Origin of the sequence: Variovorax nitratireducens (assembly GCF_051216545.1) — a bacterium.
Classification (GTDB): Bacteria; Pseudomonadota; Gammaproteobacteria; order Burkholderiales; family Burkholderiaceae_C; genus Variovorax.
In genome coordinates, this window is sequence record NZ_JBPJZO010000001.1 from 449583 (window position 1) to 564925 (window position 115343).

Annotated in this window: 88 protein-coding genes (2 of these 88 cut by a window edge); 47 read left to right on the forward strand and 41 right to left on the reverse strand. The window is 67.5% G+C overall.

Going from position 1 to position 115343, the window contains the following annotated elements; translation table 11 throughout:
- The 8 genes from ACSFA8_RS02130 to ACSFA8_RS02165 form a co-directional block, all read right to left on the reverse strand.
- A protein-coding gene (locus ACSFA8_RS02130; RefSeq protein ID WP_435477871.1) for an alpha/beta fold hydrolase crosses the window boundary here: on the reverse strand, positions 1 to 607 show its 5' portion. Its footprint begins 200 nt before the window's first position; the window shows 607 of its 807 coding nt (coding positions 1–607); the start codon lies at positions 605 to 607; its stop codon lies beyond the left edge, outside the window.
- Positions 604 to 1308 (reverse strand): 4'-phosphopantetheinyl transferase family protein, encoded by a 705-nt coding sequence (locus ACSFA8_RS02135; RefSeq protein ID WP_435477872.1) that lies wholly within the window; start codon positions 1306 to 1308, stop codon positions 604 to 606. Before ACSFA8_RS02135 ends, ACSFA8_RS02130 begins: the two co-directional genes overlap by 4 nt.
- 20 nt (positions 1309 to 1328) lie before the next feature.
- The gene (locus ACSFA8_RS02140; protein WP_435477873.1) at positions 1329 to 6356 is read right to left on the reverse strand and encodes an amino acid adenylation domain-containing protein; all 5028 of its coding nucleotides are present in this window, start codon (positions 6354 to 6356) and stop codon (positions 1329 to 1331) included.
- Positions 6353 to 13072, reverse strand: coding sequence for an amino acid adenylation domain-containing protein (locus ACSFA8_RS02145; RefSeq protein ID WP_435477874.1), 6720 nt, complete (start codon positions 13070 to 13072; stop codon positions 6353 to 6355). Before ACSFA8_RS02145 ends, ACSFA8_RS02140 begins: the two co-directional genes overlap by 4 nt.
- A 363-nt stretch (positions 13073 to 13435) precedes the next feature.
- Positions 13436 to 14074 (reverse strand): histidine phosphatase family protein, encoded by a 639-nt coding sequence (locus tag ACSFA8_RS02150; protein WP_435477875.1) that lies wholly within the window; start codon positions 14072 to 14074, stop codon positions 13436 to 13438.
- A gap of 9 nt (positions 14075 to 14083) precedes the next feature.
- Positions 14084 to 15013, reverse strand: coding sequence for a tRNA 2-thiocytidine(32) synthetase TtcA (gene ttcA, locus ACSFA8_RS02155; RefSeq protein WP_435477876.1), 930 nt, complete (start codon positions 15011 to 15013; stop codon positions 14084 to 14086).
- A 117-nt stretch (positions 15014 to 15130) separates the two neighbouring features.
- Complete coding sequence (locus tag ACSFA8_RS02160; RefSeq protein ID WP_435477877.1) at positions 15131 to 15520, reverse strand: dihydroneopterin aldolase; 390 nt, start codon at positions 15518 to 15520, stop codon at positions 15131 to 15133.
- Entirely contained in the window at positions 15517 to 16302 is a 786-nt protein-coding gene (locus ACSFA8_RS02165; RefSeq protein ID WP_435477878.1) for an SDR family oxidoreductase, read from the reverse strand. Before ACSFA8_RS02165 ends, ACSFA8_RS02160 begins: the two co-directional genes overlap by 4 nt.
- Positions 16303 to 16322: 20 nt before the next feature.
- Between ACSFA8_RS02165 and ACSFA8_RS02170 the strand changes: the two genes are divergently transcribed.
- The gene (locus ACSFA8_RS02170; protein WP_435477879.1) at positions 16323 to 17420 is read left to right on the forward strand and encodes a class I SAM-dependent methyltransferase; all 1098 of its coding nucleotides are present in this window, start codon (positions 16323 to 16325) and stop codon (positions 17418 to 17420) included.
- A 21-nt stretch (positions 17421 to 17441) separates the two neighbouring features.
- Here the strand turns inward: ACSFA8_RS02170 and ACSFA8_RS02175 are convergent, their stop codons facing one another.
- Positions 17442 to 17837 carry a DUF5329 family protein gene (locus tag ACSFA8_RS02175; RefSeq protein WP_435477880.1) on the reverse strand — a complete coding sequence of 132 codons (396 nt, stop codon included), beginning with the start codon at positions 17835 to 17837 and terminating at the stop codon, positions 17442 to 17444.
- A gap of 162 nt (positions 17838 to 17999) precedes the next feature.
- On the opposite strand from ACSFA8_RS02175, the gene hisN reads away from it, so the two are divergent.
- From hisN to ACSFA8_RS02190, 3 genes are read left to right on the forward strand one after another with little or no spacing between them, the layout of a single operon-like run.
- A complete protein-coding gene (gene hisN, locus ACSFA8_RS02180) occupies positions 18000 to 18779 on the forward strand; it encodes a histidinol-phosphatase (RefSeq protein ID WP_435477881.1) in 780 nt (259 codons plus the stop codon).
- Positions 18776 to 18970 carry a DUF2905 domain-containing protein gene (locus tag ACSFA8_RS02185; RefSeq protein ID WP_286541748.1) on the forward strand — a complete coding sequence of 65 codons (195 nt, stop codon included), beginning with the start codon at positions 18776 to 18778 and terminating at the stop codon, positions 18968 to 18970. The genes hisN and ACSFA8_RS02185 overlap by 4 nt, the downstream gene beginning before the upstream one ends.
- A gap of 22 nt (positions 18971 to 18992) precedes the next feature.
- A complete protein-coding gene (locus ACSFA8_RS02190; protein WP_435477882.1) occupies positions 18993 to 19937 on the forward strand; it encodes an ROK family protein in 945 nt (314 codons plus the stop codon).
- Positions 19938 to 20041: 104 nt separating this feature from the next.
- Here the strand turns inward: ACSFA8_RS02190 and otsA are convergent, their stop codons facing one another.
- The 3 genes from otsA to ACSFA8_RS02205 are packed head-to-tail and all read right to left on the reverse strand — an operon-like array spanning position 20042 to position 23392.
- Complete coding sequence (gene otsA / locus ACSFA8_RS02195) at positions 20042 to 21430, reverse strand: alpha,alpha-trehalose-phosphate synthase (UDP-forming) (protein WP_435477883.1); 1389 nt, start codon at positions 21428 to 21430, stop codon at positions 20042 to 20044.
- Positions 21427 to 22191, reverse strand: a complete 765-nt coding sequence (gene otsB / locus ACSFA8_RS02200; RefSeq protein ID WP_435477884.1) for a trehalose-phosphatase — start codon at positions 22189 to 22191, stop codon at positions 21427 to 21429. Before otsB ends, otsA begins: the two co-directional genes overlap by 4 nt.
- 55 nt (positions 22192 to 22246) lie before the next feature.
- On the reverse strand, positions 22247 to 23392 hold the full coding sequence (locus ACSFA8_RS02205; protein ID WP_435477885.1) for a tRNA nucleotidyltransferase/poly(A) polymerase-related protein: 1146 nt from the start codon (positions 23390 to 23392) through the stop codon (positions 22247 to 22249).
- Between the two features lie 102 nt (positions 23393 to 23494).
- Between ACSFA8_RS02205 and ACSFA8_RS02210 the strand changes: the two genes are divergently transcribed.
- A complete protein-coding gene (locus ACSFA8_RS02210) occupies positions 23495 to 23962 on the forward strand; it encodes a tetratricopeptide repeat protein (RefSeq protein WP_435477886.1) in 468 nt (155 codons plus the stop codon).
- A gap of 17 nt (positions 23963 to 23979) precedes the next feature.
- Here ACSFA8_RS02210 and ACSFA8_RS02215 read toward each other — a convergent pair whose 3' ends face one another.
- The 3 genes from ACSFA8_RS02215 to ACSFA8_RS02225 form a co-directional block, all read right to left on the reverse strand.
- Positions 23980 to 24681, reverse strand: a complete 702-nt coding sequence (locus ACSFA8_RS02215; protein WP_435477887.1) for a glutathione S-transferase family protein — start codon at positions 24679 to 24681, stop codon at positions 23980 to 23982.
- A gap of 97 nt (positions 24682 to 24778) precedes the next feature.
- On the reverse strand, positions 24779 to 25291 hold the full coding sequence (locus ACSFA8_RS02220) for an MgtC/SapB family protein (RefSeq protein WP_435477888.1): 513 nt from the start codon (positions 25289 to 25291) through the stop codon (positions 24779 to 24781).
- A gap of 20 nt (positions 25292 to 25311) precedes the next feature.
- Positions 25312 to 27309 (reverse strand): lytic transglycosylase domain-containing protein, encoded by a 1998-nt coding sequence (locus ACSFA8_RS02225; protein WP_435477889.1) that lies wholly within the window; start codon positions 27307 to 27309, stop codon positions 25312 to 25314.
- Between the two features lie 9 nt (positions 27310 to 27318).
- Between ACSFA8_RS02225 and ACSFA8_RS02230 the strand changes: the two genes are divergently transcribed.
- Positions 27319 to 27936: a 5-formyltetrahydrofolate cyclo-ligase gene (locus ACSFA8_RS02230; protein WP_435477890.1), complete on the forward strand. Its 618-nt coding sequence runs from the start codon at positions 27319 to 27321 to the stop codon at positions 27934 to 27936.
- Between the two features lie 4 nt (positions 27937 to 27940).
- Here ACSFA8_RS02230 and ACSFA8_RS02235 read toward each other — a convergent pair whose 3' ends face one another.
- Positions 27941 to 28924, reverse strand: a complete 984-nt coding sequence (locus ACSFA8_RS02235) for a LysR substrate-binding domain-containing protein (RefSeq protein WP_435477891.1) — start codon at positions 28922 to 28924, stop codon at positions 27941 to 27943.
- A 124-nt stretch (positions 28925 to 29048) separates the two neighbouring features.
- On the opposite strand from ACSFA8_RS02235, the gene ACSFA8_RS02240 reads away from it, so the two are divergent.
- Together ACSFA8_RS02240 and ACSFA8_RS02245 are read left to right on the forward strand one after the other, a co-directional pair.
- Complete coding sequence (locus tag ACSFA8_RS02240) at positions 29049 to 29360, forward strand: DUF2917 domain-containing protein (protein ID WP_435477892.1); 312 nt, start codon at positions 29049 to 29051, stop codon at positions 29358 to 29360.
- A 528-nt stretch (positions 29361 to 29888) separates the two neighbouring features.
- Entirely contained in the window at positions 29889 to 31208 is a 1320-nt protein-coding gene (locus tag ACSFA8_RS02245; RefSeq protein ID WP_435477893.1) for a hypothetical protein, read from the forward strand.
- Here the strand turns inward: ACSFA8_RS02245 and ACSFA8_RS02250 are convergent, their stop codons facing one another.
- Together ACSFA8_RS02250 and ACSFA8_RS02255 are read right to left on the reverse strand one after the other, a co-directional pair.
- Entirely contained in the window at positions 31209 to 32135 is a 927-nt protein-coding gene (locus ACSFA8_RS02250; RefSeq protein WP_435477894.1) for a glycosyltransferase family protein, read from the reverse strand.
- A gap of 80 nt (positions 32136 to 32215) precedes the next feature.
- Positions 32216 to 33109, reverse strand: coding sequence for a DUF6279 family lipoprotein (locus ACSFA8_RS02255; protein ID WP_435477895.1), 894 nt, complete (start codon positions 33107 to 33109; stop codon positions 32216 to 32218).
- Here ACSFA8_RS02255 and glmU point away from each other — a divergent pair.
- A complete protein-coding gene (gene glmU, locus ACSFA8_RS02260; protein ID WP_435477896.1) occupies positions 33108 to 34508 on the forward strand; it encodes a bifunctional UDP-N-acetylglucosamine diphosphorylase/glucosamine-1-phosphate N-acetyltransferase GlmU in 1401 nt (466 codons plus the stop codon). The two genes, ACSFA8_RS02255 and glmU, sit on opposite strands and share 2 nt — an antisense overlap.
- 9 nt (positions 34509 to 34517) lie before the next feature.
- Here glmU and ACSFA8_RS02265 read toward each other — a convergent pair whose 3' ends face one another.
- Positions 34518 to 35015 carry an Lrp/AsnC family transcriptional regulator gene (locus ACSFA8_RS02265; protein WP_435477897.1) on the reverse strand — a complete coding sequence of 166 codons (498 nt, stop codon included), beginning with the start codon at positions 35013 to 35015 and terminating at the stop codon, positions 34518 to 34520.
- A 140-nt stretch (positions 35016 to 35155) separates the two neighbouring features.
- Here ACSFA8_RS02265 and glmS point away from each other — a divergent pair, with 140 nt between their 5' ends.
- The gene (gene glmS, locus ACSFA8_RS02270; protein WP_435477898.1) at positions 35156 to 37045 is read left to right on the forward strand and encodes a glutamine--fructose-6-phosphate transaminase (isomerizing); all 1890 of its coding nucleotides are present in this window, start codon (positions 35156 to 35158) and stop codon (positions 37043 to 37045) included.
- 84 nt (positions 37046 to 37129) lie between these two features.
- Here the strand turns inward: glmS and ACSFA8_RS02275 are convergent, their stop codons facing one another.
- On the reverse strand, positions 37130 to 37936 hold the full coding sequence (locus ACSFA8_RS02275) for a DUF1266 domain-containing protein (RefSeq protein WP_435477899.1): 807 nt from the start codon (positions 37934 to 37936) through the stop codon (positions 37130 to 37132).
- Positions 37937 to 37939: 3 nt separating this feature from the next.
- Entirely contained in the window at positions 37940 to 38461 is a 522-nt protein-coding gene (locus tag ACSFA8_RS02280) for a hypothetical protein (protein WP_435477900.1), read from the reverse strand.
- A gap of 255 nt (positions 38462 to 38716) precedes the next feature.
- Here ACSFA8_RS02280 and ACSFA8_RS02285 point away from each other — a divergent pair, with 255 nt between their 5' ends.
- Together ACSFA8_RS02285 and ACSFA8_RS02290 are read left to right on the forward strand one after the other, a co-directional pair.
- A complete protein-coding gene (locus tag ACSFA8_RS02285; RefSeq protein ID WP_435477901.1) occupies positions 38717 to 39277 on the forward strand; it encodes a hypothetical protein in 561 nt (186 codons plus the stop codon).
- Between the two features lie 62 nt (positions 39278 to 39339).
- Positions 39340 to 40413, forward strand: a complete 1074-nt coding sequence (locus tag ACSFA8_RS02290) for an aldose epimerase family protein (RefSeq protein WP_435477902.1) — start codon at positions 39340 to 39342, stop codon at positions 40411 to 40413.
- A gap of 17 nt (positions 40414 to 40430) precedes the next feature.
- On the opposite strand, the gene ACSFA8_RS02295 is transcribed toward ACSFA8_RS02290, so the two are convergent.
- The gene (locus ACSFA8_RS02295; protein ID WP_435477903.1) at positions 40431 to 41348 is read right to left on the reverse strand and encodes an SMP-30/gluconolactonase/LRE family protein; all 918 of its coding nucleotides are present in this window, start codon (positions 41346 to 41348) and stop codon (positions 40431 to 40433) included.
- A 29-nt stretch (positions 41349 to 41377) separates the two neighbouring features.
- Positions 41378 to 42337, reverse strand: coding sequence for a LysR family transcriptional regulator (locus ACSFA8_RS02300; RefSeq protein WP_435477904.1), 960 nt, complete (start codon positions 42335 to 42337; stop codon positions 41378 to 41380).
- An 88-nt stretch (positions 42338 to 42425) separates the two neighbouring features.
- On the opposite strand from ACSFA8_RS02300, the gene ACSFA8_RS02305 reads away from it, so the two are divergent.
- From ACSFA8_RS02305 to cynS, 11 genes are all read left to right on the forward strand, one after another.
- A complete protein-coding gene (locus ACSFA8_RS02305) occupies positions 42426 to 43877 on the forward strand; it encodes an aldehyde dehydrogenase family protein (RefSeq protein ID WP_435477905.1) in 1452 nt (483 codons plus the stop codon).
- Between the two features lie 48 nt (positions 43878 to 43925).
- Positions 43926 to 44891: an ABC transporter substrate-binding protein gene (locus ACSFA8_RS02310; RefSeq protein ID WP_435477906.1), complete on the forward strand. Its 966-nt coding sequence runs from the start codon at positions 43926 to 43928 to the stop codon at positions 44889 to 44891.
- A gap of 141 nt (positions 44892 to 45032) precedes the next feature.
- Positions 45033 to 46103 carry a multiple monosaccharide ABC transporter substrate-binding protein gene (gene chvE, locus ACSFA8_RS02315; RefSeq protein WP_435477907.1) on the forward strand — a complete coding sequence of 357 codons (1071 nt, stop codon included), beginning with the start codon at positions 45033 to 45035 and terminating at the stop codon, positions 46101 to 46103.
- 10 nt (positions 46104 to 46113) lie between these two features.
- A complete protein-coding gene (mmsA, locus tag ACSFA8_RS02320) occupies positions 46114 to 47658 on the forward strand; it encodes a multiple monosaccharide ABC transporter ATP-binding protein (protein WP_435477908.1) in 1545 nt (514 codons plus the stop codon).
- The gene (gene mmsB / locus ACSFA8_RS02325) at positions 47648 to 48820 is read left to right on the forward strand and encodes a multiple monosaccharide ABC transporter permease (RefSeq protein WP_435477909.1); all 1173 of its coding nucleotides are present in this window, start codon (positions 47648 to 47650) and stop codon (positions 48818 to 48820) included. Before mmsA ends, mmsB begins: the two co-directional genes overlap by 11 nt.
- A gap of 2 nt (positions 48821 to 48822) precedes the next feature.
- Positions 48823 to 50343, forward strand: coding sequence for a sugar ABC transporter ATP-binding protein (locus tag ACSFA8_RS02330; RefSeq protein ID WP_435477910.1), 1521 nt, complete (start codon positions 48823 to 48825; stop codon positions 50341 to 50343).
- 139 nt (positions 50344 to 50482) lie between these two features.
- Positions 50483 to 51517, forward strand: coding sequence for an ABC transporter permease (locus ACSFA8_RS02335; RefSeq protein WP_435477911.1), 1035 nt, complete (start codon positions 50483 to 50485; stop codon positions 51515 to 51517).
- A 35-nt stretch (positions 51518 to 51552) separates the two neighbouring features.
- On the forward strand, positions 51553 to 52545 hold the full coding sequence (gene yjfF, locus ACSFA8_RS02340) for a galactofuranose ABC transporter, permease protein YjfF (protein ID WP_435478437.1): 993 nt from the start codon (positions 51553 to 51555) through the stop codon (positions 52543 to 52545).
- 24 nt (positions 52546 to 52569) lie between these two features.
- Positions 52570 to 54306 (forward strand): IlvD/Edd family dehydratase, encoded by a 1737-nt coding sequence (locus ACSFA8_RS02345; RefSeq protein WP_435477912.1) that lies wholly within the window; start codon positions 52570 to 52572, stop codon positions 54304 to 54306.
- A gap of 129 nt (positions 54307 to 54435) precedes the next feature.
- Positions 54436 to 55368: a dihydrodipicolinate synthase family protein gene (locus ACSFA8_RS02350; RefSeq protein ID WP_435477913.1), complete on the forward strand. Its 933-nt coding sequence runs from the start codon at positions 54436 to 54438 to the stop codon at positions 55366 to 55368.
- 412 nt (positions 55369 to 55780) lie between these two features.
- The gene (gene cynS / locus ACSFA8_RS02355) at positions 55781 to 56224 is read left to right on the forward strand and encodes a cyanase (protein ID WP_435477914.1); all 444 of its coding nucleotides are present in this window, start codon (positions 55781 to 55783) and stop codon (positions 56222 to 56224) included.
- A 10-nt stretch (positions 56225 to 56234) separates the two neighbouring features.
- Here cynS and pbpC read toward each other — a convergent pair whose 3' ends face one another.
- The gene (gene pbpC / locus ACSFA8_RS02360) at positions 56235 to 58478 is read right to left on the reverse strand and encodes a penicillin-binding protein 1C (RefSeq protein WP_435477915.1); all 2244 of its coding nucleotides are present in this window, start codon (positions 58476 to 58478) and stop codon (positions 56235 to 56237) included.
- Positions 58479 to 58571: 93 nt separating this feature from the next.
- Here pbpC and ACSFA8_RS02365 point away from each other — a divergent pair, with 93 nt between their 5' ends.
- The 6 genes from ACSFA8_RS02365 (at position 58572) to ACSFA8_RS02390 (ending at position 64217) form a co-directional block, all read left to right on the forward strand.
- Complete coding sequence (locus tag ACSFA8_RS02365) at positions 58572 to 58778, forward strand: hypothetical protein (protein WP_435477916.1); 207 nt, start codon at positions 58572 to 58574, stop codon at positions 58776 to 58778.
- Positions 58779 to 58919: 141 nt separating this feature from the next.
- Positions 58920 to 59831, forward strand: coding sequence for a LysR family transcriptional regulator (locus tag ACSFA8_RS02370; protein ID WP_435478438.1), 912 nt, complete (start codon positions 58920 to 58922; stop codon positions 59829 to 59831).
- A gap of 159 nt (positions 59832 to 59990) precedes the next feature.
- Positions 59991 to 60500: a flavin reductase family protein gene (locus tag ACSFA8_RS02375; RefSeq protein WP_435477917.1), complete on the forward strand. Its 510-nt coding sequence runs from the start codon at positions 59991 to 59993 to the stop codon at positions 60498 to 60500.
- A 156-nt stretch (positions 60501 to 60656) separates the two neighbouring features.
- On the forward strand, positions 60657 to 61808 hold the full coding sequence (locus ACSFA8_RS02380; protein WP_435477918.1) for an acyl-CoA dehydrogenase family protein: 1152 nt from the start codon (positions 60657 to 60659) through the stop codon (positions 61806 to 61808).
- A 29-nt stretch (positions 61809 to 61837) separates the two neighbouring features.
- On the forward strand, positions 61838 to 62830 hold the full coding sequence (locus tag ACSFA8_RS02385) for an amidohydrolase family protein (RefSeq protein ID WP_435477919.1): 993 nt from the start codon (positions 61838 to 61840) through the stop codon (positions 62828 to 62830).
- A gap of 31 nt (positions 62831 to 62861) precedes the next feature.
- Complete coding sequence (locus ACSFA8_RS02390; protein ID WP_435477920.1) at positions 62862 to 64217, forward strand: MFS transporter; 1356 nt, start codon at positions 62862 to 62864, stop codon at positions 64215 to 64217.
- 34 nt (positions 64218 to 64251) lie between these two features.
- Here the strand turns inward: ACSFA8_RS02390 and ACSFA8_RS02395 are convergent, their stop codons facing one another.
- The 4 genes from ACSFA8_RS02395 to ACSFA8_RS02410 form a co-directional block, all read right to left on the reverse strand.
- Entirely contained in the window at positions 64252 to 64527 is a 276-nt protein-coding gene (locus ACSFA8_RS02395) for a DUF2277 domain-containing protein (RefSeq protein ID WP_435477921.1), read from the reverse strand.
- A gap of 59 nt (positions 64528 to 64586) precedes the next feature.
- Entirely contained in the window at positions 64587 to 66296 is a 1710-nt protein-coding gene (locus tag ACSFA8_RS02400) for a ShlB/FhaC/HecB family hemolysin secretion/activation protein (protein WP_435477922.1), read from the reverse strand.
- A complete protein-coding gene (locus ACSFA8_RS02405) occupies positions 66293 to 67651 on the reverse strand; it encodes a collagen-like triple helix repeat-containing protein (RefSeq protein ID WP_435477923.1) in 1359 nt (452 codons plus the stop codon). The genes ACSFA8_RS02400 and ACSFA8_RS02405 overlap by 4 nt, the downstream gene beginning before the upstream one ends.
- Positions 67652 to 67935: 284 nt before the next feature.
- Complete coding sequence (locus tag ACSFA8_RS02410; protein ID WP_435477924.1) at positions 67936 to 73944, reverse strand: alpha-2-macroglobulin family protein; 6009 nt, start codon at positions 73942 to 73944, stop codon at positions 67936 to 67938.
- An 84-nt stretch (positions 73945 to 74028) separates the two neighbouring features.
- Here ACSFA8_RS02410 and ACSFA8_RS02415 point away from each other — a divergent pair, with 84 nt between their 5' ends.
- The gene (locus tag ACSFA8_RS02415; protein WP_435477925.1) at positions 74029 to 75333 is read left to right on the forward strand and encodes a tetratricopeptide repeat protein; all 1305 of its coding nucleotides are present in this window, start codon (positions 74029 to 74031) and stop codon (positions 75331 to 75333) included.
- Positions 75334 to 75343: 10 nt separating this feature from the next.
- Entirely contained in the window at positions 75344 to 75892 is a 549-nt protein-coding gene (locus tag ACSFA8_RS02420) for a hypothetical protein (RefSeq protein WP_435477926.1), read from the forward strand.
- Positions 75893 to 75903: 11 nt separating this feature from the next.
- Here the strand turns inward: ACSFA8_RS02420 and ACSFA8_RS02425 are convergent, their stop codons facing one another.
- The 5 genes from ACSFA8_RS02425 to ACSFA8_RS02445 form a co-directional block, all read right to left on the reverse strand.
- Positions 75904 to 77640: a dipeptidase gene (locus ACSFA8_RS02425; protein WP_435477927.1), complete on the reverse strand. Its 1737-nt coding sequence runs from the start codon at positions 77638 to 77640 to the stop codon at positions 75904 to 75906.
- 8 nt (positions 77641 to 77648) lie between these two features.
- Positions 77649 to 79139, reverse strand: coding sequence for a rhomboid family intramembrane serine protease (locus ACSFA8_RS02430; RefSeq protein WP_435477928.1), 1491 nt, complete (start codon positions 79137 to 79139; stop codon positions 77649 to 77651).
- 501 nt (positions 79140 to 79640) lie between these two features.
- Positions 79641 to 81146 (reverse strand): DegQ family serine endoprotease, encoded by a 1506-nt coding sequence (locus ACSFA8_RS02435; protein WP_435477929.1) that lies wholly within the window; start codon positions 81144 to 81146, stop codon positions 79641 to 79643.
- Positions 81147 to 81204: 58 nt separating this feature from the next.
- Positions 81205 to 82536 (reverse strand): ATP-binding protein, encoded by a 1332-nt coding sequence (locus tag ACSFA8_RS02440; protein WP_435477930.1) that lies wholly within the window; start codon positions 82534 to 82536, stop codon positions 81205 to 81207.
- Positions 82533 to 83192 (reverse strand): response regulator, encoded by a 660-nt coding sequence (locus ACSFA8_RS02445; RefSeq protein WP_286545479.1) that lies wholly within the window; start codon positions 83190 to 83192, stop codon positions 82533 to 82535. The genes ACSFA8_RS02440 and ACSFA8_RS02445 overlap by 4 nt, the downstream gene beginning before the upstream one ends.
- 146 nt (positions 83193 to 83338) lie before the next feature.
- Here ACSFA8_RS02445 and opgC point away from each other — a divergent pair, with 146 nt between their 5' ends.
- Complete coding sequence (opgC, locus tag ACSFA8_RS02450) at positions 83339 to 84469, forward strand: OpgC domain-containing protein (RefSeq protein ID WP_435477931.1); 1131 nt, start codon at positions 83339 to 83341, stop codon at positions 84467 to 84469.
- Here opgC and ACSFA8_RS02455 read toward each other — a convergent pair.
- From ACSFA8_RS02455 to ACSFA8_RS02465, 3 genes are read right to left on the reverse strand one after another with little or no spacing between them, the layout of a single operon-like run.
- Positions 84453 to 85217 carry an SGNH/GDSL hydrolase family protein gene (locus ACSFA8_RS02455; protein WP_435477932.1) on the reverse strand — a complete coding sequence of 255 codons (765 nt, stop codon included), beginning with the start codon at positions 85215 to 85217 and terminating at the stop codon, positions 84453 to 84455. The two genes, opgC and ACSFA8_RS02455, sit on opposite strands and share 17 nt — an antisense overlap.
- Positions 85218 to 85257: 40 nt before the next feature.
- On the reverse strand, positions 85258 to 86010 hold the full coding sequence (locus ACSFA8_RS02460; RefSeq protein WP_435477933.1) for an anti-sigma factor: 753 nt from the start codon (positions 86008 to 86010) through the stop codon (positions 85258 to 85260).
- Positions 86011 to 86023: 13 nt separating this feature from the next.
- On the reverse strand, positions 86024 to 86599 hold the full coding sequence (locus ACSFA8_RS02465) for an RNA polymerase sigma factor (RefSeq protein ID WP_435477934.1): 576 nt from the start codon (positions 86597 to 86599) through the stop codon (positions 86024 to 86026).
- A gap of 638 nt (positions 86600 to 87237) precedes the next feature.
- Between ACSFA8_RS02465 and ACSFA8_RS02470 the strand changes: the two genes are divergently transcribed.
- Positions 87238 to 87783 (forward strand): DUF3455 domain-containing protein, encoded by a 546-nt coding sequence (locus ACSFA8_RS02470; RefSeq protein ID WP_435477935.1) that lies wholly within the window; start codon positions 87238 to 87240, stop codon positions 87781 to 87783.
- 10 nt (positions 87784 to 87793) lie between these two features.
- Here ACSFA8_RS02470 and argH read toward each other — a convergent pair whose 3' ends face one another.
- Positions 87794 to 89191 carry an argininosuccinate lyase gene (gene argH, locus ACSFA8_RS02475; protein WP_435477936.1) on the reverse strand — a complete coding sequence of 466 codons (1398 nt, stop codon included), beginning with the start codon at positions 89189 to 89191 and terminating at the stop codon, positions 87794 to 87796.
- 48 nt (positions 89192 to 89239) lie between these two features.
- On the opposite strand from argH, the gene ACSFA8_RS02480 reads away from it, so the two are divergent.
- The 8 genes from ACSFA8_RS02480 (at position 89240) to ACSFA8_RS02515 (ending at position 97851) form a co-directional block, all read left to right on the forward strand.
- On the forward strand, positions 89240 to 90316 hold the full coding sequence (locus ACSFA8_RS02480) for a sensor histidine kinase (RefSeq protein WP_435477937.1): 1077 nt from the start codon (positions 89240 to 89242) through the stop codon (positions 90314 to 90316).
- Between the two features lie 13 nt (positions 90317 to 90329).
- On the forward strand, positions 90330 to 91076 hold the full coding sequence (locus tag ACSFA8_RS02485; RefSeq protein WP_435477938.1) for a LytR/AlgR family response regulator transcription factor: 747 nt from the start codon (positions 90330 to 90332) through the stop codon (positions 91074 to 91076).
- On the forward strand, positions 91073 to 92314 hold the full coding sequence (locus ACSFA8_RS02490; RefSeq protein WP_435477939.1) for an AI-2E family transporter: 1242 nt from the start codon (positions 91073 to 91075) through the stop codon (positions 92312 to 92314). Before ACSFA8_RS02485 ends, ACSFA8_RS02490 begins: the two co-directional genes overlap by 4 nt.
- Positions 92315 to 92467: 153 nt before the next feature.
- Positions 92468 to 93340, forward strand: a complete 873-nt coding sequence (locus ACSFA8_RS02495; protein WP_435477940.1) for a glycosyltransferase family 2 protein — start codon at positions 92468 to 92470, stop codon at positions 93338 to 93340.
- Between the two features lie 18 nt (positions 93341 to 93358).
- Positions 93359 to 94330: a UDP-glucuronic acid decarboxylase family protein gene (locus ACSFA8_RS02500; protein WP_435477941.1), complete on the forward strand. Its 972-nt coding sequence runs from the start codon at positions 93359 to 93361 to the stop codon at positions 94328 to 94330.
- A 10-nt stretch (positions 94331 to 94340) separates the two neighbouring features.
- Positions 94341 to 95711 (forward strand): UDP-glucose dehydrogenase family protein, encoded by a 1371-nt coding sequence (locus ACSFA8_RS02505; RefSeq protein WP_435477942.1) that lies wholly within the window; start codon positions 94341 to 94343, stop codon positions 95709 to 95711.
- A gap of 206 nt (positions 95712 to 95917) precedes the next feature.
- A complete protein-coding gene (locus tag ACSFA8_RS02510) occupies positions 95918 to 96784 on the forward strand; it encodes an FkbM family methyltransferase (RefSeq protein ID WP_435477943.1) in 867 nt (288 codons plus the stop codon).
- A 254-nt stretch (positions 96785 to 97038) separates the two neighbouring features.
- Positions 97039 to 97851, forward strand: a complete 813-nt coding sequence (locus ACSFA8_RS02515; RefSeq protein ID WP_435477944.1) for a class I SAM-dependent methyltransferase — start codon at positions 97039 to 97041, stop codon at positions 97849 to 97851.
- A gap of 65 nt (positions 97852 to 97916) precedes the next feature.
- Here the strand turns inward: ACSFA8_RS02515 and ACSFA8_RS02520 are convergent, their stop codons facing one another.
- Positions 97917 to 98339: a VOC family protein gene (locus ACSFA8_RS02520; protein WP_435477945.1), complete on the reverse strand. Its 423-nt coding sequence runs from the start codon at positions 98337 to 98339 to the stop codon at positions 97917 to 97919.
- A 93-nt stretch (positions 98340 to 98432) separates the two neighbouring features.
- Between ACSFA8_RS02520 and ACSFA8_RS02525 the strand changes: the two genes are divergently transcribed.
- A complete protein-coding gene (locus tag ACSFA8_RS02525; protein ID WP_435477946.1) occupies positions 98433 to 99083 on the forward strand; it encodes a TetR/AcrR family transcriptional regulator in 651 nt (216 codons plus the stop codon).
- Positions 99084 to 99102: 19 nt separating this feature from the next.
- Here the strand turns inward: ACSFA8_RS02525 and ACSFA8_RS02530 are convergent, their stop codons facing one another.
- The 3 genes from ACSFA8_RS02530 to ppc all read right to left on the reverse strand — a co-directional run bounded on the left by ACSFA8_RS02530 (position 99103) and on the right by ppc (position 110508).
- A complete protein-coding gene (locus ACSFA8_RS02530) occupies positions 99103 to 107289 on the reverse strand; it encodes a glycoside hydrolase family 94 protein (RefSeq protein ID WP_435477947.1) in 8187 nt (2728 codons plus the stop codon).
- 3 nt (positions 107290 to 107292) lie between these two features.
- Positions 107293 to 107523, reverse strand: coding sequence for a hypothetical protein (locus ACSFA8_RS02535; RefSeq protein WP_435477948.1), 231 nt, complete (start codon positions 107521 to 107523; stop codon positions 107293 to 107295).
- 147 nt (positions 107524 to 107670) lie between these two features.
- Positions 107671 to 110508 (reverse strand): phosphoenolpyruvate carboxylase, encoded by a 2838-nt coding sequence (gene ppc / locus ACSFA8_RS02540; protein WP_435477949.1) that lies wholly within the window; start codon positions 110506 to 110508, stop codon positions 107671 to 107673.
- A gap of 95 nt (positions 110509 to 110603) precedes the next feature.
- On the opposite strand from ppc, the gene hemC reads away from it, so the two are divergent.
- From hemC to ACSFA8_RS02565, 5 genes are all read left to right on the forward strand, one after another.
- On the forward strand, positions 110604 to 111506 hold the full coding sequence (hemC, locus tag ACSFA8_RS02545) for a hydroxymethylbilane synthase (RefSeq protein WP_435477950.1): 903 nt from the start codon (positions 110604 to 110606) through the stop codon (positions 111504 to 111506).
- A 10-nt stretch (positions 111507 to 111516) separates the two neighbouring features.
- The gene (locus tag ACSFA8_RS02550) at positions 111517 to 112290 is read left to right on the forward strand and encodes a uroporphyrinogen-III synthase (protein WP_435477951.1); all 774 of its coding nucleotides are present in this window, start codon (positions 111517 to 111519) and stop codon (positions 112288 to 112290) included.
- Positions 112287 to 113369, forward strand: coding sequence for a uroporphyrinogen-III C-methyltransferase (locus ACSFA8_RS02555; RefSeq protein ID WP_435477952.1), 1083 nt, complete (start codon positions 112287 to 112289; stop codon positions 113367 to 113369). The genes ACSFA8_RS02550 and ACSFA8_RS02555 overlap by 4 nt, the downstream gene beginning before the upstream one ends.
- Positions 113370 to 113374: 5 nt before the next feature.
- The gene (locus tag ACSFA8_RS02560) at positions 113375 to 114658 is read left to right on the forward strand and encodes a heme biosynthesis protein HemY (RefSeq protein WP_435477953.1); all 1284 of its coding nucleotides are present in this window, start codon (positions 113375 to 113377) and stop codon (positions 114656 to 114658) included.
- Positions 114659 to 114796: 138 nt separating this feature from the next.
- Positions 114797 to 115343 carry the beginning of a polysaccharide biosynthesis/export family protein gene (locus ACSFA8_RS02565; protein ID WP_435477954.1) on the forward strand. Its footprint extends 608 nt past the window's final position, so the window shows 547 of its 1155 coding nt (coding positions 1–547); it begins with the start codon at positions 114797 to 114799; its stop codon lies off the right edge, out of view.

Consider the following 115343-nt stretch of genomic DNA (forward strand, 5'->3'; position numbering starts at 1 on the left):
CGGTCAGCGGCAGCGCGTTGGCGTCGAGCGCGCGCAGCTGGTCCAGCAGCGTGGGCGAAACCTCATAGCCCAGCATTTCGGCGTCGAACGCTTCGGGGTTGCGGGCCAGTTCACGGCGCCATGCCGGATCGGGCACGACGAACGACTGCTCCAGCGCATCGACATGACGCTCGCGCAGGTGCGCCAGATACTGGTTGCCGTCGAACACCGGATCCCACAGCAGCAGCCGGGCCGGGTCGGCACGCCCACTGCGCGCGGCCAGGACCGCAACGCTGGCGCCGAGCCGGGCGCCGAGCCAGACCACGTGCGACGCAGCGCTCAGCCGCTTGAGTTCGTCGTGCGCCACGCAAACATCGCGGCGCCAGCCCTCGAGTTCGCCTTCTGCATCGTCGCCGGGCGAGTCACCGCAGCCGTAATAGTCGAAACGCAACACCGCCACGCCGGCACGCGCCAGCCGGTCGGCCAGCACACGGAACAGGCGATGGGCACGGATTGATTCCTGGCCGAATGGCGGGCAGATGAGCACCGCCGTTCCGCCTTCGCGTTCGCCCGGGTGAAACAGGCCGAACAGCTGGCGCGAGGCGGGGCCGAACAGCAGTGGCGTCATGCGAAAACCTCGCGTTCCGGCTCGGCATCCCGTTGCATCGTCAGCACCTTGGCCAGCGCGGCCACCGCGCCCTGGCCGTCATCGGTCGAAACGAGCGCCACCTGCAGCGGGCCGTCGTCCAGCGGCATCGTGACGTTGCGTGCATGGGGCTCGATGCCGACATGAAAGCTGCGGGTATCGAGTCCGAGCCCGACGCCGGCCGCCTTCAGGCAGGCTTCCTTGCGCGTCCAGCAGCGAAAGAAGGCGAGGTCGCGCGCAGGGCCGGGTTCGATGGCAGCGAGCGCATCGCGTTCGGCTGCATCGAAGTAGTCGGCCGCCAGCGCGCCTGCATCGATCATCGGTCGCACGAGTTCGACGTCGACGCCGATCTCGGCCTGCTCGCTGAGTGCGATCAGGCCCACGCCCTGGCTGTGGCTCAGGTTGAAATGCAGCCCGGTCGCGGCCGCCAGCGCCGGTTTGCCGAAACGACCGGCCGTGAAACACAACTGCGCCGCATGGCGCCGCGCCGGGCCGGCCAGTGTCTGGCGCAGTGCCACGTGGGCCGCGAGGTAGCGGCTGCGATCGCGTGCGAACACGAAGCGGCGCGCCCGGTTGCTTTCCTCGGTCGACAGGCCGCGCACCGCGTCCGGCGCCGGTGCAGCGTCGAGATCCACGCGCCAGAGGACGCAGGACAGTGCCGAAGGAAGAGCGGAGATGGACATGGTGCCGACCTGTTCCCTGGTTACTTGCGGCCCCAGCCCAGCACCCGGCCGAGCAGGCCGCGCTTGGCTGGTTCGGCTTGGGCGGCGGGCGCGGCCAACGGATCGACCTTGATGCCGGCTTCGGCCACGGCGAGCTGGCCCAGGTTCTCGAACACGTAGCGACGTGGCTCGACCCGGAAGCCCAGCACCTGCTCGGCCTGCTGGATGATGCGCATGGCCAGCAGCGAATCGCCGCCGAGGTCGAAGAAGTTGTCCGTGGCACGGATTTCGTTGACGTCGATGCTCAGCGAACTGGCCCAGATCTGCGCCAGCTGGGCCTGTTCGGGCAGCAGCAGCGTTTGCATCGTGGCGGCAGGCGCCGTGGCGGCGGCGGGTGGCGCGACGACGGCCGATGCGGGCGTCGCCGCCGCCGGTGCCGGCCCTTCGGCCAGCCGCTGCAGGTGCGCTGCATGGGGCGAGGTGCCCGGCGCCGTGAGGGCTTCGAGCACCGCGTCGGGCTGATCGGCCACGCTGCGAAGCAGTTCCAGGTAGCGCTCGCGAAACGCGGTGGCGGTTTCCCGGCGGTAGATGTCGGCGTTGTAGACCACCGCACCCTCGAGGCCGTGCGGCTTGTCCATCAGCCAGATGCCGAGGTCATCGGTCGCGCCGCGTTGCAGCAGGTGCATCTGGCGGTGCTGCAGGCTGCCGAAGTCGCGCGGCCGCTCGCGCGTGTCCTGAAACGAGAACAGCGCCTGGTACAGGCCCGCGCCCTTGGCGCGCGCGGCAAACTCGGGCTCCGACACCAGTCGCTCGAACGGCACCTGCTGATGGTTCATGACCGACAGCAGTTCCTGTTTCACATAGCGCATGAAGTCGCCCAGGCGCAGCTTCATGTCGACCTGGAAGGCCAGCGGCAGCACGTTGTTGAAGAAGCCCATCACCGGCTCCAGCTCGGGCGCCTCGCGGCCACGCACCGGCATTGCAATCACGATCGAGTCGCCTTCGATCACACGCCCCATCATCGCGACGTAGATGCCGAGCGTCAGCATGTTGAGCGTTACGCCATGGTCGCGCGCCACGGCACGCAGGCGCTCGGTCAGCGTCTGGTCGACGGTGATCCACTGGGTGCCGCCCTGGCCGCTCATGCCGGCCTTGCGCGGCATGTCGGTGTTGAGCGCGCGCGGCGTCGGGGCATTGGCGAAACGGGTCTTCCAGTAGCGCAGCTGCTGCTCGAAGGCCGGCTGCTGCAGCCAGTCGCAGTACCACTCCGAGAAGTCGCCGAGGTTCACCGCCAGCGCGGGCAGGCCGTGCGGCTCGCCGCGCACCAGTGCGCCGTAGATCGTGACCAGCTCGCTCTGCAGGATGTCGAACGACCAGCCGTCCCACACCAGGTGATGCGGCACGAACACGAAGGCGTGGTCGTCGTCTGCCATCCGGAAAAGGGTCGCATGAAAGAGCGGTGCGCGGTGGATGTCGATCGGCTCGTCGGCGAGCGTCTGCATGCGCTCGGCCAGTTCGGCCTCGCGCTGGTCGGCCGGAATGCCGCGCAGGTCGACTACCGGCAGCGTGATGGCGACTTCTGGTGCGATCAGCTGCGCTGGCGCGCCGGTGGCCGGATCGTTGCCGATGTGCGTGCGCAACGCGGGTTGACGCCGCACGATCTCCTGCAGCGTCGCCTCGAACTTCGCCGGATCGAGCGGGCCGGTGAGGCGGTGCGCCGAGGGGGCGTTGTAGACCGAGCGTCCGGGGTGCAGTTCCTCGATGAAGCGGATCCGTTCCTGCATCGGCGTGAGCGGTGCGCTGGTGCGCTCCGGCCGGTGCTGGATCGGCGTGGCGGCCGCCACGCCGGCGCTGGCCAGCTCGTCGATCGCCACGGCGAGCTGCTCGGCCGTCGGTGCTTCGAACAGCGTGCGCAGCGGAATCGTGACGCCGCAGGCGCGGCTCAGCAGCGTGGTCAGGCGTGCGGCCAGCAGCGAATGGCCGCCGAGCGCGAAGAAGTCTTCGCGAATGCCGAGGCCAGGCAGGCTCAGCACCTGCTCCATGGTGGTGAGCACGGTTTGCTCGCGCGCATTGCGCGGCAGCAGGCGTGCACTTGTGTCGCGCGCCACGGCATGTGGTGCCGGCAGCGACTTGCGGTCGACCTTGCCGTTGGGCAACTGCGGGATGGCATCGAGCATCACCACGTGCTGCGGCAGCATGTACTGGGGCAGGCGGCTGCGCAGGTGGCGGTCGAGCGCTGCGGGGTCGAATGCGACTCCCGGGGTCGGCGCCAGATAGGCCACCAGGCGCACGTCGCCCGGCTGGTCTTCGCGCGTGACGACCACGCTGCGCGCCACGCCCGCCGCCTCGTTGCAGCGGGCCTCGATCTCGCCGAGTTCGATGCGATAGCCGCGTACCTTGACCTGGAAGTCGAAGCGGCCCATGTGTTCGAGCAGCCCGTCGTTGCGCCAGCGGCCGCGGTCGCCGGTGCGGTAGATCAGCGTGTCGGTGCCGGCGATCGGCACGGTGACGAAGCGCTCGGCCGTGAGTTCGGGGCGCTCCAGGTAGCCGAGCGTCACGCCCATGCCGCTGATGCAGATTTCGCCGGGCACGCCGATCGGGCAGAGCTGCTGGGCGCCGTCGAGGATCCAGATGCCGGTGTTCGCCATCGGTCGGCCGATCGAGACACCGCGCGCCGCGATCACGTCGCGCCGCATGCGCCACACCGACGACCACACCGTGGTTTCGGTCGGGCCGTAGTGGTTCCAGAGTTCGGCACAACGGTCGAGCAATTCGAGCGACAGGTCGGCCGGCACGCTTTCGGCGCCGATCCATGCGCGGAAGCCCGGCGGGCCCACCCACTGGGCGTCGAGCAGCAGGCGCCACATGCCGGGCGTGGCCTGCAGGATCGTGACCGCCTCGGCCTCGAGCAGCGCGCGCAGGCGGTTGCCGTCCATGGCCGTCTCGCGTTGCACGATCACGATCTCGGCGCCCGCTGCGAGCGGCAGCATCACTTCCGGCACGGCCATGTCGAAGGACAGCGTGGTGACGGCCGCGAGCCGGTCTTCGGGGCCGATGCCGGGCTCGCGCTGCATCGTTTCCATGAGGTTCGCCACCGCGCGGTGCGGCACGACCACGCCCTTGGGCTGGCCTGTCGAGCCCGAGGTGTAGATCACATAGGCGGCATCCTCGGCCTGCGCGTCCAGCGGGGAAGACGGAAGGGCCTCGGCGCTTTCGGCTTTCCACTGCGTTTCGGTGTCGAGCGCGAACACGCGCTGCGCCGCATCGTCGCACCAGCTTCTGGGCGCGGCGGCCACCGACGACGCCGTCAGCAGCAGGCTCAGCTGCGCATCCTGCGCGTAGTAGTCGAGCCGCGCCTGCGGAAAGGCCGGATCCAGCGGCACGTAGGCGGCGCCGGACTTCAGCACCGCAAGCAGCGCGATGAACATGTCGCTGCCGCGATCGAGGCACAGGCCGACCCGCTGGCCGCGGCCGACGCCACGGGCGCGCAGCGCCCGCGCGAGCCGGTTCGACGCCAGGTCGACTTCGCCGTAGCTCCAGCGCTTGGCGCCGTCCCGCAACGCCGGCCGTTCGGGCCGGGCGAGCGCATGGGCACTGAAGCCGGCGTGCATCAGCGGTGCGCCCGCCAGCGGGGTGGGCGCCGGTTGCAGCGCGGCCAGCGCGGCGGCCTGGTCGGGCGAGAGCAGCGGCAGCCGGCCGACCGGCTGGGCCGGATCGCGCGCCACCGATGCCAGCAGGCTCTGGTAAACGTCGAGCCAGCGTCGCACGGTGGCGTCGTCGAACAGGTCGGCGTTGTACTGCACCTCGACCTGCATGCCGCCGGTGGCCGGCGTGACGTTGAAGAACAGCTCGAAGTTCTCGAAATGGCGCGGAATGCTGCGCTGTTCGACCTCGAGATTCGGGAAGCCGCCGGCACCGCGCGCCACGTCGGGATCCACGTTGAACAACACGCTGACCAGTGGCAAGCGGCTCGGGTCGCGCCGAACCGGAAGCTTCTTGAGCAGCGCACCGTAGGTCAGGGTCTGGTGTTCGAAAGCGTCGAGCAGGGTGCTGCCCGATTCGCGCATCAAGGCATCGAACGGCATCTGCGCATCGACCGCCACCCGCAGCGGCAGCAGGTTGACGCAGTGGCCGACCAGTTGCGGCATGTCGCTTGCGAGCTGGCCCGCGGCGGCGATGCCGATCACGAGATCGTCCTGCTCGGTCAGCCGGTGCAGCAGGGCCGCGAAGCCGCTGAACATAGTGGCGAACAGGCTGGTGCCGGAGGCCGATCCGATGCGGCGCAGGCCGTTCATGAGCGCGGGGTCGAGCACATGGTCGATGCGGCGCGAGGTGAAGGTGCGCACCGCGGGCCGGGGCCGGTCGAGCGGCAGCTCGAGCACCGGCAGGTTGCTGCCGGCGAAGCGCGCGAGCCAGTAGTCCACATGGCCCTGCATGTCGGGGCCGGCGGCCTCGGTCGCTTCCCACGCGGCGAAGTCGCTGTAGCGTGCCGCCGGCGGCAGGGCCGGGCCCTGGCCGAGCTGCTCGGCATAAAGCTGCGGCAGCTCCTCGCCGATCACGCCCCAGGACCAGCCGTCGCAAATCGCGTGGTGCGCGGTCATCACGAGTTCGTGTTCGCCCGTGCCCAGTTTGTAGAGCGCAGCCCGGAACAGCGGGCCCTGGTCGAGCGCGAATGGATGCCGCACCGCAGCGGCGCAGGCTTCGGCCAGCGCACGCTGGCGGTCGGTGGCGTCGCCCACCGCGCTCAGGTCGTGCTGCACCAGCGCCAAAGGCTGCGCTTCGCCGATCACGAGCTGGGTGCCGTCGGCCGAAAAAGTCGCGCGCAGCGACTGATGCCGCGTCACGAGCCGGTTCAGCGCCACAGAAAGCGCCTGCGCATCGAGCGCACCGCGCAGGCGCAGCACCATCGATTCGTTGTAGGCGAGCGAGGCCTCGGCGCTCAACTGGTCGCCAAGCCAGACCTCGCGCTGCGGTTCGGTGCTGGGAACGATCTGCTCGATGAGACCCGACGCAAAGGGGTCAAACGCGACAGCGTTTTCGGCATCGAGGGCCATGCTTGCTTCCGTCATGATTGAATCTTGATGAACTTGCCCTGGGCGGCCGGATCGGGCACGAACCAGGCGGGTTGGCCGTCCTTGTCCCGGCCCAGCCGGGCATTCGGAACCGGCGGATGGGCGGCATCGAAACGTTGCACGGCCGCCGCGCGGCGCGGCAGGAATTCGGCTTCCTGCATTTCGGCGATCGACTCCTTGAAGGCCGACTTGATGGTGGCGATGTCCTGCTGCGTGTGCGCAGTGGTCATGAAGCAGGGGAAGTTGTCGAGGATGTGCACGCCGCGGCTGCGCATCATCGCGAACAGCAGATCCTGCAGCGGGTGGTCCTCGAGCCAGCTCACGCGCCAGAGCGACGCAAAGTAGCGAATCTCGAGCGGTGCCCCGACCTCGCGGCAGAACGCCGTGAGTTCGTCGGCCATTGCCGCGGTGTGCAGGTTCAGCTGCGTCTGCAGGCCTTCGCCGGCCTGCTTCAGGTGCTCGAGCGAGGCCTTGCAGGCGGCCAGCGCGAGCGGATGCCGCACGAAGGTGCCGGCGAAGTAGGTCACGCCGATCGTGGGCACCGAACTGTCGCCGTACTGCCAGGCGCCGCCGTCGAGCGCGTCCATGAAGTCGCGCTTGCCGGCCACCACGCCTACCGGGAAGCCGCCGCCGATGACCTTGCCGTAGCACGCCAGGTCGGCGCGAATGCCGTACACCGCCTGGGCGCCGCCCAGGTGCGAACGAAAGCCCGTGATGACCTCGTCGAAGATCAGGCAGGTTTGCGACTTCTCGGTGATGGCGCGCACTTCGCGAAGGAATTCGCGCGGCTGGAAGTCGGGCCGGCGGCTTTGCACCGGCTCGCACAGGACGGCGGCCAGATCGTCGGCATTGGCGCGGATGAACTCGAGCGCTTCGGGCGAGCCGTAGTCGAGCACGCGCACGTCGCCGAACATGCCCTGCATCACCCCCGGCGCGGCCGACATGCCCTTGGCATTGCGGCCTGCGCGCACCAGCACCTCGTCGAAGGTGCCGTGGTAGGAGCCGGTGAACAGCACCACGGTGTTGCGGCCCGTGACAGTCCGCGCGATGCGGATCGCGGCCATTACCGACTCGGAGCCGGTGTTGCAAAGCGCCGCACGGTCGAAGCCCGTGAGCTCGCAGACCAGCCGGGTCACGTCGGCCGCGAGCGGATGCTGCGGGCCGATTTCGTAGCCGAGGTCGAGTTGCTTGCGCACCGCGTCCTGCACGAAGTCCGGCTGCCAGCCGAACAGGTTCATGCCGAAACCGTTCAGCACGTCGACGTACTCGTTGCCGTCAAGATCCCACAGGCGCGAGCCCTTGGAGCGCTCGACCACTACCTGGTAGGTGATTTCCTTGGTGGCCGGACGGAAGCCGTTGACCACGCGCGGATCCGCCATGTGCGAGCGGTTGTCCTGGGTGAAGGCCTTGCTCTTTTGCGTGCGCTCGGTGTAGCGGCGCATGAAAGCCGCCAGCCGCACGCGCTGGCGCTCGGTCGGTTCCTTGCTTTGCGTGTGGATGCGGGCGATCGCGCCGAAGGCCTTCTTGACGTCGTACTTGATCGGGCCCTGGGGCTCGGCCGCCTCGGGCGTCGCCGGGGCGCGCACTTCGGCGGCGGTAGCCGACACCTCGGCCGGCGCCACCGATGCCGCTGGCTGTGGGGCTACCGTTGCCGGCGCGCCCGAAAGCAGCGCAAGTTGCTGTTGCATCAGCTGCATTTGCTGCGCGATCACCTGCTGCACCAGCGAGCCGCCCTCGATCGATATGGCCGAGGCCTGCGGCGCAGGCATCACGGCGATGCGTGCCGGTGCCACCGCCTGCGCCGGAACAGCCGGTTGGGCCACCGCCACTGCGGCCACCGGATCGGGCGGCAGGGTGACATCGAGGAATTCGCCCAGGGCGTCGAAGGTGCGGTAGCTCTCCATCAGCTGGCGGAAGCTCAGGTTCACCTTGAAGTGCTTCTTCACCTGGGTCGCGGCCTGGGTCAGCGTGAGCGAGTCCAGTCCCATTTCGACAAAGGGCACGCCGCCTTCGGCCGTGCCCATCTCGACGCCGGAAATGTCCTCGAAGAGTTCGCGCAGGCGGGCGGTCAGCGCGGCGCGGCGTGCGGGCGCAGCGGCAGGTGTGGGGAGTGCGGCGTTCATGGTCGGCTCCGGGGCGGTGGTGGGCATGGGAAGGGGCGCGGCCACGAGGGCTGTGGGCGTTGCCGGGGTCGCGATATCGACCCAGAAGCGCTTGCGTTCGAAGGGATAGGTCGGCAGGCGCAGGCGCAGCTTGCGTGCGCGCGTGTCGAGTTTGCGTAGGTCAATCTCGACGCCTTGCGTCCAGAGTCGGCCGGCCGCGAGGCGCCAGGCGGCGCATTCGTCGGCCGGCTGGTCATTGAGGAGCGCGACCGCCGGGGCCGGCTGCGCCTTGCTCGCGTGCTGGCGCACCAGCGTCGCGAGCGTGTTGCGCGGGCCGATCTCGATAAAAATCGCTTGCGGCACTTCGGCGAGCACGCTGCGCACGGCCGGCGAGAAGCGCACGGTTTCGCGCAGGTGGCGGGCCCAGTAGTGCGGATCGGTGGCTTCGGCGTCGCTCAGCAGGCGGCCGGTCAGGGTCGAGTAGATCGGAAGCGTGGGTGCCGACAGCGTCACTTCGCGCACCAGCGCCTCGAAAGGCGCCACGGCCGGCTCCATCATGGCCGAATGGAAAGCGTGCGAGGTCTGCAGCAGCCGCGCCGGGATACCGTCGGCTTCGAGCGCCACGCGCAGTGCTTCGATCGCGTCGAAGGGGCCAGCCGCGACGCAGGCGGTGGGCCCGTTCTCGGCGGCGAGCGACAAGCCTTCCGGCAGCCGCGCCTGCAATTGCGCGGCGGGCAACCGCACCGTGAGCATCACGCCGGCCGGCTGCGCCTGCATCAGCGCGCCGCGGCGTGCCACCAGGCGCGCCGCGTCCTCAAGCTGCATCACGCCGGCCAGCACCGCAGCCGCGAACTCGCCGACGCTGTGGCCGATCAGCGCAGCCGGCTTCAGGCCGAGCGCGAGCAATTGGCGCGCAAGCGCATATTCGAGCGCGAACGTGGCCGGCTGGGTCACCGAAGTCGGTGCCAGGGCGGCGGGATCGGCTGAATAAATGCGCTCGCGCATATCGAAATCGAGCACGCCGTCGAAGGCGCGCAGGCAGTCGTCGAAGGCGGCGCGGAACACGCCGTCGCCTTCGTAAAGCGCCTGGCCCATGCGCGCGTATTGCGCGCCCTGGCCCGGGAACATCAGCACCGGCTGCGGCAGCGCGGCGGGCACGGTGCCGCCGGCACGCGAGGGCGAATCGGTGCTGCGCAATGCCGCGATGGCCTGCGGCAAGTCGCCGGCCACCACGCAGGCGCGCTGGCTGAAGGCCTTGCGGCCGACGCGCAACGTGTGGGCCACGTCCGGCAGCGAAACCTGCGGGTGCGCCGCCAGATGCTCGGCCAGGCGCTGCGCGGCACTGGCCAGCGCGGCCGGCGTGCGGGCCGAGATCTGCAGCAGTTGCGGCAACAGCGACCGGTCGGAAGGCGCCTGCAGCGGCGCCTCTTCGACGATCACATGGGCGTTGGTGCCGCCGACGCCGAACGCGCTGACGCCGGCACGGCGGGGTTGCTCCGCACGCGGCCAGGCACCGAGCTGATGCTGCACGCGGAACGGCGTCGCACCAAAGTCGATGGCTGGGTTCGGCGCGTCATAGTGCAGCGAGGCCGGCAAGGTTTCGGCCTGCAGCGCCAGCACGGTCTTGATGAGTCCGCCGGCGCCGGCGGCCGTGACCATGTGGCCGACGTTGCTCTTGAGCGAGCCGATCGCGCAGAAGCCCCGGTCGCCGGTGTGGCGCGCATAGGCCTGGCGCAGGCCTTCGACCTCGACCGGATCGCCCATCGGCGTGGCCGTGCCATGGGTTTCCACGTAAGAGATGCTGCGTGCGTCGACGCCGGCCGAGGCGAGTGCGGCCGACACCACGGCCGCCTGGCCCTTGACACTGGGGGCGGTGAAGCTGGCCTTGGCGCCGCCGTCGTTGTTGATGGCAGCGCCGCGCAGCACGGCGTAGACGGTGTCGCCGTCGGCCAGCGCATCGGACAGCCGCTTGAGCAGCACCACGGCCGCCCCATCGCTGAACACGGTGCCCTTGGCCTGCGCGCTGAAGCTGCGCGTATGGCCGTCGGGCGACAGCATCGAGCCTTCCTGGTAGACGTAGCCGCTGCGCGGCGGGCAGGTCACCGATGCGCCGCCGGCCAGCGCCATGTGGCATTGGCCGGTGCGAAGCGCGAAGAAGGCTTGCGCAATCGCCACCAGCGAGGTCGAGCAGGCCGTGTGCACTGCCACCGCCGGGCCGGTCAGGTTGAGCCGGTTCGCCACCCGCGTGGTGATGTAGTCCTTCTCGTTCGCCAGCATCACCTGGAACTCGCCGACCGCTTCGATGAGGTCGGGCCGGGTGCTCACATGGCGCTGGAAATACGTGGCGTTGTACATGCCCGCGTAAACACCGACCGGCTCGGCGCACTGGTCGGGTGCATGGCCGGCGCGCTCCAGACATTCCCAGCAAAGCTCGAGAAAGATCCGCTGCTGCGGATCCATCAACTCTGCTTCCTTGGGGTTGATGCCGAAGAAGGCGGCATCGAACTGTTCGATGCCGTCGATCACGCCACGCGCCCGCACATAGGCCGGGTCGGCGCGGAGTGCGGCGCTGACGCCCGCGTCGAGCGTTGCGTCGTCGAAGAAGCTGATGCTCTCGCGGCCCGCGACGAGGTTGTCCCAGAACTGCTCCACGTCGGCCGCGCCGGGGAACCGGCCGGCCATGCCGATCACCGCAATGGGTTCCTCAGCCTCGGCGCGCGGGGTGCGTGTTTCAGGCTGGGCTGGCGCGACCGGGGCGGCCTCCAGTTCGGCCGCGATCGCGAGCGGCGTCGGGTCGCTGAAGAACAGGTTGGCCGACAGCGTCCTGGCGCTGCCGCGTTGCAGCTGTGCCAGCACCTTGAGCACCAGCAGCGAGTTGCCGCCGAGATCGAAGAAGTTGTCGCGCCGGCCGACCTGCGCGATGCCGAGCGCGTCGGCAAACGCCTGGCAGACGCGGCGTTCGGCGTCGCTGCGCGCCGCTTCGCAGGGCTGTGCCAGGTCAGGCCGCTCGCGTGTGGGTTCGGGCAGCGCGCGGCGATCGAGCTTGCCGTTGGTCGTGACTGGCAGCCGTTCGAGCCAGACCTGGGCGGCCGGCACCATGACCTCGGGCAGCCGCGCGGCAAGGTATTCGCGCAGTTCGCTCCACGGCACCGGTGCGTCGCGCGCGACCAGGTAAGCCACGAGCCGCGCCTGTCCACCCGCGTCGTCGCGCGCCACCACGGCGCTGGCGCGTACGCCCGGATGGAGGTTGAGCGCGGTTTCGATCTCGCCGGTTTCGATGCGATGACCGCGGATCTTTACCTGACCATCGATGCGGCCGAGGAATTCGACGGTGCCGTCGGGCAGCCAGCGCGCCTGGTCGCCCGTGCGGTACAGCCGCTCGCCGGGCGCTCCGAACGGGTCGGGCACAAAGCGGTCGGCCGTGAGGTCGGGGCGCTTCAGGTAGCCGCGCGCCAGGCCGCGCCCGCCGATGCAGAGCTCGCCGACAGCACCCGGTGGCAGCAGTTCGAGCTTGGGCGACAGCACGTGCAGCGTGGTGTCGGTGATCGGGCGGCCGATCGGTACCGAGCGCGCATCTGCGGCCAGGTCGCGCGGGATGCGATGCGTGGCCGCGAAGGTGGTGCACTCGGTCGGCCCGTAGCCGTTGATCAGCGTGAGCCCCGGCAGGGCCGCCAGCGCGCGCCGCACATGGGCCACCGACAGCGCCTCGCCACCGGTCAGCAACTGGCGCAGCCCGCTAAGGTGCGCTGGGTCGTCGTCGACCACGGCGTTGAACAGCCCGGCCGTGAGCCATGCGGTCTTCACGCCATGGGCGCCGATGGTGCTCGCGAGGCCCGCGCCGGTCGGCATCTCCTCGTCGTGCACCACGCAGCATCCGCCGTTGAGCAGCGGCCCCCAGATTTCGAGCGTGGCCGCGTCAAAGCCCAGCGGCGCCGCATGCAGCATCGGCTCGTCGGCCCGCAGATCGACATAGCGCGGATCGATCACCAGCCGCAGGATCGAGCGATGGCAGATCTCGATGCCCTTGGGCACGCCGGTCGAGCCCGAGGTGTACATCACATAGGCGAGCGCGTCGCCGTCGACGGCCACCGGGCGCAGCGGCGCCAGCGTGGCTGCATCGGGCGCCGCGTCGTCCAGCCACAGCGTCGCCAGCCCGGCCGGCGCGGCCGCGGCATGGGCGTGTTCGCTGACCAGCAGCTTGACGCCGGCGTCGCCGAGCATGAAGGCGATCCGGTCGACCGGAAAGTTGGGTTGCAGCGGAACATACGCAGCGCCGGCCTTGAGGATGCCGAGCAGGGCCACGATGGCCTGGGGCGAACGCTCGAGCAGCACCCCCACCGCGTCGCCGGCTCCGACACCTGCGGCTTGCAGCCGGCGTGCCATGTGCTCCGAGCGGTTTTCCAGCTCGGCGTAATCCAGGCGCATACTGGCGCCGGCCAAGGCCGGGCTCGCCGGCGATGCGGCCGCTTTGGCGGCGAAAACGCCATGCACGGTTCGGGTCACGTCATAGCGCGACGCCGGCGCGTTCCATTCGGCCAGCATCCGGTGGCGGTCGGCCGGGGAGATGACCGGAAGGGCAGCAGCAGCGTCGGACGGGCGTTCCTGATTCATGTGCATGGCCTCCAGGCCGTCTTCGAGGCAGCTGAACACACACGGTTGCACGAACGACGCAACACGATGTTTCTGGACCTCGAAATTAATGACAAAGCACTCACCTCACAACTGCTGCCGATACTGCCCCTCTTGCACTGGTATTGCCACCTGTCGAAAGCGCTGCCCGAACGGCCTATCTCCTGCGGGATCGGGGGGCTACAAGCGATGCATTTGGTTGCGATTGCCGGATTGACAAACGCAAAAGATCGCTGGGGTTCGCATTCATTGTGCCCCTGTTTCGGGGTTTTGAATACTAAAAGCTGACAGTCGGATCCTCTTGCGCTTCAAAAAGTAACACAAAAGGAGCAATTCTGCACGAGATCAACTGCTGGTTTCGTCGAGCGCGTCGCTTGCCAGGTGCGATGTGTCGCTCCAGCCCACCAGGGAGAGCCCCTCGGGCGTCCACAACAGCCGGTTGATCGCTGCGTTGCCGAGCTGCCAGGTGCGGGGCGCCTGCAGTTCCTGCCGCGTTGCGGCACGGTAGAGCACGTCCATCACGCCGCCGTGGGCCACGATGCCCACCAATTCGCCGGGGTGGCGCGCCGCGATCGCGTCGACCGTGCGCGCGACGCGATCGCGGAACACCAGGAGCGATTCACCGCCCTGCGGCGAGAAGCCGGGATCGCGCGTGCGCCACAGCCGGGCCTGTTCGGGCAGCTCGGCATCGATCCGGGCGAAGGTCAGGCCTTCGAAGTGGCCGAAGCCGCGCTCGCGCAGGCCTGCATCGGGCATCACGACCAGGCCTTGTGGCGCGGCAATCGCCTCGGCGGTCTGCCAGGCGCGGCGCAGGTCGCTCGAATAGATGGCCGCCATCGGCTCGTCGCGCAGCGCTTCACCGAGACGGCTGGCTTGCCATTCGCCGGTCGCGTTGAGCGGGATGTCGAGCTGGCCCTGAATCCGGGTGTCGACGTTCCAGGCGGTCTCGCCGTGGCGGACGGCGATCAGGCGGGTGACATCCATCGAGCAACGTCAGAGTTGAAGCACGCGCAGCGGGGCCAGGCCGCCGGCCGCGCCGATGCCCATGGCGGGAAATTCGGGCGCGTCGAACGCCTTGTCGCCCTCGTCATCGGCCACGCCGGTGGCCTTGAGCCCCTTGAAGTCGTGCCGCGTTCCGTCTAGCAGATGCGAGGGCACCACGTTTTGCAGCGCGGTGAACATGTTCTCGATGCGGCCCGGATGCTTCTTCTCCCACTCGCGCAGCATTTCGGCCACCTGTTTGCGCTGTAGGTTCTCCTGGCTGCCGCACAGCGTGCAGGGAATGATCGGGAATTCACGGTGCTGCGCCCAGCGCACCAGGTCTTTCTCGGCCACGTAGGCGAGCGGGCGGATCACGATGTGGCGGCCGTCGTCGCTCACCAGCTTGGGCGGCATGCTCTTGAGCTTGCCGGCAAAGAACATGTTGAGGAAGAAGGTCTGCAGCATGTCGTCGCGGTGGTGGCCCAATGCGACCTTGGTGGCGCCCAGTTCGTCGGCCACGCGGTAGAGGATGCCGCGCCGCAGCCGGCTGCACAGGCCGCAGGTGGTCTTGCCCTCGGGAATCACGCGCTTGACGATGCTGTAGGTGTCCTGGTTCTCGATGTGGAAGGCCACGCCCAGCTGGCTCAGGTACTTCGGCAGCACCTCTTCGGGGAAGCCCGGCTGCTTCTGGTCGAGGTTGACGGCGATCAGGTCGAAGTGGATCGGCGCGCGCGCCTTGAGCTTGAGCAGGATGTCCAGCATCGCGTAGCTGTCCTTGCCGCCCGACACGCACACCATGACCTTGTCGCCTTCCTCGATCATGTTGTAGTCGACGATCGCGCGGCCGACTTCGCGGCACAGCCGCTTTTCGAGCTTGTGCGTTTCGCGTTCGATCTTGAGAGAAGCCGCCGGCGCAGCTTCATCAATCCAGATGGCGCTCATGTCAGAAATTCCTTTTCGTGAAACACCGCGGAACCGGCTTTGCCGGGCCGCTGGTGTTGCCCCCTGCAAGGGGGTTGGCGCAGCGACACGAAGTGCGCGAAGACTGGGGGTGTGCCATTACTTGCTCCGGAAAACTTCGACGCCGACGGAGTGGCAGTCGGGGTACACATCGGGCTTGGCCGTGGACACGCGTGCGGCCTGCACCTTCGGGTGCGCCAGCACCTGCGTCAGGATGTCGTCGCACAGCGTTTCCTGCAGGTGGATGTGCCCCTTGCTAAGGCGCGCCGCGACGGTTCGGCGGATGAAGTCGTAGTCGACCACTTCGTCGAGCTCGTCGGCCCGGGGCGTCGACACGGCCAGCGGCACGTAGAGGTCGACGTTGATGACCACGCGCTGCTCGGCGCGCTTCTCGAACTCGTGCACGCCGATGTTGATCCACACCTCGTAGTCGCGCAGGAACACGCGCCGGCAGGAGAGCAACAAGGGGTCGAGGGCGGCAAAAGTCATGGGGTGCTTGCTTTCAGCAGGTCTTCGACGACGAACATGATGTCGCGTTCCAGCGGCACCAGGTGCTGGCCGTTGTCGACGCTCAACGTGGTGCCTGTCACGCTCGGCGTGCCGGCCAGGAAGACGCAGCTTTTCGCCACGTCGGCAGGATCGATCGGCCGGCGCAGCAGGTTGGCGCGCGCGGCCCGGGCAAAGTTGGCCTCGCTTTGAGGCCCGCTCCTGAACACGATGCCCGGCGCCACGCCGCACACGCGCACGGCCGGCGCCAGCGCCTGGGCCTGCAGCGCCACCGCGCGTTCGAGCGCGAGCTTCGACACGGTGTACGAGAAGTAGTCGGGGTTCAGGTTGAACACCTTCTGGTCGAGGATGTGGATGGCGCAACGGTCTGCGCCATCGGCCGGCTGCTTCGCCAGCAGGCGCGCGAACGAGAGCGGCGCGATCAGGTTCACGCCGAGCTGTTTCAGCGCGGCCTCGGCTTCGAAGTCGAGGCCGGTATCGGGCTCGAAAGCCGAGGCGTTGTTGACGATGCAATTCAGCGGCGCGTCCGCCGTGACCTGCGCGACCAGCGCCTGCCGGCTCGCTTCGCCCGTGATGTCGGCCTCGATGGCCGTGGCCACATGCCCTTCGTCGCGCAGCCGGGCGCAAAGCGCTTCGGCCGCCACGCGCGAGGCCCGGTACTGGCACCACACCCGCCAGCCCGCGCGCGCGAAGGCCTCGCAGACCGCGGCGCCGAGCCGTTGTCCGCCGCCGGTCACGAGCACGCCGGGGGTCGTCGTTGCCATGCTGATAGATTTCCGCTTCTATGAAATTGGAGCCAGGCGCCGAACGCGCCCATCCGCTGACCCGGATTATCGACGCCACGCTCGCTCGCTCGGGCGGCTGGCTGCCCTTTGACCGCTTCATGGCGCTGGCCTTGTACGCGCCCGGCCTCGGCTACTACGCCAACGACAGCCGCAAGTTCGGACAGATGCCGGCGTCTGGCAGCGACTTCGTCACCGCGCCCGAGATGACGCCGCTGTTCGGCCAGGCCCTCGCGGTGCAATTGGCCGAGGCACTTGAAAAAACCGGCACCGACGCGGTGTGGGAGTTCGGTGCCGGCTCCGGCGCGCTGGCCGCGCAAGTGCTCGATGCGCTGGGCAAGCGCGTGAAGCGCTACCGCATCGTCGACTTGTCGGGCAGCCTGCGCGCCCGCCAGCGCGTGACCCTGGCGCGTTTCGGCGACAAGGTTGAATGGCTCAGCGCCTTGCCCGACACCATGCAGGGCGTGGTGATCGGCAACGAGGTGCTCGACGCGATGCCGGTGCAGCTGCTGGTGCGCGTAGGCGGCCGCTGGTTCGAGCGCGGCGTGGTGGCGCATGAAGCGGGCTGGGCCTGGCAAGACCGTCCGACCGATCTGAGTCCGCCGGTCGAGCCCGACGGCCCGCAGGACTACCTGACCGAGATCCATCCCCAGGCCGAGGCTTTCATCGCCACGCTGGCCGACCGGCTCACCCGGGGCGCCGCCTTTTTCCTCGACTATGGCTTCCCCGAGGCCGAGTACTACCACCCGCAGCGCCACATGGGCACCGTGATGTGCCACAAGGCGCACCTGGCCGATGGCGACCCCCTGGTGGACGTGGGCGCCAAGGACATCACCGCGCACGTCAACTTCACCGGCGTGGCGCTCGCGGGCCAGAACGCGGGGCTTGAAGTGCTGGGCTACTGCAACCAGGCCCGGTTCCTGATCAACTGCGGATTGCCGTCAAAAATGCAGCACGCCACCCAGGCGCAGCGGGCGCTGGCGGCCCGCTTGATCCATGAGCACGAGATGGGCGAACTGTTCAAGGTGATCGGCTTCGGCGTCGGCGAGCCCTGGGCGCCACTGGGCTTCGCCGAAGGCGACCGCAGCCACACGCTCTGAGACCGACACCTGGGGTGCGCGTCAGCGCTGGCGCAGGGCGCGCAATTCCTCGTGCAGGAAGTCGCTCGATTCGCGCACTGCATCGCCGCCCGAAAGCTTGACCTTGTAGGCCACCTTGGTCATCTCCGACCGGGTTCCGCAGCGCAGGATGAAGTCTTCCGCGGTGATGATCTCCTGCTTGAAGTACTCGTACTTCTCACGCATGTGCTTGGCCGCGTCGGCCGCGCTGTATTCGTTGCCATTGCGCAGGAAGACCAGGTTGGGCCGGGCAGCCACCCGCTGGATCAGGTTCTCTATGAGCTTGTCTTCGCTCGCCGAGGGCGTGGCGCCGGCCAGTCCGGCAGCGCCCGCCAGCAGAAAAAGCACGAAACAGGCGTTGCGAAAGAACGCGCGAAACATCGACCCACCCAACACCATGCCAACTCCGTGCCGCGGGCCGGGGGTCGGCGCTGGGCGTATACGGGCCGGATGCTAGGCGGGCGCCACGGCGGCTGTCAATCCGGCGGCCAACCGGCGAGCGCCCTGCAGCAGGGCAAGCCGGCTCGGTTCTAATGCCGTCTTGTTCTGCTTTTGCCCGCCATGAGTTCCACACGCTCCGAAGAATCGCTGCGCATCGCGCGGGCCCTGGCCGATGCCGCGTCGGCGGAGTCGATGCGCTGGTTTCGCACGCCGCTCGACATCATCACCAAGGCCGACGAAAGCCCGGTCACGCTGGCCGACCGCGCGGCCGAAACGGCCATGCGCGACATCCTCGGCGCGCAGTGCCCGGCCGATGGCATCTACGGCGAGGAGCACGGGCGCGAGCGACTCGATGCCGCGCGCATCTGGGTGCTCGACCCGATCGACGGCACCCGCAGCTTCATCACCGGTTCGCCGCTCTGGGGCACGCTGATCGGTCTGCTCGAGGGCGGACGCGTGACGCTCGGCATCGTCGACATGCCGGTGCTCGCCGAGCGCTGGGTCGGCCAGGCCGGCATCGGCGCGCACCGCAACGGCGAGGCCGTGCGCGTGAGCGCCTGCGCAGAAGTGGCCCTGGCCCGCATCGTCACCACCTCGCCCGACATCTTTGCGCCGGCCGACTGGCATGCCTTCGACCGGCTGAGTCGCCGCTGCGCGATGCGCCGCTTCGGCGGCGATTGCTATGGCTATGCCCAGCTGGCCGGCGGCACCATCGACCTGGTGGTCGAGGCCGGCCTGCAACCCTACGACTACCTCGGCCCGACCGGGCTGATCGAAGCGGCGGGCGGCGTCATCACCGACTGGCAGGGCCAGCCGCTGGGTCTGAATTCCGATGGCCGCGTCGTCGCCGCCGCCACGCCCGCGCTGCACCGCGCCGCGCTCGAACTGCTGCGCGAATGATCCGCTGGCTCATCGTCGTCGTGCTCGCGCTGGTGCTCATGAGCGGGCTCACCGAATTCCTGCGCCGCTACGGCTTCGGACGCCTGCCCGGCGACTTCGAATTCCGCGCCTTCGGGCGCAACTGGCAACTCCCGATCGCGAGCACGCTGGTGCTCAGCATGATCGCAGCATTGATCGCGCGATGGATCTGACAATCACAAGGACAGACAAGAAATGAGAGCCTGCGTCGACATCGGCGGCACCAAGCTTGCCGTGAGCCTGGCGGCCGACGGCCACTCGCTGGACGGCAGCGCCCGGCCCTTGCTCGGCCGCCGCAGCGAGCCGACCGCCAAGACCGGCGACAACTTCGCGGTCGCACGGCAGATCCTGCGCATGGTCGACGAGGTCTGTGCCGAGCAGAAGATCGCGCCCGAGGCGGTGCGGCGCGTCGGCGTGTCGTCGGCCGGGCCGTTCGTGCTGAACGCCGGTGCGATCGAACTCGCCACGCCCAACATCTGCGGCGGCCTCGCTGGCCCGGCGCGCGGCTTGCCCAACGACTGGATGACCGCACCCGTCGAGGCACCGCTGGCCGCGCGCTTCGACGAAGTGCGCGTCGAGAACGATGCCGTCGGCGCGCTCGAGGCCGAGCGCCGCTGGGGCGCGCTCCAGGGCGTTGGCCATTGCGCCTACGTCACCTGGAGCACCGGCATCGGCGTCGGCCTGTGCGTCGACGGGCGCGTGCTGCACGGCAAGAACGGCAATGCCGGCCATGCCGGCCACACCTTCGTGGTCGACGACGACAGCAATGCGCTGTGCGGCTGCGGCAACGTGGGCGACGTCGAGGGACTGACCGCGGGCAACGCGATTGCACGCCGCTTCGGGCAGCCGGCCGAGGCGCTGTTCGCTGCGGCGGCGGCCGGCGATGCGGCAGCGCTGGCGCGGGTCGACGCGCTCTGCCGCACCATGGGCCGCATGCTCTACAACCTGGTCGCCACGCTCGATCTGGAGCGCATCAGCCTGGGCGGCAGCGTGTTTTGGAATAACCGCGAATTCCTGCTGCCACGGCTGCAGGCGCAGATCGATGGCAGGCTGCCCTCGTTGACGGCGGGCGTCACGCTGGCGCCTGCGGGGCTGGGTGACAAGGTGGGCGACTACGCGGCGCTGGCGCTGCTGGATTGAGCTTTCCGGTCACCGGAACATGCCGCCGCACACACCGATCTGCTGGCCGGTGAGCCAGCGGCTATCACGCTGCAGCAGCATCGAGATCACCGCCGACGTCGTCGTCAGTCGCCAGGCGGCGTGGCCTCGCTGAGCGCCTGCAGGAAGGTGCGGCGCCACCAGTGGACGTCCTGGTCGCGAATGCCCTGCAGCAGCTTCTGGTGCCGGTGGCGCCTTTCTTCCAGCGGCATCTGCAGCGCCTGCTGCATCACCTCGGCCGTGCCGTGGGTGTCGTAGGGGTTGACCAGCAGCGCCTCTTTCAGCTGCTCGGCGGCGCCGGCAAAGCGCGACAGCACCAGCACGCCGGGGTCGGCCGGGTCTTGCGCCGCGATGTATTCCTTGGCCACCAGGTTCATGCCGTCGCGCAGCGGCGTCACCAGGCCCACGGCGGCCACGCGGCACAGGCCGGGTACGCGCTTGCGTGCCACGTTGCGGTGGATGTAGCGCACCGGCATCCAGTCGAGCTCGCCGTAGTCGCCGTTGATCGCGCCGCACAGCGATTCGAGCTCGCGCCGGATGTCGCCATACGCATCGACCGTCTCGCGCGTCGGCGAGGCGATCTGGATCAGCGTCGCGCTGCGCCGGTTCTCGGGGTAGTGCGCCAGCAGTTCGCGAAACGCGCGCACCCGGTTCGGGATGCCCTTTGAATAGTCGAGGCGGTCGATGCCGAGCAGCAGCCGCCGGGTCGAGTATTCGCGCTTCATGGTGTCGTACATGTCGCGCGCTTCCTTCGCGTGCGTGAGCGCGGCGAACTCGTCGACGTCGATGCCAATCGGAAACGCGCCGCAGCGCACCGTCTGCCCGTACGCGCGGTACATGTCGTTGCCGAGCGCCTCGCCATGGGCCTCGCTCAGCACGTAGCGCTCGAAGTGCTCCTGGTCCTGGCGCGCCTGCAGCCCGATCAGGTCGTAGGCGAACAGCGAGCGGGTGAGCCACTCGTGCTGCGGAATCGCCGCCATGATGATCTGCGGTGGCAGCGGAATGTGCAGGAAGAAGCCGATGCGCTGGCGGCACCCCATCGCGCGCAGCTCGGCTGCCAGCGGGATCAGGTGGTAGTCGTGCACCCAGATGATGTCGTCTTCCTTCAGCAGCGGCAGCAGCTTGCGCGCAAACAACTGGTTGGCGCGTCGGTAGCCGCCGATGAAGCCGGCCTCGAACCTGGCCAGGTCTAGCCGGTTGTGGAAGACCGGCCACAGCACGTCGTTGCTGTAGCCGAGGTAGTAGCTGTCGTGGTCTTCGCGGCTCAGGTCGAGCGTGGCCAGCGTCACTTTTCCGGCCTGTTGCTTGTGCAGTTCGCCTTCGCCGGCGGGCCCGCCTTCGATCACCGTGCCGCTCCAGCCGAACCAGAGGCCACCGGTCTGCTGCAGCGTTTCGCCGAGCGCCACTGCCAGCCCGCCGGCGGCTTGCTTGCGGGGATCGGCCACGCGGTTGGAAACGACGACCAGCCGGCTCATGCCAGCGTGCCCTCGGCCGCGGGCCGCGGCCCGGCCGCGAGCAGGTCGCGCGCCTCCACCAGCCACTCGAACACCGCGCGGGGCGATTCGAGCCGGTGCACCGCAAGGCTCGGCCCGCTGCCGACCTTGATGGCCACGCCGCCGCGCGGCTGCACTACGGCAAAGCCGGTTTCGTCGGTGGTGTCGTCGCCTGCGAACACCGGCATGCGTCCGGCGAACGGCGGCTCGCGCAGGAAGGCGTCGATCGCGATGCCCTTGTTCACACCGGCCGGCTTGACTTCGAACACGAACTTGCCGTGCAGCAGCTCGAACTGGGGCTGCCCGACGATCACGCGCGACATGGTCTCGCGGCAGACGGCTTCGAGATGGGGCGCGAGCCGGTAGTGCAGCGCAATGGCGGCGTGCTTGCGTTCCACCAGCAGGCCCGGGTGCGCGCCGGCGAGTTCGTTGGCTGCCTCGAGCACCGCCACGAGGTCGGGTGGGCGCTGCTCCTGCATATGACCTTCGGCGTCGCGCCGCTGCACACCGTGCTCGCCCGCGGCCGGCAGGCGCAGCGGTGCCAGATAGCGGTCGATCGAATCGATCTGCCGGCCCGACACGACGGCGACGGCGCCGCCGAGCAAGGCGTGAAGATCACCGAGCAACGCGACCAGTGCCGGTGGAATCTCGATCGCTTCGGGGGTTTCGGCCAGGGCGACCAGGGTGCCGTCGAAGTCGAGAAAAAGGGCGGCGTCGGGGGTAAGGCGGGGGGGGGTCTGCATGAGACTCCAACCATACCTCCCCGCCAGGCATGCCGCTGTCGGCCAATGCCGGTAATCAGGCGCGCGTGATCGACGCCACCGCCTCGACCCGCGCGGCACGGATGGCTTCCCCGATTTTCGGGCCGGTCGCACCGGCCAGCTGGGCGTCTCGTGCTATCGAATCCGTAGCAACTGCCTTGGCGGCGGCCAGTGCTGCGGCGAGGCGGGGGCGCGGTGCATAGCCGCCGGCGCGCTCGCCGGACACTTCGCACTCGCAGGCCAGCAGGGCCTGCTCGAAGCGCTGCGGCTTGCGGATGGCATCGCAACGCTCCAGCAGATCCATCATTTGCGCGGCGTCCAGTTCGGTGGCTGCATCGATGCGGCGGCCTTCCCGGTCGACCAGCAGCGCCAGATCGCGCTCTTCGATCGGCACGCGCCAGCGCTCGCACAGCGCGGGCAGCGCCGGCCCGAGGCCGCGCATGAGGCAGGCAAAGCGCACCGGCAGCGGAACGCCGATCTGCGCGGCGCGGTCGAGCGCCTCCATGCGGGCCGCGGCGGGGGCGAGTTCCGGCAGCAGCCGCGCGAGCGCACCGCAGTCCTGCAGCACCGCGAACATGCGCGACGGCCGCGCCTCCATCAGCCCGCGTGCGAGCTCCTGCCAGACGCGTTCGGGCACCAGTGCATCGACCTCGCCGGCGTCGACCATCTCGCCCATCAGCGCCATGGTTTCGGGCGCGACGCCGAACTGGTGAAAGCGCGCAGCGAAGCGCGCCACGCGCAGGATGCGCACCGGGTCTTCGCGGAATGCGTCGGTCACATGGCGCAGCACCTTGTCGCGCAGGTCGCGCTGGCCATGGAACGGGTCGACCAGTGCCTCGGGACGCAATGAAAACTGGTTTCCGTCGCCCGCCAACTCGGCCGGGAGTGCGATCGAATTGATGGTGAGGTCGCGCCGTGCCAGATCCTGCTCCAGCGTGACGTCGGGCGCAGCATGAATGGTGAAGCCGCGGTAGCCCGGCGCGCTCTTGCGCTCGGTGCGCGCCAGCGCGTATTCTTCGCGCGTTTTCGGATGCAGAAACACCGGAAAGTCGCGTCCCACCGGCAGATAGCCGCGCTGCACCATTTCTTCAGGCGTGGCGCCGACCACGAGCCAGTCGCGATCCGATACCGGCAGGCCGAGCAGACGGTCGCGCAGCGCACCGCCGACAAGGTAGGTTTTCATGGGCGCAGTGTAGGGGCGCGCATCGGCGGGCCGGCCATCCGGTGGATTGACCGGCCGGCGCAAAAGTACTTCACTGGCGTCTGTGACAAAGGAGCGCGCAGCATGAAACTTCCCCACGCGGCGCTGGCCGCATTGGTTGCGCTGGCGCTGCATCAGCCCGGCTTTGCTGCCGAGACGCCCGCGGCGCCCGGCACCGACAAGCTTGCCCCGGTCAAGGCGCAGATCGCACAGCGCAACTGGAGCGAGGCCATCCAGGAGCTGAAGAACATCAACGACGTGAGCAGCGCCGACTGGAACAACCTGATGGGCTACAGCCTGCGCAAGTCCGCCACGCCCGACTACGCCGCGGCCGAGCGCTACTACAACCTGGCCCTGCGCATCGACCCGAAACACCGCGGTGCGCTCGAATACTCGGGCGAGCTGTATCTCATGACCGGCGACCTGCAGAAGGCCGAGGAGCGGCTGGCCGCGCTCAACAAGGCCTGCTTTTTCCCCTGCGAGGAGCACACCGACCTGAAGCGCGCCGTCGAGCGCTACAAGGCGGCAGGCAACAAGTACGTCCCTGAGTAGCTCAGAACAGGCCCCGGTCAGCGGCCCAGGCGGTACGGTTCCTCGAAAGCCAGGAAGTCGCGCTCGGCCAGCGCGCCGTCGACCCAGGCCTTGACGCCGGGCAGCGCCTCGACGCGCTTCACGTAGGCCGCCACGTCGGCCGGCACCGGCAACGCATAGCGCGTGAGCCGCATCACCACCGGCGCGTAGTAGGCGTCAGCCACGCTGAAGCGGCCGAACAGCATGCCGTCGGCATGGCTGGCGGCATGCTCGGCGAGCAGTTCGCTCCACATCGAGACGATGCGGGCGACGTCGGCCCGCACGCCGGCGTTGTCGCGCCAGATCAGCGCGCCCTGGGTTGCCAGGTCGGCCTCGATGTTCATCATGCAAGCCGAACGGAGCGCGCCAAAACCCGCGTGCATCTCGGCGCAGATGCTGCGCGCCCGGGCGCGTTGCGCGCGGTCGGCCGGCCAGAGCTGCGCGTCGGGGCAGGTTTCAGCCAGGTATTCGGCAATGGCCAGCGTGTCCCAGACGATGAGGCCGTCGTCCACCAGCACGGGCACGAGGCCGTTCGGGTTCAGCGCGCCGATGGTGCGCTTGAACCGGGAGCCGGCTGAAAACGCATCGACTCCGAAGGGCACCATGACTTCCTCGAAGTCGATGCCGGCCTGTTTCATCAGCACCCAGGCCCGCATTGACCACGACGAATAGTTCTTGTTGCCGACATAGAGCTTGCGCATTTCCCATCATCCATTCGATTGCAGAGCCAGCGATGCTAGCGGCCCGGGCGGCAGGCGTTGATGCCAAAAATGCGTGGAATTGATGCGGCGGAGCGCGTCAGCGCTTGTCGGCTGGCTGGCCCAGTGCGCGCTCGATCAGACTGACCAGCCGCGGCACGAGGGCCAGCACCACCAGCGCCAGCAGCGTGCTGAGCACGGCCGTCGATTCACGGCCGAGCCCGCAGGCCATGCCGATGGCGGCCGTCATCCACAGGCCGGCCGCGGTGGTGAGCCCCTGCACCTGCTGCTCGTCCTTGCCCTGCTTGAGGATGGTGCCGGCGCACAGGAAGCCGACGCCGGCGATCAGCCCCTGGATCACACGGCTCATGTCGGCCGGCACGATGCCGGTCTGCTGCGGGACCAGCACGAACATCGCGGAGCCGATCGCCACCAGCATGTGGGTGCGCACGCCCGCCGCCTTGCCCTGCTGCTCGCGCTCGAAACCCAGCACGAAGCCGAGCAGCGCAGCCAGCGTGAGCCGCACGCCGATGCGGGTCAGCTGCGCAAGATCCGTGACGTCCGAAAACTCGGCCGCAACGGTTTCGGTGATCGTGTTCCAGGCAGAGGCCATTGCGCGCTCGGCAACTCAGCTCAAGGCAGGTCTTTGTTGACTTCCGGAATGCGCGCATCGCGCGGCCCGACCATGCCGAGCCGTGCCTTCAGCGACTGCGGCTGGCCGGTGATGATGGCCGCGTAATTGGTGGTGTTGGCCAGCACCTTTTTCACGTAGTCGCGTGTTTCGGTGAAGGGCACGTTCTCGGCCCAGATCGCAGCCTCGACCACCGGCCCGTTGCGCCAGTTGCGCGGGCGGCCCGGGCCGGCGTTGTAGGCCGCCGCGGCCAGCGGCATGGAGCCGTCGAAGTCGTCGAGCGCCAGCTTGAGGTAGCTGGTGCCGATGGTGATGTTGGTGTCGCGGTCGTTGATCTGGTTTGGCGTGAAGCCGGCCATGCCGATCTTGTTGGCGGTCCATTTGGCGGTCGCGGGCATCACCTGCATCAGGCCGGACGCACCGACGCCGGAGCGCGCGTCCATGATGAAGCGGCTTTCCTGCCGGATCAGCCCGTAGACGTAGGCCGGGTCGAGCCCGATGTCCTGGCTCTTGCGCAGCACCGCGTCGTGGTAGGGCATCGGGAAGCGCTGTTCGGGGTCGATCACGCCCTTGGTGCGCTCGCTGGTGTTGATGCAGCGATCCCACACCTCGCGCTGGCAGGCGAAGTCGGCCGCGGCCAGCAGGCCCCGGTCGTCCATGCCGCCCTTGTCGTGAAGGTTGGTGGCGTAGTTCCACTCGCGCGTGCCTTCGGGGCGCAGGCCGATCGCGATGGCGTAGAGGGCGCGGTTGAGCCCCGGGTTGCTGCGTGCAGCGTCTTTTTCCTCGGCGGTCAGTGGCGCGGGCCGGGTCGGCATCGATGCGCGCTGGCCCAGTTCTTCGAGGGCCAGCAACTCGTAGAAGCCGCGCGTGCTGGCGATGCTTTCGAACAGGCGACGCGCCTCGGCCTTGCGCTCGTCGCCACCGGCGACCTGCAGCGAGCGGGCACGCCAGTAGATCCAGGTCGGATCCTGCTTGCCCTCGGCACTCATCGCGCCGGTGGCGGCCTGCACCTCTTTCCAGTCGCCGGCGCGCAGGGCGGCGCGGGTTTTCCAGCCGAGCATGTCGTCCGACAGGTCGCTGTTTTTCGTGACGTTGGCGTAGTAACCCATCGCCTGCGGAGACAGCTTGCCGGCGGCTTGCCGGCCAATGACGCCCCAGACCCAGTTGCGCTCCTCCGGCGAGAGCATCGGCCCCCACTTGCTGTCGAGCTGGGTGGCGGCCTGCTCGGGGTCGGCGATGGCGATCTTGATCAGCGCCAGCACCACCAGCTCCTTGCGCGACTTGGCGGCCACGAAGGCGCGGCCGAGCAGGAATTTGGGCGCGCTGGCATTGACTTCGTCAAACAGCGCCACCGCGTCCGGCGCGGCGATGGTCACCGCGCCGCGCGCGGCCTGCGGCCGGTTCGCCTCGATCGCGAGACGGGCCTTTTTCCAGACGTCGTTGGGCGAGAGCATGCGGGCCGACACCAGGCGGTCGGCCGCGGTCATGCAGCCGTCGTCGTTGTCGCGCTGCGCGAACCAGTTGCGCCGCACTTCGTCGGCATGGGCCGCGCCGGGGTTGCCGGTGCGCAGCATGTCGACCAGCACGGCGTAGCAGCGCACCTGGGCGTCGTCGCCCATGCGGTAGGCCGGATGCAGGCTCGCAAAGCCCTCCCAGTCGCGGCGCTGGCCGAGCTGCAGCAGCCAGTCGTTGCGCAGGCGGTCTTCCTGGTAGGTGCCGGCGTAGCGGCTGAAGAAATCCTGCACCTCCTGCGCGCTGGCTTCCTGCAAACGGGCCTTCAGTTCCCAGTACGCGGCCCAGGGCTCGAGTGCATGGCCGCGGGCCTGCGGGAGCAGCGCGGTCAGGCGCGCCTTGTCGCCACGCTGGAAGGCCTGCTTCATCTGCAACAGGACGTCGTCGTTGCGGTTCTGTGCGCAGGCCGGCTGCAGCAAGGCGGCGGCCGCCAGAACAAGAATGGAGAGGAGCGAGCGCCGGGGTGCCAAAATGCTTCGAAACTGCATCGGGGGATTATGGACAAGTCAAAGGGTGCCGACACCTCGGCCACCGCCAGTTTTCTCAAGGGCCAACTGCGCGCCGCGCTGATCGAGCAGCGCCAGGCGCTGCCCGACCGGCAGCAACGCGCCGATCTGCTGCAGCGCGTGATGCGGATCTGGCTGGTCGGCCGGCCCGATACGGTGATCGGCGCCTACTGGCCGATCAAGGGCGAGTTCGACCCATTGCCGGCGCTGCATCGCTGGAAGGAAGACGGTGAATTGCTCGAAGAGCCGCACCGCCGCCGGATCGGCTTGCCAGTGGTCAACCGCGAGCACAAGACGCTCACGTTTCACAGCTGGTATCCGGGCTGCCCGATGGAGCACGACGCCTACGACATTCCGAAACCCAAGGACACCGAACTGATCGTGCCGACGCTGCTGTTCGTGCCTTGCCTGGGCTACAGCGCAGGGGGCTACCGGCTCGGCTACGGCGGCGGCTTCTACGACCGCACGCTGGCGACTCTGCAGCCGAAGCCCTTCACCGTGGGGCTGGGTTTCACGCAGGGCTTTCTCGACGACTTCGAGCCTGAAGGGCACGACGTGCCGCTCGACGCGATCCTCAACGACAACGGCGTCGTCTGGCCGATCGGCTAGAAGGTCAGTCCAGGTGGTCGACGGTGTCGGGATCCGGCACCTCGCCGATCGTCTCGCGAGTGGTAGCGGCCTGCGCCTCCAGCCACTCGCAGAACGCCTTGATTTCGGGCCGAAGCGCGTTGCGCGGGCCGATCAGCAGCCAGTAGGCCATCGGGGAGTCCAGGCGGTGCTGCGGCAGCACTTCGACCAGGTCGCCGTTGGCCAGGCTCTCGGCGATCAGTGAACTGCGCGCCAGCACCATGCCCTGGCCGGTCAGTGCAGCCTGCACCATCTGGTAGGCGTAGTTGAAGTACAGCCAGCGCGGCGGTTGCGCCCGGCTTTGCCCGGTGACCTCGAACCAGCGCCGCCAGGTCAGCCATTCGAGGTGCGTCCGGTGCGCGTCGCCGGCCTCGATCAGCGTGAAGTTCGCGATGTCGGCTGGCTTGCGGATCGGCGGGCTGCCCTTGATGAGCCAGGGGCTGGCCACCGGCGTCAAGGTCTCGCCGAACAGGCGCAGCGCGCCGGCCGGCATCGCCTCGGGCGGGCCGTAGCGCAGCGCGATGTCAACATCGGCCATTTCCAGATCCATCGCCACGTCGCTGGCGTCAATGCGGATGTCGATGTCGGGGTTGTCGCGCTGAAACGCTTCGAGCCGCGGGATCAGCCACATCGAGGCGAACGAGGCAAAGGTGGTGAGCGACACGCTCTTGCGGCCCGCGCTCTGGCGGATCTGCCGCACCGCGCCGTCGATCCGCGGCAGCGACTGTTGCACCGCCAGCAGCAGTTGCGCGCCGGCGCTGGTGAGCTCGACCGCCCGGGTGTGGCGCAGGAACAGCGGCACGCCGACCTCTTCCTCGAGCGACTGGATCTGGCGGCTTACGGCCGATTGCGTGAGCGCCATCTCTTCGGCGGCGGCCCGGAAGTTGAGATGCCGCGCCACTGCCTCGAAGGCGCGCAGGTGGCCGGCCGCAATCGGCCGGGAACGCAGGTGGGTCTGGGAATGCTGCACGGTGATTGATGCGGAAACGGAATCAGTAGCCTACCGCGTTTTCATTGGACTGCCAACGGGCCAGCGCCGATCATTCATTCCCGAATCGTGCTTATGCGATTCAAGGAAACCTCAGGAGTCCATCATGTCCACCGCCGTTTGCACCGCGTCCTCGTCCCTGTCGCTGCCCGCCCGTCCGGCCGTCATTCCGGCGGCGGCACGTCGGGGTGCGTGGCAACTCTCCGCCGGCCAGGCGACCAGCCTGAAGGCCACCCAAGCCAGTGTGCTGCGGATCCGGCAGGGCCGGGTCTGGGTCACGCGCGACGCCAACGCCCGTCACGCCAGCGAAGACCTGGTGCTGGCGCCCGGCGAGTCGCTGGCCGTGGTGGCCGGTGACCGCATCGTGATGGAGCCGTGGGACGGTTACGGCGCCACCTACACCTGGGACGTCGCCTGAGCTGCAACCGCCGGGGCTGAGTCGCAACTCGGCCGGCGGCAACTCCGCCGGCGATATCGTAGTTGCACGGGGCGGTCTGGTGCTGCCTGCGTTGGGGGGAGGCGCTCGGGCGCGTGCATTCGGGGCCTGCATTCGGAGCGCTGCATTCGGGGCGTGTGCACAGGTCACCGGGTACTCCCCTCCGCGAATGTCCCCCGGCTTCGCCTCCTCCTTTATTTCGCTGCGGGGAGCACCCGATGCCCTGTGCACAGTTGACGGCGCGTCGTGTTCGTCGATGAATCACCGCTCTGACGGATCACGTCGATGGTGTGCTCTGCGCAGCGAAATAAAGGAGGAGGCCGCAGGCCGGGGGACATTCGCGGAGCAGAGCACGCCGTCGGCGTGATCCTGCCCAAAGTCGGGTAGTGCAGGTGCCGGTTCAGTTGCGGAAATGTCAAAAGGTAAGGTCGCGGCCCTATAGTCCCCGGGGTGAAACTCGATGACCATGCCGCGCCGATCCGTCCGCCACGGCCGACTCCACTTATCTAAATGACTGTTCTTGCCCTTGTGCGCCGGGTCGCGGCGGTTGGCGGCGTTGAGACCCTGGGCGTCATCGCCGGCGGGTTGGCCGGCCTGCTGATCGTCAATGTCTTGCCCAAAGACCAGTACGCCCAATACACCTTCCTGCTGGCGTGCATGACCCTGCTGCTGGGCGTCACCGACCTTGGCATTGCCCATTGCACGCTGCCCGTGGTGGGCCAGCGCGCGCGCGAAGTGCCCTGGGTGGTTGGTGCATGCCAGCGCGTGTTTCATTGGCGCTGGGCATTGCTCGGCGCAGGGGTGCTGGTCGTGGCGCCCTACCTCTACTACACAACCCGCGAGCACAGCTGGGGCGGGGCGGCGTACTGGATCGCGGCCGCGCTGTTCGTGGTGATCGTGTTGACCACCTTGCGCGAACACTATGCCAACGCAGTGCTGCTGATCCTCGGCCACGTGCCGACGCTCAACAAGATCGGGCTCAAGACGACCGCGGTGCGGCTGGGGTTGGTCTGCCTCGTGCTGCTGTTGCCGATCACGGCCTATTCGGTCACCGGCATCGTGGCCGCGACGGCGGCCGCGGGCATCGTCAGCGTGCTGCTGTACCGCCAGGCGCTGGCAACGCACGGCATCGTGGAAACGCGGCTCGATGCGGGCGACGCGAAGCGCGTCGACGCCCAGGTGCTGCGCATCGCCAAGCCACTGGTGCTGCCGGCTGTCTTCTACCAGGTGCAGGGCGTTGTCACCGTGTTGCTGGTGTCGCTGTTCGGCACCGCGAACATGCTGGCCGAAGTAGGTGCGTTCGGGCGGCTCGCGATGGTGCTGATGGTGCTGGACCGCATGACCAACATATTGCTGTTTCCCGCCATTGCGCGGGCGCCGACCGGCCCGCGCCTGGCCACGACGATGGTGCGCGTGCACCTGCTGTACCTGCTTTGCATGGCGCTGGTGCTGGCAAGCGCCGTGTGGCTGCCGCAATACTGGATCCTGCTGCTCGGCAAGCAGTACAGCACGATGGCGGCCTACGTGTGGATCGTGTTCATGGCCTCGATGCTGAACAACGCCGCCGGCATGGCATTTCGCACGCTGACGGTTCGCGGCACCACGGCCAACCAGAGCTTCAGCATTCCCCTGGTGCTGGCGGTCCAGGCGCTGTACCTGTGGCTGTTCGGCGCGGCCGACCTGCGTGCGGTGCTGCTGTTCAACCTGGCGACCGCGTTCGCCAATTTCGGCTACCAATATCTGCTGCTGGCGGTGGCGCTGCCGCAGTTCCGTGCGGCAGCGCCACCGCCCCCGCCCCCGCCCCCGCCGGCGGTCAAGGGCGCCGGCTGACTACGTGCGCCGGTACACCCGGCCGATCGCACCGGCGATCTGCATGGTGAGCTTGCGGCGAGCCAGCTCGTTGTCCGAAAAGACCCGGATCGGGTGGTTGGCGAACGCAAAGTAGGCCTTTGCCGGCAGCGAGGGCGGAAAGCCCCGCAGTGCGCGCCGGATGTGGCCGCCGTGCCAGGGTTTCGCCGGGCCGATGGCATGCGACAGGTAGTAACCGCCGGGCATGAAATCCATGCCGTCTGCGCCTACAGTGTTGAGCTTGTCGTCGCAGGCTGTCAGCGCGAAGTTCATCGCATCCTGATCGGTCGAATTGAACAATGCCGCGCCGCCCCCCACCTTGATGAGCTTGGGCCCGTTGTAAGCCACCACCACCTCGCAGACGCGACGCCACAGGTCGAGAAACGCGATGCTGCTGCGCGGGATGCCGATGAAGCCGGCATTGAAATACCGATCCAGCGGGCGCCGTTCGACGAAGCCATGCGGCGCGAAGTGCTCGCGCCACAGCAGGCGCTTGGGATGGCGCGCCGGAAAGCGGAAGTTGACGTCTTCGCACAGCGCGACGCCGCCGTCGAGGAACCAGCCGGCCAGTGCCGGCCAGTCGCATTTGACGACGATATCGGGGTCGATGTAGGCCACCGTGTCGAGCTGCGGGTTCTGCGCCAGCAGGTCGGCGATGAAAGTGGGCTTGTAGTAGGTGAAGTGCAGTGGCGTGTCGAGCACCACGAAGCGCAATACCAGCGAGGGGCTCGCCTGAAAGTGGCCGACTTGCGGGTCGAAGCCCGGCGCGTCGAGTAGCCAGCGCGGCAACGGCCCGCGGTAGCCGACCCACAGTTCGCCCTGGTAGCCCGACGCCACCAGCGAATTTGCCAACGCGGCCACGCCGTAGTGGTAGTTGCCCTCGAAGAGCGTGCAGAGCGAGATGTTCATTGGTGGGAGGGTGGTTGGCGGGGCCGCAACGTTGCGGCGAGGGCAGTGTAATCAAGGGCCGCAAGGGCCGTGCCACGGCGTCACTGCGCCAAGGCAAGTTGCCGCGTATCGGTTTGGTACGCCTGCAGGCGCCGCACCGCGCGCTCGCGCTGCGCGGCCGATGTGCCGTTGTGAAGCGTCGCGACGTTGCGGCAACCCTCCTGCAGCATGGACTGCTGGTAGGTGCGCCAGGGCCCGGGCGGCGGGTCGGCAATGCGCTGGACATACGCGCGCAGCGCGGCGCGCACTTCTGCTGGCGGGGTCTGGTTGCCCCGGAATCCGCGCAACAGCGCCAGCGCCTCCTGCTGGCGGTTGCGGCGCTCGGCGTCGACACGCTGCGCGCTGAACGCCGATTGCGCCACCTGCTGCCGCAGCAGCTCGCGCTGCGGCTTGTCGAGCGTGCCGTAGAAGTCCTCGTTGCGTTCCAGCAACCGGTCGTAGCGCTTGTCCTGCTGCCCGGCCGTGCTGAGCGCGAGCCAGTCTTTGCGGTACTCGTCGTTGACTTTGGCGTACTTGCGTTCGAGCTGCTGCAGCTGCGCGTCGCTGAGGCTCAGCGCGAGTTCGGCGCCGGCCGCCTCGGCGCGTTCTGCCACCGCCAGCAGGCGGGCGCGGATCTCGTCGCCGACTTCGCACACCTGTGCCGGCGTGATGTCGTCGGTCGCCAGCGCCTCGGCCTTCTGCAGCAGGCGCGTGACTTTGGGCAGCTCGCTGCGGCGGTGCCAGGCCAGCAACTGCGCGAGCTCGTCGCGCATGCGGGGTGTCTGGGCGCCGTCGAAGTCGACATACCCGTCGAGCCACCAGTAGCTCAGCTCCGGCAGGTTGTTGTAGGCCAGCTTGACCGTGCTGCAGGCGGCCAGCAGGGAGGCCAGCAGCAGCACGCCGATAATTCGCGACTGCTTGGCGCAGCCACAACGCATTCGGGAAACAAGACGCATGACACAGATTCCGCAAGACAACCAGGGGCCGGTCGACATCGTCGTCATGGCGGCCGGCAAGGGCACGCGCATGAAGAGTAGCTGGCCCAAAGTGTTGCACCGTTTGGCCGGCCGTGCGCTGGTGTTGCATGTGCTCGATACGGCGGCCCGGCTGAACGCCCGGCACGTGGTGGTGGTGACCGGCCATGGCGCCAACGAGGTCGAGGCCGCGCTGGCCGGCGCGCCGTGCGCGCCGCGTTTCGCGCGCCAGATGCCGCAGCTCGGCACCGGCCACGCCGTGCAGCAGGCCGTGCCGCTGCTGCCCGACGATGGCATCGTGGTGGTGCTCTCGGGCGATGTCCCGCTGATCCGTGAAGACACCCTGCGGGCCTTGATCGCGGCGAGCGCCGGCCGACGCCTGGCGCTGCTGACCATCGATTTCGACGACCCCACCGGCTATGGCCGCATCCTGCGCGAGGGCGACGCGGTACAGGCGATCGTCGAGCAGAAAGACGCGAACGAGGCGCAGCGGGCGGTCAAGGAGGTCTACAGCGGCGTGATGGCGGTGCCGGTGCGCCTGCTCAAGCCCTGGCTGGCGCGGCTCGACAACCGCAATGCCCAGGGCGAGTTCTACCTGACCGACATCGTGCGGCTGGCCACCGTCGACGGCGTGCCCGTGGTGGCGCACCGCACCGACGACCGCCTGCAGGTCACCGGCGTGAACGACCCGGCCCAGCTCGCCGCGCTCGAGCGTGCCTGGCAGCGCCGCCAGGCCGAAGCACTGATGTCGCAGGGTGTGCGGCTGGCCGATCCGGCGCGCATCGATGTGCGTGGCACGCTGGTCTGCGAATCGGATGTGGAGATCGACGTCAACTGCGTGTTCGAAGGCGCGGTGTCGCTGGGTGCCGGCGTCACGGTCGGCGCCAACTGCGTGATCGCCAATGCGCGCATCGAGACCGGCGCGGTGATCCATCCGTTCACGCACATCGACGGCGAGCAGGCCGGCGTGACGGTCGGCGCCGGCTCGCGCATCGGCCCGTTTGCCCGGCTGCGCCCCGGCGCCCGGCTCGGCGCCGAAGTGCACATCGGCAATTTCGTCGAGATCAAGAATTCCACCCTGGCCGAGGGCGCCAAGGCGAACCACCTGGCCTACATCGGCGACGCCACCGTGGGGGCGCGCGTGAACTACGGTGCCGGCAGCATCACCGCCAACTACGACGGCGCCAACAAGCACCGCACCATCATCGGCGACGACGTGCACGTGGGCAGCAACTGCGTGCTGGTGGCGCCCGTCACCCTCGGCGCAGGCGGCACGGTGGGCGGCGGCTCGACCGTGACGAAATCGACCGCACCCGGCGCGCTGACCGTCGCACGCGGCCGGCAAGTGAGCTTTGCCGACTGGGTGCGCCCCCGGAAATAGCTTGGTGCCTCAGGCCGCCGAGCTGGGCGTGAGCGGCACCCTGGGTTCGAATTTCGAGCGCTTCAGGCTGAAGAAGGCCTTGACGTTGCGCACGTTGGCGTCGGCCGTGAACAGCCGCTGCGCCAGCGCCAGGTAGCCCGGCATGTCGCGCGCGGCCACGATCAGCACGAAGTCGGGGCCGGGCGAGACGCGGTAGCACTGCTGCACTGCGTCGTCGGCGACCACGCGCGCTTCGAAGGCGTCCAGCGCGGCAGTGTCCTGCCGATCCAGCGCGATCTCGACCACGGCTTGCAGGCCGTGGCCCAGCAACGGGGCCAGCCGGTCGGGCGAAAGCAGGGCCACCTGGCGCTCGATCAGACCCGCCGTGCGCAGCCGCTGCACGCGCCGCAGGCAGGTCGGCGGGGAAATGTGAACATCCGCCGCGAGCTGCTGGTTGGTCTGGGAAGCGTCGTGCTGCAATGCATCGAGCAGGCGAATGTCGGTGGCATCGAGCGATATTGATTCCATATTCCAATGAATTATGGAGGAAAAATCCGAAACCAATGAATGAAGAAATTTAATTTCACCAAGTGCGGGAAGTTGGAAGCATTGTTTTCGGCAAGCTGCCTACCATCTCTCCCTCAGACAACTCCTCAAGGCAGCATCCAATGTGCGGCATCGTCGGCGCGGCATCCCATCGCAACATCGTTCCGGTTCTGGTCCAGGGCCTGCAGCGGCTCGAGTACCGGGGCTATGACTCCTGCGGCGTGGCGGTTCACGCCGGCGGCCTGACTCGCGCCCGCACCACCTCGCGCGTGGCCGACTTGCTGACGCAGGTGGCCGAAGACCATGTCGAAGGCCTGACCGGCATCGCCCACACGCGCTGGGCCACGCACGGTGCGCCGGTGGTGCACAACGCGCATCCGCATTTCAGCCACGGCACGGGCGAGGGCGTCGACAGCGCCCGGCCGGCGCGCGTGGCGCTGGTGCACAACGGCATCATCGAAAACCACGAGCCGCTGCGCGCTGCGTTGCAGGCCCGGGGCTATGTGTTCCAGAGCCAGACCGACACCGAGGTCATCGCGCACCTGATCGACAGCCTCTACGACGGCGACCTGTTCGAAGCCGTCAAGGCCGCGGTGCTGCAGCTGCACGGCGCCTATGCCATCGCCGTGATCTGCCGCGACGAACCGCACCGCGTGGTCGGCGCGCGCGCCGGTTCGCCGCTGATCCTCGGCGTGGGCCAGGACGGCAGCGAGAACTTCCTCGCCAGCGACGCGATGGCGCTGGCCGGCGTGACCGACCAGATCGTCTACCTCGAAGAGGGCGACGTGGTCGACCTGCAGCCCGGCAAGTACTGGATCGTCGACCGCGCGCACAAGCCTTTGTCCACCGGGCAGCGACCCGTGCGCACGGTGCAGGCGCACAGCGGCGCGGCCGAACTCGGCCCCTACCGCCACTACATGCAAAAAGAAATCTTCGAGCAGCCGCGCGCCATCGCCGACACGCTCGAAGGCGTGGTCGGCATTGCGCCGGAACTGTTCGACGGCGTCGGCGACAACGGCACGGTGGGCGCCAGCGCGCACCGCGTGTTCAGGGACATCGACAAGGTTCTGATCCTGGCCTGCGGCACCAGCTACTACAGCGGCTGCACCGCTAAGTACTGGCTCGAAGGCATCGCGAAGATCCCGACCCAGGTCGAGATCGCGAGCGAATACCGCTACCGCGACTCCGTGCCGGATCCGAAGACGCTGGTCGTGACGATCACGCAATCGGGCGAAACCGCCGACACGCTGGCTGCACTCAAGCATGCACGCAGCCTCGGCATGGAACAGACGCTGACCATCTGCAACGTCGCCACCAGCGCGATGGTGCGCGAGTGCAAGCTGGCCTACATCACGCGTGCCGGCGTCGAGATCGGCGTAGCGTCGACCAAGGCATTCACGACGCAGCTGGCCGGCCTGTTCCTGCTGACCCTGGCGCTGGCCCAGGCCAAGGGGCGGCTCAGCGACGAAGACGAAGCGCGCTACCTGAAGGAGATGCGCCACCTGCCGGTCGCGCTGCAGTCGGTGCTGGCGCTGGAGCCGCAGATCATCAGCTGGTCGGAAGACTTTGCGCGCAAGGAGAACGCGCTGTTCCTCGGCCGCGGCCTGCACTACCCGATCGCGCTCGAAGGCGCGCTCAAGCTCAAGGAAGTGACCTACATCCACGCCGAGGCCTATGCCGCCGGCGAACTCAAGCACGGCCCGCTGGCGCTGGTGACGAGCGAGATGCCGGTGGTCACGGTGGCGCCCAACGACGCCCTGCTCGAAAAGCTCAAGAGCAATCTGCAGGAAGTGCGTGCCCGTGGCGGCGTGCTGTACGTGCTGGCCGACGGCGACACGAAGATCGTCGGCGGCGAAGGCCTGCACGTGATCCGCATGCCCGAGCACTACGGCGCGCTGAGCCCGCTGCTGCATGTGGTGCCGCTGCAGCTGCTGGCCTATCACACGGCCTGCGCGCGCGGCACCGATGTGGACAAGCCGCGCAACCTGGCGAAGTCGGTGACGGTCGAATGACGCGCATCACCCAACTCCCCTATTGATCTTTCCCAATAACGTCGTAAACGGGCAGTAGCGCCGTAAACGCTCTATGAATGACACTCACAGGGGAGACAGCACCCAAGGGCTCTTTTCATCAGTCATAAGATCTTCGGCAATACCGATAATTCCGCCTAGCGTCATATTCTGGCCTCCCCAACTGGCCCGACCAATGATGTAGCTCTTTGCAAACTGTGGCCAGGATGAAAAATTCAGACGTAATTTTTCATCAACATGCACAAGAATACGGCTGAATTCAGCCTGCTCAATGTATTTGCAGTCCAATGACATCCTTGCAACAGTGACGAGGCGACCGAGATCCCAGGCAAGTATTCCGGCGCTGTAATCCTTGGGGGGATACGAGCCATTAACTTTGTCTTCGAGAAGGCGAAAAATGGATCGCAGATTCTCCAACATCTCCATGGCCTGCTCCAAAGCAGAGAAAACGAGATCTTTTTCCTCGCAGGGCTCCTGCGCGCCAAGCTGCTCACGCACCGTTTCCGGAGAGCCGTATCGACCACTGGCTACCAATGCCTCAAGCACCTCTTGGCGCCCCTCTCCTGAAGCACCATCGCTGTAAACCCGAAAAACAATGTCGTAAAAAAAGCGATGCCCATAGCGACCGAGCCATTCCAGAGTTACAGCCGCCTCCTGAGGCGAGCTTATATCCCAGTATGAGCCAAGCCCCTCGGTGAGAGTATTGTCAGACAGTCCAGTTGTGTAACTGTCGCAATACGCCATGATCTGCTCGGAGTTGATGAGCCCAGCGCGAAGTGCCCGCTGCGCTGCCGGATCCACTGCGGCGCCACTGGGGCAATTTCTGTATTTTTTTCCAGAAACTATCTGCAATAATTTATGCAAGAAACCCATAAATTAGATTTGCTTGAAGGCCGCATTCATGGCGCGATGCTTGAGCGCGCCCACAAGAGCATCAAAGTCCGAATCTTTCGCCATGTGAATGGCATCGAACTCAAATTTTTTAAACGCCGTTGATGGCGCACTAATTTCTATCGTTTTCTCTGCGCTCGATGTTGAGGTTTCCGGAATATCCGTGATGGTGATTTTATCGATTGCGTCATAGTTCACGGTGGTCAGTACGCCAGCGAATTTCTTAACGGTCGTGAAAGACATGCTGTGCTCATCAAGAACAATGCTGGCTCCTTGGCTATTGGCCGCCCGCTTCTTAAAAAGTGTTGCAACCGTAAGATACGTGACAAAAGCCCCGAGTAATATGAGGGCGCCATTGGCCACGCCTGTCGGCAGGTGAAGCCGCAAGGTTCCTATTTTCAGATCGGCAATTGGATAAAATATTGCGGCAATGATGATTACCGGGCCAATAAGACCGAAAACGTACTCAAGAATCGAGTATTCCATTTTATAATTAATGGCCTGCATGCAGTATATTTCCTTATAGCTTTGTTTTGACTGGGGCGGTTGCCCGGTAGGTAGTCGGTTGTGCAAAATTCATCCAACTACGTCTACTGTAACAAAACGCGTACAGTGCCCTCAGCTTGCCGCTCATGTCGATCGCGAAACACCAGGAACAACCCCGATGAGAAAGCCATCCATTGGCAGCATTGCCTTTGCCAAGACTCATGTCAGCGTAGCGCTAGACCATGGTCGAATGCTTCACGTCTTCCCTGTCAGTCAATGACCGTAAGAGAATCCGTGCGCAATTCGTGCATCGCGATGGCGGTGAGCTCAATTCTGGCTGCTTGCGATTCACACAATCCCCAGCCGCCTGAGCGAATGCCACCCGCGGCTGTTGCCTACAACACGGTGATACTGCCGCCAGTCGTGTACGGGAATTACCAGGGCCGCCAGATGTCTGAATCCGATGACGCGTGCGGCGTGCCGAACCCGTTGCGTCAGGCGGTGCAAGATCAGCTGAAGGCGCGGTATGAAGTTGTGCTCCCCGTGTTGGGTACCGGAAGGGACGCCGCCCCTTTGCTGAAGATCGAAATCATGGACATAGTGACCGTCAGCGCCGGTGGCCCCACGATCGTGGTCATCCATGCTGTGCTCGAACGACCGGGACTGCCAACTGCGCAATTCAAAGGCCTGCGCCAGATGCACACCCAATACTCTGATATCACGGCGGAGACCACTGAATGCAGCTCAATGGATGCGCTGATTCACGGGTTGGGCGCAGACGTTTCGAAATGGATGATCAAGCCGGTGGACGGGGTGTCTCTAGTGAACGGAGAGTAAGCCCCCTGTCGGCTACATCCATCCCCCTGCAGAGGCTGATGACCAAACTGGAGTAGGACTGCTTGACTTCAAAAATCACCGAACGCCCCTACGGCCGCATGCCCGACGGCCGCGAGGTCACCGAGTACACGCTCGACAACGGCCGCGGCCTGCGCCTGGCCGCCATCAACTACGGCGGCATCGTCACGGCGCTGCATGTGCCCGATCGCGACGGCCGCAGCGACAACGTGGTGCTGGATCTGCCATCACTCGACGACTACGTCGCGCGCAATCCGCATTTCGGGACGATCGTGGGGCGCTATGCCAACCGCATCGCGGGCGGGCGCCTGGCGCTTGATGGCGTGTCGCACCAGCTCACCGTGAACGACGGCCCCAATTCGCTGCACGGCGGCTTGAAGGGTTTTGGCGCGCGCTGGTGGGCGCTGGCCCCCTCGCGGGATGATGCCACCGGCGACGTCGCACTGGAACTGCGCTACACGAGCGTCGATGGCGAAGAGGGCTACCCCGGTGAGCTCCAGGCCACCGTGCGCTACACCCTCAGCGCCGCCGCCAACGAATGGCGCATCGACTACCACGCCGTGTGCGACCAGGCGACGGCCGTCAACCTGAGCCACCACGACTACTTCAACCTGGCCGGCAGCGGATCGGTGCTCGACCACCGGCTCACCATCCCGGCCAGCCGCTACACGCCCGTCGATGCGACGCTGATCCCGACCGGCATCGAAGCGGTGGCGGGCACGCCCTTCGACTTCCGCGCCGCGACGCTGATCGGTGCGCGCATCCGCGAAGGGCACCCGCAGCTGCTGCGCGCGCGCGGCTACGACCACAACTGGGTGCTCGACCGCAGCAGTGATGTTGGCGACAGCCTGGCGCTGGCGGCGCGGCTGGCGCACGAGGCATCGGGTCGCGTGCTGGAGATCCACACCACCGAGCCGGGCGTGCAGTTCTACTCGGGCAATTTTCTGGATGGCAGCCTGGTCGGCACGGCGGGCCTCGCCTGGCGGCAGGGCGATGGCCTGTGCCTGGAAACCCAGCACTTTCCGGATTCACCGAACCAGAACGGATTTCCGTCGACCATCCTGCGGCCGGGCGAAGTGTTCCGCAGCACGACGCTGCATCGGTTCGGCGTGGCTTGAAGCGTCGGCCGGCCGGGCTACCCGGCGAAGCGCCCGGCCGGCACGCCGCCGCCATCGACCCGCACCGCGAACAGCCCGCCCGCCAGCGGCTCGGCCGCGCGCTGTTCCGGCGTCAGCCCGCTCGCGGCGCTGGTGATGAACAGCGTGCGCAGGTCTTCACCGCCGAAAGCGCAGTTGGTGATGTGCCGTGTCGGCAGGCGCACGCGGCAGAGTTCGGCCGCCGTCACCGGGTCGTGGCAGCTCACACACGCAGCGCCCCAATGGGCGATCCAGAGCCGGCCTGCGGCATCGGTGGTCATGCCGTCCGGAAAACCATCGTCCTTGGCAAAGCGCAACCATTGGCGCTTGTTCGACAGCGTGCCCGCGGCCGCATCGAAGTCGTAGGCATACACGCGTGCCGTCACCGTGTCGTTGAAGTACATCGTGGCGCCGTCCGCCGACCAGGTGGGCCCGTTGGTCACGGCGAAGCCATGCTCGTGCTGCGTGCAGCGGCCATCGGCGTCGTAGCGGTAGAGCGCACCGGTGGGCGCTTCGCAGGCAAAGTCCATCGTGCCGCCCCAGAAGCGGCCCGCCGCATCGCATTTGCCATCGTTGAAGCGGTTGTCCGGCAGGGTCGGCTCCGGCTGGTGCAGGTAGCGCGGCGCGGGTGCCGGCTCGGCCGGGTCGAACAGTGCAAAGCCGCGCCGGAGCGTGACGATCAACCCCGGCGCTGTGGCCCGCTCGGCCACCGCCGAGATCTCCTCGTCAAACTGCCAGGTCGTGCGCGCTGCGTCCGAAGGCCGGAACCGGTGCAGCTGGCACGAAAGGATGTCGACCCAGTAGAGCGCCTGCTCGCGAGGCGACCACAGGGTGCCTTCGCCCAGGGTCGCCCCCGCAGCCCAGATGCATTGAGGGGAACCCGAGACGACGGGCGCGGGCAGCAGTGGTGTGTTCAATCGCAACTCCGTTGGGGTGCAGGCGCGGTTCAGTCGGGATCCAGGCGCCGCCCGTAAACCTTCAGGCTCTCGTCCTTGAGCGCCTTCATCATGATCTTCGCCGCCGGCGAGAGCAGCCGGTCGGTTCGCGTGATGATGCCGAAGGCGTCCATGTGGCAGGGCATGGCGAGCGGCAGCACGGCCGCGATGCCGTGCGCGGCGTAGTAGCGCCCGACCTCGGTGGCCAGCACCGCGATCATGTCGCTCTGCTCCAGCATGCGCGTGATGAAGAGCAGGGCGGCGCTCTCGATCACGTTGAGCGGTGGCGCCAGGCCTTCTTCCTGGTACATGAGCTCGAAGCGATGCCGCAGCACGCTGCCTGCGGGCGGCACGATCCAGCCGGCCGACACCACGTCGCGCAGCGTCAGCCCGGTCATGCCGAGCAACGGGTGGCCGGGACGCACCACCGCGCACACGGGCTCTTCGATCAGCGCCTCGTAGCGCAGCTTCGATTTGTCGTGCTCCGCGAACAGCCGCGCCACCAGGATGTCCAGCTTGCCTTGCTCCAGGCGCTCCAGCAGCACCGGGCTGGTTTCGATTTCGAGCGAGACGCGCAAGGTCGGCTGGTCGCGCTTGACCACGGCCACCGCACCGGGCAGCAGCGCCAGGCCCGGGGAGGTGATGGCGCCGATGTTCACCTGCCCGAAGCGCCCTGCCTTCAGTGCCGTCAGCTCGTCATGCGCCTGGTTCAGGCTTGCCAGTGCGACGCGGGCATGCCGGATCATGGTCTCGCCATACCAGGTGGGCCGCATGCCGCGCGGCAGGCGGTCGAACAAGGAGACCTCCAGCACGTCCTCGAGGTCTTTCAGCAATTTCGATGCGGCCGGCTGCGTCATGTTGAGCACCTGCGCCGCACGATGGATGTTGCCTTCCTCGGCCAGCGCCACCAGCAACAGCAGCTGTCGAGTCTTGAGTCGCGCACGGATGAACCAGTGCGTGTAGTTCGTCATGGGGTTTACCTGAATGCTGTTTCTGGCATTGATTCAATCCAAATCTTGATTGGAAAGTTATGGGCGCGATTCTTACACTCGCCCCACTTTGAAACGCAGTGACATCACACAACACGCCCGCCATTACATCAATGGCCGTTGGGAGACTGGCGTTACCGCAGGCCTGAGCGGCAACCCGTCGGACACCAGCGAAGTGGTCGCCGAATACGCGCGTGCAGATCGGAGCCAGACCGAACTCGCGATCCGCGCCGCCGCCGACGCCTTCCCGCAGTGGAGCCAGACCACGCCGCAGCGGCGTGCCGATGTGCTGGACCAGATCGGCAGCGAGATCCTCGCGCGCAAGGATGAACTGGGCTTGCTGCTGGCGCGTGAGGAAGGGAAAACCCTGCCGGAAGCCATCGGCGAGGCTGCGCGCGCGGGGCACATCTTCAAGTTCTTCGCCGGTGAAGCCTTGCGTGCAGGCGGCGAGACGCTGCCATCGGTGCGCCCCGGCGTGCAGGTCGACATCACGCGCGAGCCGGTCGGCGTGGTCGGGCTCATTGCACCGTGGAACTTTCCGTTGGCCATTCCCGCGTGGAAGATCGCGCCCGCACTGGCCTACGGCAATAGTGTCGTGTTCAAGCCCGCCGAGCTGGTGCCCGCCTGTGGCTGGGCGCTGGCCGACATCATCAGCCGCGCCGCATTGCCGGCCGGCACCTTCAACCTCGTGATGGGCAGTGGCCGCGAGGTCGGGCAAACCATCGTCGACAGCCCGCTGGTTGATGCGCTGAGCTTCACCGGCTCGGTCGCCACCGGCGAACGCATCCTGCATTCCGCTGCCGCACGGCGTGCCAAGGTGCAGCTCGAGATGGGTGGCAAGAACCCGCTGGTGGTGCTCGAGGATGCAGACCTCGATCGGGCGGTTGACTGTGCCGTTCAGGGCGCCTACTTCTCGACCGGCCAGCGCTGCACGGCGTCGAGCCGCCTGATCGTCCAGGCGTCCGTGCACGACGCGTTCGTGGTGCGCGTGCGCCACCGGCTTGCGGCCTTGCGCGTTGGCCATGCACTGGAACACGGCGTGGACATCGGGCCCGTGGTCGATCGCGGCCAGCTCGAACAGAACCTGGCATGGATGAAGATCGCCCGCGACGAAGGCGCGGAGCACGTGTTCGGTGGCGACACAGTGCAGCGCGCGACCGCAGGCTATTTCATGAGCCCGGCCCTCTTCATCGCGAAGCCGTCGCACCGCGTTGCGCGCGAAGAGATCTTCGGCCCCATCGCCTGCGTGCTGCAGGCCGACGACTACGAGCACGCGCTGGCGTTGGCCAACGACACGCCGTTCGGTCTTTGCGCGGGCATCTGCACCACCTCGCTCAAGCATGCGACGCATTTCAGGCGCCACGCCAGGGTTGGCATGACGATGGTCAATCTGCCGACCGCGGGTGTCGACTTCCATGTGCCGTTCGGCGGGCGTAGGGGGTCGAGCTACGGGCCGCGCGAGCAGGGCCGCTATGCCGCGGAGTTCTACACCTCGGTCAAGACGGGGTACATGATGGCCTGAGCCAATCAGGCCGAAGAGTTTTTCATCACGCCAACAGGAGACAACACCATGAAACTGACCCGTCGTACCCTCACCACCGCACTCGCGGCCGCCTCGCTCGCGAGTCTGCTGCCGGCCACTGCGCTGGCGCAGAAAAAAATCGTCCTCGGCTTCAGCCAGGTCGGCGCGGAGAGCGAATGGCGCACCGCCAACACCGAGTCGATCAAGTCCTCTGCCAAAGAGGCCGGCATCGAACTCAAGTTCTCCGACGCTCAGCAAAAGCAGGAGAACCAGATCAAGGCGATCCGCTCCTTCATCGCGCAGAAGGTCGATGTGATCGCGTTCTCGCCGGTGGTCGAAACCGGTTGGGACACCGTGCTGCGCGAGGCCAAGGCCGCCAAGATCCCGGTGGTGCTGACCGATCGCTCGGTCAATTCGAAAGACGACTCGCTCTATGTGACTTTCATGGGCTCCGACTTCGTCGAAGAAGGCCGCAAGGCCGGCCGCTGGCTGGTGGAAAAGATGAAAGACCAGAAGGGCGACGTGAACATCGTCGAGCTGCAGGGCACCGTTGGCTCGGCACCCGCGATCGACCGCAAGAAGGGCTTCGAGGAAATCATCAAGGCCGACCCGAAGTTCAAGATCATTCGCTCGCAGACCGGTGACTTCACGCGCGCCAAGGGCAAGGAGGTCATGGAAGCCTTCCTCAAGGCCGACGGCAAGAAGATCAACGTGCTGTTCGCGCACAACGACGACATGGCGATCGGTGCGATCCAGGCCATCGAGGAAGCCGGCATGAAGCCCGCCAAGGACATCACGATCATCTCGATCGACGCCGTCAAGGGCGCCTTCGAAGCCATGATCGCCGGCAAGCTCAACGTGTCGGTGGAATGCAGCCCGCTGCTGGGCCCGCAGCTGATGAGCGCCGTGAAGGACATCAAGGCTGGCAAGCCGCTGCCCAAGCGCATCGTCACCGAGGAAACGATCTTCCCGATGGAAGTCGCGGCCAAGGAATTCCCGAAGCGCAAGTACTAAGCACACCCCCAGGCTGCGCGCACTTCGTGTCGCTTCGCCCTCCCCCTTGCAGGGGCAACACCAGCGGCCCGGCTAAGCCGGTTCCGCGGTGTTCCTGGAACAAGACCATATCCACCAAAAAATGACGGAGCTCGTCACACCATGAAACGCAATTTCCTCAAGGCCTCGCTCGCAGGTATCGCCTTCGCCATCGTCGGCTTCACGCCGTCGGCCAATGCGCAGGACAAGGGTCCGATCGCGATCTCGATGCCGACCAAGTCGTCGGCGCGCTGGATCGCCGACGGCGCCAACATGGTCAAGTACTTCAAGGAGAAGGGCTACAAGACCGACCTGCAATACGCCGACGACGACATCCCGAACCAGCTCGCGCAGATCGAGAACATGGTGACCAAGGGTTCGAAGGTGCTGGTGATCGCGGCCATCGACGGCACCACCCTGTCGGACGTGCTGCAGAAGGCGGCCGACAAGGGCGTCAAGGTCATCGCCTACGACCGGCTCATCAAGGGCTCGAAGAACGTCGACTACTACGCCACGTTCGACAACTTCCAGGTCGGCGTGCTGCAGGCACAGTCGATCGAGAAGGCGCTCGACCTGAAGGGCGGCAAGGGCCCGTTCAACATCGAACTGTTCGGCGGCTCGCCGGACGACAACAACGCCTTCTTCTTCTACAACGGCGCGCTCTCGGTGCTCAAGCCCTACATCGACAGCGGCAAGCTGGTGGTGCGCAGCAAGCAGATGGGCATGGAGAAGGTCGGCACGCTGCGCTGGGACGGCGCCGTGGCGCAGGCCCGCATGGACAACCTGCTGTCGGCCTACTACACCAAGGATCGCGTCGACGCGGTGCTGTCGCCTTATGACGGCTTGTCGATCGGCATCCTGTCGTCGCTCAAGGGCGTGGGCTACGGCTCGCCGAAGCAGCCGATGCCGGTCGTCTCGGGCCAGGACGCAGAAGTGCCTTCGGTCAAGTCGATCCTGCGCAAGGAGCAGAGTTCGACCGTCTTCAAGGACACGCGCGAACTGGCAAAGGTCACGGTGGCGATGGCCGACGCGATGCTGTCCGGCAAGACGCCCGAGGTCAACGACACCAAGACCTACAACAACGGCGTCAAGGTCGTGCCGTCCTACCTGCTCAAGCCGGTCAGCGTGGACATCTCGAACTGGAAGCCGGTGCTGATCGACAGCGGCTACTACACCGAGAGCCAGGTCAAGTAGTTTGAACGCGATGAACGGCGCGATTCTGGAGATGCGGGGCATCACCAAGACGTTTCCGGGCGTGAACGCGCTCGACAACGTCAACCTCGCAGTGCGCGCGGGTGAGATCCATGCGGTGGTCGGGGAAAACGGCGCCGGCAAGTCGACGCTGATGAAAGTGCTCAGCGGCGTCTACCCGGCCGACTCCTACACCGGCGAGATCCATTTCGAGGGCGAGTCGCGCCGGTTCAAGAGCATTGCCGACAGCGAGAAGCTCGGCATCATCATCATTCACCAGGAGCTCGCGCTGGTGCCGCTGCTGTCGATCGCCGAGAACATCTTTCTCGGCAACGAGACCGCGCGCGGCGGCGTGATCGACTGGTTCGCCGCCTATGCCAAGACGCGCGAACTGCTCGCCAAGGTGGGCCTGAAGGAGCCGCCCACCGCGCTCATCACCAACCTCGGCGTGGGCAAGCAGCAGCTGGTGGAGATTGCCAAGGCCCTCTCGAAAGAGGTCAAGCTGCTGATCCTCGACGAGCCGACCGCGAGTCTCAACGAAAGCGACAGCGATGCGCTGCTCGCCTTGCTGCTCGAGCTCAAGGCGCAGGGCATTGCGTCGATCCTGATCTCGCACAAGCTCAACGAGATCGCCAAGGTGGCCGATTCCATCACCGTGCTGCGGGACGGCGGGACGGTCGAAACGATGGACTGCCGCACCACGCCGATCAGCGAAGACCGGATCATCCGCGGAATGGTCGGGCGCGACATGGCGCATCGCTACCCGCAGCGCAACCCGCAGATCGGCGAGACGATCTTCGAGGTGCGCGACTGGCGCGTGCACCACGAACTGCACGCCGACCGCGAACAGATCAAGGGTGTGAACCTGCACGTGCGCCGGGGCGAGATAGTCGGCATCGCCGGCCTCATGGGCGCAGGCCGCACCGAGTTCGCGATGAGCGTGTTCGGGCGCTCGTATGGCCAGCGCATCAGCGGCACCGCCCTGATGCATGGCAAGGAGGTCGATCTGGGGACGATCCGCAAGGCGATCGACCACGGCATTGCCTACGTGACCGAAGACCGCAAGGGCTGTGGCCTGGTGCTCGACGAAGACATCAAGAAAAACGTGAGCCTGGCCAATCTCGAAGCGGTGTCGAAGGCGATGGTGATCGACGACGGGCTCGAGTTCCAGGTGGCGTCCGACTACCGCCGCGCACTCAACATCCGCTGCTCCGACATCTACCAGCACGTGGTGAACCTGTCGGGCGGCAACCAGCAGAAGGTGGTGCTCAGCAAGTGGCTTTTCGCGAAGCCCGAGCTGCTGATCCTCGATGAGCCGACGCGCGGGATCGATGTCGGCGCCAAGTACGAGATCTACACCATCGTCGACGCGCTGGCGAGCGAGGGCAAGGGCATCCTGATGATCTCGTCGGAAATGCCCGAGCTGCTCGGCATGTGCGACCGCATCTACGTCATGAATGAAGGGCGCTTCGTCGCCGAGTACACGGCCGCCGAGGCCTCGCAGGAAAAAATAATGCGCGCGATCGTCAATTCAGGGAGTTCGGTTCATGACGAGTGAAGTGAAGGAGGCGAATGCAGGCTTCCTGAAGAGCAATCTGCGCGAGTACGGCATGCTGATCTCGCTGGTCGCGATCATGGTGCTGTTCCAGGTGCTGACGGACGGCACGCTGATGCGGCCGCTGAACCTCACCAACCTGCTGCTGCAGAACAGCTACATCGTGATCATGGCGCTGGGCATGCTGCTGGTGATCGTGGCAGGCCACATCGACCTTTCGGTCGGATCGGTCTGCGGCTTTGTCGGTGCCCTGGCCGCGGTGCTGATGGTCGAATACAACTGGCACTTCGTTCCGACGACGCTCGTGTGCCTGGTCGCCGGCGGTGTCATCGGTGCGTCGCAGGGCTGGTTTGTCGCGTACTTCCGCATTCCGTCGTTCATCGTCACGCTGGCCGGCATGCTGGTGTTCAAGGGCCTCACGCTCGCGCTGCTGGCGGGGCAGTCGGTCGGCCCGTTTCCGGAGGCGTTCCAGCGCCTCAGCTCGGGCTTCATTCCGGACGTCTTCGGCGGTGAAGAACTGCGAACGACATCGGTTGTGCTGGGCGCGTTGCTTGCGGCCGCAATGTTGTTCTTTGCATTGCGCGGCCGTGCCAAGCTTGCGAAGCACGGCATGGCGCAGGAGCCCTATGCATTCTTCCTGGTGAAGAACATCTTCTTTGCGGGCGTCATCCTGTACCTGAGCTACCTGCTGGCCTCGTACAAGGGGCTGCCGAACGTATTGATCGTGATGGGCGTGCTGATCGTGGCCTACGACTTCGTCACCAACCGCACCACCGTCGGCCGGCGCATCTACGCGCTCGGCGGCAACGAGAAGGCGGCCCGCCTGTCGGGCATCAAGACGCAGCGGCTCGCGTTTCTCACATTCGTCAACATGGGCGTGCTGGCCGCGCTGGCCGGCCTGGTGTTTGCCGCGCGCCTGAACACCGCGACGCCGAAGGCGGGGCTGGGCTTCGAGCTCGACGTGATTGCCGCCTGCTTCATCGGCGGGGCCTCGGCATCGGGCGGCGTCGGCAAGGTGATGGGCGCGGTCATCGGCGCGTTCGTCATGGGCGTCATGAACAACGGCATGTCGATCCTCGGCATCGGCATCGACTACCAGCAGGTCATCAAGGGCCTGGTGTTGCTCGCCGCGGTGTTCATCGACGTCTACAACAAGAACAAGTGAGCATGACGAACGCCAGCGTCGCGCCCGTTCTGGAGCTGACCGGAATCCACAAGTCGTTTTCCGGCAACCGTGTGCTGAACGACGTTCAGCTGCGGCTGTATCCGGGCGAGATCCATGCGCTGATGGGCCAGAACGGCGCGGGCAAGTCGACCCTGATCAAGGTGCTGACGGGCGTGTTCCCCTCCAGCGGCGGCGAGATGCGGCTGTCCGGCAAGGCGATCCAACCGGCCTCGCCGCTGGAGGCCCAACAAGTGGGCATCAGCACGGTTTACCAGGAGGTCAACCTGTGCCCGAACCTCTCTGTGGCCGAGAACGTGTTCGCCGGCCGCTACCCGCGCTGCGGGGTGGCGCAGGGCTTCCGGATCGATTGGTCGGCGGTCAACCGCCGGGCGACCGAGCTGCTCGCGCGCATCGGGCTCGACATCGACGTGACGCGGCTGCTGTCGAGCTACTCGGTCGCGGTGCAGCAGATGGTGGCCATTGCGCGTGCGCTGGGTGTGTCGTCCAAGGTGCTGATCCTCGACGAGCCGACTTCCAGCCTCGACGACGACGAAGTCAACAAGCTGTTCGAGGTGCTGCGCCGGCTGCGCGGCGAGGGCCTTGCGATCGTCTTCGTCACGCACTTCCTGAACCAGGTGTACGCGGTGTCGGATCGCATCACGGTGTTGCGCAACGGCAGTTGGGTGGGCGAATGGCGCGCGAGCGAACTCGGGCCGCAGGCCTTGATTGCCGCGATGCTGGGGCGCGAGCTGGCAGCCCAGGCGGCCCGGCCTGCCGCGCTGCCGGCCTTCGACGAGACCGCCACCGCGCTGCTGCAGGCCGAGGGCGTGGGGCAGGCCGGCCAGCTGAACGCCATGGATCTGCGTGTGCGCGCGGGCGAAATCGTGGGCCTTGCCGGACTGCTTGGCGCCGGCCGCACCGAGCTTGCGCGGCTGTTGTTCGGGCTCGAGGCGCCCGACCGTGGCGTGCTCAGGATCGATGGCCGTGCGGTCAGTTTCTCGAACCCCGCCGATGCGATCCGCGAAGGTCTCGCGCTGTGTCCCGAAGAGCGCAAGACCGACGGCATCGTGGCCGAGCTGTCGGTGCGCGAAAACATCGCGCTTGCGTTGCAGGCGAGGCTGGGTACGCGCCGCTTCCTGTCGCGCGCGGAGCAGACAGCGCTGGCCGAGCGCTACGTTGCGTCGCTCGGGATCAAGACCGCCAGCGTGGAAACGCCGATCGGCCTGCTGTCGGGCGGCAACCAGCAAAAAGCCATGATCGCGCGCTGGCTCGCGACCGAGCCGCGCCTGCTGATCCTCGACGAGCCCACCCGTGGCATCGATGTCGCCGCCAAGCAGGAAATCATGGAGCAGATCCTGCGCCTGGCGCAGGCCGGCATGGCGGTGCTCTTCATCTCTTCCGAAATGAGCGAGGTGGTGCGGGTGGCGCACCGCATCGTGGTGCTGCGGGATCGCCGCAAGGTGGGCGAGCTGCCCGGCGGCGCGACCGAGGACGAGGTCTACGAAATGATTGCCGCAGCATGAGCACTCTTTTGATTTTCTCCCTCCCCTCCCGGGGGAGGGCAGGGGTGGGGGCGCGCGGCCTCCAACACTGCGCGGCGGTGAAGGCCGCTTGCCCCCATCCCAACCTTCCCCCGGAAGGGGAAGGAGCAAGGCAGAACACATGACGCGCCTCTCGTCCTTCATGAGCCACCGCCTGGCCTGGCCAATCATCACGCTGCTGCTGCTGCTGGCGCTCAACACCGCGTTCAACGCGAGCTTCCTCCACATCGAATGGCGCGACGGTCATCTGTACGGCAGCCTGATCGACATCCTCAACCGCGCGGCACCGCTGGTGCTGGTGTCGCTCGGCATGACGCTGGTGATCGCAACACGCGGCATCGACATCTCGGTCGGTGCGGTGGTGGCCATCGCGGCCGCGCTGGCGGCCTGGATGATCGGCGGCGCCGTCACGCCCGACACGAGCCGGTTTCCGATGCCGCTGGCCATCCTGGCGGCAATCGGCATCGCGCTGCTGTGCGGGCTGTGGAACGGGCTGCTGGTTGCCAGGGTCGGCATGCAGCCGATCATCGCGACGCTGATCCTCATGGTGGCCGGCCGCGGCATCGCGCAACTCATCACCGGCGGGCAGATCATCACGATCTACTACGCACCGTTCTTCTTTCTGGGCAGTGGCTACCTGTTCGGACTGCCGTTCTCGCTGTTCATCGTGGCGGCACTGTTCGCGCTGCTGTATCTCGCGATCACGCGCACTGCGCTGGGTCTGTTCATCCAGGCGGTGGGCATCAATCCGACGGCGGCCCGCGTCGCAGGCGTGCAGGCGCGCCGCCTGGTCGTCGGCGCCTACGCGTTCTGCGGCATGTGCGCCGGCATTGCGGGCCTGCTGATCAGTTCCAACGTGAAGAGTGCGGACGGCAACAATGCCGGTCAGCTGCTGGAGCTCGACGCCATCCTTGCCGTCACGCTGGGCGGCACTGCACTCACTGGTGGGCGCTTCAGCCTGGTGGGCAGCGTGATCGGGGCCTTGATCATCCAGACCCTCACCTACGCGATCTATTCGCTCGGCGTTCCGCCCGAGATCAATCTGGTGGTGAAGGCGGTGGTGGTGTTTCTCGTGATGCTGCTGCAGTCGCCCGAGTTCCGCGCGACGGTCGGCGGCTGGGTGCGGCGGCCGGCGCTGGGCGAGGTGCGCTCGTGAGCGCCGTGCTGCCCCAGCGCGGCGGCCAGGATGCAGTGGCCGCGCCGGCTGCCGCCCCGCGCCGTTCGCGCTTCAACCCCAAGTACCTGCCGCTGACGGCCACCATCTCGCTGTTCGTGCTGATGGGCACGTTGGGCTCAGTGCTCTACGAGGGCTTTTTCTCGACACAAGTGTTCCTGAACCTGCTGATCGACAACGCCTTCCTGATCGTCGTGGCGGTGGGCATGACCTTCGTCATCCTGTCGGGCGGCATCGACCTGTCGGTCGGCTCCGTCATCGCTCTCACCACCATGGTCTCGGCTTCTCTGGTCGAAAAGCATGGCTGGAGCCCGGCCATCGTGATCCCTCTGGTGTTGCTCATGGGAACGATGTTCGGCGCGTTCATGGGCCTTTTGATCGAGCGCTTCCGGCTCCAGCCCTTCATCGTGACGCTTGCGGGAATGTTCCTCGCGCGCGGGCTCTGCTACCTCATCAGCATCGACTCGGTCAGCATCACGAACGAGTTCTACGCAGAGGTGTCGCAGATCCGCATTCCGGTCTGGGGCGAGGCCTCGCTTTCGATCAGCGCGGTGATTGCCATCGTGGTGGTGCTGGCGGCCGTGTTCATCGCGCATTGCACGCCGTTCGGCCGTGCGGTGTACGCCATCGGCGGCAGCGAGCATTCGGCGATGCTGATGGGCTTGCCGGTGCGCTCGACCTTGATCGGCGTCTACACGCTCTCGGGCTTCTGCTCCGCGCTGGCCGGCGTCATCTTCACCTTCTACATGCTCTCGGGCTACGGACTGCACGCGGTGGGCCTCGAGCTCGACGCCATCGCTGCGGTGGTGATCGGCGGCACGCTGCTCACCGGCGGCGTGGGCTATGTGGCGGGCACGCTGTTCGGCGTGCTGATGCTCGGCATCATCCAGACGCTGATTTCCTTCGATGGCACGCTGAGCTCGTGGTGGACGCGCATCGTCGTCGGCGCACTGCTGTTCTTCTTCTGCTTGCTGCAACGCTTTTTCACGTCACGCGCCCCGCGCCGCTGACGCTTTTCCCCTCAGGACTCCCGCATGACGGACACCTCCCCCAAAAAACTGCGTTCGACCGCGTGGTTCGGCTCGGCCGACAAAAACGGCTTCATGTACCGCAGCTGGATGAAGAACCAGGGCATCCCCGATCACGAATTCGACGGGCGCCCGGTCATCGGCATCTGCAACACATGGTCGGAGCTGACGCCCTGCAATGCTCACTTCCGCAAGATCGCCGAACACGTCAAGCGCGGCATCTACGAAGCGGGCGGTTTCCCGGTCGAGTTTCCGGTGTTTTCCAATGGCGAATCGAACCTTCGGCCGACCGCCATGCTCACGCGCAACCTCGCGAGCATGGACGTGGAGGAGGCGATCCGCGGCAACCCGATCGACGGCGTGGTGCTGCTCACCGGCTGCGACAAGACCACGCCCGCACTGCTGATGGGCGCGGCGAGCTGCGACGTGCCGGCCATCGTCGTCACCGGCGGCCCCATGCTCAACGGCAAGCTCGATGGCAAGGACATCGGCTCGGGCACGGCCGTGTGGCGCCTGCACGAGTCGCTCAAGGCCGGCGAGATCGACGTGCACCAGTTCCTTTCGGCCGAGGCCGGCATGTCGCGCTCCGCCGGCACCTGCAACACGATGGGCACCGCCTCCACCATGGCCTGCATGGCCGAGGCGCTCGGCACCTCGCTGCCGCACAACGCCGCGATTCCCGCAGTCGATGCGCGCCGCTATGTGCTGGCCCAGATGTCGGGCATACGCGCAGTCGAGATGGTGCGCGAAGGGCTGACGCTGTCGAAGGTGCTCACGCGCGAGGCCTTCGAGAACGCCATCCGCGTCAACGCCGCGATTGGCGGTTCGACCAATGCGGTGATTCATCTCAAGGCGATTGCAGGCCGCATCGGCGTGCCGCTCGAACTCGAGGACTGGACGCGCATCGGCCGCGGCACGCCGACACTGGTCGACCTGCAGCCTTCGGGCCGCTTTCTGATGGAAGAGTTCTATTACGCCGGCGGGCTGCCGGCGGTGCTGCGCCGGCTCGGTGAACACGGCTTGCTGCCGCATCCGGATGCGCTCACCGTCAATGGCCGCTCGCTCTGGGACAACGTGCGCGAGGCGCCCAGCTACAACGACGAGGTGATCCGCCCGCTCGACAAGCCGCTGATCGCGGACGGCGGCATCTGCATCCTGCGCGGCAACCTGTCGCCGCGCGGCGCGGTGCTCAAGCCCTCGGCCGCGTCGCCCGAACTGCTCAAGCACCGCGGCCGTGCGGTCGTGTTCGAGAACCTGGAGCACTACAAGGAGCGCATCGTCGACGAGAACCTCGACGTCGACGCGAGCTCGGTGCTCGTCATGAAGAACTGCGGGCCCAAGGGCTACCCCGGCATGGCCGAGGTCGGCAACATGGGCTTGCCGCCCAAGCTGCTGCGCCAGGGCATCAAGGACATGGTGCGCATTTCCGACGCACGCATGAGCGGCACCGCCTATGGCACCGTGGTGCTGCACGTGGCGCCCGAGGCAGCGGACGGCGGGCCGCTCGCAGCGGTGCGCGATGGCGACTGGATCGAGCTCGACTGCGAAGCGGGGCGACTGCATCTGGACATCAGCGACGCCGAACTCGCGGAGCGTTTGCGCGCCCTGGCGACCACGACCGCGCCGCAGCGCGGCGGCTACCAGCGTCTGTATGTCGAGCATGTGCTGCAGGCCGACGAAGGCTGCGATTTCGACTTTCTCGTCGGCTGCCGCGGCGCCGATGTTCCACGCCATTCTCATTAGCTCGCCCCCAGGCTTCGCGCACTTCGTGTCGCTTCGCCAACCCCCTGCCGGGGGCAACACCAGCGGCCCGGCGAAGCCGGTTCCGCGGTGTTCCTTGAAAAGACCGCATCTAAAAGCACTGCCCAACCCATGAACCACAGCCTTTCCAATCCCAGATACCGCGGCATCTTTCCGGTCGTGCCGACCACTTTTACCGAATCGGGCGAGCTGGATCTCGAAAGCCAGAAGCGCTGCATCGATTTCATGATCGATGCCGGCTCCGACGGGCTTTGCATCCTTGCCAATTTCTCGGAGCAGTTCCTGCTGTCCGACGACGAACGCGAAGTGCTGACCCGCATGGCGCTCGAACATGTGGCCGGGCGCGTACCGGTGATCGTGACGACCACGCATTTCGCAACTGCTGTCTGCGCCGCGCGCAGCCGCCGCGCGCAGGACATGGGTGCCGCGATGGTGATGGTGATGCCGCCCTACCATGGCGCGACCTTCCGTGTGCCCGAGCCGAAGATCCACGAGTTCTACGCGCGTCTTTCGGATGCGATCGACATTCCGATCATGATCCAGGACGCCCCGGCCGCAGGCACGGTGCTGTCGGCGCCGTTCCTGGCGCGCATGGCGAACGAGATCGAACAGGTCGCTTACTTCAAGATCGAAACCGCGGGTGCGGCGTCCAAGCTGCGCGAACTGATCCGGCTCGGCGGCGAGGCCATCGAGGGCCCGTGGGACGGCGAGGAGGCGATCACGCTGATGCCCGATCTCGATGCCGGTGCGACCGGTTCGATGACCGGTGGAGGTTTCCCCGACGGCATTCGCCCGATCATCGAAGCGCACCGCCGGGGCGACCGCGACAAGGCCTTTGCTCTGTACCAGCAGTGGCTGCCGCTCATCAACTACGAAAATCGGCAGGCCGGGTTGCTTGCGGCCAAATCCTTGATGAAAGAGGGTGGGGTGATTGCGTGCGAGGCACCGCGCCATCCGCTGCCGCCGATGCACCCGGATACGCGCGCCGGCCTGCTGGAGACTGCGCGGAGGCTCGATCCGCTGGTGCTGCGCTGGGGCAGGTAACGGCTTCGTCGATCTGGTGCGGGTTCGGGGCGGGCTCAGGGTGGGCTCAGGGCGGTGGGGCACGCTGCTCCGCGAATGTCCCCCGGGCTTCGCCCTCCTCCTTTATTTCGCTGCGCAGCGTGCCCCACCGCCCTGACCCTGGACGCGGCGTGACCGTTTCGCGCTGAACAGGCAGAGCGTGCCCAAGGCCGCTGGTGGTGGGTGGCCCCTGCAGCGAAATAAAGGAGGAGGGCGAAGCCCGGGGGACATTCGCGGAAGGGGCCACCCGCCGCCAGCGGCCCGCCCCGAAACGCAAAGCAACGGCACGCCTGTCGTAAGAGTGCGGCACGCCTGTTGCTTGCCCGTCATACGGAGACAGAAGCGCTTTGGTCATCCACCAGCCACCACACCCATTCCACAGGAGCATCCGCCCATGAACCGCAACGACGTCACCGAAAAAATCATCACCGTCAAGGTGGCCAAGGGCCTGCAATGGGCCGATGTCGCGAAGAAGGTCGGCCTCTCCAAAGAGTGGGTCACCGCGGCCTGCCTGGGCCAGATGACGCTCGATGCGGCGCAGGCCAAGGTTGTCGGCAAGATCTTCGGCCTCACCAGCGAAGAGCAGAAGTGGCTGCAGGTGGTGCCGTACAAGGGCTCGCTGCCCACGGTCGTGCCGACCGACCCGCTCATCTACCGCTGGTACGAAGTTGTGAGCGTGTACGGCACGACCATCAAGGAACTGATCCACGAGGAGTTCGGCGACGGCATCATGAGCGCGATCGACTTCAGCATGGACATCCAGCGCGAGGCCGACCCGAAGGGCGACCGCGTCAACGTCGTGCTGTCGGGCAAGTTCCTGCCGTACAAGAGCTACTGAGCTACTGAGGCTACTGCGCCCGAGCCGCACCGGCGCGCACGCCGGCACCGCGCACTTCCAGCCGGATCTCGTCCTGCAGCTGGCCGCGTGCATCCACCAGTTGCACCGCATGCCGCCCCGGCCAAGGCAGCCACTGCGCGCTGGCGCCGCGCGCAATGGTCTTGCCGTCGATGCGCCATTGCAGACCGCTGCCGGGCGCATCGGTTTCGAAGCGCAGGCGCTGCCGGTTCGGCGGAATATCGGGGTCGAGCGCAATGATGGTGCCGTCTGCCGGCGCGGTGATGCGGGCGATGGCGCTCCCCGCGGGAGGGTCGATCGCAAACAGCGCCTGCTCGGTGCCTTGCAGGAACCACTCGCTGCGCGCCGCTTCGAGCGGCCCGGCATCCGCGCCGCCGCTGCCGAACGACACCTTCGCCTGCACCAGCCCTGCCGGCGGCACGGGCGCGCGGCTCGGTTCGCGCCGGTGCAAGAAGCGCATCACCTCGGCCCAGACCGGCGCGGCTCCGCTGGTGCCGCTCACGTCCCACATCGGCGCCCCGCTCGCGTTGCCGACCCACACACCGACCGTGTAGCGCTGCGACCAGCCGATAGCCCAGTTGTCGCGCATGTCCTTGCTGGTGCCGGTTTTCACCGCGGTCCAGAAACGGGTGCCGAGCACGCTGTCGAGCCCGAAGGTGCGCGCGCGTGCGTTCGAGTCGCTGAGGATGTCGCCAATGATGAACGCCGCCCGCGCATCGAGCGCCTGCGTCGGGCTCCTTCCCCCTGCGGGCGCAGGCAGGGAAGGGGGCGCCGCCGCCACGACATCGCGCGTCTCCGAATACCGCCCTCCGTTTGCCAGCGTCCGGTACGCGTTGGTGAGCGCCAGCAACGACACCTCCGCGCTGCCCAGCGCCAGGCTGTAGCCGTAGTAGTCGCCGCCTTCGCGCAGCGGCAGGCCTGCCGCGCGCAACTGGCGCGCGAAGGCCTCGGGCGTCACCATCACCAGCGTGCGCACGGCCGGCACGTTGAGCGACGAGGCCAGCGCAGTGCGCACCGACACATGGCCCTTGAACTGGCGGTCGTAGTTTTGCGGAATGTAGAGGCCGCTCGCGGTGTTGAGCTGGGCGGAAGAGTCGTCGAGCAGCGATGCGGCCGTGAGCCGCCGCTCGGCGATCGCCTGCGCATAGAGCAGCGGCTTCAGCGTGGAGCCGGGCTGGCGCTGTGCCAGCACGCCGTCGACCTCCGCCGCCTGGCTCAGCGGGCCGGACGAGCCGACCCAGGCCAGCACCTCGCCGCTGGCGTTGTCGAGCACCACGAGCGCACCGTCTTCGACATGGCGGCCGCGCAACTCGCGCAACTGTTGTTGCAGCGTGCCGAGCGCAAAGCGCTGCAGCGGCGCGCGCAGGCTGGTGCGCACGCTGTTGCTGTGCTGCCCGGCCGGCGCTTCTTTCGCCACGCGCCGGCCCAGGTGCGGCGCGTGGCCTTCGCTCGGGTCGAACGCGCGGCGCTGCACCGCGGCGCTGGCGAACATGTCCATCGCCTCGCAATCAGCCTTGCTGGCGCTGGCGCTGGCGCTGGCGCGGGTCGGCTCCATCGCGCGCAGCACCTCGCAGGCGCGCTGCGCCACCTGCGCCGGCTTCGCATTGGGCGCACGCACCAGCGCTGCGGCCAATGCGGCTTCGCGCGCGTCGAGCCCGCTTGGCGCCTTGCCGAATAAGGTGCGCGAGAGTGCGTCGATGCCGACGATCTCGCCGCGGAACGGCACGGTGTTGAGGTACGCCTCGAGGATCTGGTCCTTGCGCCAGTTACGCTCGAGCCGCTGCGCGTCGATCGTCTGGCCCACTTTCTGGGTGAAGCTGCGGCCGCCCGCGCCGCGCCGCAGGTCTTCGTCGAGCAGGCCGGCCAGTTGCATCGTGATGGTCGAGGCGCCGCGCGTACGCGTGTTCCAGAGGTTGCCCCAGGCCGCGGCCGATACGGCACGCCAGTCGACACCGCTGTGTTCGTAGAAGCGCTTGTCCTCGCTCAGCAGCATCGCTGTGCGCAGGGCCGGCGACACATCGGCCAGCGCCACCCACTGGCCACGCCGCACCGCGGCGTCGGTGCGCACGCGCTGCAGCAACTCGCCGTCGCGATCCAGCACTTGCGTGTCGGACGAGCGAAACGCGCGCTTGACCTCGTCGAATGTGGTGTCTGCAGCGCCCGCGGGACGCGCGGCGGCAGCCGTCAACAAAATAGCAAATGACAGCGCAAGGTGGCGAGAGGGGCGGGTGAACATGGGACAGGGCCTACTTGAAGTCGGGCGCTTGGGCTGTTACACCGCGGCGCCGACGCAGGCATTTTGATGGTTTATCCGTTCATTGGAGATGCCATGAAAAAACTCGTGCTTTTGCTTGCTGCCGCGGCTGCCCTCGCTGGCTGCGTTGCCGTTCCCTACGATGCGGGGCGCCCGCCACCGCCGCAACGCGGCTATGGCGACCGGGATCGCGATGGCGTGCCGAACCGCGCCGACCGTGATCGTGATGGTGACGGGATTCCGAACCGCTACGACCGCGCGCCGAACAACCCGAACCGCTGAACGACCTGCCCGGCACTTGCTGCCGGGCGCTATCCTTCTCGGTGCGAACCGACTCAGCCTTACAGTAGCGGGCCGTTAAAGACCTTCATTACGCTGCGGGGCTGGTTCGTGAATCTTCGTTCGATCGATCTCAATTTGCTGGTGGTGCTGGAGGCACTCATCGAAGAGCGTGGCGTGCGCCGCGCGGGAGAGCGCATCGGCCTGAGTCAGTCGGCTACCAGCCATGCCCTGGATCGGCTGCGCAAGTTGCTGGGTGACGAAATCCTGGTTCGAACCCCGACCGGCATGGAGCCCACCGCCAGGGCGCTGAGCCTGTTCGGCCCACTGCGCATCGCGCTGCAAAGCGTCGAGACGGCCTTGATGCCGGAGCAATTCGTTCCGGCCGAGGCGCAGGGCGAAATCCAGATCGGCGTCGAAACGCACGAGACCATCATCATCCTGCCGCAGCTCGTCGATCAGATCCGAACCGAGGCGCCGCAGCTCTCGCTGAGCGTTCGCCCGGGCTCTGTCGACGACATCCTCAACGGTATCGACCAGGGACGCACCGACATCGGTATCGGCTTCTTTCGTGAATTGCCCGATCGGTTCATGACCTGTGCCCTTTTGCAGGACAGCCACGTCTGCGTCATGCGTGCGGATCATCCCCTCGCCGCCGGGCCGCTGACGCTGGAGAGCTACCTGCAGGCGCCGCACCTGCTTGTCAGCATGAGCGGCGCGCCGGACGATTTCGTCGACTCCGCGCTGACCGACCAGGGGCTGCGCAGGCGCATCGCGATGCGCCTGCCGCATGGCCTGGCCGCGGTGATCGCGCTGACACGTTCCGACATGGTCACCACCGTGACCCGAGGTGCGGCCCGCGTCTTCGCGCAGTCGGCACCGCTGGTATGGATGGAGCTGCCGTTTGCAGTGCCGCGCGTCGGCTTCCGTCTGATCTGGAATCGCCGCCTGCAGCAAAGCCCGCAGCACCGCTGGCTCCGGCAAAAACTCGTTGCCATCGGCGCGGCTGCGGAGGCCCTCGGCGCCCCGGCGCAGGAACCACTGCCAGGCGTCTAGCAGCGCGCCGATCCGCAACCCCTGCGCGCGATGGCCAGCAGGTCATCGATGGCGTGCACTTCGGTCTTGCAACCTTTGCATTGGCGGGTTTCGATGCCGCCGCATAAAGTTTCCGTCAGAGGTTGACCCGCTTTGATGAGGTCGGCCCAGGAGACAAAAATGAATACTGTGACGGTAGAGCCAGAACAGGTCGACGCCGCATTCCGTGCCGCGATGCGCCGATTCGCCTCGACAGTGACGATCATCACTGCAGCCGACCACGAGCGTCGCCATGGCATGACAGCCACGGCGGTGACATCGCTCTCGATGAGTCCGCCATCGCTCCTCATCTGCCTTAACCAGAAGACTTTGCTGCACGACATCATGTTCCGCGCACGGCGCTTCTGCGTGAACGTGCTGCACCGCGAGCAGGTCGAGTTGTCGGCCGCCTTCAGCGGTGCCGTGTCGCCCGAGGAGCGTTTCGCGCTGGGCACCTGGTCGCGCACCGACGACGGCATTCCCTACCTGGCCGACGCCCAGGCCAACCTGTTCTGCCGGAAGGCGGCCGCCATCCCCTACGGCACGCACACCATCCTGGTGGGGCAGGTCGAGCATGTCGGCCTGCGCGACGCCATCGCGCCCCTGGTCTACCAGGACGCTGCGTACTGCGTGACCAGCCCCGCGCCCTGATGCGCGCCGCGGCGCCGAGCGCGCCGCACAACTTGCCCCTCTCTCTTCTTTTTCCTACCAACAGGTGGTTCCATGTCCTGCGTCCTTTCCCGTGAGATCCCTCAGTCCCTCCAGTCATCAGCGCAGCGGCCGGCGCCTGCCGAACTCCTTGCGAGGATGAAGGCCCTGCTGCCCGCCATCAAGGCCCGGGCCGGCGAGACCGAGCGGCTCGGACGCATCCCCGCGGAGAATCTTGACGCGCTGCGCGAGGCAGGCCTGTACCGGGTCGTCCAGCCGACCAAGTTCGGAGGCCACGAATACGACTTCGACCTGCTGGTCGAACTGGTGCTGGAACTCGGCCGCGCCTGCGCATCGACGGCATGGGTCTATGGCCTCTACGCCGCGCACCAGTGGCTGGTCGCCAGCTTCGATGCCAAGGCGCAGCGCGATGTCTGGGATGACGATGCGGACGCGGCTGTCTGCGGCTCCTACGCGCCGGCGGGAAAAGCCGTCGCGGTGGCCGACGGCTATCGGCTCAGCGGACGCTGGGCTTTCGCGAGCGGCTGCGACGGTGCCCAGTGGGCGGTGTGCGCGTCGGTCTTGCCGGCCCGCGAGGGCGAACCCGCGCCGGGGCCCGCCTTCTTCCTGGTGCCCGCGACCGACTACGTCATCGACGGCACATGGGACGTGGTCGGCCTGGCGGGCACCGGCAGCAAGACGCTCGTGCTCAACGACGTGTTCGTGCCGGCGCACCGGATCCTCACCTTCCGCGAAACGACCAGCGGCCGCACGCCGGGCAGCAGGCTGCACGACAACCCCGGCTTCAGGATCCCGATGCTGTCGAACATCCCTTCATGCCTGGCGGCGACCGCGGTGGGCACTGCCGCCGGGGCGCTGGACGACTACCTCGAGGCGACCGGCCAGCGCGTCACGCGCGGCGCGGTCGCTGGCGGCAACAGCCGGATGGCGGAGTTCCCGACCATCCAGCTGCGCGTGGCGGAGGCGGGCGCGAGCATCGATGCGGCCCGCGAGGTCTTGCTGCGCGATCTGCGATTGCGGGCAGGCACGGCCCGATCAGGTGAGGAGATCACGGTGGAAGACCGGATCTCCAGCCGGCGCGGGCAGGCGTTCGCGGTCTCGCTCGCCATCCGTGGCGCAGAGGCATTGAACGCTTCCACCGGTGGGCAGGGGCTCGCGATGTCCAACCCGGTTCAACGTGCCTGGCGCGACGCCAACGCCGTGGGTCGCCACATCAGCCTGAACTGGGATGCGGTGGGAACCATGGCCGGGCAGATCGCGCTCGGTCTCGAGCCCAAGGGCCAGTACTGACAGCAGACGTTTCTCACCAAGGATTGGACATGCAAGGAAAGATTGGACTCGAAGAGCACTTCGCGCTCGAAGAAACCGTGATGGACTCCGCGGGCTTCGCGCCGGAGACGCACTGGCCGGAACTGCGCGCGCGCCTGCTCGACATCCACGACCGGCGGCTGCGCGAAATGGACGCCAACGGCATGCAGATGATGCTGCTGTCGCTCAACGCGCCGGCCGTCCAGGCGATCCCCGACACTGCGCGGGCCAACGATGTCGCGCGCCGCGCGAACGACTTCCTGGCCGAGCAGGTCGCCAGGCGGCCAGACCGGTTCCAGGCCTTCGCGGCGCTGCCGATGCAAGACCCGGATCTCGCGGCCCGCGAGCTCGAGCGCTGCGTCAGGGATCTTCACTTCAAGGGCGCGCTGGTCAACGGGTTCTCCCAGGTCGGCGATGCGAAGTCGGCCGTCTACTACGACCTCGATCGCTACTGGCCCTTCTGGGAAGTCGTGCAAAAGCTCGACGTGCCGTTCTACCTGCATCCGCGCAACCCGCTGCCGGCCGACGCAAGGATCTATGACGGGCACCCCTGGCTGCTCGGGCCGACCTGGGGGTTCGGACAGGAGACGGCGGTGCATGCGTTGCGCCTGATGTGCAGCGGCCTGTTCGACAAGTACCCGAAGCTCACCATCATCCTCGGCCACATGGGCGAGGGACTCCCCTACAGCATGTGGCGCATCGACAACCGCAATGCGTGGATCGGCACGCCGCCCACCTATCCGGCGCGCCGCAAGATCGCCGAGTACTTCCGCGAGAACTTCTACCTCACGACCTCGGGCAACTTCCGGACGCAGACGCTCATCGACGCGATCCTTGAGATCGGCGCCGACCGGATCCTGTTCTCGACCGACTGGCCGTTCGAGAACGTCGACCATGCCGCCCACTGGTTCGACGCGGCCAGCATCAGCGAACGCGACCGCGAAAAGATCGGCCGTACCAACGCGATCGAGTTGTTCGGCCTGGACGCATCCCTTTCGACCTAGCAGCAACGCATCAAATACAAAGGAGACAGACATGACCAATCAAGTCAACATCGACGTCAACGAGGAGCTGGCCGAAGCGAAGGTCGGCCGCCTGCACAAGTGGCTGGGCGTCATGATGGCGACGCTCACGCTGTTCGACGGCTACGACACCTTCAACCCGGCCTACGTCATCCACTACGTGGCGGGCCCCTGGGGCCTTGCGCCGGGGCAGGCCGGCTTTCTGGTATCGAGCGGGCTGGTGGGCTTCCTGATCGGCGCGGCAGCGCATGGCATCGTGGCCGATCGCTGGGGGCGACGGGTGACCCTGCTTGGCGGCCTCTGGATCACCAGCATCTTCACGCTGGCGACACCGCTGCTGGGCGACTCGTTCGCCTCGTTCTGCACCCTGCGCGTGTTGACCGGCCTCGGCCTGGGCGTGCTGCTGCCGCTCGCAACCACCTACATCAACGAGCTTGCGCCGCGCCGCGTGGCCAACACCTTCTCGCTGTGGGGCGTGGCGTTCGGCTGGGCCCTGGGCGGCACGATGGCCGGGCTGGTGGGCGTGTTCCTCACGCCGATCTTCGGCTGGAAGGTGCTGTACTGGATCGGCTCGCTGTCGATCCCGCTGACCATCGCGCTGCACTTCTGCCTGCCGGAGTCCGTCAAGTTCCTGGCGCTGAAGGGCCGCATCGAGGACATCCGGGCGCTGCTGACGCGCCTGCGCCCCGAACGTGCCGAGGCCTTGCGCAACGCGCGTCTGGTGGTGACGGGATCCACCACACAGCGCAATCCGGTGGCCGCGCTTCTGACGCCGCAAAACCGTCGTACCACGCTCACGATCTGGCTGGCTGCGTTCCTGAGCCTGTTCTGTATCTTCGGCCTCACCGGCTGGATTCCGACCGTGATGATGAAGCGGGGCGAGACCTTCGCCGCGAGCTTTGGATTCGGCGCCCTGATGCAGATCATGTCTTTCGTCGGCGGCCTGGTCTGCGGGTATCTGGCCGACCGCAGGGGCTCGAGCCGCAGCGTGCTGGCGACCTGGTGGGCGCTGGGCGGGCTCTCGGTGCTGGCGCTGGTCTTTCTGGACGGCCATGCCGTCAACATCGTGTGCACGGCGGCGGCCGGCTTCTTCGTGATCGGTGCGCAGTACGTGCTGAACAACTTCACGGCGCGCGCTTTCGACACCAGCGTGCGTGCGACGGCGGTCGGCATGATGCTCAGCGTCGGACGGATCGGCGCGATCCTCGGCCCGTTCGTCGTGGGGACGCTGCAGCAGGTCTCAGCAGGGCCGATGCCGATGTTCGTGCTGATCGGCTGCGCGTCGATCGTCGCAGCCATTGCCATTGCTTCGCTGGCAGGACGGACGGCGCCAACGCGCGAGGTCTCGCCATTGCATGTGCATGGATAGGAAGCCCTGCGCGACTTCCTGACTCGTGGGGCCGCTATCCGGGCGCCCCGAACCGGGCGGCCGAGCGGGCTTTGGCCTTCACGGCCTCGACCGCCCGGTCGCGCGGGTCGGCCGTGGTAACGAGGGACGCGATCAGCGTGCGCGCCGCCGCCGCCACGTCTTCGACGGCACGGTCGAACGCCTCGGCATTGGTCTTCGACGGCAAGCTGAAGCCACTGAGTTTGCGCACGAACTGCAGCGACGCATCGCGTATTTCCTGCTCCGTGGCGGGCGGCTCGAAGTTGAAGAGGGTCCGGATGTTTCGGCACATGGCAGCTCCGCGAGGTGGGCGATTTCCTCGGGATGGTAGCGCTGCGATGCCGGGCTTTCCTAGCGGGCCGCCAGCTGGTAGGTCAGCAGCAGCGTCACCCGCGCTTTGCGCGCCGGGTTGCTGGCCGTAGCGTCACCGGTGGGCTTGGCCAGCGCGAGGTCGAGGCTGTAGTGCCGGTTGTCGGAGAAACGCACGCCCAGTGCCATCGAATGCAGTTTCGATGGCATCGGCTGGCCCCGTTGTGTGGAGACACGCGCTGCCTCGAGCAGCAGGTAGGGCTCGATCTGCTTGAGCCACGCGCTGTCCATCGTGAACAGCCGGTTCAGTTCGGCCGCGATGCCCCAGCCGGAGTCGCCGGCCGCGTCGCCCATTGCATAACCACGGCCGAAACGCGTGCCGCCGAACGAGATGCGCTCGGATGCGGCCAGCGTGTGCGCGCTGTACTGTGCGCCGAACGAAACGGCCGTGCCCAGCTGGTTCGCATAGCGGTCGCGCTGGCTGGCGTCGAAGGTGATGCGCGTGAAGTCGAGCCGCGCCGGGTTTGCGCCGGCCAGGCCGGGCACGTTGCTGTAGACGGTGGCGGATGCGCCGGCACCACGCACGCCCTGGGCCAGCATCACGCTGGCGCTGCGGCTGCGGTCGGGTTGCGCGTCGGCATAGGCCAGCTGGGCGAACAGCGCACGCACGCTCGTGTCTTCGCTGAGCTGGCGGCCGGTGGCCGGCGCGCGGTACTGGTCGATGTTGTCGACGCTGTAGATGCCGCCGCTCAAAGTGATGCTGCTGCGCGCGGTCAGCAGCAGCGGGTAGCTGGCCGACAGGTCGATGCGCCGGTTGGTGTTGAAGCGCTCGATGCTGGCGCCGCGGCCCATCGCCTCGTCGGGGTAGCCGCGGTAGCTTGACAGGGCGGCCTTGAAGGTCAGGCCATCGGTGCCGACCATCTGCGAGTAGCCGAGCGTCAACAGCTTCTCGCGCTCGTAGTTGCCAAGCAGCGTCGACGCGCTGAGCTGGCTGCCAGAGGCAATCGGATCGTTCCACACGCCGCTGAGCACGGCGCGCGGCGTCGGCTTGCGCAGATCAGCGCCGATGGAGACGTTGTACGGTTCGCGCTTCACCTTGACCACCAGCGTGGTGGCGCCGTCGGTGCTGGCGGGCAATGCGGCGGTGGCATCGACCGACAGGCCTGGCAGCCGAGCGAGCAACTGCGTGACCCGCTCGAAGGCGGCCAGCGTCAGCGGCCGCTGCGTGACCAGGCGCCCTGCAATTTCGCGCAGCTTGGACTCGGCATTGCCGGCATCGCCTTCGACGCGGATCGCCGAGACAAATCCTTCGACCGCGACCACGCGCACCACGCCCTCGGCGAAGTCCTGATCGGGCACGAAAACGAATGAAAGGGGGTGACCCCGGTCGCGATAGAGCGCCGTGGCGCCGTTCGCAACGGCCACCAGTTGTGCCACGGTCACCGCTTGTCCGGCCAGCGGTGCGAAGCGGCTGGCAACCTCGTCGAACGGCATTGCGCTGACGCCTTCGATGTCGAAACGGGTCGGGCGCACCACCTGTGCCATGCGTCCCGCGCCGACGTCGGGCGGGGCCTGTACGGTCACGCGTGTGCCCGGCGTGGTGCCCGGGGGCAGCGGCAGAGGCCGCGCCTCGGGCAACTGGTCGAGCGGATTGCCCGGTGCCGCACTTTGCGCGTGCAGCATGCCGGTACAGCCGACCAGACCGAGCAACGCGCAGAGGCGCACAGCCCGGAGATGAGCGCGTGGGCTCATTGGCCGAATCGAAGGCCGGCCCCGAGACCTCCCGCCACGCTGGTGACCGTGCCCACTGTCGCACCAAGGCCGGCGCCCGCGCCGGCCCCGATGCTCGAGCCGCCGGTGACGCCCGCGACGCCCGCGACGCCCGCGACGCCGGTGGTGACGCTGCCGACCGCTCCGCCGACGGTCGCGCCGATGCCGCCGATGCCGCCGACGGTCGTGGTGACGCCGGCGACAGTGCCGCCAAGGCCGTTCACCATCGTGCCCGCCGGCCCGCCGATCGCGCTGCCCAGGCTGGTGGTCGTGCTGCCGACCACACCGCCCACGCTCGCAACGGACACACCGACACCCGCGCCTGCACCGGCACTGACGCCAACGCCCGACAGCGTCGAACCCAGGCCACCGATGCCGCCGGGCGCACCGCCGGCGCTGCCCCCGGGCGCATTGACCAGGCCACCCAGGCTTGCCACCGTGGCCCCGCCTGCCGTGGTGACGCCGCCGAGCGAACCCACCACCGGCAGGGTCGGGACTCCCAATTGCTGGATACCGCTGCCGAGTTGCCCGGTCAGGTGGTCGACCGGCATGCCCAGGCCGGTTGCCGCGCCGACCCGCTGGGTCAGAGTGATGGCGCTCTCGTCAATGCGGCGCACCACCGTGCTCGCGCTGCCGGTTACCTGGCGCACTACGCCCTTGCCGGCGACACCCGCAACGACGTCTGCCGTCTTGCCCACGAGTGCACCCGCCGTGCCGGTCACCGGTGCCAGCGGGGTGTTCGCGCCGACAGTGGCGACGCCATCACCCAGTTGACGAACGGCGACGGGCACACTGTCCACTGTGACGCCGATGGCGTTGGCCTGGTTCAGGTTGCCCAGGCCGCCTGTCACGCCGTTGCCGAGGGTGTCAAGCGCGCCGCCGGACGCATCGAGCAGGCCGTTCGCCGGGCCGCCATGGATGCCAGCGACCACGGCCCCCGCCTCGCTCACCGTCTTGCCGGTGTTCGAGAGCAGCGAATTGCTCGCGCTCAACGCAGGGCTGATCGGGGTGCCTCCGCCGCCGCCCGAGCCGCCACCTCCGGTGCCACCGCCGCCGACGCCAGTACCGCCGCCGGAACCACCGCCAGATCCACCGCTGGAACCACCGCCGCCACCGACCACGGTGCCGGTACTGCCACCGGCACCAGAGTCCGTGCCGCCGCCTGGCGCGCCGCTTGCATCGGCGCCGATGCCGCCGGGCGTCGCGCCGTCGCTGACGCCGCCGAAGCCGCCGCCAAGCGAGCCATTCGAGGAACACCCGCCGAGCATGGAAAGTGCTGCCGCAAGGGCTGCGGCGGATGCCAGAAGTTGAAACCGGGGTCGATAGATCGCAGTCATGTGAAGCTCCGCAAAACAGGTTGGAGTTGCAGGTTCGAACTATCCATGTCGTTCCCGCGCCAGCGCTGCGGCGATAGGTCGAAACTGCCGCAGACACAAACCTGTTTTACGTCCCGGAATCATTTCCTTACAAAGGTGAAACCCCCGTTCGACAAGAAACCGGAGCGCCGGACGTGACGAACTGCACGTCTGCATCGTCAGATCTCGCTTTGTAGGTCAAAGGTTCTCTCTTGATGGTTCGGGCGTCTTGAGAGGTGCAAAGCCTGCAGAGAAATGGAGCGCAACTACTTCGCCGCTTCCACCTTCACCCGCGCATTCGGCACCTCGCCGAACATTTCCGGCGCATACATCGCCTCGACCCGGCTCGGCGGCAGCGCGAAGTCGCCGACGTTGTTGAGGCGCACGGTGTATTCCATCTTCACCACGCCCTTGGGCAGGTACTCGTAGTAGCTGCGGAAGGCCTCGAAGCTGCGCTCCTCGAACGCGGGCCAGCCGGCGCCGGTTTTCTTCTCGCCCTGGGTCGCGATCTGCGAGTCGCGGCCGAGGCCGCTGCCGAGGATGGTGGCCCCGCCGGGGATCGGGTCGGTGATCGCCACCCAGGTCATGTCGGAGCTGGCGTTCACCTCGAGCGTCACGCGCAGCACGTCGCCGCGCGTGTACTTGCCGGCCGTGGCCTGCTCGACCGGTGCGATCGTTTTCTTGATCGCATAGCCGGCCGCGAACGGCGCCTTCAACTGGATGGCGGCGATCGACTGCAGCGTCAGCCAGGGCTTGCCGGCGCCCTGTTGCGTGACCAGCAAGGTGTCGCGCACCGGCGCCGAGCCTGTCGCGCCGGCCCACGGCAGGAACATGCTGTTGTTGCGCAGGTTGCCGGGCGAGGCCGGTGCGCCGAAGAAGCTGGCCTGGTTCGGCGCACCGGCCGCGTCGCTGGTCTTCACGCGTTCGACCTTGCTCCAGTCGACCTGCGCCTTCGCCGCGCCGAGCGTGGCGGCGGTGATGCCGGCCACCGGCGTGCTCTCGAACACCTTGGAGAACTTGTCGAGCGCGAGCCCGCCCCAGAGGTTGGCCGTGGTGGTGTGCCAGGCGCCGTTCTGTTGGCGGCCGATGAAGCCGTTGGCGAGTTTGCCGATGTCGTCCTTCCAGCCCGGGTCGTCCATCACGGCCAGCAACAGGCGCGCGGTGTTGACGTCGGCGTTGGTCATCAGCCACCACAGGTAGTCGTCCTGCTCGGTGCTGAAAATTACCTTCGTGCCCTGGTAGCTCAGGCGCGCCTTCAACACGTTGCTGGCTTCGTCGAGCCGCTGCTGGCGCTGCGGCACGTCCTGCACGCGCTTCAGGATCTGCAGCCAGTCGATCACCGCGCTGGTGGGCCACTGGTTCGGCGCGATCGTGATGCTGCCGAGCATGCGGCCTTGCGCCTTGCCGTAACGCGACAGCGCCTCGAGCGCAGCCAGCTTGCGCAGGTCCAGATCCTTGCGCGGGCTCCAGAACTCGCGCTGGATGCGGCCTTCGACAAAGGCGATCAGACCGCGCTCCATCGGCGCGCGCACGTCGTCGGCGAGGGCAAAGGCCGGGTCGAGCGCGGCCGCTTCGTGCGTGGCGGCCAGCAGGTACGAGGTGAGGATGTCGCTGCCGCGATTCGCCTCGCCGTCGCGCGGCGGGAAGTAGTTGGCCAGGCCGTCGCTGTCGAGGTAGCTCGGCAATTGCGCGAGCACGCCTTGCCACATCTTCGCGTCGCGCAGGCCGACCGCCTTGCTGGTTTTCTGTTCGAGGCAACTGAAGGGGTAGGCCGCGAACCAGTCGCGCACGCCGGGCAGGCCTTCGGCGAGCTTGGGTTGCAGGCTCATCTTCAGGCCGCCGCGGCCGGGCAGGGCGTCTGCGGGCGGTGCGACGTCGAGCGTGAAGGGCCCGTCGATCTGCACCAGCGTGGCCTGTTGCACCGTGAGCGGCACGGCCGGGATGATGCGTTGCCGCGCCTTGAGCGCATCGTGCGCACCGCCGATGGTGTCTTTGGCCTCGATCTCCCAAAGAATGGCTTCGGCGCGCGTCTGCGCGAGCTGCGCCGGCGCCGTCACGTTCCACGCGAGTTCACGTGCCTCGCCGGCGGGGATCTCGACCGTCTGCGGCTCCAGCGTAAGCAGGGTGGCGCGCGGCGAGGCCAGCACCTTCATGGCTTTCTGCGTGGTGTTGCGCAGCGTGATCTGGGCGCGGAACTGGTCGTCCTCGCGCACCAGCGGCGGCAGGCCGCTGATGATCTGCAAGTCCTGCGTGGCCTGGATGCTGGTCTGGCCGGTGCCGAACAGCCCGGTACCCATGTCGGCCACGGCCACGATCCTGAAAGTCGTCAGCGCATCGTTGAGCGGCACCGTCACCACGGCCTGGCCGTTGGCGTCGAGCACCACCTTCGGGTTCCACAGCAGCAGCGTCTCGAGCAGCTCGCGCGTCTGGCCCTTGCCGCCGCCACCGCCCGCGGGCACGGCCTTGCGGCCGTAGTGCCGGCGCCCGACGATTTCCATCTGCGCGGTGGACGTGCTCACGCCCCAGCTGCGCCGTTGCAGCATCGCGTCGAGCAGGTTCCAGCTGGTGTTGGGCATCAGCTCCAGCAGGGCCTGGTCGACCGCGGCCAGCGCCACCTCGGCGCCCGCCGCGGGCTTGCCGTCGGGCAGCTTGCCGGTGATGGTGATCTGCGCCTTGCCGCGCACCGGGTAGCCGGGCTTGTCGCTCGCCACTGTCACGTCGATCTGATGCGCCTTGGTGCCGACGCGGATCTCGGCCAGGCCGAGCCGGTAGGCCGGCTTGCTGAGGTCGACCAGCGCGGTCGGCGCCACATATTCCTTGCCCTCGTACCAGAAGGCCGTCCACCATTCGCGCGGCGCCTTGAAGCCCCAGGTGAAGAAGCTGTACCAGGGCACGTCGCGCAGGCGGCCGCGCAGCGCGAGCACGCTCACGTACGCGTTCGGGCCCCAGCTGGACTTGACCTGCAGGCTCACGGTCGGGTCTTGCCCGTTGAGCTGCACCACGTGCGTTTCGAGGATGCCCTCGCGCTCCACCGACACCAGCGCGGTCGCAAAACGGAACGGGCTGCGCACCTGGAACCTGGCGACCTCGCCGGGCTGGTAGCTCTTCTTTTCAGGCAGCACGTCTATGCGGTCGTTGTCCTCGCCACCGAACCAGAGTTCGCCCTGCTTCGTCACATACACCGAGCTGGCGGCCAGACTCGCGCGGCCTTCGCTGTCTTTCGCGCTCACCACCAGTTCGACCTGGCCGGCTTCCTTGAGCGCGGCATCGCACAGCAGCAGTCCGCGCGCGTCGCTCTTGCCGCTGCAGACACTGCCGAGATCCTTGGTCTCGGTCTTGTTGTCGTAGGTGTAGAAGCCGCCCACCATCCGCTTGCGGCTGGTGGTGGTGATGCGCGCCACGGCGCGCACGTCGATCGCGACGCCGGCCTGCGGCTTGCCGGCGAGGTCGAGCGCCAGCGCCTGGAACTTGAGTTTCTTGTCGGTCGACACCCAGCCTTCGGTCTTGAGGCCCGCGATCACCGCCGCAGGCCACAGCGTCTGCGTGCTGCGGATGGTTTGCACCTCGCCATTCGGGTCGGAGTAGGTGGCCTCGATCAGCAGGTCGCGCGGGGCCTTGGCCCATGACAGCTTGTCGATGGTGACCTTGCCGGCGCCGTTCTTGTCGAGCGTCGTGGGCAGCTTGTCGGCGACCACGCGGGCATCGTCGGAGGCGGCGGCTTCCTCGTCGGCATTGGCTGCAGGCGTATCGGACTTCTGCGGCTGCGAAAAGCTGAACGTGTCGTAGTCGCTGAAGCTCAGCGTCTTGCCGCGCACGAGCGCCGACACGCGCACCGGCAGGTTGGCGGCGGCACCACCGGCCACGTAGTTGATCTGCACGTCGGTGGGCACCGAGGTCACGGCCACCAGCGGCTTCTTGTCGGTCGGGCCAACGCGGCCTTCCAGCACCGGCAGGCGGAACTCCTCCACGCGGAACTGGCCGGTGGCGAAGCTGGTGCGGCGGCCGTCTTCATGCTCGTCGGCCTTTTCCTTGCCGGTGCGCAGCATCACCTCGTAGGCGCCGAGCTTGGCCGCAGGCGGAATCGCGAAGATGCTTTCGGCGCTCTGCCCGCCGCTCGGGGTCTTGCGCCACTTCACGTCCTGCGTGAACTGCTGGCCGCTGCCGGTGTGCGTGAGCACCAGCGTGTCGGGCAGGTCTGGGGGCAGGCCGAAGCCGGTGCTGGCCTGCGTGCGGATGATGTGCTTCATCGACACCGTTTCGCCGGCGCGCAGCAGCGTGCGGTCGACGATGGTGTGGGCAATGCTGTCGGGCTCCGGCTGCAGGCTGGTCGGCACGTTGAAGCGCCAGGGCTCGATGCCGCGCTGCCAGTCGCTCCAGGTGAAGGCGAGGTCTTCCACGCCTTTTTCGTCCCCGGCATCCTTGCCGGTCAGGGTCGCGCGGGCGCTGACGAAGTACGCGTTACCGCCGTAGTCGCCGTCGCCGTTGCCGGAGCAGGTGGGCGGCTCGGACGAGATGCCTTTCAGCGTTGCGATGCCATTGGCATCGGTGGTGCCGGCAGCCACCTCCTTGCCGTCGCAGCCCGACACGCGCACCGCGGCACCGGCCACGACCTTGCCCTTGTCGAGCGTGGTCACCCAGGCCAGCGCGTTCTCGCGGCCCAGCTTGAAGTGCACCGCCAGGTTGGTGGCCAGCGCGCTGGTGCGCACGTACATCGTGCGACCGTTGCCATAGCGTTCGTCGAGCAGCGAATCGCCGAGCTTTTGCGACGCGATCTCCAGCACGTGGAAGCCCGGCGTGAGCGGAATGCCGATCACTTCGAACGGACGCGGGGCGCCGCCTTCTGCCTTGGGCATGTCGAGCGTCTTCACGCCGGCCTGACCGTCGAGCAGCGAGAGCATGCGCGTTTGCACGCTGGTCTTGTCGTCTTTGTCGATCACCTTCGGCAGCACGCCCTTCACATCGCGTGCAGCCACCTTGCGGTCGACCACATAGCTGCTGTCGTAGCGCCGCACCTTGCGAAACCAGGCAATGATTTCGGCGTCGGTCTTGGGGTTCAGATCGCTCACCTTGCCGGGCGTCAGGGCCTGCAGCTTGAGTGCGGGCTCCACGTTGCGCACCGTCACCGGCATCATCGCCACCCCGTTCGACTCGGCCAGCCGCTCGACCACGCCGAACGGCGAAGCCGCGAACTTGGCGAGCGGCGGCATGGCACCCGTCGACACTTTCAGCGGAAAGCTCGTCGGCGAGGCCAACGGGCGGTCCGACTCGTCCTTGAAGCCGGCCGGAAGCTCGACGGTGAACTGCGTCTGCTCGGGGAAGGGCGCCGGGAAGCTGACCGAATCGACCAGCGTTTCGGCATCGACCTGGCCGTCGTCGTTGAACTTGGGCGCGATGCTCTTGCCGCCGCCCTTGACCACGATCTGCGCAGCCAGCCTGCGCGGCACCGGCGCGTTGAACGACAGCGACATCGGCCGCAGCGGCAGGCAGGCGGCCTGCGCGTTCTCGCGTTCGCAGCTGAACGACACGGCAAAAGGCTCGCGCACCTGGAAGTTGAAGCGGCGCTCCACCTTGTTGGCAACGCCGGAGGGCGTGGCCACGCCGGTGCCGTACACCAGTTGCACCTTGGCCGAGGGCGGCAGGGTGCGGTTGCATCGCAACGCGGCAAAACGCAGCGGGTCTTTGGCCGCGCGCTCGGTCGCGCCCATCGATTTCAGCAGCGCGGCCCGTTCGGCCTCGGCCAGCGCCACCACCGGAATACGCTCGCCGATGCCATCGGCCTGGCACCACACGTTGGTGAGCAAGGTCTGGGTGCTGGCCGCGCCGTTCAGTTCGAGCACGAAGAACTGCTGCTCGTCGATGCGCCCGCCGCCCGGGCGGATGCTGCGAACGAACGGGCCGCCGCTATTGAATTGATAGCTGCTCGCGCCGGTGAGCTCTGCACCGGAGGCCGATTTGAAGCCTGAAACCCGGGTGACGCTGCAGCGCACGCCAGGCGTCAGGTCGTTCTCGAAGTCGAACACCCATTGCTTCTCGCCAGTCCAGCGGCCGGTGCCCTTGCCGGCCTGGGCATCGCTGCAGCTCACGGTGAGCGGCGCGGGCGCCTTCGGGTCGCCGAAGGTGACGGCAGCCTGGTCGAACTTGGCGACGATCTGCCGGACGCGTGCCACCTCGCCCTGCGGCGTGAGGCTTGTGATCTGGAGCGCCTGGGCTCCAAGGGACAGGCCGGCCAGCAGGGCTGCGGCGGCGAGGGTCTTGTAGGTGTTGTAAGCGTTCAACGGTCTCTCCTGTGCGCTGGGAGGTTATCGCAACTTGTTCACGTCTCGATACACTTCCCATGAAGAACAAGAGGACGAGGATTCATGACACCAATGCGCTCACGTGCCGCGCCGATCACGCCGTTCTGGCTGCGCCTGCCGCGGTTTTTCCTGTTTCCGCTGCAGTGGGAGCCGCTGCTGTATGCGCTGGTGCTCTCGCTGTGCAGCCTGCTCGTCCTTGTGATCCCGCTGCCTTTTGCGATCATCCTGATCGAGCTGGGCATCCTGCTTGCGGCCAGCCGCTACAGCTTCAAGGTCATCCAGCTCAGTTCGCAGGGCTTTCTGCGCACCCGGGACTTTCCGCCGCAGCGCGACCCGGACCTGGTCAACCTGCCGTGGAAGCTGTTCGCGATCCTGCTGGTCATGAGCTTCCTGATCGGCGGCCTGGCCTACGTTTCGAAGAACCTCGCCATCGCCGGCTGGGCGGTCGTTTCCTTTGCATTGCCGGCCATCGCCGTGGTTCTGGTGCAGACGGCCAGCCTCGGCCAATCCCTCAACCCGGCGCTCTGGTGGTCGGTGATGCGCGCGATGGGCTGGCCCTATGTGGCGCTGTGGGCCTTTTTGTTCTTCCTGAGCGGCGGCGCCGAGATCGCGCTTCCGCTGGTGGCGCCGCTGGTCGCCCGCTGGATGCTGCTGCCGCTGATCAATTTCGTGCTGATCTATTTCAGCTGGGCCATGTCGGCGCTGCTCGGCTATGCGATGTACCAGTACCACGAAGAGCTCGGCATCGACCAGCGCTTCGTGCCGCAGGCCGCGTCCGGCGAGCGCGATGTGTCGGAAGAGGCCCGCGCGATCGACGCGCACGTGGCCGACATGGTCGAGCATGGCGAGATCGACAACGCCGTGGGCATTGCCTACGACGCGGCGCGCGGGGCCGAGAACGACCTGCATGCACAGCGCCGCTACCACCGGGTGCTGGCCGTATCCAGCAAGACCGACGACCTGCTGCGCCATGGCAAGCGCTTCATCGAGCTGCTGATGCACAGCAAGCTGGAGACCGAAGCGCTCGCGGTGTACCAGACCTGCATTGGCAAGGACCCGCAGTTCCTCTGCGACAACCCGGCCCATGTGGTGAGCTTTGCACGCCTGCAATGGCGCGCCGGTGACGCACGCGCTGCGCTGGCTTTGCTCAAGGGCTTCGACAAGCGCAACGCCGGGCATGCCGCGATTCCCGATGCCTACGAACTGGCCGCACGTGTGCTGATACAGGGCCTGGATCGGCGCGACATGGCCATGCCGATCCTGCAGACCATGAAAAGACGCTACCCGAAGACGCCGCAAACCGAAGAGGTGAGCTGGCTGCTGCGCGACGACGACCCGACCACCCGGGGCGCCAAGCTCGCCGGGTGACTGTGACCCTGTGACCCGCATCCAGGCCCGGCGCAAGCTCATCGTCATCGTCCTGCTGTGCGTCGCCGTGGGCGGCGCGCTGCTGCGGCAATTTGCGCCACCGGCCTCGATGCTGCGCGACCTCGGCACGCTGCTGATGCTGCTGTGGCTCCCGGTCATCGGCAACATCGTCGCGTGGCTGGTTGCGAAAGTGCGACGCCCCGCTTCGCCCGGGTCGACCGGGCCGGTGCCGGCGGTTTTCGGCGCAGCGGGCACGTTCAGTCCCCACGCCTGGGTCGAGCTCACGCTGCGGGAGGCCGCGCTGCCCGTCGAAGACACGCCGATCGCCGCCGGCGAACACCATTGCGCACTGGTGGTCGGCAACGATGGCTTCACGGCGCGCTGGTTGGTGCGGCCCGACGACACCGTTCGTCGCGGCAAGGCGCATGCCCTGCAGGTCGAGTTTCTGACGCCAGCGGTCGCGCTGCCGCGGTTTCAGCGCAACGCCACCTTCCGGATGCTGGTCGGCGGCGCGTTCATCGGGGACGGCCGGGTGCTCGAGGTGCTGGGCCGGGCCTGAGCGGGCCGCCGCTACTGCATCTGCTTCAGGTTGCCGATGCGCAGCAGCATTTCGGTGAACATCTGCATGTCGGCGTCGAGGTCGGCCACTTCCTTGAACTCCTTGGCGTTGTGCGCCGTGTACTTCTTGCCCGGCATGGCTGGGCCGAAGTTGATGGCGTTGGGCATCAGCTTGGCGGTGGTGCTGCCGGCGGTGGGCACGGGTTCGGCCTGGAGCCCGGTGGTGTCGCCGAAGATGTTGAGCAGCGTGGAGAGCCATGCACCCTTCGGGTCGCGCGCCATCCAGTCGCCCTGCTCGTGGCTGATCGCCAGCTTCACCTGGTTGGCAGTGGCCCAGGCGTCGATGCGGCCCGCCACGGCTTTCTTGAGATCGTCCGGCGTGCTGCCGCGCGGCATGCGCACATTGGTGGTGACTTCGAGCTTGCCGTCTTTTTCGCGGATCAGGTTGGGCGACAACGTGAGCGGGCCCATGAAGGAGTCGCGGTAGCCCAGGCCCATCTTCTCGCCGAGATAGCCGGTGCCATAGAGGTCGCCGAGGTACTTCGCGGCCCTCGCGTAGTGGTTGTTGGCCAGCGGCACGCCCGATTCGCGCAGGAACAGCGCGAGCCGTGGCAGCGGGTTCACGCCTTCCTCGGGCCGGGAGCCGTGCGCCGAGACGCCGGTCACCTTTACGTTCACGCTGTCCGCGGCTTTCACCACGTCGATGCTGAACTTGCCGCCCTGGCTTTCGTAGGCCTGCACAAAGCCGCCTTTGGTGGCGTCCAGCGTCGCGGCCACGGCGGCGAGGTCGCCGCCCTTGAGCTTCGCGGTGGCGTTCTGCGGCACCATGTTGGCGGCCGCGGCACCGGCCATTGCGACGATGGCCGTAGTGCCGGCATCGGCGGCTTCCACCGGAAAGAACACCTTGAGCGCGCCCGCGCCCTTTTCGGCGACCACCGCCGGGTACTTGCTGTCGAGCACGATGTTGTAGTCGGGCAGCGGCGTCTTGCTGCGGTAGTACTTCATCGCGTCGCCGCCGGTTTCCTCGGTGGTCTCGATCATCAGGCGGATGGTGCGGTCCAGCGGCAGGCCGCTTTCCTTCACGATCTTCATCGCATAGAGCACGGCGGCGATCGAGCCCTTGTCGTCGATGGTGCCGCGGCCATAGAGGTTGTTGCCCACGCGCGTCAGCTTGAACGGGTCGAGCCGGGTGCCGTCGTCCAGCACCCATTCGTCCGCCACGGCGGGCACGACGTCGGCATGCGTGAGGATGCCGAACTCGTCCTTGCCTGTTTTCGTGTTGGCAGGCAGCTTGACTTCGAAGATGCGGTTGTCGACGTTGCGGTACTGCAGCCCGAAGTCCTTGGCCATGCCCTCGACCAGGATGCCGAATTCGATGATGGCCTTGTTCTCGTGCGGCGGAATCCGGTCGTCGCGCACGGTGGGAATCGCGACCATGCGGGCCATGGTGGCGATCACCGCGTCTTGGTTCTGCAGCCGGTTGTACAGGCCGAGCAGCCGGCTGATGTTGGTGAATGCGTCGCCCCGCAGCGGCGCCTTTTTGCGGTAGGCCGCGACGCTGGCCTTGAGCTTCGGGTCGGCCTTGGCGGCGGCATCGAGGAACGCGTTGAAATCGCGCGCCGGTTGGACCTGTTGCGCTGCGGCCAGCTTGTCGAGAGCGGGTTTCTTGAGCGTGTCGGCAAGGGCCGGCTGCATCGACAAGGCGAGAGCGATACCGAGCGAGAGGATGGCCAATGGCGTTCGGTTCATGGCGTGCATCAGGTTGACAGCGGTTGGAGCGAGCGGCCCTGGTCGAGCATGCGCGTCACGGCATGGTCGGGCGCCAGCTTCTGAAGTTGCGGCAACCAGCTCAGGGCCTGCTCGCGCTGGCCAGCCTGCCATTGGCAGGACGCGACCATCGTTAGCGCATCGATCGCGGCCTCATGGCCAGGCGCGCTGGAAAGCAGCGCCTGGCACAACCGGCGCGCGTCGTCGAAATGGCCGGCACGTGCAAACCGGCTCGCGAGCCGCGCCATCTCGCCCGGCGACAGGCGCACCGAGGGGCGTGCCTGGTCGAGGTAAACCTTGTAGCTCTCGTGCTGGAACGCGATCGTGTGCTCGCTGCTGTCGCGCAGGCGAAAAATCAGTTTCGCCGCGCGGTGGAACGGATCGCCCGAAGGCTGGAGCCGTGCGGTGTTGAAGAACGCGCGCAACGTTGGCAGGTGGTCGGGCCGCAGCTTGGCGGCGGCCTGCCATTCGGCGGCCGCGCGGTCGAACTGCAACTGCTTGCCGAACTGAGTGGCGCGCTCGACGTGCCCGTCGAACGGGTCGGGCGGGGTCGCCGCGGTCAGCACCGGCTGGCTGCGCCGTGCGGCTGGCCACAACAGCATCAGCAGCGTGCCGGTGAGCAGCCCGCCCAGGTGGGTCATGTAGCCGACGCCGGTTTCGCCGCTCATGTGCTGCACCACCTCATTGGCCATCCACACCGGCAGCAGGATCAGCGCCGGCGCCGTGACGTAATTGAAGTAGAAGAAGAACTGGTAGAAAAACCGGATGCGCCGCAGCTTGTAGATCAGCGCATACATCGCCATCAGCCCCGCGATGGCGCCCGAGGCGCCGAGGCCGTAGCTGCCGCGTCCACCATAGGCCCACACGGCCATCGCCGATGCGCCGAGGGCGGCCAGCAGATAGAAGCCGAGGTAGGTCGTGCGACCGAGCGCCAGCTCTACGGTGAAGCCGAACAAAAACAGGAAGAGCATGTTGCCGATCAGATGGCCGGTGCTGCCATGCAGGAAGGCCGAGGTCAGCCAGGTCACGGGCTCGAGCGGCGCACCCTCGGCGAAGTCCATCGACCAGCGGCGCGTGAAGGAGGCGGGCAGCATGCTTTCGTACTCGGCGCGCCGCTCCTTCCATTCGGCATAGCGGGGGTCGGTGGGGGTGATGACGGCATCGGCATGGAGCCGGGCCTCGAACTTGCGCTCGGTGCGCATCAGATCGACCAGCTGGTCGCGCCCGACCTTGCGCCGCAGCATTTCGCGCGCCTGCTTCGCGAAGCGGCTGCCGGTTTGCTCCAGATGGGTGACGAAGGCTGGCAGTTCCCAGTCGGGCAGGCGGCTCGACAGATAGTAGGCGGTGGCGCGTTCCTCGGCTTTTTCCTCGGTGCGCTGCGGGCCGAAGAAGATTGCGATGTTGACGAGGATCAGCAGCACCGTGAGCCACGGCGGGTTGCGCCAGGTCGGCTTGCTTTCGAGGGGGATGGCATAGAACACAAGCAGGAGCGTAGCCGAAACCGCGCGGCTGCCCTCCGGGATCGGGTCGCTCGGGCTCTCGGGCTCTTGGGCGCTGAGGGCTGGGGCGCTGTGACGGGCTCAGGTCGGCGGGGCACGCTGCTCCGCGAATGTCCCCCGGCCTGCGGCCTCCTCCTTTATTTCGCTGCGCGGCGTGCCCCACCGCCCTGAGCCTGGAAGCGATGTGACCGTTTCGCGCTGAACATGCAGAGCGTGCCCTGGCCGCTGGTGGTGGGTGGCCCCTGCAGCGAAATAAAGGAGGAGGGCGAAGCCCGGGGGACATTCGCGGAAGGGGCCACCCGCCGCCAGCGGCCCGCCCTCAGCCGCCAGCGGCCCGCCCTCAGCCGCCAGCGGCCCGCCCTCAGCCGCCAGCGGCCCGCCCTCAGCCGTCAGCGGCCCGTCCTCAGCCGTCAGCGGCCCGTCCCGTGCCCTGGCCCCTGCGTCCTGGCCCCCGCCCCAAGTCTTCGCCCGCGACCCGAAATATCAACCGATCCGAACCGGCACAAAGATCTTGTCGTCGCCGCGTTGCACCAGCAGCGCCACCGACTTGGAAGATTTCGCCACCACCTCCCGCACCTGGTCGATGTTGCGCACCGCCGTGCCGTTCACCGCCAGCAGCACGTCGCCCGCCTGCACCCCCGCCAGGGCCGCCGGGCCGCGCGCCGCTTCGACCACGAGGCCGTTGTCGATGCCGGCCTCACGCCGTTCGTCGGGTTGCAGCGGACGCAACGCCAGCCCCAGCTTGCCCTGGTCGGCCGCGTCGCCCGCGCTCGCCACCTTGGCGGCCTTGTCGGTCGCATTGCCGAGTTTGGCCGTGACCGTCTGGGCGCTGCCCTTGCGCCAGATGTCGAGCTGCACCTTGGCGCCCGGCGTGGCCAGGCTGATTGCGGCCGGCAGGTCGCCCGAAGACACGATCGGCTGGCCGTCGACCTTGCGTATTACGTCCCCAGTCTGCAGGCCGGCCTGATCGCCCGGGCCGCCCTTTTCGACGTTGGCGATCAGCGCACCTTCGGGCTTGTCGAGCTTGAAGGAGTCGGCCAGCGTCTGGTTCACTTCCTGCACCGACACGCCGAGCCGTGCATGCTCGACCTTGCCCGTGGCCACGATCTGGTTCTTGATCTTGTTGGCCAGATCGATCGGGATCGCGAACGACACACCCTGGTAGCCGCCGGTGCGGCTGTAGATCTGCGAGTTGATGCCGACCACCTCTCCGCGTGCATTGAACAGCGGGCCACCCGAGTTGCCCGGGTTCACCGCCACGTCGGTCTGGATGAACGGTACCGCGCTGTCGTCCGGCAGCGAGCGGCCCTTGGCGCTCACCACGCCGGCCGTCACCGTGTTCTCGAAGCCGAACGGCGAGCCGATGGCCAGCACCCATTCGCCGACCTTGAGGTCGTTGACGCTGCCGAGCTTGACCACCGGCAGATCCTTGGCTTCGACCTTGAGCACGGCAATGTCGGTCTTGGGGTCGGCGCCGAGCACCTTGGCGCGCAGTTCGCGCCGGTCGGTGAGCTTGACGGTGACCTCCTTCGCGCCCTTCACTACATGGGCGTTGGTGAGGATTACGCCATCGGCGCTGACGATGAAGCCCGAGCCCTGGCCGCGCACGGTCTGGGCTTCGGGTTGCGCCGGGCGGCCGCGCTGGCCGCGTTGCTGTGCGCCGGGGCCTTGCTGGAAGCGCTTGAAGAACTCGGCAAACGGGTCGCCGTCGGCAAAGGGGTTGCCGTCGTCGTCGGCGCTGGCCACCTCGTCGGCCGACCGGGTGCCGACCACGCTGATGTTGACCACGGCCGGGCCGTTCTGCGCGGTGATCTGCGAGAAGTCGGGCAGGGCCACCGGGATGCCGGTGGTGGTGGTCGCGGTGGCGACCTGCGGCATTGCTGCATTGGCGCGCGTGAGCTCGAACGCCGAGACGCTGGCACCGCCGATGACGCCCGCAGCCACGAGGGCCAGCATCAAGCGGGTGGGGGTGAGGGATTCGAGTCGCATGGGATCCGTCCTTGTGAAGTGGATGACCCGATGATGGGGAGCCAGGCTTAGAGGGGTCTTAACCTGCGGCCTTCGGAAACTGCACGTCCACCCGCAGGCCGCCGAGCCTTTGCGAGTGCCCCAGGTGCACGGTGGCGCCATGGCGCCCCGCGATGGCCTGCACGATCGCGAGCCCGAGCCCGCTGCCCTCTGCGCCCGCGCCGGCCGCGCGGTAGAAGCGGTCGAAGGCGCGCTCGCGGTCGGCTTCGGGAATGCCGGGGCCGCTGTCTTCGACCGTGAGCACGGGCGCCTGGTCGGCGAGCGCCAGCGTGACGTCGACCTGGCCGCCTGCGGGCGTGTACTTGAGCGCGTTGTCGAGCAGGTTGCCGAGCAGGATGTGCAGCGCGGCGGGCTGGCCTTGCACCTGCGCGGGTGTCGACGCAGCAAGTCCGAGGTCGATGCTGCGCTGCTGCGCCTGCGGCAGCACGGCGGCGATTGCTTCGGCGATCAGCGCTTCGAGTTCGACGGGGCCGCTGGGGTCGTCGAGCGGCGTCTCTGTGGCTTCCTGCCGTGCCAGCGCCAGCAACTGGCCAACCAGCCGGATCGAACGGTCGATGCCCTGCTGCAGCCGCAGCGTGGCCGCTTCACGGCCGGCTTCGTCGCCCGCGCGGCGCAGCGACTCGGCCTGCAGCTTGAGCGCCGTCAGCGGCGAGCGCAACTCGTGCGCCGCATCGGCCACGAAATTCTTCTGGGCCTCGAACGCACCGCGCACGCGCTGGAACAGCAGGTTGAGCTCCTGCACCAGCGGCCGCACCTCGTCGGGAAGATCGGTCTCGGGCAAGGGTGAGAGGTCGTCGTCGGCGCGGCCGGCCACCTCGCGCCGCATGCGCTGCACCGGCGCGAGCGAGCGCGTGATGATCCAGCCGACCGCCAGCATCAGCAGCGGGGCCATCAGCGCCATTGGCAACGTGGCGCGCAGTGCGAGGGCGCGTGCGCGGGCCTGGCGCGCGTCCATGTCCTGCGCGATCTGAACGGTCTGCATCGGGGTCTGCAACGAATAGACGCGGTAGCGGTTGCCGTCCACCACCGCATCGGAAAAGCCCAGCACCGCACGTGGCGGCAGCGCCGAGCGGGCCGAGCGGAACACCTGCGTGCCGTCCGGCCCCCAGATCTGCACGAACACGTCGAAGCCTTCCTCGCCATAGTCGGTGTCGGCCGTGCTGCCGATCGGCGCGCTGCCGCGCAGCGAATGCGCCATTTGCTGCAGGTGCAGGTCGAACATGGCGTCGGCCTCGCGCAGCGCGCCTTGATAGGCCGTGATGCCCAGCCCCAGCGCCGCGAGCAGGATCGAGGCCAGCACGAAGCCGAGCAATCGCCCCCGCAGCGAATGATGGCGGGCCGCGGCGCTCATTCCCGGGCCACCATGTAGCCGAGGCCGCGCACGGTCTGGATCAACCCGGCGCCGAGCTTCTTGCGCAGCCCGTGGATGTAGACCTCGACCGCGTTGCTGCTGATGTCGTCCTTCCAGCTGTAGAGCTTTTCTTCCAGCTGGGCGCGCGACATCAGCACGCCGGGCCGCGCAATCAGCGGTTCGATCACGGCCCACTCGCGCGCCGAAAGCGCGACCGGCTGGCCGTTCAGCGTGGCCTCGTGGGTGGCCGGGTTGAGCGTCACGCCCAGGTGCGAGAAGGTCGGCTCGCCATGGCCGGCACGGCGCCGGATCAGCGCGCGGATGCGGGCCAGCAGCTCGGTCATGTCGTAGGGCTTGACCACGTAGTCGTCGGCACCGGCATCGAGCCCTGCCACGCGGTCGCCGACCGCGTCGCGTGCCGTCGCCACCAGCACCGGCACGCTGTCGCGGCGCGCGCGCAGGCTGCGCAGCACCTCGAGCCCGTCGCGCCGCGGCAGGCCGAGGTCGAGCAGCATGAGGTCATAGCGGTGGGCGCGCAGGGCGGTGTCGGCCATTTCACCGTCGCGCACCCAGTCGACCGCGTAGTTCTCGCCGCGCAGCAGGTCGAGCAGCGTCTCGCCGATCATGGTGTCGTCCTCTACCAGCAGCAGGCGCATGGTTTCTCGCAATCCGTCCTATTGGGTGGCGATTGTCCGGTAGCCGCTTAAGCCGGGCTGAAGCCCGGCCGCAGGGTTTGCCGCCGCCCTGTAGCATCCCCCGTTTTGCCTTTTTCCTTCCCATCCCCCGTCTGCCAGCCCGCCCGATGAAGCGCCAATGGGAAATCGATGCCCTGCGCGGGCTGATGCTGGTGCTGATGACGCTCACGCACCTGCCGACACGCCTGACCGACCCGCTCGGCCAGCCGTTCGGCTTCGTCTCGGCCGCCGAGGGCTTCGTGCTGCTGTCGGCCTACGTGTCCGGGCTGGTCTACAGCCGGCTTGCGCAGCGCCAGGGCATCGGTGCGATGCGGCGCGCGTTCGGCAAGCGCGTGTACAAGGTCTGGCTGGCACAGGCAGCGACCCTGGCGTTCCTGTTCACCATCACCGCGGGCCTCGGCGTGCGGATCGAACAGCCGGCCGTGACCAACCTGCTGACCTACTACCTGGCCCAGCCGCGCGACGCATTCCTGAGCGGGCTGCTGCTGGTGTACGAGCCGCCGCTGCTCGACATCCTGCCGATGTACATCTTCTTCATGCTGTTGAGCCCCTGGGTGCTGGGCTTCGCGCTGCGGCGCGGATGGAGCGGTGCGATGGCGCTGAGCGCCACGCTGTGGGCAGGCGCACAGTTCGGCCTGAGCGAGTGGGTCTACGGCATCGCAGCCTCGCATTTCGAGCTGTCGGTGCCGTACGGCGAGATGGGGTCGTTCAACACCTTCGGCTGGCAGTTTGTCTGGTTCGCGGGGCTGTGCATCGGCGCCGGGCGGCAGGCGCCCGAAGCGAAGCCGTTGCGCTTTCCGAACTGGGTGGCCGCGTTGGCGGCGGCTGTCGCGCTGTACTGCCTGGTCTGGCGCCACTTCGGCGAGCACGGACAGGCGCCGTTCGGTGGCGATGCGGAACTGAACCTGCTGTTCGACAAGTGGCGGCTAGGGCCGCTGCGGTTGGTGAACCTGGTGGCACTGGGCATCCTGGCGGTGCGGTTCGGCCCCGGGCTGATCGAGCGGCTGCCGCGCCTGCACGCGCTCGAAGCAATGGGCTCGGCCTCGCTGCCGGTGTTCTGCGCCCATCTGGTGGCGGTGTTGCTGACGCTGGCGCTCTATGGCGACAACCAGCTGGCGCGGCCGGTCTGGGGCGATGCACTGCTGCTGGCGGGGGTGTTCGCCTGGCTCTATGCAGTGGCCCGGCTCGCGCTCTGGTGGGAGGGGCGCGCGACCCCGTCGGTCAGCGCGGCGAGTTGACCGCGCCCACGTCGGCCGGCGCCAGCAGGTGTGGGGCGATCGCCGCCTGCCAGATCCGGTAGCCGGTCTCGTTCATGTGCAGCATGTCGGCACGGAACAGTTCGGCGCGCGGTCGGCCATCGGCGCCCAGCATCGGCGTGAAGATGTCGATGTAGTCGGTGTTGGCCTGCGTGCGCACGTAGGCGCCGACGATGTGGTTGGTTTCCTGGACTTTCGGCAGCAAGGCCGCGCGCGAGGGGCTGGGCTTGACCGAAATGAAGCTGATGCGGGTGTTCGGCAACCCGGCCCGCACCGTGTTGGCAAAGTGCGCGAAGCTTTCCAGCACCTGGAAGGGCGTCCGGCCTTCGGCGAGGTCGTTGTCGCCGGCGTACACCACCACCTGGCGCGGCCGGTAGCGCACCACGAGTTCGCGCGCGAACAGGCTGCAGTCGGCCATGGTCGAACCGCCGAAGCCGCGGTTGATGACAACCGGCTGCGAGCGGAAATCGTCGGCCAGGCGCGTCCACAAACGGATGGTGGAACTGCCGACGAACAGGACGCCGTCGCTGGCGGGGGGATTCTCGCGGTCGGCCTTGTCGAAGGCCGCGAACGCGTCGTGCCAGCGCGTCTGGGCGGCGGCGTAGGCCGCCGGGGAGGGTGCTGCGGCATCCTGCGCCCGAACGCCCGGCGCGGCCAGCGTGGCGAGAACGGCGAGAAGGGTGCAGGAGGCCAGCACGAGTCGGCCGGCGCGACGGGAGCGGGACATCATCGTCAATGATGTTAACGAACGGCTCCGGATCGCTCCGGCGTCAGAGTGTTTTTTTGATCAACGGGCCGTGGAACAGCACCGGTCCGGTCGGGCCGCGCTCGCTCGGCACGCCGCCCTTCGGTTCGAGGCTGATCGCGAGCGCCGGCACGGCCTGCACATCGGCTTCGGACGCGGTGAGCTTGAGCGCCGGGGCATCGCCGAGCACGCCGAGCGAGCGTGGCGCGCCGCCGGGCGGCAGCGCCCACAGCTGCAGCGACTTGTCGGCGCCCGCCTGGTAGTTGCCCACGCGCTGCAGCACCAGCTGGCGGTTCTTCGGGTCGAAGGTCACCAGCATCGAGGCTGCGGCCTTGTCGTCGGCCAACACGGCCACGTACTGCACCGTCGGGGTGGTCTCGAGTTGCTTTTGCAGATCGAGGCCGACCACCACGGCGATCACGGTGGCGAGCGCACCGGCCAAGCTGGCGCTGCGCCACAGCGCGAGGCTGCGCAGCCAGCCGCCCTGGGCCGGCGCGGCGGCCGGCGGCGCGGCGCGCTGGCGTGCCAGCGCGTGGCCCGCCTGCTCGGCTTCGATCAGGTTGCGGATGCGCGTCCAGACCGCGGCGTCGGGCACGATCGAAGGCTGCAGCTCGGTCATGCTGGCGAGCCGGCCCTGCCAGATCAGCGCCGCGGCGCGCACCGGCGCGCTTTCGCGGGCAATGGCCTCGAAACGGCGCCGTGCGCCGCCCCGCAGCGTGCCGAGCGCATGGCTCGCGGCCAGCAGCTCTAGCAGTTCGGGGTGGGCGGCGATGTTCATGAACGGGTCTCTTTCACGCAATGCGCCCCATGCAGGCGCGCAGCTTCTCTAGGCCGCGCCGGATCCAGGTTTTCACGGTGCCGAGCGGTAGCTTGAGCTGCTCGGCAAGCTCGCCATGGCTGAGGTCGCGCAGGTAGGCCAGGCTCACCACCTCGCGCTGCCGGCCTTCGAGCTGGCTCAGGCACTGGTGCAGCGCCCAGGCCTGTTCGGTCGCCTCGGCCAGATCCTGCGGGTTCTGGGTGTCGGAAGCCAGGGTGTCGGCCATTTCCTCGTCGAACGCGTCGGTGATCTGCGCCCGGTCGGCGGTGCGCCGACGCAGCAGGTCGAGTGCCCGGCTGCGAACGATCAGGCCCAGCCAGGCCATCGGTGGACTGAGGGAGCCGCGGTAGTCGCCGGCCACGCGCCAGATCGTCAGGAAGGCCTCCTGCAGCACGTCCTCCGCCCATTCGCGTTGCCGCACCACCCGCATCGCCAGACCGAACAGCCGCGGCGAGGTTTGCTCGTAGAGCTGTTTCAACGCGGCCTCGTCGCGGCGACCGACGCGGTCGATCAGCGCCATCAGTTCGGCGTCGGGGCTGGCAGAGGTCATCTGCGGATTGTGGAGCACGGCGCTGCATGCCCGGAGATACGGCCCGCAGCCGCGTACGGATTCAGATGTCGGTGACTGATGCGGTCTTGCGTTGAAAGATCCTGTCCTGATTCGGCGCTGTTCCGGGCTGAGGTTCCGGGCGCCGAAGTTCTCCGGCGGGGTCGGGGCGCGGAGGCTCCGGGGCGGGATCAGGGCGGCGGGGCACGCTGCTCCGCGAATGTCCCCCGGCCTGCGGCCTCCTCCTTTATTTCGCTGCGCAGCGTGCCCCACCGCCCTGATCCTGGACGCAGCGTGAATGTTCGCGCTGAACAAGCAGAGCGTGCCCAAGGCCGCTGGTGGTGGGTGGCCCCTGCAGCGAAATAAAGGAGGAGGGCGAAGCCCGGGGGACATTCGCGGAAGGGGCCACCCGCCGCCAGCGGCCTACCCCGAACGAACCCCAAAACGTCAAGCACGAAGCGCGGGTGCAAGATGCTCCTGCTGCCAAAAGCCAGGTTCTTTATCTTTGAACGCAGCCCGGCATGAATCCAGTGGCCGGCGCCGCGCGTACTGCAGAGACGGGCGTGCAGCCACAACGCAGCAAAACAGCCGCACACCCCCGTACTGCTCGACTTTGTTTATTCAACCTGAAGGATCCGACCATGCAACTCCGTACCCTCTCGGCCGTGCTGGCCACCGCGAGTCTCGCCGCCTGCGCCGGCATGGGCGCCAAGCCCATGATGTATTCCCAGGCCACGTTGCCCGATCCGGTCAAGGTGCCGGCCGGCCATATGGTGGCGATGGAAACCGTCGGTGCCGGCGACATCACCTACGAGTGCCGCGCCAAGGCCAACATGCCTGGCGAATACGAATGGTTTTTTGTCGGCCCCGACGCGAAGCTGATGGATCGCAAGGGCGCGCAGGTCGGCAAGTACTACGGCCCGCCCGCCACCTGGGAAAGCATGGACGGATCCAAGGTTACCGCCGTGCAGGTCGCGGTCGCACCCAACGGCACCGGCAACATCCCCTACCAGCTGGTCAAGGCCAACCCGGCCATGGGCGCCGGCAGGATGCAGGGCGTGAGCTACATCCAGCGCGTCGCCACGCAGGGCGGCGTGGCCCCCGCGGCGCCCTGCGCCGCCGCCAGCATGGGCCAGAAGCAGGTCGTGAAGTACCAGGCCGACTACATCTTCTACCGCGCGATGTAGTGCGGCCGGCTCAGCCCAGCCGCGCGAGGTGCCGTGCGATCTGCGCGCGCACCTGCGCCGGCGCGGTGCCGCCGAGGATGTTGCGGGCATTGAGCGAGCCGCGCAGGCTCAGCACCGCGTAGACGTCTTTCTCGATCTTCGGGTTGAACTCCTGCAGCACCTTGAGCGGCAGTTCCGACAGATCCACCTGGTGCGCGATCGCGGCCTTGACGGCGTGCGCCACAGCCTCGTGTGCATCGCGGAACGGCAGCCCCTTCTTCACCATGTAGTCGGCCAGGTCGGTGGCGGTGGCATAGCCGCGCAGCGCGGCCTTTTCCATCGCCTCGGGCCTGACCGTGATGCCGCCGACCATCTCGGCAAAGATGCGCAGGGTGTCCTTGAGCGTGTCGACGGTGTCGAACAGCGGCTCCTTGTCTTCCTGGTTGTCCTTGTTGTAGGCCAGCGGTTGGCCCTTCATCAGGGTGAGCAGGCCCATCAGGTGGCCGACCACGCGGCCGGTCTTGCCGCGCGCGAGTTCCGGCACGTCCGGGTTTTTCTTCTGCGGCATGATCGAACTGCCGGTCGTGAACCGGTCGGCAATCTGGATGAAGCCGAAGTTCTGGCTCATCCACAGGATCAGTTCTTCGCTGAAGCGGCTGATGTGGATCATGGCCAGCGAGGCCGCCGCCGTGAATTCGATCGCAAAGTCGCGGTCGCTCACGGCGTCCAGGCTGTTCTGGCAGACACCGTCCATGCCCAGGGTCTTCGCCACCATTTCGCGGTCGAGCGGATAGCTGGTGCCGGCCAGCGCGGCGGCGCCCAGGGGCAGGCGGTTCACGCGCTTGCGCACATCAGCCATGCGTTCGGCGTCGCGCGCAAACATCTCCACGTAGGCCAGCATGTGGTGGCCGAAGCTCACCGGCTGCGCCACCTGCAGATGGGTGAAGCCAGGCAGGATCACCTCGACGTTCTGCTCGGCGATGTCGACCAGCGCCTTCTGCAGGCCGGCCAGCAGGCCGTCGATCAGGTCGATCTCGCTGCGCAGCCACAGGCGCACGTCGGTCGCGACCTGGTCGTTGCGGCTGCGGCCGGTGTGCAGGCGCTTGCCGGCGTCGCCGACCAATTGGGTCAGGCGTGCCTCGATGTTGAGGTGCACGTCTTCCAGGTCGAGCTTCCACTCGAAGGCGCCGGATTCGATTTCATCGCGAATCTGCTTCATCCCGCGTTCGATCGCGGCGTGATCCTGCGTGCTGATGATCTTTTGCGCGGCCAGCATGCCGGCATGCGCGAGCGAACCCTCCATATCTGCCTGCCACAGGCGCTGGTCAAACGACACGCTGGATGTGTAGCGTTTGACCAGGTCGCTCATCGGCTCGGAGAACAGGGCAGACCAGGCTTCGGATTTCTTGTCGAGTTGGTTTTGGGTCATGGGAGGCGATCGGGAGGCAATAATGGGTTGTCACCTCATGTTTCAGTGATGCGCAACCCGTCGATTTTATCGGCCACCCCTGTGGCCCCCTCATCGGCCGGTGCTCCGGCCAAAAGCCGCACGCCCGCGCGACCGGGCGTGGCGCTGTTCGACGCCTGTCAGGTCGGCACCGTGCTGCGTGCCGTGCTGTTCGTCGAGGCGGTGGTGGCGGTAGCCACCATGTTCCAGGCGCCCAACCCGTCCGAGTGGCTCGGCCTTGCCGCCACGGTCACCGGCGGTGCGCTGCCGGCCACGCTGCTCTGGCTGGTGCTCGCCTGCGCGATGAAGAAGCCGCTGGCGCGCCTGCCGCGCCTGGCCCAGTACGCAGCCGGTGTGTTGCTCGGCGTGCTCACGGGGCTCTACGGCTGCGGCCTGTTGCGCCTGACGGGCGTGCTTTCGACCGGCCCCTGGCTGGCCAGCGCGCTCGCCGGCGCCCTGTTCGCCGGGGTGGCGATGGTGGCGCTGGTGTTGCGCGCCCAGGGCCGTACGCCGGCAGCGACCACGGCGCGGCTCGAGGAATTGCAGGCGCGCATTCGACCGCACTTTCTGTTCAACACCCTCAACAGCGCCATCGCGCTGGTGCGCGAAGAACCGGCCAAGGCCGAAACCATGCTGGAAGACCTGAGCGAACTGTTCCGCCAGGCCTTGGCCGATCCGCGCGACTCCGTCACGCTGGCCGACGAGATCGGCCTGGCCGAGCGCTACCTGGCGATCGAGCAGGTGCGTTTCGGCGACCGGCTGCGCATCCGCTGGCAGCTCGATCCGGCCGCCAGCGGCGCGCGGCTGCCGCCCTTGCTGCTGCAGCCGCTGGTCGAGAACGCCGTCAAGCACGGTGTCGAACCGAGTCCGGACGGGGCCAAGCTGCGCATCCGAACCGAGCGGCGCGGCAGCATGGTGGTGATCGAAGTGGTCAACAGCCTGCCGCCGCTACGCTGGGCCGATGAACCGCTGCCGCGCGGGCATGGCATCGCGCTGGCCAACGTGCGCGACCGGCTGCGGCTTCTGCATGACATGCAGGCGCAGTTCCGCGCGGGCATCGACCAGGGAAGCTACCGGGTACGGATCGACATTCCGGCCGAATCATGAAGAAGAGGGCGCCATGCATCTGCGAACCTTGATCGTCGACGACGAAGCGTTGGCCCGCTCGCGCCTGCGCACGCTGCTCGGCGACTGCACCGCACCGCCGGCCGAAGTCGTGGGCGAGGCCGCGCAGGCCTCCGAGGCGCAGCAGCGGCTGGCGCAAACGCCGGTCGATCTGGTGCTGCTCGACATCCACATGCCGGGCATTGACGGCATCGAACTCGCACGGCTGCTGCGCGACCGCGGCGACGCGCCGGCGATCGTGTTCGTGACCGCTCACCCGAGCCATGCGGTGACCGCCTTCGAGCTCGACGCGGTCGACTACCTCACCAAGCCGGTGCGGGCCGAGCGGCTGCAGCAGGCGCTGCAGAAAGCCGAGCGCTACCTCAAGGAACGGCGGGCGCTGCAGCCCCATCCGGCCGAAGAGGTGTTGCTGATCCAGGAGCGGGGTCGGGCCGAGCGGGTGCCGCTGTCGGATGTGGTCTACCTCAAGTCCGAGTTCAAGTACCTCACGGTGCGCACGCCCACGCACAGCCACATTTACGACGGCAGCCTCAGCGAGATGGAGGAGCGCTACCCGAACCGCTTCGTGCGCGTGCACCGCAACGCGCTGGTGGCGCGTGCGGCGATGCGCGCGCTCGAGAAATACGACGACGGCGAGGATGCCGACGGCTGGGCATTGCGGCTGCGCGGCATCAGTGAACCGGTGGTGGTGTCGCGCCGGCAGCTCGCGGCAGTGCGCGACGCGTTGAAGGATTCCCGATGAGCACGCCTGACGCGCCCGCCCCTGCCGCGCCCGACGCCGTCGCGCCCACCCCCGACGCGCCACCCGCCGACGCGGCACCCCGGGTCGAGCCCGACCCTGTCGCCGCCGCCGCAAGCGAGCCGCGTCCGCGTGAACCCCTGCTGTTGCACGTGCCGGTCGACGTGCGCAGCGTATCGCTGGCGGTACTGGCCGCGCTGGCCGGCGTCTTTGCATTGCGCTGGGCGGCGCCCGTCTTCATTCCGCTGATGGTCAGCCTGCTGCTGACCTACGCGCTGGCGCCGGTGGTCGAACGGCTCGCACGCTGGCATGTGCCACGCGCCATCGGCGCGGCCGTGGTCTTGCTGGCAATCGGCGGAGGCTTCGGCAGCACCGCCTACTCGTTGTCCGACAGCGCGGGTCAGCTGGTGGATTCGCTGCCCGTTGCGGCGCAGAAGCTGCGGCAGGCGGTGCGCAGCCGCGGCCCGGCGCGTACCGGCACGCTCGACACCGTGCAACAGGCTGCCGCGCAACTCGAGCAGGCGGCCGAGGAGAATTCGGCCCAGGTGGCGGCGCGCAAGGGCGTGGCCCGCGTCATCGTCGAGCGGCCTTCGTTCAACGTGCGCGACTACCTCTGGAGCGGCACGCTCGGGCTGCTGGCCGCGGCCGGCCAGCTCGCATTGGTGGCGTTCCTCACGTTCTTCGCGCTCGCCTCGGGCGACACCTTCCGGCGCAAGCTGGTCAAGATCACCGGGCCCAGCTTCGAGAAGAAAAAGATCACCGTGCATGTGCTGGACGACATCACGGGCCACATCGAGCGCTATCTGCTGGTGCAGATCTTCACGAGCGCGATCGTGGGCGTTGCAACCTGGCTCGCATTCTGGGCGCTCGGCCTCGAGAGCGCTGCGGTGTGGGGCATCATCGCCGCAGTCACCAACCTGATTCCGTACCTCGGCTCGATCGTGGTGATGGGTGCCTCTGCGCTGGTCGCGTTCCTTCAGTTCAACGCGATCGACATGGCGTTGCTGATCGGAGGCGTTTCGCTGCTGATCCACACCCTCGTCGGGAACCTGCTCACGCCCTGGCTCACCAGTCGCAGCAGCAGCATGAACCCGGTCGCGGTGTTCGTCGGCGTAATTTTCTGGGGCTGGCTCTGGGGCATCTGGGGGCTGCTGCTCGGTATTCCCATCATGATGATGGTCAAGGCCGTTTGCGACCAGGTGGAAGACTTGCAGCCGATCGGAGAACTGCTTGGCGACTGACCGAAGGGCTATGACGGGTGGTCGATAGCCTGCTGTAAGAAATTGTGTTGACAATAGGGGTCTTCGCGAACTTTCGATGTAATTATTGGGTTCCCCGTTTTGCCGCCGTCGGGCCACGAAAGTGGCGCGCTCTTACCTTCCATGAACGCTGCCGTGTCCGACTCTTCTTCTGTCACCCACCATTGCACGATCGTCATCCTGACTTTCAACTCGGCCGGCATCATCCGGGAGACCGTGACTGCGGCACTGCAGGTGAGCCCGCATGTGTACGCGGTCGATTCCGGCTCGACCGACGGAACCCCTGCGCTGCTCGAAGAACTGGGATGCACCGTGGTGCAGCGCCCCTTCAGCAACTACAGCGACCAGCGCAACTGGGCGATCGCCCAGGTGGCGCCGCACTGCGCCTGGCAACTGCACCTCGATGCAGACGAGGTGCTCGATGCGGAATCGATCCGCGAGATGCGCGCGATCCTGGCCGGGCCCGCGAAGTTCGATGCCTGGTTGTTGCGCCGGCGCGACTACTTCATGGGCCACATGCTGCGCCACAGCGGCGTCAACCCGTGGCATCTGCGGCTCTTCAAATCGGGTGTGGGCCGCTGCGAGTCGCGGCTGTATGACCAGCACTTCATCGCCGACGCGCCGAGCGGTCGCATCAACGGCTTCATGCACGACAAGAACGCCGCCTCCCTGACCAGCTGGATCACCAGCCACAACCGCTGGAGCGATGCCGAGGCAAAGGAAAAGCTCGGCCCCGGGGCGCAAGGCGGCGACGTGCTGCAGGCCCGGCTGCTGGGCGATGCGCGCGAGCGCACTCGCTTCATCAAGCAGGTTTACTACAAGCTGCCGATCGGGCTGCGCGCCTTCAGCTATTTCATCTACCGCTACGTCTTCCGGCTGGGCTTTCTCGACGGCAAGCCCGGCTTCTACTTCGCGTTCTTCCAGGCCTTGTGGTTCCGCATGCTGGTCGACGCCAAGATGTACGAGCACCGGTCGCGTCCCGCCGACGGCGCCTCAACTGCCCCCTGAACCGAAGGAACTGCTTTCATGCGCAACTACAACCCCACCAAACGCATTCTGGTCACCGGCGGCGCCGGCTTCCTCGGCAGCCACCTCTGTGACCGCCTGATCGCGCAGGGGCACGACGTGCTGTGTGTCGACAACTTCTTCACCGGCAGCAAGCGCAACATCGAGCATCTGCTCGACAAGCCGCAGTTCGAGCTGATGCGCCATGACGTGACCTTTCCGCTCTATGTGGAGGTCGACGAGATCTACAACCTGGCCTGCCCGGCGTCGCCGATCCACTACCAGCACGACCCGGTGCAAACCACCAAGACCAGCGTGCATGGCGCTATCAACATGCTGGGGCTGGCCAAGCGGGTGCGCGCGAGGATCATGCAGGCCTCGACCAGCGAGGTCTACGGCGATCCCGAGGTTCATCCGCAGGTCGAGGCCTACTGGGGCCGCGTCAACCCGATCGGCATCCGCAGCTGCTACGACGAAGGCAAGCGTTGCGCCGAAACGCTGTTCTTCGATTACCACCGCCAGCACAAGCTGCGAATCAAGGTGGCGCGCATCTTCAACACCTTCGGGCCACGCATGCACATGAATGACGGGCGTGTGGTGTCGAACTTCATCGTGCAGGCGCTCAAGGGCGAGAGCATCACGATCTACGGCGACGGCCAGCAAACGCGCAGCTTCTGCTACGTGGACGACCTGATCGAAGGCTTCATCCGCCTGATGGACACGGGCGACGACTTTCCGGGCCCGGTCAACATCGGCAACCCCGGCGAGTTCTCGATGCTCGAGCTGGCCAACAAGGTGATCGCGCTCACCGGCTCGAAGAGCCAGCTGGTGCGCATGCCGCTGCCGGCCGACGATCCGAAGCAGCGCCGGCCCGACATCTCGCTGGCCCGGGAAAAGCTCGGCGGCTGGGAGCCAAAGACCCAGCTCGACGAAGGCCTGCAGAAGACCATCGCCTATTTCGACCAGCTCCTTTCGGCCGGCACCCCGGCCTGATCACACAACCATGAACATCACCATCATCGGCACCGGCTATGTCGGGCTTGTCACCGGCGTCTGCCTGGCAGACCTTGGCAACCACGTGTTCTGCCTCGACCTGGATCCGGCCAAGGTCAAGACGCTCAACGAGGGCGGCATCCCGATCTACGAGCCCGGCCTGGCCGAACTCCTGCAGTCGAACGTGGCCGCCAAGCGCCTGACTTTCTCGACCGACGTCGAGGCCGCGGTCGCGCATGGCGACGTGCAGTTCATCGCGGTCGGCACGCCCTCCGACGAGGACGGAAGCGCCGACCTGCAGTACGTGCTGGCCGCCGCGCGCAGCATCGGCCGCACCATGAACCGCTTCACGGTGGTGGTCGACAAGTCGACCGTGCCGGTGGGCACCTCCGACAAGGTGACGGCCGCGATCCGCGACGAACTGACGAAGCGCGGCATGGCCGACCATCGCTTCGCCGTCGTGAGCAACCCCGAATTCCTGAAGGAAGGCGCGGCGGTCGAGGACTTCATGCGGCCTGACCGCATCGTGCTCGGTGTGGCCGACGACGACGAGGGCCGCGAGGCGCTGGCCGTGATGCGCAAGGTCTATGCGCCGTTCAACCGCAACCACGAGCGCATGCGCGTGATGGACGTGAGGTCGGCGGAGTTCACCAAGTACGCGGCCAACGCGATGCTGGCCACGCGCATCAGCTTCATGAACGAACTCGCGAACCTGGCCGACAAGGTTGGTGCCGACATCGAACTGGTGCGCCAGGGCATCGGCTCCGACCCGCGCATCGGCTACAGCTTTCTCTATGCCGGCACCGGCTACGGCGGCAGCTGCTTTCCGAAAGACGTGCAGGCACTGGTGCGCACCGCGAGCGAGTACGGCCAGCGGCTGCAGGTGCTGGAAGCCGTGGAGGCGGTCAACGACACGCAGAAGAACGCGCTGGTGCGCAAGATCTTCGAGCGCTTCGGCGACGACCTCACGGGCAAGACCTTCGCGGTCTGGGGCCTGGCCTTCAAGCCCAACACCGACGACATGCGCGAGGCGCCAAGCCGCGTGGTGCTGGGTGCGCTGACGCGCGCCGGTGCGCGCATCGTGGCGCACGACCCGGTGGCCGTGCCCGAAACGAAGCGCGTGCTGCAGCTCGACTTCGAGGACGCACCGGCCTGCATCGAGCAGATCGAATTCGCCGGTGAACCGATGGCGGCGCTGGAAGGCGCCGACGCGCTGGTCATCATGACCGAGTGGAAGGCCTACCGCAGCCCGAACCTCGAGCGGCTCAAGGAAGTGATGAAGGCGCCGGTGATCTTCGATGGCCGCAACCTCTACGAGCCCGCGACCATGCGCGACGCCGGCGTGGCCTATTTCGGCATCGGGCGCAACAGCGGTAGCTGAGCGGGCCCCAGCAGGTCAGCGGCCAAGCCCGCGTCGAGCGTGATGTCGGTGGCCGCGTCGCGAACGTTCGCAACGGCGCGGATTCCGCACGTGGCGGCGCGCCGTGTGCTCAAACTGGGCAAAGACTGCCATCATTCGGCGCATGGGACGGCGACGGATGCATCGTCGCCGGACAGGTTTGGCCTTCCTTCGAGGACTGATGCAGCATGGATCACCATCAATCAAGCCCGCAAGACCCTGCGACCCATGGTCGAAAAGCGAAGGTCGTTTTCGATTTTGGCTCGAATAACGGCGATGACATTCCGTATTACCTGAAAAAGAGCGACGTGGTTGTGGCTGTCGAAGCCAATCCAGTGCTTTGCGAGAAGATAGAAAATAGATTCAAGAGAGAGATGGGCGAAGGAAGGCTGTACGTTGAAAATTGTGTCTTGACTACAGATGATTCAGCCAGCGAAGTCTATTTTTACATACACAAAAACAATCACGTTCTAAGCCAGTTCCCGAAGCCGGATAACCCTCACGATTTCGAGAAAATTCTCCTGCCCTCCAAATCGGTAATTCGGCTCATAGAGAAATACGAGAGCCCATACTACATAAAAATTGATATCGAGCACTACGACCAGGTAATTTTGAGGGCGATTTTGGAGAGCGGTATAAAGCCACCTTTCATTTCTGCCGAATCACACGACATTGAAGTATTCGCTCTTCTCGTAAGCTTGGGCGGATACAATTCGTTCAAACTGGTCGATGGCTGCACCGTATCGACAAAATACAATGATCATGAAATAGTCGTGAATGAGAAAACGGAAACATATTCCTTTCCGTCTCATTCGGCAGGCCCGTTCGGGAACGACATTTCTGGCGAGTGGATGACCGCCAACAATTTTTACCGACTGCTAGCCTTCGAAGGTCTTGGATGGAAAGATATTCATGCTACCAATCTGTATCCGCCAAACCCTGCTTCGACTCCAAGAATGGCGCCCTACGTCAAGGCCGCTCTTCAACAAAAAATGCGATCCTCTGTTCCCGCGCCCTTAAAAAAAATCATCAGGCTCGTTGTTGGGTCGAAATAGCTAAATAGCGGCTTAACAAGGTGTGAGCGGGGGGAGGGCAAACTCGCCGGCTTCAAACTGCTGAAGAACCTGCCCGCCATCGCCCCCCGCGAGCGTGCCCTTCCAGGCCAAGGTCGATCAGTTCGGCCGCAACTTCGCAAGCGTGGACACGCTCTACCAGAGCGAGTAAGACATTGACGTTGCAATCCACTGCGTCATAGCATCGCGCAGGCCTGCCAACCGATGCGCCCAGCCGTGGCGCGAAGGGACTGCCGATGAACACCACTTCTTCGAGCTTCGTCGCCGCCGACGGCGATGGCTACGAACGGCTGATGGGCCGTTGGAGCCGTCTCCTCGCACTCCCCTTCCTGGACTTCGTCGGCAGCGCGGACGGCGACCGCGTGCTCGATGTCGGCTGCGGCACAGGCCATCTGGCCTTTGCGGTGGCCCGCCGCACCGGCGCTGGCGAAGTGCGGGGCGTGGACCTCGCCGAGCCCTATATCGAACATGCCAGGCGCCACAACCAGGATGCGCGCATCGTCTTCGATGTGGCCGACGCCTGCGCGCTGCCCTTTCCGAGCCAGAGCTTCGACCGCGTGCTCTCGCTCCTGGTCTTGCACTTCGTGCCGGAGGCGGGGAAGGCCATTGCCGAGATGCGGCGCGTCGCCAAGCCCGGAAGCACCGTCGGTGCGGCCGTGTGGGACGTGCGCGGCGGCTGGATTTCCAACCGCCTTTTCTTCGACACGGCCGCCGTACTCGACCCGGAAGCGAGGGTGCGCCGCGCCCGCAATTACACCCGGCCGATGACGCGGCCCGGCGAACTGGCCCGGGCGTGGCGCGACGCGGGTTTCAAAAAGGTGGACGAGACAACGCTCGCACTCCGGATGGAGTTCGCTTCATTCGCAGACTATTGGGCACCCTACGAGGGCAAGGACGGCCCCGGCGCAGAGTACGTCGCCACACTGGGCGAGGACGCACGCGCACGGCTGCGCGAGGCGGTCGAGGCAGCCTACCTCGACGGTGAGGCAGATGGGCCGCGCTCGTACGCAGCGCTCGCCTGGGCCGTCAAGGGCACGGCACCCGCGTAGCGCCCTCGTCGACAAAAACCGCGCGCGCGGCGATCAGCGCGAGCCAGCGCCTGCGCTCGGCCGTATCAGCCTTCAGGCGCCGGGACGATCACCATCCACGCCATGCCGAAGCGATCGGCGACCATGCCGAAAGACGACGCAAAAAAGGTCTTGCCGAGCGGCATCTGCACCGTGCCACCCTCGGCCAGGGTGTCGAACAGGCGCTTTGCATCGGCGTCGTCCCTGGCATCGAGCGAGAGCGAGAAACCCTTGAACTCCGGCTTGCCGCCGGCGTACCCGTCGGATGCCATCAGCTTGGTGTCGCCGATGGTGAATTCCGAATGCATCACTTTCTCCTCGGAGTTGGGCGCGCACATGCCGGGTGGCACCGGGTCGGGGCTCTCCTTGAAGCGCATCAGCATCGTGACCTGGGCGCCGAGCGCGCTGCGGTAGAACTCGAGTGCCTCTTCGCAGCGGCCATCGAAGAAGAGATAGGGCTGGACTTGCATGGTGCTTCCTTCAGGGTTGAATTTTTCGTACTTGTGTACGCCGTCCACAAAAGATAGCAGACACAATTAACGCTGTCCACATTCAAAGTGCAAATGAGTTTTTCACCGACCCCTCCGCCGGCCCGCAGCAGCTACCGCCATGGCGACCTGCGGCGCGCATTGCTCGACGCCGGCATCGAACTGGCGCGTGGCGGGGGGCCTGACGCCGTGGTGCTGCGCGAAGCCACGCGGCGTGCCGGCGTGGTGCCGAACGCCGCGTACCGGCATTTCGCCAGCCGCCTCGATCTGCTGCGCGAGGTGCGCGCTGCCGCGCTGGCCGCGGTGGCGCTATCGATGGAAACCGAGCTGGCCGCCGCGCCTGCCGGGGGCTCGCCCGCCGAGGTGGCGCGTGCAGGGTTGCGCGCCATCGGCACCGGCTACATGCGGTTTGCGCGGCAGGAAACCGGACTGTTCCGCACCGCTTTTTTCGCCGAGCCCGAGGTGTTGGGAGCGCTGGCTGCGGGGCCTGCTGCGGGCGGGGCCAGCGGGCTCAACCCGTTCGAGCTGCTGGGCGCCGCGCTGGATCGCATGGCCGATGCCGGCGTGCTGCCGGGCGAGCGCCGCCCCGGAGCCGAGTTCATCGCATGGGCAGCGGTGCACGGGCTGGCGATGCTGATGATCGACGGCCCGTTGCGCGGCATACCCGGCGAGCAGGTCGAAGCGCTCGGCCAGCGGCTGCTGGACATGGTCGAAAAAGGCCTCTGACGAACGCGCAGCGCGCGCGTCAATTCAGCAGCAAGACACGCACAACGGCATGGGCAGGCAGTGCGTGCCAGTCGATCCATTCGCCGGCTTCGACCGAGTGCGTGGCCGCTGCATCGCTGCCGATATCGCCGTAGTGCAGCGTGAGTTCGCGGCCGTCGAGCCGCAGTGCGATCTCGAAGCCTGGCCAGTGCGCCGGCACGCGCGGCGTCACGCGCAACTGCGCACCGCGCAACTCCAGCCCGAGCAACGTTTCCACGGCGGCGCGGTGCATCCACGCAGCCGAGCCGGTGTACCAGCTCCAGCCGCCGCGGCCCACATATGGCGCGGCGCCGTAGGTGTCGCCGGCCATCACGTAGGGCTCGAGCTCGTACGCCGGCCCGCGCTCGGGATGCCGGGCGCGGTGCGCCGGGCTGAGCCCCTCGAAACTGCGCCATGCCGCTTCGTGGTCACCCTGCAGCGCCTGCGCCATCAGCGCCCATACCGCACCGTGCGAATACTGGCCACCGTTTTCACGCACGCCAGGCGGGTAGGCCTGGATGTAGCCCGGGCTGGGGGTCGAATGCTCGAACGGCGGGGTCAGCAGGCGCAGCAGGCCGGCCTTGTCGTCGCTGAGCTGCTGCTGCATCGAGGCCATGGCGGCGTCCGTGTAGCGCGGCTGCGAGGCGCCCGACAGCACCGACCAGGCCTGCGCGATCAGGTCGATGCGGCATTCGTCGTTGACGGACGAACCGAGCGGCGCGCCGTTGTCGAAGAAGGCGCGGCGGAACCAGGCGCCGTCCCAGCCTGCATCGTGCAGCGCCGCGATCCAGCCCTGCCGGGCCGCCTGCCAGCGCGCTGCCCGCGCGTGCTCGCCGCGCGCTTCGGCCAGCGGCGCGTAGCGTTCGACCACGCTGCACAGGAACCACGCCAGCCAGACCGATTCGCCGCGGCCTTCGTGGCCGACGCGGTTCATGCCGTCGTTCCAGTCGCCGGTGCCCATCAGCGGCAGGCCATGCGTGCCTTGCGTCAGGCTGTGGTCGATCGCGCGTGCGCCGTGCTCGTAGACGCTGGCGCTCTGCAGGCTGACCTGCGGCGCGTAGTAGGCATCCTCGGCGCCGGGCGGAATTGGCGCACCGTCGATGAAATGCACGCGCTGATCGAGCAGGCCGGCATCCGCGGTCGCTTCGACGTAGTGGGCGCAGGCATACGGCAGCCACAGCAGGTCGTCCGAGAAATGGGTGCGCACGCCGGCGCCGCCGGGCATGTGCCACCAGTGCTGCACGTCACCTTCGGGAAACTGGCGCGCGGCGCTGACGAGGATCTGCGCTCGCAGCCGCGCCGGGTCGATCGTCGCGAAGGCCATCGCGTCCTGCAACTGGTCGCGAAAGCCGAAGGCGCCACCGGCCTGGTAGAAGCCGGCCTTCGACCAGAGCCGGCAGCCAAGCGTCTGGTAGAGCAGCCAGCGGTTGACCAGTGCGTCGAACAGCGGGTCGGGCGTGCGCACCTGCACGCGGCCCAGCAACTCGTCCCAGAAGCCCCGCACCTGCGCCAGCGCGGCGGCGATGTCGCGTTGTTGCCATCGGGCGGCGAGCTGCACGGCCGCGGCGGCTCCCCCCGCATGGCCGAGCGCGTAGGCAAAGCTCACGCTCTGGCCTGGCGCGAGCGCGAACTCGCCGCCGATCGCAGCGCAGGCGTCGAGCCCGCTGCCGGCGCGCCGCCCGAGCGTGTCGGGAACCTGCACGCTGCCGCCGCCGAAGAACTCGCCGCGGTCGCAAGTCCACTGCGCGACGCCCTGCAGACCGGCCAGCATCAGGAAGCCGGTGCTGCCGCCGAAGCCGGTGCTCGACTCGCGCTGTTGCCCGAACACTGCCGGCAGTTCGTCGGGCTTCCAGCAGTGCACCGTGCGCCGGGTGCCGCGCACGGGGCCCAACTGCCATTCGACCATGGCCAGCGCGCGCAGCCGCCGGTGGCCGACGCCTTCGTGCCGCACCTTCACCTGAACCAGCTTCACGCTGTCGTCGCGGTCGGCGAAGAAGGTGGTCTCCAGCACCAGGTTGCGATGCAGGCACTCGAACACGGTGTAGCCCTGGCCGTGCCGCACGCGGTGCCGCGCCTGGCCGCTGCCGCGGCTGGCCGGCGTGAGCGGAATCAGCTCGCGCGTGTCCAGATCCTGCAGCAGGTAGTGCTCGAAGGCCGGATCCTGCACCGGGTCGTTCGACCAGGGCGTGAGCTGGTGCATCTGGCTGTTGCGCGCCCAGGTGTAGCCGGCGCCCGCTTCCGAAATCTGGAAGCCGAAGCCGGCATTGGCGATCACGTTGATCCAGGGGCGCGGCGTGCGATGGTTCAGATCCACCTCGAAGCGGAACTCGCCGCTGTCGGCGTCGAAGCCGCCCACCGGCGCACGCACTGTGTCCGCGAGGTCGGAGGCATCCGGACGGGCCAGCAACGGTACGCGTTCCGGCAGCGCCGCATCGCCGGCGGGCGCGGAAGCGGTCGCCGATTCGCGCACTGCGGCCACCTGCGCCTCGAGCGGCCGGCCATCGGCCGTGAACACCACGCGCGCCAGGCTCGACAGCGCGGCTTTCTCCGAGGCCGCCACCTCGATGTCGCGCAGCAGGAAGAAGCCGGCCGAGTCGTTGCGCGGAAAACTGTTCTGGGTCTGCAGGCCGATGCGGGTGCGCAGCGTCTCGATATCGCGCTGCAGCGGCATCAGGTAGGAGTCCGGCTCCGCATTCAGCACCACCAGGTCGCAGGCGACGCCGCCGAAGCCCCACCAGGGCTGCGCGCGCAGCAAGGTGTTGATCAGGCCCATGCCGATGTTCGAATGGATGTGCACCAGCACGATAGGTTTGTCGCCCGAGATGCCGAAGCGCCAGATCTGGCGCAGGTCGATCAGCCCGCGGTCGCTCATCACGCGCGGCGTGGTGTAGGTCAGGATGGTCGTCAGATCCTGCAGCGCGAGGTTTTGCGCCGGCGCGATGCTGAGGTCGCGCAGCCGCACCTGGGCCAGCGTGGCGGCCATGCGGCTGGCGCGCTCGACGTGCATCGACTGCAGGTAGCGGTCGATCATCGGCTCCAGCGCTTCGGTGTCGTCGGCCGCGGCGGTGGCGAAGGTCACGTGCGCGGTGGCGCCGGCCGCTATCGAGAGGCGCACGCGCAGGCAGGCGATCGGGTCGAGTCCGTTGACCGGGCTGCCGTCGGCCGCCAGCGGCTGCGTGTCCAGCGCCGGCATCACGAGCCTGCCGTTGCGACCGATGAAGGCGCGCCGGTCGGCCATGCAGTCGACCGAGAGCACGTTGGCATCGACCGACGCGACGAAATGCGCGGCCGCCACAACCGGGTCGCCATGCAGGCGCGGCTTGCGCGAGAGCAGCAGCGCCCGCCACGCCGGTTCCCAGCGGGTTTCGACGAACAGGTTGGCAAAGGCCGGGTGGGCTTCGTCTGCCTTCGGATTCGACAGCACGGGTTCGAAGTACGAGATCAGCTCCAGCTCGCGCGTTTCGCGGCTCGTGTTGTGCAGCGTCACGGTGCGCAGCTCGGTGTCGTCTTCGGGGCTGATCAGCACCGTGCTGCGCACCTCAAGGCCCGGCCCCTTTGCGTCGAACTGCACCTGGTCGGCCAGGAAGCGGGTGCGGTAGCGCCATTGCTCGCCCGGCGCGGGCAGGGCGGTGAGCGAGGTCAGCGTGCGGCTGCGGACATCGCGCACGTAAACGAAGGTGCCATAGGCGTCGCGCAGCGGGTCGTCGCGCCAGCGGCTCACGTTGAACGCGTGCCAGCGGCTCACGCCGGCGCCGTTGGCCCGCAGCGCCACGGTGTAGCGGCCGTTCGACAGCAGGTGCGTGGGCTGGAAGCCCGGCAGCGTGGGGTCGACCGCGCGCGGCTGGAACACCGGGGGCGCTTCCCCTTCGGCCGGTTCGGGCGGCGTACGCGGGTCGGCGCTGCCGATGATCTGGCGCGGCGTGCGCTCATGCAGCAGGGCTTCGTGCGCCTGGGCCAGCGCAGTGCCGCCGAACCAGCGACGCGGTGCCTCGGTGCACAGCAGGTTGCACAGCGCCACCAGCGACATGCCCTGGTGGTGCGCCATGAAGTTGCGCACCACGCTGAAGGGCTGGCCCTCGGCCTGGCGCGACACAGTGAAGTCGACCGCGTCGAAGAAACCCATCTCGCCGCGGGCGCCGAGCGATTCGAGCAGTTGCAGGTTCCGCACCGCCTGCTGCGGCGCGAGCTGCGCGGCCATCAGGCTTGCATAGGGCGCCACCACCCGGTCGGCGAGCGGCGTGCGACGCAACGCGAGCCGGGGTACGCCGAATGGTGAGTACTGGTAGGCCAGCGAATGATCCTGCGCGAAGTAGGCCGACTCGGAAGCGCCCCAGGGCAACTGCTGCGCAGCGCCGAACACCTGCTGCTCCCGGATGGCCGCGAGGTTGGCCACTTGCAGCAGGCCTTCGTCCGGCTCGGGCATGACCAGCGTCGGCATCAGGTACTCGAACATCGATCCCGACCACGACTTCAGCCCGGGCTGGATGCCTACCGACAGGAAAGGCCGGCCGAGCGCGCTCCAGTGCCTGCGCGGCACGTCGCCCTTGGCAATCGCGATGAAACTCAACAGGCGCGATTCGGACGCCAGCAGGTCGTAGTAGCTCACGTCGAGCGCGTCGTCTTCGACGCGCAGGCCAATGTGGAACAGGTGCCGCTTCGCGTTGTAGAGGCCGCGGAAGTTCATTGCGTCGCACAGCGCATCGCAGCGCGCCGCGAGCGCCATCAGGGCCACGTCGCTGCCGTCGGCGAAGCCGCGGCAGGCCTGTGCCGCCGCCATCAGATGGCCGGCCAGGTTGCCACTGTCCACGCTCGAGACATAGGCCGGTGGCAGCAGAGCGAGCGTGCGTGTGTCGTACCAGTTGAACAGGTGGCCATCGTGTTTCTGGAGCCGCTCCACGGTGGCCAGCGTGGCCGCAAGCCGTCCGGTCAGTTCAGCGTTGTCGATCCAGCCGAACTCGCGCGCGCAGCAGGCCGACAGCAGGTACATGCCGATGTTGGTGGGCGAAGTGCGGTGCGCGACCGTGCTCTCTGGCTCGAGCTGCAGGTTGTCGGGCGGCAGGTGGTTATCTTCCGCCCCGACCACGTGTTCGAAGAAGCGCCAGGTGTCGCGCGCGACCGTGGCCAGGTAGTCGCGCTGCGCAGCCGGCAGCGTGGCCTCCGCACCGGCTTGTGCCGGCGCGCGGCTCGTCCACCACGCGACCAGAGGGGCGCAAGCCCACAGCGCGAACAGCAGGCCGCCGAACCAGGGGTGCGGGCTGCGCTGTGCCAGCAGGGCCAGCGCGATGCAGATCGCGCCGGGCCAGAGGCCGCCGCGCAGGAACGCGCCGAGTGAATAGCGCGCCTGCGTCTGCGCCTGATCGGCGGTCGTCCATTCGAGCAGATGGCGCCGGCTCACGAGCAGGCGCCAGCCGGCTCGCACGGTCGCATTCATCAGCAGCCAGGCCTGCGCGAAGAGCTGGCTGAACTGCCATGCCGCGCCGGCCAGTCCACGCAACAGGTCGACCGCGCCGACGTCGAAGAAATGGCGCAGCTCGATGCGCCGGCGCGTCGGCACCAGGCCGGCCAGGGCGCCGAGCAAAGGGCCCAGCAGCAGCGCGGCGCCGACGGCGATCAATGCCAGCGCGACCGGCACCGCATCGGTGAAGAGGCTGACGCCGAGCAAGGCCGCCGAGGCGGGCAGGACCAGCGCGCGGCGCAGGTTGTCGCTCATCTTCCAGAGGCCGAGTGCGTCGATGCCGAAGCGGCGCGCACGCAGCATCAGCGGCAGCAGCTGCCAGTCGCCGCGTGTCCAGCGGTGCACGCGCGACGCGGCCACGCCCGCATGGTGCGGATGGTCTTCGAGCAGCACCAGGTCGGTCACCAGCGCGCAGCGCGCGACCGAGCCTTCGAGCAGATCGTGGCTCAGCACCGCACCGTCGGGCAAACGCTGGTCGAGCACCGCGTGCACCGCGCGCACGTTGAGCAGCCCTTTGCCGGTGAACGAGCCGGTGCCGAACAAGTCCTGGTAGATGTCGGAGGCGCCGCTGCTGTACGGGTCGATGCCGCAGCGGCCGGCAAAGAGCCAATGGAATAGCGAGCGTTCCGAACGTGCCGGAAACGGCGTGACGATGCGTGGCTGCAGGATGCCGAAGCCGGCGACCACGCGGTTCTGGGCGGCGTCGATCTGCGGCGCGTTCAGCGGGTGCGCGGCCACGGCCACGAGTTCGCGCAGCGTGCCCGGCGGCAGGCCGGTGTCGCTGTCGAGCGTGACCACATAGGGGGTGCGGGCGGCCAACCGGGCGCCGGCAGTGCCCTGCACGAAGCCGCTGCGGTCGCCGGTCGCGAGCAGGCGCAGCAGCATTTCGAGCTTGCCGCGCTTGCGCTCCCAGCCCATCCAGCGTTGCTCGGTCTCGCTCCAGATGCGCGGACGGTGCAGCAACACGAAGCGCGGCAGCGCCTCGGTGCGGGAGGGGTAGCGCGCATTGAGCGCATCGATGCGCTGTTGCGCATCGACCAGCAGTGCAGCGTCTTCCGGCAGGCTGGCCTGGGGGCTGTCGGCCCAGTCCGTCAACAGCGCGAACTGGGCCGCCTCTTCGCGGTTGGCGAGCCAATGCAGTTCGAGCTGGCGTACCAGCCTGGCATTGCCGGCGGTCGAGCCCAAGAGCGTCGGAATCACGACCAGAACGCGGTGCGCAGCCGGAATGCCCGCCGCGAAATCGAGGCGCGGCAATGGCTGCACGCGCGCCGACTCGGCGACGATCCGGTGTACCAGCGCGATCACGGCTTCCGACAGCGGCAGAGCCATCACGAGCAGGGCAAGGCCGGTCAGCCAGCCGGCCGCGCCGACCTCGGGCCAACCGGTGCTGTGCAGGTGGTGGACTGCCGCAGCGATCGCCAGGCCGGTGCCGCCAAGCACCGCGACCAGGTAAAGCGCCAGTCGCCAGTTGTGGAAGGTGGGCCGCCATGGCGACGCGCTGATTCCGTCCGTTGTGCCCGTGTTGCGCAGCGCCTCCATCAGGGCCGGGCGGCCCGGCCCCATCAGGTGGTAGCCGGCCGTGCGTTCGGCGCGTGCGTCGGCATCGGCCATCGGTGCGTCGACCAGACTGCCGGCGTATTCCATGCGAGCCCGCCGCACTACCGCCTGCGCCACCTTGCGTTCGGGCCGGCCGCTCTGACGCGCAACCTGTTCCATCGCATGGGTGATCTGCTGGCGGGTGAGTTCGCTTTCGCGGCCGAAGCTGGGCAGCTCGCGCAGCACGCGCAGCGAGTGACTGACCGGCTCGATCAGATCCGACCATTCGACCTGCCCGATCATGCGCAGCGTCGTAATGATGTTGCCGACGGTGATGTTCGCCGCGACGGCGGCGATTTGTGCCTGGTCAATCAGCGCCGGTCCGTTCGGGCAGTGCTGTTCGGTCCAGCGCACCAGTGCGGTGGCGTTGTCGCCGCGCTCGACCGGGAGCCGTTGCCAGAGCTGCAGCAGGTAGCTGTCGCTCAGGCCCTGGCTTTGCAGCAGGCGATCCAGCACATCGAGCTCCGGCGTGGTGAGCGCATCGGCGGCATCCCACGTCGCATGCGCCACTTCGCGCGCGACCTTGTTGCGCGCGATCTGCTCGGCGACCCGGCGCAGGTTTTCAAGCAGCACCACGCGCAGCGTGGTCGGCAGGGCCCAGAGCTCGCCGAGCGTGAGCTCGTCGACCTCCTGGTAGGCATTGAGGAAGGCAGTGAACAACTCGGCGTTGAGCACGCTGTCGGTGTGCGCGACGTAGGCCCAGGCGATGCCGTAGACGCGCGGCAGGCCCGCGAGCGGCGGTGCAGCGAGCTTGGGCAGATGCGCGTAGTAGCTGCGCGGCACGCCTTCGCGGATCTGCTGCAGCTGCGCTTCGATCAGGTGGAAGTTGTCCAGCAGCCATTCGGCCGCAGGCGACACATAGCGGCCGCTGCGCGAAGTCAGCGCGATGTAGTCGAAAGCCTGCCGCAGCGATGCAAGGTTTTCCTCGACGCGAGGAAAGAAGGGTGGGCTGCGCGGCCTGCTGCCCGGCTCTTGAATCGCCTGCGCCCGCGCCAGGCTGCGGCCGTGCGCCTCGAAGCGCTGGGTTCCGAACAGTTCGGCGCGAATCGGCGGCTCGACCGGTTCGTGCGGGGTGCGCAGCAGTTGGCGTGCTTCGTCGCTGAGGGTAACCAGCCGGTGAAGGATATCGGCGCTCACGCCTCAGGCCATGGCCAACACCACGATCGCGAGAACTGCGCCGATGCATGCCATCGTGACGAGATGGCCGGCGGCTACCGCCCGACCCGTCTGCAAGGCGGATTTGAGGCCCGACATCGACCCGCGCGAGCGCGCGCAATGTTGCATGTGCGAGGCCAGTGCGGCGAGGTCGCCCGGAACAAAATCAACCGAAGTGGAAGTGCCGGGAGTACCCAGCAGGTGCTTGAAAGACATGGCAGCGCCCCTGTGCAGTGTCCGCCATGGCAAGGCCAAAACGCCTCCCATTCGGACTCGAAGTCAGGCTACGTGCGCGCAGCAAAAAACCGCGCAGTCTTGCGCGGATAAGGGTGTAGGAGGGCGCGCCGCACGCGCCCCAACAGATCAACCGGTGTTGCGCAAACCGGCTGCAACGCCGTTGATAGAGATATGAATGCCGCGTTGCAACCGCTCGCCGCCTTCGCCGGCGCGGTATCGCCGCATGAGTTCGACCTGCAGATGGTGCAGCGGGTCGATGTAGGGGAATCTGTGTCGCACCGAACGCTGCATGTCGGCGTTGCCTTCGAGCCGCTGTTTCGCGCCGGTGATCAGCGTCAGCGCATCGGAGGTGCGATGCCATTCTGCCTCAATCATCGAAAAGACCTTCTGGCGCAGCTTGCGGTCGGCCACCAGCTCGGCATAGCGCGAGGCCAGCGCAAGGTCGCTTTTGGCCAGCACCATGTCCATGTTGGACAGCAGCGTGCGAAAGAACGGCCACTGCGCGTACATGCGCTGCAGCAGCGCCTGGCGCTCCTTGCGCTCGGCCGGTTTGCCTTCGCCGAGGAACTGCTCGATGGCCGAGCCGAAGCCGTACCAGCCCGGTAAGGTGAGCCTGCACTGGCCCCAGCTGAAGCTCCAGGGCACGGCGCGCAGGTCTTCGATCTTGTGGCTCGGGTTGCGCGACGCGGGGCGTGAGCCGATGTTGAGTTCGGCAATCTCGCGGATCGGCGTGGCGCCGAAGAAGTAGTCGCCGAAGCCTGGCGTTTCGTAGACCAGCTTGCGGTAGGCGGCCATGCTCGCAGCCGACAGCACGGTGGCTGCGGCCATGAACGATGCGGGGGCCGCCTTGGCCGGCGGCAGCAAGGTGGCTTCGAGCGTGGCCGCGACCAGGGTTTCCAGATTGCGCCGGCCGATCTCGCGATTGGCGTACTTGGAGCCGATCACCTCGCCCTGCTCGGTCAGCCGGATCTGGCCGCGCACTGTGCCGGGCGGCTGCGCGAGGATCGCCTGGTAGCTCGGGCCGCCGCCGCGGCCGACGGTGCCGCCACGGCCATGGAACATGCGCAGCTTGATGTGTGCCCCCACGCTCTTCGCCCCGGCGTTGAACTCGTCGAACAGCGCCACCAGCGCCGTGCCGGTTCGGTACAGCTCCCAGTTGCTGGTGAAGATGCCGCCGTCCTTGTTGCTGTCGCTGTAGCCCAGCATCACGTCCTGCTCGGCGCCCGAGCGCTGTACCAGCGCCGCGATGCCCGGCAGCGCGTAGTAGGCGCGCACGATCGGCGCGGCATTGCGTAGATCCTCGATGGTTTCGAACAGCGGCACCACGATCAGGTCGACCGTCGCATCGGCACCAAGTGTGCCGCGCAGCAGTCCTACTTCTTTCTGCAGCACCAGCGCTTCGAGCAGGTCGCTCACGGTCTCCGTGTGGCTGATGATGTAGTGGCGGATGGCCGCCGTGCCGTAAGTCGCGCGCATCGTACGCGCGGCCGCGAAGATCGCGAGTTCGCTCTGCGTCAGCGGCGTGTACTCGACATCGGGCACGCGCAGCGGCCGCGCGTCGTCGAGCAGGCGCAGCAGCAGCGCCTGCTTGGCCTCTTCATCGAGCGCTGCGTAGTGCGGCTCAATGCGGGCGTGGGCCAGCAGGTCGGCCACAACCGCCTCGTGCTTGTCGGAACTCTGGCGCAGGTCGACCGTGGCCAGGTGGAAACCGAACACCTCGACCGCGCGGATCAGCGGGCCGATGCGATGGGCGACGAGCACGCCGCCGTGTTTTTCGCGCAGCGACTCGGCCACCGTGCGCAGGTTGGCCAGGAACTCCTCTGCGTTAGGGTACGGGTTCTGCGGCGGCACTGCATGGCGCGCGGCGTCGCCGCCGGTCAGCTTCTTCAGCGTGGCCGCGAGACGGGAGTAGACGCCGGTCAGAGCGCGCCGATAGGGCTCGTCGTGGCGGTGTTCGTTGGCGTCGGGCGAGCGCTCGGCCAGCGCCTGCATCTCCACCGTCACGTCCACCAGCGTGGCCGACAGCGAGAGTTCGCCGCCAAGGTAGTGCACCTCGGTGAGGTAGTGGCGCAGCACCAGTTCGGACTGGCGCTTGAGCGCGTATTCGAGGGTTTGCGCGCTGACGTTCGGATTGCCGTCGCGGTCGCCGCCGATCCATTGGCCCATGCGCAGGAACGGCGCGATGCCGTCCTGGCCAAGCGCCTGTTCGAGCTCGGCGTAGACGCGCGGAATCTCGCGCAGGAAGGTCGCTTCGTAGTAGCTCAGCGCGTTCTCGATTTCGTCGGCCACGGTGAGCTTGGAAAAGCGCAGCAGGCGGGTTTGCCAGATCTGCGTGACGCGGGTGCGCAACTGGTGCTCGTTGTCGGCCAGTTCGAGCGGCGTCAGCGCGTCTTTCCGGCCGGCAAACAGTTGCTGGCGCTGGCGGATTTCGTCGCGCAAGGTGATCAGCTGCGCGATGCCGCGTTCGGCATCGAGGATGCTCTTGCGCTGCACTTCGGTCGGGTGGGCGGTGAGTACGGGTGACACGTAGCTGTGGGCCAGGCTCTCGACCACCGCGGCCGGCGTGATGCCGGCCTTGCGGATGCGCGCGAGCGCCGTTTGCAGGCTGCCCTCGACGCTGTCGCCGGCGCGGTCGCTGTCGGTCCGGCGGCGGATCTGGTGCCGATCCTCAGCCAGGTTGGCAAGGTGACTGAAGTAGGTGAAGGCCCGGATCACGCGAACCGTTTCGGCGGCGCTCAGACCCTTGAGCAGGTTCTTGAGCGACCGGTCGGCGCCATGGTCGGCATCGCGCCGGAAGGCGACCGAGAGCGTGCGGATCTTTTCGACCAGCGCGTAGGTGGCTTCGCCTTCCTGCTCGCGAATCACGTCGCCGAGGATGCGGCCCAGCAGCCGGATGTCGTCGATCAGAGGCTGGTCGTCGCTCTTGGGGCGCTTGGCGGCCGGCGCCGTCTTGTTGGTCTTCACTTCGACTTATCTCCTCGGGTGGCGGGGCGAACGGGCGTTGCTGCAGCGCAACATGCTAGCATCTCGCGGGTTTTATTCATACGCGGAAAACGGCTTTGAGCAACATCGTGATCGCCACGCGCGAAAGCCGTCTGGCACTGTGGCAGGCGGAACACGTGAAAGCATTGCTGCAAGAACGAGGCCATACGGTCACGCTGCTCGGCATGACCACGCGCGGCGACCAGATCCTCGATCGCTCGCTCAGCAAGGTGGGTGGCAAGGGCCTGTTCGTGAAAGAGCTCGAGTCCGCTCTCGAAGACGGTCGTGCCGACATCGCGGTGCACTCGCTCAAGGACGTGCCGATGGATCTGCCCGACGGCTTTGCGCTGGCCTGCGTGCTCGAGCGCGAAGACCCGCGCGACGCGCTGGTGTCGCCCCGCTACGCTTCTCTCGACGAGCTGCCGCAGGGCGCCGTGGTCGGCACTTCGAGCCTGCGTCGCGTCGTGCTGCTGCGGGCGCTGCGGCCGGATCTGCGGATCGAGCCGCTGCGCGGCAACCTCGACACCCGCCTGCGCAAGCTCGACGAGGGCCAGTACGACGCGATCGTGCTGGCCGCGGCCGGGCTCAAGCGGCTCGGGCTCGAAAGCCGCATCCGTGTTGCGTTCGATGCCGACACGATGCTGCCGGCCGCGGGGCAGGGTGCCCTGGGCATCGAGGTGCGGGCCGACCGGCGCGATCTGATCGACCTGCTCGCGCCGCTCGCGCATCGCGCCGACACCCTCGCCACGGCGGCCGAGCGTGCGGTGAGCCGTGCGATGGGCGGCAGTTGCTCGATGCCGCTGGCCGCGCATGCGCGCTGGCAGCCCGACGGCGCACTGCGCATCGATGCGGCCTGGGGCGACACCGAAAGCGCCTCGCTGCTGCATGTGCAATGTCAGAGCGAAGCCACCGATGCCGATGCCGCGAACCGGCTGGGCCAGCAAGCGGCCGATGCATTGCGCCGGGCTGGCGCGCGCTGACTTCCGAACGATGCCCTCGCGCCGCGTGATCGTGACCCGGCCGGCGCGTGATGCGGCGCGCTGGGTCGAGGCGCTGCAGGCTGCGGGGCTCGACGCGGTGGCGCTGCCGCTGATCGCCATCGAACCGGTCTCGGATCCGACCCGCCTGCGCGCGGCCCGCGCAGAGGCGGGCGAGCATGCGGCGCTGATGTTCGTCAGCGCTGCGGCCGTCGAGCATTTCTTTGCGCCCGATCGGATTGCGGCGCCAGTCCCATCGGTGCGTTGCTGGGCGACCGGGCCCGGCACAGTGCGCGCCCTGCGCGAAGCCGGCGTGCCGGCCGATGCGATCGATGCGCCGGCGCCGGACGCGGCGCAGTTCGACTCGGAAGCGCTCTGGGCTCGCGTGCAGCCGCAGGTGCGGGCCGGCACGCGCGTGCTGATCGTGCGCGGCGGCGACGCATCGGGCCAGGCCACGGGACGCGACTGGTTGGCGCGCCGGATCGAGGCGGCCGGTGGCGTGGTCGAGGCGCTGGTCGCCTACCGCCGCCTCGCGCCCCTCCTCGACCCCGCCGGTCGCCAATTGGCCATGGAAGGCGCGCAAGGCGCGGCAACCTGGCTGTTCAGCAGCTCCGAAGCGATCGGCAACCTGTGCCGTGCGCTGCCCGACGTCGACTGGCAAGCGGCGCGTGCAGTGGCGACCCACCCGCGCATTGCCCAGGCGGCGCAAGAGGCCGGTTTCGGTGGGGTGCGAACTTCGTCGCCGACCGTGGCAGCGTTGGTCGCGTCGATAGAATTGAACGCATGAGCGCCGCAGCCATGCCCGACGAAACCCAGCCCGAAGCCCCGGTGCCGGCGCCTGTATCGGTGAGCCGGCCGGTCGCCATGCAAGACGCGGCGCTGCTGCTGTCGCGCATCGGGTTCGGTCTGCTCGCGCTGGTCGCACTGGTGGCGTTGGTGGTGGCGCTCGCGCTCTGGCAGAAGGTTTCCTCGATGCAGGAACAACTGGCGCGCCAGAGCGCCGACTCGCTGGCGCAGGCGACCGAAGCGCGCACGCTGGCGCGACAGGCCCAGGAGACGGTGCGTGACACGGCGGCGCGGCTGGCACTGGCCGAAACCCGTGTCGGCGAGGTCGCGCTGCAACGCTCGCAACTCGAAGAGCTGATGCAGAGCCTGTCGCGCTCGCGCGACGAGAACCTGGTGGTGGACATCGAGTCGGCCGTGCGTCTTGCCCTCCAGCAGGCGCAGGTCACCGGTAATGCCGAGCCGTTGCTGGCCGCGCTCAAGGCGGGCGACCAGCGCATTGCGCGTGCCGCCCAACCGCGGCTGGCGCCTTTGCAGCGCGCCATGCAGCGCGATGCCGACCGCATCCGCAGCACCGCCAGCGGCGACAGCGGCGAAGCGCTGCAGAAGCTCGACGAGTTGATGCGGGGCGTCGACGAACTGCCCACGCTGAACGCAGTGGCGGTGCGCGGCGGCGGTGCCAGCAGCCCATGGCCGACCGAAGCCATCCCGGCGGATGCGCCCTGGTGGCAGCGCGGCTTGCTGCTGGTGCGCCAGGAAGCCCGTTCATTGGTGCGTGTGGGGCGCATCGACCGGCCCGAAGCCGTGCTGCTGGCCCCGGACCAGACTTTCTTTCTGCGCGAAAACCTCAAGCTCACGCTGCTGAATGCGCGGCTGGCGCTGTTGTCGCGCCAGGTCGATACGGCGCGTACCGAACTTGCGACCGTGTCCGCCACATTGAACAAGTACTTTGATCCCGCATCGCGCCGGACCCAGGCCGCAGCCACGCTCTTGCAGCAGCTGCAGGGCCAGGTGAAGTCGACCACCCCGCCGCGCGTCGACGACACGCTGGCCGCGCTGGCGACTGCGGCAGCAGGGCGCTAACGGGAATGCGCGCCGCCCTCTGGCTCCTTGCGTTGTTCGGCATTGCGGCGGCGACGGCGCTGTTTGCCGGGAACAACCAGGGCACGGTCACGGTGTTCTGGCCGCCCTGGCGAGTCGACCTCTCGCTCAATCTGGTGCTGTTGCTGCTGCTGGGCGCGTTCATCCTGTTGCACGTGGCGCTGCGGGCGCTGTCGGCGCTGTTCTCGCTGCCGCGACAGGCGCGTCAATGGCGACTGCAGCAGAAAGAGCGCGCGCTGCATGCGGCCGTGCTCGACACCATTGCCCAGTTGCTGGCCGGCCGCTTCTCGCGTGCTCGCAAGGCAGCACAAGCCGCGCTGGCGCAAGAGCGCACGCTGGCGGCGCTGGACGCCCGGCTGCCGCAGGCGCAACAGGTGCGCGTGCTGTCGCACCTGCTGGCTGCCGAAAGCGCGCAGGCGCTGCTGGACCGGAGTGCGCGCGATGCCCATTTGCAGCACGCGCTGAACGAAAGCGCCGAACGCGGTGCGCTGGTCAGCCCCGAAACCCGGGAGGGCGTGCAACTCCGCGCCGCGCGCTGGGCGCTGGAAGACCGCGATGCCGCCGCTGCGCTGGCCCGGCTCGAAGAACTGCCGCTGGGCGCCCAGCGCCGCACGCTGGCCTTGCGCCTGCGCCTGAAGGCGGCGCGCCAGGATCGCCGCACGCTGGAGGCGCTGGAGACGGCGCGCCTGCTGGCCAAGCACCGCGCATTCTCCGATGCGGTCGCGCAAAGCATCGTGCGCGGGCTGGCCACCGAATTGCTGTCGGGAGCGCACGATCCGGCCCAGTTGCTGCGCGCCTGGACCGAACTGGAGCGGGGCGAGCGCGAGTTGCCCGAGGTGGCGATTCACGCCGCCCAGCGCATGGTGTTGCTGCATGGCGACTTGGCGCTGGCAAGAGCATGGCTGTTGCCCATCTGGGACCGCATGGTGGAGCACCCGCAGGGGCTCGGCGACACGTCGCGCGTGAAGCTGGTGCGCGCGCTCGAGGCCGGCCTTGACTCGGTCGATGCCGACTGGCTGGCCCGCATCGAAGCCGCCCAACGAAACAATCCCCGCGACCCTAACCTCCAGTATCTTGCGGGAATGACCTGCATGAAGCGCCAGTTGTGGGGCAAGGCGCAGCAGTTGTTGACGCAGGCCGGCCTAAGCCTCCAAGATACGGAACTGCACCGCCGTGCCTGGCAGGCATTGGCCCAGTTGGCCGAGGGGCGGGACGATGCCGATCAGGCTTCGGCCGCCTGGAAGCGGGCCGCCCAGCTTCGAAACAGCTGAAACCGTCAGGTTTCTCACGTTCGATCACTCTGCCGGAAGCGCTAGACCAAGAAACCCTTTGTGGATAGCGCTCCGATTGCTGTACATTCGACAAATGTTAGCAAAAGTATTCATTTTGGTCATGCAGTGGAGCTAAGTTTGAAACGTTTCTTCTTACATACCGCGCTGCTTGCTTCCGTGAGCCTGCTGGGCGGTTGCGTCCTCGCGCCGAGCTTCGATTCCATGCGAAGCGAAGGCCGACCCCTGAACACGGACCTGAAACTCGGCGCCGGAGCGGAGGGCGATCAGCCGCCCGAGGGGTTCCTGACGCCCATCACGCGGGACTTGATCCGTATCCAGAAGTCGGCGCGTCCGGCCGGGATCGCGGCCGACGTGCAGGCGCTGGTCGCCCCGCCCGAGCCTTACAAGATCGGCCCGGGCGACGTGATCGGCATCCTGGTCTTCGACCATCCCGAACTCGTGTTCAGCGGATTGCCGCCCGTGGGCGGGGCCGATGCCGGCAGCGTATCGCCGGCACCCGGCTTCATCGTTTCGAACACCGGCAATCTGAGTTTTCCCTATGCAGGCACGCTCAAGGCTGCGGGCCTGACGATTCAGGAACTCGAAGACGTCCTGCTGCAGCGTTTGTCGAGAGTCTTCAAGAATCCGCAGCTCAGTGTTCGCGTGGCGGCGTTTCGCAGCAAGC

Bases quoted from the DNA above. Each gene is read 5' to 3' on its own strand.
- ACSFA8_RS02135 (WP_435477872.1), bottom strand. From the start codon at position 1,308: ATGTCCATCTCCGCTCTTCCTTCGGCACTGTCCTGCGTCCTCTGGCGC.
- ACSFA8_RS02140 (WP_435477873.1), bottom strand. From the start codon at position 6,356: ATGACGGAAGCAAGCATGGCCCTCGATGCCGAAAACGCTGTCGCGTTT.
- ACSFA8_RS02145 (WP_435477874.1), bottom strand. From the start codon at position 13,072: ATGAATCAGGAACGCCCGTCCGACGCTGCTGCTGCCCTTCCGGTCATC.
- ACSFA8_RS02150 (WP_435477875.1), bottom strand. From the start codon at position 14,074: ATGGATGTCACCCGCCTGATCGCCGTCCGCCACGGCGAGACCGCCTGG.
- ttcA (WP_435477876.1), bottom strand. From the start codon at position 15,013: ATGAGCGCCATCTGGATTGATGAAGCTGCGCCGGCGGCTTCTCTCAAG.
- ACSFA8_RS02160 (WP_435477877.1), bottom strand. From the start codon at position 15,520: ATGACTTTTGCCGCCCTCGACCCCTTGTTGCTCTCCTGCCGGCGCGTG.
- ACSFA8_RS02165 (WP_435477878.1), bottom strand. From the start codon at position 16,302: ATGGCAACGACGACCCCCGGCGTGCTCGTGACCGGCGGCGGACAACGG.
- ACSFA8_RS02170 (WP_435477879.1), top strand. From the start codon at position 16,323: ATGAAATTGGAGCCAGGCGCCGAACGCGCCCATCCGCTGACCCGGATT.
- ACSFA8_RS02175 (WP_435477880.1), bottom strand. From the start codon at position 17,837: ATGGTGTTGGGTGGGTCGATGTTTCGCGCGTTCTTTCGCAACGCCTGT.
- hisN (WP_435477881.1), top strand. From the start codon at position 18,000: ATGAGTTCCACACGCTCCGAAGAATCGCTGCGCATCGCGCGGGCCCTG.
- ACSFA8_RS02185 (WP_286541748.1), top strand. From the start codon at position 18,776: ATGATCCGCTGGCTCATCGTCGTCGTGCTCGCGCTGGTGCTCATGAGC.
- ACSFA8_RS02190 (WP_435477882.1), top strand. From the start codon at position 18,993: ATGAGAGCCTGCGTCGACATCGGCGGCACCAAGCTTGCCGTGAGCCTG.
- otsA (WP_435477883.1), bottom strand. From the start codon at position 21,430: ATGAGCCGGCTGGTCGTCGTTTCCAACCGCGTGGCCGATCCCCGCAAG.
- otsB (WP_435477884.1), bottom strand. From the start codon at position 22,191: ATGCAGACCCCCCCCCGCCTTACCCCCGACGCCGCCCTTTTTCTCGAC.
- ACSFA8_RS02205 (WP_435477885.1), bottom strand. From the start codon at position 23,392: ATGAAAACCTACCTTGTCGGCGGTGCGCTGCGCGACCGTCTGCTCGGC.
- ACSFA8_RS02210 (WP_435477886.1), top strand. From the start codon at position 23,495: ATGAAACTTCCCCACGCGGCGCTGGCCGCATTGGTTGCGCTGGCGCTG.
- ACSFA8_RS02215 (WP_435477887.1), bottom strand. From the start codon at position 24,681: ATGCGCAAGCTCTATGTCGGCAACAAGAACTATTCGTCGTGGTCAATG.
- ACSFA8_RS02220 (WP_435477888.1), bottom strand. From the start codon at position 25,291: ATGGCCTCTGCCTGGAACACGATCACCGAAACCGTTGCGGCCGAGTTT.
- ACSFA8_RS02225 (WP_435477889.1), bottom strand. From the start codon at position 27,309: ATGCAGTTTCGAAGCATTTTGGCACCCCGGCGCTCGCTCCTCTCCATT.
- ACSFA8_RS02230 (WP_435477890.1), top strand. From the start codon at position 27,319: ATGGACAAGTCAAAGGGTGCCGACACCTCGGCCACCGCCAGTTTTCTC.
- ACSFA8_RS02240 (WP_435477892.1), top strand. From the start codon at position 29,049: ATGTCCACCGCCGTTTGCACCGCGTCCTCGTCCCTGTCGCTGCCCGCC.
- ACSFA8_RS02245 (WP_435477893.1), top strand. From the start codon at position 29,889: ATGACTGTTCTTGCCCTTGTGCGCCGGGTCGCGGCGGTTGGCGGCGTT.
- ACSFA8_RS02250 (WP_435477894.1), bottom strand. From the start codon at position 32,135: ATGAACATCTCGCTCTGCACGCTCTTCGAGGGCAACTACCACTACGGC.
- glmU (WP_435477896.1), top strand. From the start codon at position 33,108: ATGACACAGATTCCGCAAGACAACCAGGGGCCGGTCGACATCGTCGTC.
- ACSFA8_RS02255 (WP_435477895.1), bottom strand. From the start codon at position 33,109: ATGCGTCTTGTTTCCCGAATGCGTTGTGGCTGCGCCAAGCAGTCGCGA.
- ACSFA8_RS02265 (WP_435477897.1), bottom strand. From the start codon at position 35,015: ATGGAATCAATATCGCTCGATGCCACCGACATTCGCCTGCTCGATGCA.
- glmS (WP_435477898.1), top strand. From the start codon at position 35,156: ATGTGCGGCATCGTCGGCGCGGCATCCCATCGCAACATCGTTCCGGTT.
- ACSFA8_RS02275 (WP_435477899.1), bottom strand. From the start codon at position 37,936: ATGGGTTTCTTGCATAAATTATTGCAGATAGTTTCTGGAAAAAAATAC.
- ACSFA8_RS02280 (WP_435477900.1), bottom strand. From the start codon at position 38,461: ATGCAGGCCATTAATTATAAAATGGAATACTCGATTCTTGAGTACGTT.
- ACSFA8_RS02285 (WP_435477901.1), top strand. From the start codon at position 38,717: ATGACCGTAAGAGAATCCGTGCGCAATTCGTGCATCGCGATGGCGGTG.
- ACSFA8_RS02300 (WP_435477904.1), bottom strand. From the start codon at position 42,337: ATGACGAACTACACGCACTGGTTCATCCGTGCGCGACTCAAGACTCGA.
- ACSFA8_RS02310 (WP_435477906.1), top strand. From the start codon at position 43,926: ATGAAACTGACCCGTCGTACCCTCACCACCGCACTCGCGGCCGCCTCG.
- chvE (WP_435477907.1), top strand. From the start codon at position 45,033: ATGAAACGCAATTTCCTCAAGGCCTCGCTCGCAGGTATCGCCTTCGCC.
- mmsA (WP_435477908.1), top strand. From the start codon at position 46,114: ATGAACGGCGCGATTCTGGAGATGCGGGGCATCACCAAGACGTTTCCG.
- mmsB (WP_435477909.1), top strand. From the start codon at position 47,648: ATGACGAGTGAAGTGAAGGAGGCGAATGCAGGCTTCCTGAAGAGCAAT.
- ACSFA8_RS02330 (WP_435477910.1), top strand. From the start codon at position 48,823: ATGACGAACGCCAGCGTCGCGCCCGTTCTGGAGCTGACCGGAATCCAC.
- ACSFA8_RS02335 (WP_435477911.1), top strand. From the start codon at position 50,483: ATGACGCGCCTCTCGTCCTTCATGAGCCACCGCCTGGCCTGGCCAATC.
- ACSFA8_RS02345 (WP_435477912.1), top strand. From the start codon at position 52,570: ATGACGGACACCTCCCCCAAAAAACTGCGTTCGACCGCGTGGTTCGGC.
- ACSFA8_RS02350 (WP_435477913.1), top strand. From the start codon at position 54,436: ATGAACCACAGCCTTTCCAATCCCAGATACCGCGGCATCTTTCCGGTC.
- cynS (WP_435477914.1), top strand. From the start codon at position 55,781: ATGAACCGCAACGACGTCACCGAAAAAATCATCACCGTCAAGGTGGCC.
- pbpC (WP_435477915.1), bottom strand. From the start codon at position 58,478: ATGTTCACCCGCCCCTCTCGCCACCTTGCGCTGTCATTTGCTATTTTG.
- ACSFA8_RS02365 (WP_435477916.1), top strand. From the start codon at position 58,572: ATGAAAAAACTCGTGCTTTTGCTTGCTGCCGCGGCTGCCCTCGCTGGC.
- ACSFA8_RS02375 (WP_435477917.1), top strand. From the start codon at position 59,991: ATGAATACTGTGACGGTAGAGCCAGAACAGGTCGACGCCGCATTCCGT.
- ACSFA8_RS02380 (WP_435477918.1), top strand. From the start codon at position 60,657: ATGAAGGCCCTGCTGCCCGCCATCAAGGCCCGGGCCGGCGAGACCGAG.
- ACSFA8_RS02385 (WP_435477919.1), top strand. From the start codon at position 61,838: ATGCAAGGAAAGATTGGACTCGAAGAGCACTTCGCGCTCGAAGAAACC.
- ACSFA8_RS02390 (WP_435477920.1), top strand. From the start codon at position 62,862: ATGACCAATCAAGTCAACATCGACGTCAACGAGGAGCTGGCCGAAGCG.
- ACSFA8_RS02395 (WP_435477921.1), bottom strand. From the start codon at position 64,527: ATGTGCCGAAACATCCGGACCCTCTTCAACTTCGAGCCGCCCGCCACG.
- ACSFA8_RS02400 (WP_435477922.1), bottom strand. From the start codon at position 66,296: ATGAGCCCACGCGCTCATCTCCGGGCTGTGCGCCTCTGCGCGTTGCTC.
- ACSFA8_RS02405 (WP_435477923.1), bottom strand. From the start codon at position 67,651: ATGACTGCGATCTATCGACCCCGGTTTCAACTTCTGGCATCCGCCGCA.
- ACSFA8_RS02415 (WP_435477925.1), top strand. From the start codon at position 74,029: ATGACACCAATGCGCTCACGTGCCGCGCCGATCACGCCGTTCTGGCTG.
- ACSFA8_RS02425 (WP_435477927.1), bottom strand. From the start codon at position 77,640: ATGAACCGAACGCCATTGGCCATCCTCTCGCTCGGTATCGCTCTCGCC.
- ACSFA8_RS02435 (WP_435477929.1), bottom strand. From the start codon at position 81,146: ATGCGACTCGAATCCCTCACCCCCACCCGCTTGATGCTGGCCCTCGTG.
- ACSFA8_RS02440 (WP_435477930.1), bottom strand. From the start codon at position 82,536: ATGAGCGCCGCGGCCCGCCATCATTCGCTGCGGGGGCGATTGCTCGGC.
- ACSFA8_RS02445 (WP_286545479.1), bottom strand. From the start codon at position 83,192: ATGCGCCTGCTGCTGGTAGAGGACGACACCATGATCGGCGAGACGCTG.
- opgC (WP_435477931.1), top strand. From the start codon at position 83,339: ATGAAGCGCCAATGGGAAATCGATGCCCTGCGCGGGCTGATGCTGGTG.
- ACSFA8_RS02455 (WP_435477932.1), bottom strand. From the start codon at position 85,217: ATGATGTCCCGCTCCCGTCGCGCCGGCCGACTCGTGCTGGCCTCCTGC.
- ACSFA8_RS02460 (WP_435477933.1), bottom strand. From the start codon at position 86,010: ATGAACATCGCCGCCCACCCCGAACTGCTAGAGCTGCTGGCCGCGAGC.
- ACSFA8_RS02465 (WP_435477934.1), bottom strand. From the start codon at position 86,599: ATGACCTCTGCCAGCCCCGACGCCGAACTGATGGCGCTGATCGACCGC.
- ACSFA8_RS02470 (WP_435477935.1), top strand. From the start codon at position 87,238: ATGCAACTCCGTACCCTCTCGGCCGTGCTGGCCACCGCGAGTCTCGCC.
- argH (WP_435477936.1), bottom strand. From the start codon at position 89,191: ATGACCCAAAACCAACTCGACAAGAAATCCGAAGCCTGGTCTGCCCTG.
- ACSFA8_RS02480 (WP_435477937.1), top strand. From the start codon at position 89,240: ATGCGCAACCCGTCGATTTTATCGGCCACCCCTGTGGCCCCCTCATCG.
- ACSFA8_RS02485 (WP_435477938.1), top strand. From the start codon at position 90,330: ATGCATCTGCGAACCTTGATCGTCGACGACGAAGCGTTGGCCCGCTCG.
- ACSFA8_RS02490 (WP_435477939.1), top strand. From the start codon at position 91,073: ATGAGCACGCCTGACGCGCCCGCCCCTGCCGCGCCCGACGCCGTCGCG.
- ACSFA8_RS02500 (WP_435477941.1), top strand. From the start codon at position 93,359: ATGCGCAACTACAACCCCACCAAACGCATTCTGGTCACCGGCGGCGCC.
- ACSFA8_RS02505 (WP_435477942.1), top strand. From the start codon at position 94,341: ATGAACATCACCATCATCGGCACCGGCTATGTCGGGCTTGTCACCGGC.
- ACSFA8_RS02510 (WP_435477943.1), top strand. From the start codon at position 95,918: ATGGATCACCATCAATCAAGCCCGCAAGACCCTGCGACCCATGGTCGA.
- ACSFA8_RS02515 (WP_435477944.1), top strand. From the start codon at position 97,039: ATGAACACCACTTCTTCGAGCTTCGTCGCCGCCGACGGCGATGGCTAC.
- ACSFA8_RS02520 (WP_435477945.1), bottom strand. From the start codon at position 98,339: ATGCAAGTCCAGCCCTATCTCTTCTTCGATGGCCGCTGCGAAGAGGCA.
- ACSFA8_RS02525 (WP_435477946.1), top strand. From the start codon at position 98,433: ATGAGTTTTTCACCGACCCCTCCGCCGGCCCGCAGCAGCTACCGCCAT.
- ACSFA8_RS02535 (WP_435477948.1), bottom strand. From the start codon at position 107,523: ATGTCTTTCAAGCACCTGCTGGGTACTCCCGGCACTTCCACTTCGGTT.
- ACSFA8_RS02550 (WP_435477951.1), top strand. From the start codon at position 111,517: ATGCCCTCGCGCCGCGTGATCGTGACCCGGCCGGCGCGTGATGCGGCG.
- ACSFA8_RS02555 (WP_435477952.1), top strand. From the start codon at position 112,287: ATGAGCGCCGCAGCCATGCCCGACGAAACCCAGCCCGAAGCCCCGGTG.
- ACSFA8_RS02560 (WP_435477953.1), top strand. From the start codon at position 113,375: ATGCGCGCCGCCCTCTGGCTCCTTGCGTTGTTCGGCATTGCGGCGGCG.